Here is a 111,990-nt window from a genome sequence, read left to right on the forward strand (position 1 = left end):
CATAGCCCTCCTCTTGCAGCCAGTCGCAGCGATCATCAAAACTGCTAGACAATAACCACAGCGTTTCAATAAGGGCTTCACGCTTCAAACCATCAAGATCATGGTCGTTAAGCAGCATCGCCACGCCTGCAAGGATTTTGGACGCCTGTTGCATTTGGCGAATGTCGCCAGTAAGGGCGGCTTTCAGTAGATAGGCTTGATTTTGAGGTGTCATGACTGCTCACCCCCGTTAACCTTCTCATCAAGCTGCCCAAGCTCTCCATAGCAGCTCTGTGCCACTATCTCGATGGCCTCTACTAGCGAGCCGTAGTAGTAGTCGTTAAGGATGGGGGCTTCGCCTTCGTTTCCTTTCCGCGTCCTGTCTATCTCAATAATTTTGGCGAGGGTGGCCATTAGGCCAATACGGCTTTCAAGGGTGTCGATGTGGTGCTTTGCGTTGCTCATGAGCGCGCCTCCTTAGCAAGTGCCAGGGCAAGCTCAACAATCGGACGTGTCAGCTTTTCCCCACGGTAAGGGGCAAGAATGGCCGTAAGGCGGGCGAGTTGGTCGCGGGTAACTATCATGCCGTTGCCCCCTTGGTCACTTGCTCGATCCAGGCGTCTAGGTCGGCAATGTCGTAACGAACGGCACGGCCTAATTTAGTCGATTTGGGTGGTTTTGCTCCTGCCAATATCCCCATACAGCGGGATTGGCGAAGCGAGGCGGGGCGATAGCCAAGATATTCGGCGGCTTCGCGTTCGGTGAGTAGCTTTCTCGGAAGTGCAGTAGTCATGCGGACTTACCTTTAGTAAGGCCAGTTGACTAACAGGAATAGGCGGGGAGTGATAACCACAGATACAAGCAATACTTGCACCGTGTGGATAAGTTGTCCTAATATGAGGGCACTCATTTAGCTCCACGCTAAACGGGTTCGCTCTTTAACACGGTCACGCACCACTCCGCATGACGTTAGCGCGTCAAGCATTAAGGAGTGGTGCGTTTTCGTGTTGCTGAGCATCCGCTTTTCCCTTGTCAGTCTTACTGGCTTGGGGCTGTAGGCCAGGGTTCGGTTTCGGTCGCCAAACTTCTACCGGGTTCTGGCCTTCTCTTTAATCGCTGCATGTCTGTATAGACAAACAGTGATCATCTAATGCTATAACTTATCTTAAAAAAAATTCAATTCAAGCATATATGGTATTTTTTCATCCACTATATATAGACAGCCAATACCCCTGTCTTTACCAGCATTGCGCATCCCTCGCCTACCCGGCTCGCCTTTAGGGGGTTTAGGGGGGGGGTGGTAGATGGGCCTTTTCTGAAATTTTTCATCGTTTGGCCTTCCGCATTGGTACCACGTTTGTTTGCTTGCCTGCCGCTGTGTTGACGACCAACTGCCCCCACGATTGCCAAGCTAGGCGTTGCTCTCTGGCGTAGTCGTGGCGCTGATAGGTTTCAATCAGTCGATCCGTAGGCGCGTGGTTCAGCATTTGCTCGACAACGTGCGGTGCGGTGCCAAAGTGTTTTAGCAGGCCCGTAGCGAATGAGCGGCGCAAGTCGTGAACGCTGAAGCGTGGCATATCGGCAAGTGGCGCTTTCATGTCCTGTTTTGCCAGCTTGCGCCCCTGTAAGCGCGCAATGGCAGTGGTTAGGCTGGCGTCTCCAATCGGCTGGCCATAGGCCCGCTGGCTTTCAAATACATACTCACTATTACCCGTTACGGCTTGCTGTTCCCTTAGCAGGTCAACGGCTGCGCTTGAAAGGTAAACGGTATGCTCCCGGCGTGACTTGGTGGTTATGGCTGGTAGTGTCCAGCGGCGCTCCTCAAGGTCGATATGCTGCCACTTGGCTTGTAGTAATTCCCCCCGGCGTTGCCCGGTCAGTATTAGCAGTTTAAGCGCAGCCGATGCGCTGGCATCCAGGCGGGCGCTGTCTATCGCATCCCATAGGCGCTTAATCTCTGCAAGGCTCAATACACGGTCACGCGGTGCTGACTTGGTAGCGCCTAGCTGGCTTGGCTGGATGCCTTGAGCGGGGTTGGTGTCGATCTGGCCATGCCCTTCCGCATAAGTCAGCATTGCCCGCAGCATGGTTAAGCACTTGCTTGCTTGGTTGCGGCTCTGGTTTTCGGCTATTTCTTTAACCGTACTTTTTACCGTGCGGGCATCAATTCGCTTGACCAGCAATGAGCCTACACGTCCTTTTAGATAGTGGCCCCAACGCCAGCACGCTTGCTCTACAACAAGCGGTGAAGGTGTACGTCTAGTACGCACCGTTGGCGTCTTTGCGTAGCTCTGAAGCCAACGCTCGAACAGCTCGGCCATTGTCCAGGCTGACTCATTGCGTGCCTTTTCATCGCGCTGTGCGTGCTTTGGGTTAATGCCTTGAGCATGAAGCGCTTTTGCAGCGCCATGAAGTTCTGTTGCTTCTTTTAGTGTCACTTCCGGGTAGCGGCCAAGGCTGTAGGTGTCCTGCTTACCATTGAACCGATAGCGGTAGTACCAAGCCTTCGCGCCAGTGGGTTGCACACGGATAGCTAAGCCACCGCGATGCGGTGATTGCACGCTTTCCCAAAAAACAGTGCCTTTGGGCTTTAGCGCTTTTATCTGGCGGTCAGTGGTTATCACGGCAGACTCCTATTCAGTACCACTCTGGTAACTGCATATTGAGTCTATAACCACAGACGTAAATAGACAAGCGCTAACAATAAAAAATGATAGATGCCTTGTTTTGATAGGTTTTTATTGTCTATTGGGATATGTGAAAGTTAAAGAGTTTAGTCCTCCGAAGCCGAGGGTCGCAGGTTCAAATCCTGCCGGGCGCGCCAGAATTGCACGAAAAAAGCCCACGACTTAGTCGTGGGCTTTTTTGTTGGCTAGCGTTTATTAATTCTTACAGCCATTTTTGGCGCAGGTAATACGCTCTGACGTAGCTACCCAATGAGAAGCGTGTTCGCGGGTATCGAATCCGCATCCCGTTTTACCGCCCTTGGTGCCTTTGTGTACTTCGTTTGTCGGAGTATGTTTGACTGCCATTTGACCTCCTTCTCGCCACTATTAATTATTATGTTCTTTGCGTAGAAGCTATTGCTGTTATGCAATCGGCCTCTAAAAATAAAGCTTAGTTGCAATTAAGGTTAGTGCCGAAGATTTCTTCGCTTTTGATGCTTCCATGAAAACGATGTCGTAAGCTTGGGACCATCAATATCCACCCCGTCAGATAAGCAGGACCTGCAATGAATAAGAAAGGCCTCAGCGAACGCGATATTTTTACTCGCTATGAAGGTCCTGCGCGAAGCACTTGAATCGCTTGTGAAAAAAACATACACCGGTGCTGGTATTGCACTTAACGAAGATCTCAAAGTGCTGACGCTGGTACCCTTTAGCCGTATCGGCGCATCAATGAAGCTGTTACAAGCCTTGGGCGATAAACAGGGTACGACCAGGTAGGGTTTGAATTAGAAAATGTTCTTTATCGGCCAATTGCCTAGCCTGGCACTCTGCTCTGATAACAAGTCGTCGTGAAAGGAGCCCTGAACTAATGGTTTATAGCAGGCCATGGAAGTCTTTTTCCGAGCAACTGGAGCTACTCAAATCCCGGGACATGGTGATCACTGACGAAGCTGCGGCTTTGGATTACTTGGCGCGAGTAGGTTACTACCGGCTGAGCGCTTACTGGTACCCCTTCCGTCAATTTGAGCTGGTACAGAATAGTGAAACCGGCAAGATCTCCACGAAGGCGATGGATGCATTCCACCCAGACACACATTTCGTGGACGCGGTGCGCCTTTATCTTTTCGACAAGAAATTACGCTTGTACCTGGCCGATGCTTTGGAGCGAATAGAAATCTCTCTGCGGGTAGACTTATCCTACTTGCTGGGCAAGCACAGTTCCTTCGCTCATGTTGAGAATATCAAAGCTCATTTCCACCCTGGCTTTGCCAATCGCCCCTTTCGTAAGGGCAGCCAGAAATCCTGCTTTGATGCTTGGCTGAGCAAGTACAGAGGGTTGGTGGCCCGTTCAAAAGAGGATTTTGTTCGGCACTATCATGACAATCACGGTGACGAGTTGCCAATATGGGTCGCGGTAGAGGTACTGGATTTTGGTGCGATCTCCCAGCTTTTCAGCATGCTGAATGTGAAAGACCAAAGGGTGATTGCCAACCGCTATGGCGTTAATGACTGGCAGGTGTTTGCAAGTTGGCTCTTTAGCTTAAGCTATCTACGAAATCTAGTCGCTCATCATAGTCGGTTGTGGAACCGTAATATCACGTCTAAGCCAAAGTTGCCGAAGCGAGGCGAGATCTCGTGGTGTGACTCGTTCATTGAAAACGAGGACACCCGGTTCAAACCTTTTCTGCTTATGACCATTACACGGACGCTAGTGAAGTCTATTTGCCCCAATACCCAATGGCATAACCGACTTGCTGCACATCTAGATCAATTCCCAGAGCAGAATTCATCAAAGAAGTTGGGTCTGAGCGGGATGGGGATAACGCAGGACTGGAAAGATTGGTGGTAAGCAAAAAATAAAAACCCCAGCGTAAGTTGCAAGCAACCAAGAGGCCGGGGTCGTGTTGAGGTAAATACTAGGCGCCCACGTTTCGAAATACAACATTTTTTACACCTGTAGGGTGGCAAATTACTATGGCCATTGAGCAAGGAATTTGGAAGCTCGCGAGCACTCCTGGTGCGCTACCGCAAAAACTGCGTCCGGCGGGGCTAGCGGATGAAAGCCTGCTGGAAGAGCAAGTCATGCAGGATGTCTCGATTCTGAATCGAGACTGGTTGTTGATTGGCCGTCAGGTGCGTACCGGCTTCGATAAGCTGATCGACCTTCTTGCCGTGGATGCTAACGGTACGGTGATTGTGATCGAGCTAAAACGCGATAAAACTCCGCGTGATGTTGTTGCTCAAGCTATCGACTACGCCTCTTGGGTGGTGACGCTCGCCGATTACCAGTTGATTGATATTTACCAGCAGTTTGCCGAGCGCTACGCACGTCCGCATGTCACTTTAGGCGAAGCCTTTGAGGCCAAGTTTGGTATTGCGCTGGATAGCGTGACGCTCAACGAGAGCCATCAACTGGTCGTGGTCGCCACACAGTTGGATGCCAGCAGCGAGCGCATTATCAACTACTTGAACGAACATGCGCAGCTATCCATCAATGCCATGTTCTTCTCCGCGTTTGAAGATAACGGCAATCGCTATCTCAGCCGCGCCTGGATGATTGATCCTGACGAGCCGCCCAAGCCAGTAGCACGTAAAGTCAATAAAGAACCTTGGAATGGCGAGTTCTACGCCTCGTTTGGCGATGACCGGCCCTGGGAGCTTGCTCGGCGCTTGGGTTTTATCGCCGGAGGCGGTGCTACGTGGTATTCCAAAACGCTGGCGATGCTTTCAGAAGGCGACCGTGTTTGGGTCAATATTCCTAAAACAGGCTACGTGGGCGTTGGAGAAGTTATCGGCGAGCGCAGCCGGGCCACGGAATACCAGTTTGAAACGGAAAACGGCCCCAAAACGTTACTCGATATCGCGCTTCCAGATGATTACCCACACCTGTATCAAGCGCTTAATGACGAGGAAGACAACGCAGAATATCTAGTGCCGGTGCGCTGGCTCTATACCGTCGAGCGTGCGCAGGCGTTCAGCGAAGTGGGGCTGTTTGGTAATCAAAATACGGTGTGCAAGCCTACCGCGCCTAAGTGGTCGCATACGGTTAGTCGGCTTAAGCAGGTGTGGCCGTTAGATATTCGTTCTCCAACGTAATGCTAATTTTCTAGATACACCTCGTACTTCTGCGTAACTACACCCTCGGAAAGCGCCCTAACGCTCACCAAGGGCGTGCCTGGTTATCACCCCAAACAATACCCAGGCACGTTTCACCACTGAAAAACTACTGACTAGCAGTAGGCCGCACCACAATATCGCTGGTATCAACATCGCCAGGCTGGTTGATGGCGTGGGCGATGGCGGCGGCGATGGCCTCGGGTTTAAGAGCAGTCTGGCGATAAGCTTCCATGGCCTCGGCGGCTTCCTTGTCGGTGATGGTGTTGGCCAACTCCGACTCCACAACGCCTGGATAAACGCAGGTTACGCGCAGGCAGTTGGTTTCCTGACGCAGACCGTCGGAAATGGCGCGCACGGCGTATTTAGTCGCGCAGTAAACCGCAGCGGTGGGCACGACACTCAGCCCGCCGATGGAGGAGATGTTGATGACTTGCCCCGCCTGTTGCGCCTGCATGGTGGGAAGAACCGCCGCGATTCCGTTTAGTACGCCACGAATATTCACATCGATCATGCGGTTCCACTCGTCTACCTTGAGCGCTGACAGTGGGGAAAGCGGCATGATGCCCGCGTTATTGATGATGACATCGATGCGGCCATGGGTAGTGATCGCAAACTCTGTAAACGCCTGCATATCTTCAAGGCTAGTGACATCCAAGGCCTGGTAATCAACCGTGCCGCCGCTGGCACGCAGGTCGTGTGTCAGTGCTTCCAGTCGGTCGGTACGCCGCGCGCCAATAATCAGGCGATGGCCTTGCTTGGCCAGTTCGCGGGCCGTGGCTTCACCAATACCGCTGCTGGCGCCGGTCAATAAAATAACTTTAGAGGGGACGTTCGATAGGCTGGTCATACGTTTTTCCTGTTGTGGGAAAGTACAGGGAAAGCGTAGAGGGTGCCCACGAACGGCAATAGAGACGATCCTCTTGCATGCTTGCCTAAAGCTATTAATTGGCGGGCTGGAGGCAGGAAACCGACCCAACAACCTATACTATTGCTCTTATGTTGCCCAAGGTACTGGCAGTGTCAGCGGCAATAAACAATGGCGAACAGTGAGAGCATTTAGCGAGGTTGCCCATGGTAGCGAGTAGCGATGCGGTAGTGCAGCGCCGGATAATCGAACGGTTATATCAGCTCGCTCCGCAGGAGGGGTATACCCAATCGCTGGTGGGTGATGTGCGCCTGATGCGCTCAAACCGGACGCTTAAAAATACCCCGGTTCTATATGAGCCGAGCATCGTTATCATCTGCCAGGGGCGTAAGCGGGGCTATCTGGGCGGTGAAATGTATCTTTATGATGCCCATCACTATCTGGTACTGGCGGTACCTCTACCGTTTATTTCAGAAACGGAGGCGAGCCCTGAAGTGCCGATGCTGGGGATTGCGATCCGCCTTGATGCCGCGGTCATTGCAGAGCTTGTGACCCAGCTGGATGCAACGGGTGATTACCAGCCAATCCCACCCAGGGGCATGCTTTCCACGCCGCTTGATCAATCGCTTGCCGGTGCAACGCTACGTTTACTGGATGCGCTGGCAACGCCTGCGGATGCACGCATTCTGGCGCCGTCCATCGTGAGAGAAATTTGCTACCGGGTGCTGACCGGCGAACAGGGCGGAAGTGTTCGCTCGGCGTTATCCCACTATGGGCAGTTCGGGAAGATAGCCAAGGCGCTGCGCCGCATCCATGTACATTTCGCCGCTCCGCTGGAAGTAGGCACGCTCGCCAGTGAGGTGGGCATGAGCGCTCCGGCGTTTCATGTGCACTTCAAATCCGTCACTCAAACCTCGCCTATCCAGTACATCAAATCGACGCGCTTGCACCATGCGCGGCTGATGATGATTCGTGATGGGTTGACCGCCGCTGCTGCGGCGAGCCGGGTAGGCTATGAAAGCCCTTCCCAGTTCAGCAGGGAGTTCAAGCGATTGTTTGGTCAGCCACCGGCAGAAGAAGTGCGCGCCATGAAATTGAGCCTTGCGCTATCCCCGCCTGCGTCAATCACCGATATCGCTTTGCCGCATTGATATCGCCAAGTACTTTGCCCGCGAAAACAGCATCCGCCGCTCCTTTAATCAACCCGACTAATCGGCTCTCGATCAGGATCTACATACCAGACCAGCCCCATCCGCGAATTGCGCTCAAGCTCAGCGATGACCTGAGCGCCCAGCAATAAAATGATGGCGCCTATTTCCAGGCTGAGCAGCACGATCACCAAGGCTGCCAGGGAGCCGTAGATGGCGTTGACGAAAGAGAGGTGGGTAAAGTAGTAAACCAGCAGCAGCCGCACGCCTTCCCACAGTAGCGCCGCCACGAAGCCGCCGACGACTGCTCGGCGCAGGGAGATCCTGACCACCGGAAGCACCTTATAAATGGCGCTGAAGAGCAGGAATACACCGAGAAAACTAATCAGGTTGAGCACCGACCCTGAGAGCCCTGCCAGCGGTAGCTCCTGGGCGAAGAGGGCCAGCGCCAGCGCATTGAGCGAACTTGCCAGCGTGACGACCAGGGTCAGCGCCATTAGCCCGGCGCCCAGCACCAGCATGAAGGCATAGGGCAGCAGCATCGATATCCAGAGGTGGCGCTTTGGTGTCTCAGAGGTATGAAAGATCAGCGCCATGGCGTCTTCGAGCATGCGAAAGGCGAAGGAGCTCAACAGCAGCAAGATGGGCAAGCTGAGAATGCCGACCACGTCGCGGGAATCCAGCAGCCCTCGGACGGCGTCCATCACGACCTCGGCGTGAGCGGGGGCGAGATGGCGCGCCTGCACCGCCAGCACCTCTAGCAGGTGTTGCTCGTCGACCACGCGCGTCAACATCACCCCTAGCAGAGCAAAGAGCGGCACGACCGAAAGCAAAATGTTGTAGCCCACGCCGCCGGCCAGCAGAATACCGCGATTTTTCAGAAAGTGGCTCAGTACCCGCCAGGCAAAGGCGGTAAGCCTTGGCAGCAGTAACAAGACGCTGTTGAGCAGTGTGCGATTGCGAGCCATAACTTGCCACGCTCCTTGTGCATCAATGCATAGTTGAAAAAACATGAACGAAATATGAATGAACGTATCATGCTTGGGTAAGGTGGGCTTGAGTAGAGTGGGTGCCACTGGATGACATCGCCTCACCTTGAGGCGTTTCATTCATCGAAGCGTCACTTCATCGAAAAAGGATATTGCCATGAAAAAGACATCGATCGCACTCGCCTTCACCGCCGCCGCCACGCTAGGAATCAGCCAGGGCGCAATGGCCGACCGTAACGACTATCAAGAGGCGCTCGACCAGGCGGCTTTCTCCGATATGATAGGGCAAGCTGCCAGTGCTGGCGTCACGTCATTTCGCGAACTGCAGATAGACGAAGAGCGCGGCACATTGGAGTTTGAGGTTGAAGGCTGGAACGCCGAGGGTCAAGCGTATGAATTGACGCTGAACGGCGAGAGCGGAGAAGTGATCCGCGAGTCGAACAAAGATACTCAGGTTGCGCCCTGGGGGCTTGATCAGGAGCAGCTCAATAGTCTGCTCGACCGGGCCAGCGGCGACGGCTTCGACCGTTTCGAAGATATCGATCTTGATGAGGACGGTACGGTCGAAATCAGCGGCTTCGACAGCGACCAGCGTGAAATGGAGCGCAGCTACGGCATCGATGAGTTCAACGCTGGCCAATAACCATCAGGCCTCGATGCCGTCTTGCCACGCCCCGCCGTCCCACGCCGGCGGGGCGTTGTCGTTTTAGCCTTATCGATCAGTATCATCACTTAAGGTTTAGAGCCCATGCGTTAACGTTAGCGCATGGGCTCTAAACGTGGTGGCTGTTTAAACGAGTTCACGGTTTTCCTCGCGTGCGCTACGCCGGTCGCGCATGACGGCGCGGCAGATAACGACCAGTACAGCGAGTGTCAGCACAGGCCACACCAGCACATAGACAGTGAATAGTAGCGTCATGGAAGCAGTCTCCTGAAATAAGTTATTTAGGCATTGGCAGTCGTATGACGTGGCGGCGTCTGGGGCCGGTCGTCTGCACTTTTTTCGTCAAGCGTGTGGTCATAGTTGCCCACTTTCCTGCCTATCGTGGCAAAGTCGAAACGTGGCTTGCGGCTGGCAAGGCTAAGCACCACGCACACCAGTGTGCTGGTGCCGTAAGCGGTGAGGGAGGCCAACAGTACCGTGTAGTCATGCAGGAAGCCTGTGGCAAAAATCAGCATCGCTATCATCGCCAGCACACCGGCGATAAAACCAATGGTACGGCCAAGAAAGCCAAATACCATCAGGCCGATGATGACGCCTCCTCCAATGCTTGCGAGTAGCTCGAAGAACAAACCACCGAGCCCGGTGAGAGGGACTAATTCAAAGCGCGCAATGCAGAACAGCAGCATGGCGGCCAGTACGGATACCGTAAAGGCGGTATTGGTGACGCGGTCCCAGAAACAGCTGGCGATCACGGGAAAGACGATAGCCCCCCATAGCGCGCCAACGAAAACCAGCATCACCAGAATATCCAGCGAGAAACTGGCAAATACGATGCCAACGACCGTAGCAACAATCATGGTCAGGCGCCCGATAAACAGCATGCGTTTAGGGTCTGCCTTGCCGCGCGCAATGTTCTTGCCGTAGACATCGGCCATGATAATGGCGGAAAGCGCCGAAAGATCGGAGTCAGCGGTCGATGAGAGCGAGCCAATCACCAGAATAAAGAACAGGGCAATGAAGAAGGGCGACAGGTAGCTGGATACCATCTGGGGAATGAGATTGTTCATGTCGCCATTGAGCGGCTCAATCCCAAGTGTCAGTGCCATCAGGCCGATCATGCCTAAGCCGATTACAATCGCGCCGTAGCCTAGGGTGGCCGTCAAGAATGTGGGCTTGATATGGTCTTCATTCACCGCGAACAGGCGCTGGGAAATCGTCTGGTTACCAATCGCATAGGCCAATACGGCGACAAAAAACGGTGCGCCCTGATTAAGAATGGCGTCTGGCGAGAAGAAGTTGTTCTGCTCGGGCGTCAGATTTGCCAACCCTGCAACAAGCTGTGAAGGGCCACCCATGGCGAAGAAAACCGCAGGAATGATCACGATGGCAATGGCCATCAGCGCGACCAGTTGAGCAAAGTCGGTGAGTACGGAAGCGCGAAAACCGGACCACAGCGTGTAAAGCAGGACGCCGAAACCGGCAATGATGACCCCGGCCTGGAAAGAGAGTGGTGAAAGCACCGAAACCAATGCCCCAGCGGCGGTAAAATTGACCATCAAGCTAATCACGCTGCCCAGCACATTGGAAAGCGCCAGAATTAGTTGGCTAGACGCGCCATGGCGGGCATGAATAAGCTCTCCCAAAGTGTGTGCGTTGGGTGCCAGTTTGCGAAAGCGGCGCCCGAAGGGGTAGATAAATAGAATCATTAATGCGCCCCACAACCCATAGTGGATAGGGCCTGATACACCATAGGTATAGCCAGAGGTTGCGGCGGCGTAGAACGAGGCCGCCCAAATCCAGGTAGCGGTCATGCTGGCCGCCCCCATGCCAAAGCCCACTCGATGGTTAGATACCATAAAGGCATCGGCATCTTCGTTCTTTTTGCGTATGCCGAAAGTCATGAGGTAAGTGCCGCCGTAGAAGGCAAGCAGCAGTAAAATAACGGTCAGAGATGAGAATTGATACAGTGATTCGTTGTTCAAAAACAGGTCCTCGTTGGGTCAAACGGACACGATCAAGCAGTACCGCAAAGCAGTATGCTGAACGCAGCGACGAGCAAGGTGGGAGAGGTTTTAAGCCGTGGACGGAGTCCATCACCTTTTGCTAAAGCAAACGGTAATTAACGTGCGCGTAGCATCGCGTTGACGTTATTTTTATAACGGCAAGACACAGTAAACGTACTGTGGTTAGCGCTCCCCAAAAAAAGGAGTGCTGGGAGGCGGGCGTCGCGGCATGCACTTGCCCTCATCTGAGTAGTGACGTGACATGGATTCCCTCTTCTATCGAAAATGTCCGCGCAGGACAAAACGTCAAAAGTACTGGTGATCCAGCCTATCTATAGCAAAACAAGCAGCCCACAGGGGGCAAAATACAGGCTCGTTGTGTGTTGATCACGAACCCTAGGGGAGATCTACCTTAGTGTGTATGAGTTGCGATGTCTAATGAGCCGAGTGTGTAGCCGGAAACATTTCCAGCCACCGGAACAAGAAAAGCGCAATAGCGATAAGACGTTGGGCTATTAAGTGATCCGCGTATCTCGTTCCTTTTATATCGATCAAAAGCCCACCACGAGCATGCTTGATACTCGTTATTCAAACGTACCTGGCGTTTTTTTATCGCCTAATACGGTTAATTCTTGCATGCCAGGTATCAGGGCTTCGTCTGGGCGGTCTGATACCGCAGGCGAGCAGCCACAATAGTGCGGTGATGTGTATCGGCCCACGCCACCAGCTGTTGCATCGGCTCAAGAAAGGAGTGCCCCAGCGGGGTGAGGGTATATTCCACCCGTGGTGGGACTTCTGGGTAGAGCGTGCGCGTGATAAAGCCGTCCTGCTCCAGCTGTTTAAGGGTGCGGGAGAGCATTTGCTTTGAGATATCGCCAATCTCACGCATCAGGGCATTAAAGCGCAGCGTGCCGGGGGCCAAGGCTTCCAGAATCAGCAAGCTCCACTGGTCGCCGATACGATCAAGCACATCACGAATCGGGCAGGGCTGTTCAAGAACGATCTCTTCGCTAGCGGTAAGTGCAGTCATCAAAGCTCCATGGATGGGTATGCAGTGGGCATATGGGTATGACCGGGTCAGTTAAATGTGACTTCTTGCGCAGCTACAGAAACTACTTTAAGTTTATCTAAAGGTCTACATTTTAGACCGTATAAAACATAGAAGCTCCAGGAGGTTTCTCATGGCACAAGTTGCACTTATTGGCGCATCGGGTGATGCAGGTTCACGTATTCTCGCGGAATTATCACACCGCGGGCACCAGGTAACGGCCATTGCTCGCCATACCGATAAGATCGCCACATTGCCGGGTGTTACACCAAAGCAAGGCGATGCCAACGACCAACAGGCGTTGGGCGCATTGCTCAAGGGACATGATGCGGTGATCAGTGCCGTGCCTTTCTCCGCCAGCGATGTCAAAAAGCTGGTGGGTGCGGTACGCGATAGTGGCGTTGCCCGCTATCTGGTGGTGGGCGGGGCAGGCAGTCTTGAAGTTGCTCCTGGCGAGAAAGTTATTGATCAGCCGGATTTTCCTGAAGCGTACAAGCCCGAAGCGAGTGCCGGTGGTGAGTTTCTGGATTTTTTACGCGGCGTTAATGATCTTGAGTGGACATTCCTGTCGCCTTCGGCCGAGTTCGTACCCGGCGAGCGTACCGGCGTCTTTCGGCTTGGCCAGAATGAATTGCTGACCCATGACGCGGGCTCAAGTATTTCCTTTGAAGATTATGCCGTGGCATTAGTGGATGAGCTGGAGAAGCCTCGCCACGTGAATCAACGTTTTACCGTTGGCTATTGAGCCACCTACCCGAAACAGGAGTTTTGACATGTCGTTACTGAAATCGTTGAGCGTTGCCACGTCGGTGCTGATGCTATCTTTACCCGCCGCATCGTTTGCGCAAGCCGAACGTGATCTTGAGGCTGAGGAAGCAAATCGGGAACTGGTCATCCAGTTCTATAACCAGTTCTTCAACGAGCATGAAACAGAGCAGAGCTCATTGGTGCTGGCGGAAGATTACATTCAGCACAATCCGGACGTGCCGGATGGCAAGGCGCCTTTCGTGGATTACTTTGCAGGCTACTTCCAGGAAAACCCGGACTACCAGAGCGAGATCGTGCGTAGTGCAACCGATGGCGACCTGGTCTGGCTGCATGTTCACTCTACCAATGGTGATGATGATCGCGGTGAAGCCGTTGTGGATATCTTCCGCGTTGAAAATGAAATGATCGTCGAGCACTGGGATGTCATCCAGTCTGTGCCGGAAGAAGCGGCCAACGATAACACTATGTTTTAAAACAGATAGATTTGTTTTAAATTAAATAGCTATGTTCTAAATCGGATAGCAGTCGATTTTATTTGGCCCGAAAGGGCCTTTTTTTATAAACCACAAAAGCTACCTACCGGTATCAGTGTCGCAGGCCGGTGTGGCGTGGCCGCTTTATTGCTCTGCCGGCTTGCAGGCTCCATGACGAATAAAGCACAGGTCGCGGACTGCCTATCGAATAGTGAGGCACGTTGAGTAAACGGGCTAACCGACAGCCCTTAAACGAGAAGGCCGCGCAAAAATTGCGCGGCCTTTTTACTTGTGCTGAACGCTTTTAGAACTCGGTCCGTAGCGTTAGCGTGGCACTGCGTGGGTTGCCGTAAATGGCGCCGGCGTAGAAGCCGTAGCGCTGGTAGTAGTGTTTGTCGAACAGGTTGTCGACGTTGAGCGTGACGTTGGTGGCGTCAGTAATATCGTAGCGGGCCATGGCGTTCACAGTGGCGTAGCCTGCCCAGTTGGCGGGCGTGGAGCCGGTACTGACGCCGTCGGTGGGTTGGCCGGCGGGGCTTGAGATAGCGTCGATATTGCTCTGGGCGTAAACGCCGGTACCGAAGGTCCAGCGATTCAACAGGCCGGCGGGCTCGTAGGTGGTATGCAGCTTGAACAGGTGCGAGGGGTCGCTGCGACCGTCGGAGTCAATGCGCCGGAAGTGCAGGTAGGTATAGCCGCCGTAGACGTTCCAGTTTGGGGTGATAGCACCCGCGATCTCAAGATCGATGCCATCGGTTTCATTGCCGGTACCCGCGCGGTAGGCCTGGTTGCCGTCGGGGGTCAGGTTGCTGCCATCCAATACGGCGCTGTTCTCCTGGCGGGTGCGGAAGTAGGCCGCAGACGCATTCAATCGGCCATTAAACCACTCGCCCTTTACGCCAGCTTCATAGCTGTCGCCTGCGATGGGTTTGACCGTGTCGCCGCTGGTGGTTTGCCGACTTTGCGGGGTGAAGATGTTGGTATAGCTGGCGTAGAGCGAGTGGTTGTCCGTAAGGTCATAGACCAGGCCCGCATAGGGTGTGAATACGCCAGTTTCACGCTGGCTGGTAGTATCACCTGAAGCCGTTTCATTCTCGGTTTTATAGTAGCTGGTACGGCCACCTACAATAAGGGAAAGCGGCTCGGTGATGCTTAGACGCGTAGCCGCATAAATGCCGCGCAGGTCGGTCTCGGTGAGGCTGGACTGGCCGTTTCGGGCGCCACTCAGGTGGATGTCGGCATCGACGCCGTTGCGCCAATCGGTGATCGGCAAGCCGTTGTTGTTGCGGTACATGCAGCCTTCGGCAAACTCGGACGTGGTGGCGCTGCTCAGCATGCAGTCGTGGTCATGGGTGCGTGAACGCGTGCGGCTGTCGCTATAGCCAAGCGCGATCTCGTGACGACGACCGAGCAGACCATAGGCGCCGTTCAGGTCGATCCGGGCGGAGCGCTGGCGCGTCTCGTTATCATTGCGCATGCCGTTCAGAATGGCACCGCCGCCATCTTCTTCCCAATAGCCCGTGTAGGTGCCTCCTGGCCCGCGGTTCACCTTGCCCAGGGCGAGGTTGCTGAACGCATCGGTATTACTCTGGGCAGCCTGTACCTCAAGGCTCCAGTCGCTGTTGAAACGATGATTCAGCGAGGCGAAGGCAGTGTTGGTCTCTTGCTCTGCGTAGCTCCATTCAGGGACCAGATTGGTACTGCGTGAAAGATCCGTCTTTCGGCCGCTGGCGAACCAGATAGGTATGTTGGCACCCCAGCCAGCGCCCGAGGTCTTGTTGTATTCGTACTGGTAACCCACTCCCAGCGTAGTTGCGTCGCTTACGTCAAATTCGAAGTTGGCCAGTGCCGCCCGGCTGCGGGTGGATTCATGGTCGCGGAAGCCGTCGCCTTCGCCCTGGGTCACCACGAAGCGCGAGCGGATACTGCCATCCTCGGTAAGTGGCGTATTGATATCCACCGCGCCGCGCGCGTTGTCCCAGCGGCCATAAGAGGCGTAGGCACTGCCGCCAAACTCCCGCTCTGGGCGTTTGCGAATCAGGTTGACGGTGGCCGAGGGGTCACCGGTGCCGCCCAGCAGGCCATTGGCGCCACGCACGATATCCACACGCTCGTACAGGTCCAGGTTCACAGCGTTGCCGCCGCCACTGAAACCGGAATCGCCAGGGAACTGCAAGCCGTCGATTTTCCAGTTGCTGATGTTGTAGCCTCTGGCACGGTAGGACGTACGTACGCCCACTTCCGCTTTGCTGGCGGCGATACCGGGAGTGAGCTCCAGCGCATCTTCCAGGCTGACCGCTTGCTGATCGTCTAACTGCTGCCGGGTAACACTCGTAACGGATTGCGGCGTCTCGCGAGGGGAGAGATCCAAACCGGTGGAGCTGCTGGTTTCGGACACTGTATAGCTTCGGGCAGGGTCGCCTTGATAGGCCGCCTCGACCTGCACAGTACTCATCTGGACGTCGGATATACGTTGAGGTTCATCAGCTGCTGTCTGGGCCAGTGCGCTGGTACTTAACAGACAGCTACCACAGGCGGCCGCAATTGCCTTGGCGAGTGGGGTTTTTGAACACACAGGCGAGTTCCTGAAGGTGTGCGAGGCGCGATACATCATGAATGTCCCTTAAAATAATAATGATTGGCATTTACCATTTCCCAGGCCACGATTATATTGGCGTCTTTGGCTAAGAAACTTTTGCTCTATGGGGCATATGTAATGAATTGTATGGGTGATGTAGCGCCGTTGGCGTCAAGCGCTGAACAACACGATGAATCTGCCCTCGTTCTGGTGGTGGATGACGATGATGAAATCCGTGAGCTGATCTGCGACTATCTGGCCGGGATGGGATACCGCACGCGCGGCGCGGCCAATGGCCGCGAGATGTGGGGCCAACTGAATGGCAGCGTGGATCTGGTCATTCTCGATCTGATGTTGCCAGGCGAAGACGGCTTGAGCCTGTGTCGTGTCCTGCGTCAGCAAAGCAGCCTGCCAGTGATCATGATCAGCGCCCGAGGCGCTTCGGCGGAGCGTATTATCGGCCTTGAGATTGGTGCCGATGACTACCTGTGTAAGCCCTTCGACCCGCGCGAACTGCTGGCACGTATCCGCGCCGTCATGCGCCGAGAACCGCATGCCAGAGACAAGCCGGACACCCCGCCGCAAGCTGCGGCCGATGAAGCCGTGCTGTGTTTTGCCGGTTGGCGTCTGGATCTACAAACCCGTCGGCTGAAATCACCCGCCGGCCACGCCTGCGATCTCGCCCGCTCCGATTTCATGGTGCTAAAGACCTTGAGCGAGATTCCTAACCGCATCGTCAGCCGGGACGAGCTGAGTCGCCGCGCGTTTGGGCGGGAGTATTACGTTAACGACCGCTCCATTGATGTCTGCATCAGCCGCTTGCGTCATTATCTTGAGGATGATGCTCGTCGTCCGCGTTTTATTCGTACCGTGCGCAACGAGGGGTATCTGCTCGAGCAGCCCTCTATTTCTCAATGACGCGCATGTTCAGAATGACGCGTACGCCGGGATGGTGGTGCCGATTATGGCCTGGTTCGTTGTTCGGGCAGTTGAGCGTGATTGTGGTGGCCGGTGGCCTGGCGATTCAACTGCTGTTCAGCAGCATCTGGTATGACGTGCGCTACAGTCAGGTACTCGAAGTACCCGCTCGCCTGGTGGCGTTTCGTACCGTGGAAACGCTGCATAAACTGGCCAATGGCGAGGCGATGACCCACCTGGCGTCGGAAACCTTTCACCCTGAGCTTCTGGTATCGCCACTTGCCACACCGCCACGGCTGGACAGTGGCCAGCAAAACGTGGAAAGCATGCTGCAGGCCGCGCTCAGTCAGGAGGTCGGCGAAGCCGTAGAGCTGTCGCTGCTCGACGTGACTATCCGGGATGAGAACGGCCACGCCAGAACGTGGGCTGGCTTGTTTGGTCTTTCTCACGTGGTTGGGCATTTCGACTTCCAACTGCGCCTTGCGTCGGGGCAGTGGCTGCACATCCAGGCGGTTCAGGAACAGGGTTGGAACGCTGAGCCTGCCTGGCGCGTGCTGGGCGATTATGCTCTGCGCGTTTATCTGCTCCGCGCCTTGGCCCTGGTGGCTATCGCGCTCATCGTGGTGCGTATCAGCACTCGCCCGTTACGGCGCCTGGTTCGCGCTGCCTCGGCGCTGGGTCAGAACATCGAGCAGCCGCCTTTACCGGTCGAAGGACCGAAGGAAATGCGCCAGGCCGCTGAGACCTTCAATGCCATGCAGCAACAGCTGATTGATCTGATGGGCGAGCGAACTCAGCTGCTTGCCGCCGTTTCCCATGACTTGCGCACGCCGCTTACGCGCATGCGCATTCGGGTGGAAGGCATCAATGATGCACGGCTGCGGGAAAAGCTGGTTACCAATATCGGCCAGATGGAAGAGCTGATTCGCTCGCTTCTGGATTCCGCCAGCAGTGGCGCAACGCCGGATGGTCACGCCGCGTTTGACTTGGTCGGATTGATCAATGAAGTGGTGGATGAGTTCGTCGATACGGGAGGCGATGTCCGCTGGCACGGCGCACCGGCCGTGATTATCACCGGCCACGCCGCCAGCATTCGACGGGTGCTGCACAACCTGATCGACAATGCCCTGCACTATGCGGGTAGCGCTCAGCTAACGCTGCGGCTGACAGAGCGCTGGGTCGAGGTTGAGATTCAGGATGACGGCCCCGGTATTCATGACCAGCATCTGCCTGCCGTCATGCAGCCTTACGTGCAAGGCGAGGCCTCAGCGCCATCAAGCGGCATCGGGTACGGCCTGGGGCTGAGCATTGCCCGGAGCATCGTGATGGCCCATCGCGGCAGGCTGGCGCTTGATAACCGAACCGGCGGCGGGTTGCGCGTTGTAATGGCGCTGCCCACCCATGCTGGCGCGAAAAATGAGTAATGCGTGATTCGCAGGCAAGACGGTTAAACACGGCGTTTATGCACTTGAAGCCCGTTAGCCAAGCAGCAGGTCGCGCTTGATAGGGATGAACTCGCTCGCCGCATTAATAAGCGAAGCGGCGGTCAGCTGGGGAACGCCATACACTTCCACTTTCTTGCCATGTACGGTGCGGATTTTATGGGCGAGTAGGTCAAAGTCGCCATCGCCCGAGACCAGAACGATAACATCGGCCTTTTCCGCGTACTCGATAGCATCGAGAGTGATACCGACGTCCCAGTCACCCTTGGCGGAACCGTCAGAGCGTTGAATGAACGGTTTGAGCTTCACCTCAAAACCGATCGCTCTAAGTATGTTCTGAAACTCACGCTGTTTCTGGTCGCCTTTATCGATGGCATAGCAAAACGCGCCCGTTACCTCTCGGTTAGCGGTGGCTTGCGCCCAAAACGTGTTGTAATCAAAGTTTTTTCGATATGCGTCCCGCGTGGTGTAGTAGACGTTTTGGGTATCAACAAAGATGGCGACACTGGTCATATGCGGTAAGGCTCCTTGGAAGGCGTTAAAGCATGCCAGCATGGTCAGGTGAATGTAAGGTTTTACAGCACAGCACGTCGGGTGCGCTAAAAAGGGAAAAGGGCAAGTAATAAATTCCTTTGTCGTGTACTAACATCGCTGGTCTCGCTCTGGCGGATTCAGCGCAATACAATGGCATGCGCTAGTTGGTTAGCATGCTTTATGTATCTCCAGCCTATTACGAGCCATCCATGAATATACTCGATAAACGTGCTTTCTATTTGCTGGAAGTAAGCAGCTGCGGCGGTATTCGCGCGGCGGCTGAGCATTTGCATATTAACCCTTCCGTGGTGAGTCGGCAGGTGCGCAGTCTTGAGCGAGAGCTGGGGATGGCACTTTTAGAGCGCCAGGGGCGCCATATGATGTTAACCGAGGCGGGCTTACTGGTAGTAGATAGCTTTCTTGCCCAGCGGCGGCTCAACTCGGAGCTTGGGGATACGCTTTCCCGGCTGCGCAATCTGCAGGCGGGCAAGGTCGTGGTATCAGTGGGCGACGGGTTTGTGGATAGTTTTATCAACTATGTGATGAAGCGTGTCTCCGAGCACTACCCTGACGTGCTGATCGAGATCAAGACGGGTATCTACTACCCCCGTGAGCCTCACGAGATGGTAGCCAACGACGAGGTGGATATCGCGATTACCTATGGACCAATTTCGGACCCGCGGCTGGTGGTGCACTCTTTTGAGCGCGGCCCGCTATGCGCCTTGGTGGCCCCTTTTCATCTGCTGGCCCGGCAGGAGAGTGTTACGGTAGCAGAGCTTTTGCAGCACAAACTGATTTTTCTGCCCGATGTATCGGGGTCGCAGCAGTTTGTAAATGCGTTATTTAGCGCCGCCGGGCAACCCGCCACGCCCGCCTATCGCTGCAACCTGCATTCTGTTTCACGGCGTATGGCGAGTGCCGGTATCGGCGTATCGTTCATGACCGCAGCCGCTGCAAGTAACGAGATACAAGCAGGACAGCTTATGGCGATTCCCGTAGCGCATCCACTGGCAGCCAGCAGTCAGGGCAACTTGGTAAGAAGAGCCGGCAGAAGGCTTTCGCCCGCTGCCGACTATCTGTGGAAGTTGATGCTGACGATGCAGTAATCAGTTCGCCATCATGTAAACGCCAGGCCCAATCGGCCAGCCCATGGCCAGCCAGAACATCAAAAAGGTGGACCAGGCGAGCAGAAAGGTAACCGCGAGTGGAAGCATGGTGGCTATCAGCGTGCCTAACCCCATATCCGGCTTGTAACGCTGCATATACACCAGTGCGACCGAGAAGTACGGACTCATAGGTGAAATGATATTGGTGCTGGAGTCACCTATACGGAACATGGCGAGTACAAAGGCGGGGTCAAAGTCGATCATCATGAGCATGGGCACAAATACTGGAGCCATCAGCGCCCACTGGGCTGAGCCGCTGGTCATGAACACGTTAAGCACAGCACTCATGGCAATAAACGCGCCCACCAACGGCAGGCCGGTAAAGCCGGTGCTCTGCAGAATGTTCGAACCTTCTATGGCGATGTACTGGCCAAGCTCTGACCAGCGGAAGTAGGCGATAAACTGCGCAATCGCGAAGAACAATACCAGAGTAGGTGCTAAATCGCTTGCCGACTCTGCCATGCGTTGAGGCACATCGCGGCTGGTTTTGATCTTACCGGTAGTGATGCCATAAACCAGGCCGATGGTCACGAAATAGCCAAACATGAGTGGCACCAGCGAGCGTAGGAAAGGTGATGGGATCAACCCTCCCTCTTCGTTACGTAGCGGTGATGCTTCGGGAAGAACGGCAATCAGGATCAACGCTAGATAGATCAAGGTAGCAAAGCCGACCCGCTTAAGCCCTCGCTTTTCTGCAGGCGTTAACTCCGGCTTGATGATATCTGTCTTGAAGTCCTTACTCATCGGCAGCGTGCGTGTGAGCCGCGGTTCAACCACCTTATCGATAATCAGCGTACCTGCAATGGCAAGCACGAACACCGAGCAGGCTACAAAATAGTAGTTATCCACCGGAGAAACATAGGCGTCGGGATCAACCAAGCGCGCCGCTTCGGTAGTGATACCGGCAAATAGCGCGTCCCCAACGGTAATAAACAGGCTGGCATCAAAACCCGCCCCGGCGGCGGCGTAGGCGGCGGCGGCACCAGCAATCGGATGGCGGCCCACCGAGTGATAGACCATGGCGGCTAGCGGAATCAGGATCAAGTAGTTGGCATCGGAAGCGATGCTGCCGCAAATACCTGCCATGAAAACACAGAAGGTCAAAAGTGACGGTGGTGCCTTGGCCACGCTAACCTGCATCAATGTGGACATCAGGCCGACCTTATCAGCCAGACCGATGCCGAACATCACCACCAAAATAAGCCCAAGCGGCGGGAAATTGACGAAGTTACTGACTACGCTGGTCAGCATGAACTCCACGCCATCGCCGGAAAGCAGGCTTTGAACGTAGACAGTATCGCCGGTTTGCGGATTGACCGCCGAGACGCCAAAGGCGGCAAGCAGAGCGGAAATAACCACGACCACCACGGCGAGAATGGTAAACAGAATGAACGGATGAGGGAGTTTGTTACCCACGCGTTCAATAGAAGCGAGTACGGACTGCATAGTGTTAACCCTTATTTTTAGAAGCTATTGGTTGTAAAAGGTTGTTAGCTGCGTGATAGCAGCCCTTTTGCTAAAGCCACAAACATGCCGCCGGCCACCGGCAATATGTTGTCGTTAAAGTCGTAGTGTTCGTTGTGAAGATAAGCGCTGTCACCGTTACCGACGAAGAAGAAGCAGCCGGGCACTTCTTGTAGGTAGAACGCAAAATCCTCGGCTCCCATGGTGGGCATGTAATCCAGCTTCTGAATATCGTTGCTCACCGCGTACTCGGAAGCGAGTTCCAGCACGCGCTCGGACCATTCGGGGTCATTGGCCAGCGGTGGGATCTGATGAATGTGCTCAAGCTTGAAGCGGGCACCATGGGCATCGCACACGCCTTTTATTACCTGTTCAAGCTTGCCGGCCAGCGCCTCGCGGGAGGAGGGGCGGTCGCTTCTGATGTTAACCATCAGCTCAGCGCTTCCGGGAATGACGTTGGCGGCATCGCCTGCATGAAAGGAAGCTACGGTAATCACGCCGGATTCAAGGGGCGATTTGTGGCGGGCCACCAAGCCTTGTAGTTGTTGAACAAGCGAGGCTCCTACATAAATAGGGTCAATGGCCAGATGGGGCATGGCCGCATGGCCGGAGACACCATTGATGGTCACCTTGAACGTGTCATTGCCACCCATGGCCGGACCGGGTTTCACGAAGAGCTGGCCTTCAGGAAAGCCGGGGCGGTTGTGGTAGCCAAACATGGCCTCCACCCGGGGGTTTTCAAGCACACCCGCCTTAACCATCGCATCCGCACCGTTGCCGCCTTCCTCCGCCGGCTGAAAAATCAGCTTGAGGTGCCCGCATAGCTCATCCCGCTTTTCCATGATGGCTTCGGCGGCGAGCAGCAGCGTGGCAGTATGTCCGTCGTGTCCGCAGGCGTGCATAAGGCCTTCATGCTGTGAACGGTGGCCAAACGTATTGGCTTCGTGAATGGGCAGGGCATCCATATCGGCACGAAACGCGATCACCGAGCCTTCGCGGCCGGTATCCAGCTCCGCCAGAATACCTGTGGTCGCAATACCCTCTGTTACCTTATAGCCAAGCGCACGTAACCGCTCTGCGGCGAGCTTTGCGGTTTGAGCTTCTTGATATTTAAGCTCAGGGTGCTGATGGAGGGTGTGACGCAGGGTGATCGCATCTTGTACTTGCTTTTCGGTAAACATTGCCTGTCCTTGCCGTTATTGATGTCATTATGTGCCCTAAAGCTAAGTGACTTGATGGGCTTAAAGGAGAGGCTTGTATGTTGAGTTTGTTGCTTTTTGAGCAACAGTAAGAAGAAACCTTAGATTCTAGGCCCTGTTGAGTATGTTAATTTCACACGAATAGTATTTTAGGTTTGTTATTTTACGTTTAGTGGTATCAATCCGTTACGTTATAAAAATAGAAACCTAGGTGATTATCAGAGAACATATGAGGGTGTAAAAACCGTTGAGGGTGAGTCATTTTGTCATTATTCAAGGTAAGTCATGTCCACATCTACCCTATTTTCGCTTGATGATTTCCCCGTGGGATGCATGGTTACCGACAATAAGCGGCGTATTCTGTACAGCAATCGCTATATTGAAAAGTATTACGGTTATTCAGTCAGCGGGCTAGTGGGCGCTGACCTGTTTACCTTGTTAAGCCAAGCGTCACAGATTATTTATGAAGCATACATTGTTCCCTTGCTGCTTCAGGAAACCTGCTGTGATGAAATCCGTCTAACGCTGGTGACACCCTCAAAAGGCAAGGTGCCAGTGTCGGTAAGTGCTTTTTTTGATGGCAGTTCTGATGGAAATGTTTATTGGAGTATCAGTAGTGCCAGCCGTTCAGATCAATTATTTGAAGAGCTAACGGAAACCAAAAAACTGCTTGAGCAGAAAGTATCCGTACTGCGTACATTATCCGACACGGATCCGTTAACCGGGCTACCTAATCGGGCGGCCTTGACTAAATACCTTGACCACAAAATGTTAGATCGAAAGCGTAGCGTTATGGCATTCGCTTTGGCATTTGTTGATCTTGACGGATTTAAGGAAATTAACGACCGCTATGGGCATCATGTAGGTGATAAGGTCCTTCAGTTCGTAGCCGAGCGGCTGGCCAATAATCTTAGAAGTGATGATTTAATTGCCCGTTTTGGAGGCGATGAGTTCGTTATTTTTTTAAATGGCCGCTTTAGCGCAGGTTTGGTAGAAGAGTCGCTAACGCGGCTTATCAGCAAACTTTCAGAGACCATCAGCATCGGCTCAATGCACTTAAAGCTCTCTGCCAGTATTGGCGTTACGCTTTATCCGCAGGCGAAAGAAGTACAGCCGGACCAGCTGATTCGCCAGGCTGATCAGGCAATGTATCAAGCAAAACTTGCCGGAAAGAGTCAGGTTTGCCTTTTTAATATCGATAATGAAGTCGTTCAAAAGGAGAAGTATTCAGAGCTGCTTGCGATTAGCAGCGCTATGGAGGCCGATCAGTTTGAGCTTTATTACCAGCCTAAAATCAATATGCGCACAGGTGAGGTGTTTGGCGTTGAAGCATTAATACGCTGGAATCATCCGGTAGAAGGCCTGAAAGGGCCGGATACTTTCCTGCCTGTACTTAGCAATACCGCTACCGGTTTGGCGCTAGGCCGGTGGGTGATTACGAAAGCGCTCTGCCAGCTACAAATATGGCTACAGAAGGGGCTGGACCTGCAGATCAGCGTCAACATTGATGGTTACCACTTACAGCACCCGCAATTTCTGCGCGATTTAAGCGTCATTCTTTCGGACTTCCCCCGCCTGCCTAAACAGCGGTTTGAGATTGAAGTACTTGAAACCAGTACCATTGAAGATGTGAGCCATGTTTATTCAGTGCTCAATGCCTGCCGGTTAATGGGAATTCGTATCTCTCTGGATGACTTCGGAACCGGTTACTCCTCGTTGAGCCATCTCCGGGATCTATCGGTAGATACCCTCAAAATTGACCGTAGTTTTGTCAAAAATATGCTGACCAGTAGCAGTGATTTAGCCATTTTGAAGGGCGTCATCGGCTTTGCTCGCGCATTCGAGTGTGGTCTGGTCGCAGAAGGGGTTGAGACACTAGAGCATAGCCAACTGCTGATGGAACTTGGCTGTGAATGTGGTCAGGGTTACTACATAGCCAAGCCAATGCCCGCTCGCGCTTTTTTCGCATGGATTGATGAGTGGTATCAAACGGAGTTTCAAGCGAAGTATAAAACTCACTCATTTAAAACGAAGGAGTAAACGGCGTGTTAACTAAAGAGCAGGTCATGGCACGTAACAATGTGACTATTGTCGGGGCTGGCGAAAAAACACTAATGCTTGCTCATGGGTTCGGCTGTGACCAGCAGGTGTGGCACTATCTAGTTCCTACATTAAAAGACCGTTATCGGTTGGTGCTATTTGATTATGTGGGCTCAGGCCAGTCGCAGCTATCGGCCTTTAGTGAGGCGCGCTACCACTCGCTTGAAGGCTATGCCCAGGATGTCACCGATATCTGCGAAGCGCTGGATTTAAAACAGGTGCATTTTGTCGGGCATTCGGTAAGCGGTACGATTGGTTTGCTAGCAAGCATTGCCCAGCCTGAACGCTTTGCCAGTCAGATCATGATTTGCCCTTCACCCTGCTTTTTGAACATGCCACCTGACTATCATGGCGGGTTTGAACATGCGGACTTGGAAGAACTGATCGATTTGATGGATCGAAATTATATTGGCTGGGCTAATTATCTGGCGCCCCTGGTAATGGGGCCTGAAAGCTCTGAATTATTAGTGGGCGAGCTTTCCAGCAGCTTCTGCTCGACCGACCCGGTAGTCGCCAAGATATTCGCTAAAGCGACGTTCTTTTCGGATTACCGCCACCTGTTGCCTCAGGTAAAACATCCTGCTGTTATTCTGCAGAGTGAGCAGGATACGCTGGCCAATCCTAAGGTTGGTGATTATATGCGTGACCATATGCCGGATAGTACACTGCGCCTGCTGGCAAGCCATGGTCACTGCCTGCATATGACGCACCCTGAACTTGTTCTTCAAGAAATCAACGCCTGGCTGCGTTCTTAACGCGCTATCGAGGCAACGTCGCCGCGCTTTACCAGGCGCTATTCACTGGTCAGCCGTTATGTCGCTCAAGTATCTCTAGAAAGCGCGTTTGGGCCGCGGGCGGCAATGATTCAGGTAGGTCTGCTTGCGTAGCGGCGGTATCGCCGACCTGAATCAGCATAACCATGCCCATGGTGTAGTGTGGCGAGCATTTGATGCCCCAGATGCCCTCGGCATCGAAAGTGACGTCTACCTCTTTGCCGATATTACTGACGAACGCTTCGCCGCCTTCCGGCATCATGCCCTCGATCGATGCCACGTTATGGCCTGGCGCAGAGGGTACAAAGCGAACGGTATCGCCGGGCTGTATCGCCAAGTAATCCGGTGCGTAGGGCATGGGCCCGGTGTCGTTGCGATTGAGCATCTCGACAATATGTGTCTCGGCCTGCGCAGCCAATGGGAAAAGGGCAAGCAGAACCATGATTCGAAGCAGTATCTTCATCACAAAATCCTTTTATAAAAGACAAAGCGCCCCGTAGACGGGGCGCAGTATGGAATAGCCACTGTATCAGTGGGTTAGATCAAAATCGGCAAGCTGGTCAGCGAGCACTTCCAAGGCAAAGATTGACCTGACCGAGGGATCCAGTGCGTGCGCATCAATCGCGATAATACGCTCCTGCTGAACGGCTTCGGTCTCGCGGGTAACGGGGTCGGATGCCAGAAACTCACGCTTGGCGGCAATATCATCGGCCGGGAAGCGGCGCCGGTCCATGCGCGCGGCGGCAATAAAGGTAGGGTTGCTCCTGGCAATGGTTTCCCAGCCAACGGTCGGCCACTCTTCTTCTGCAGTCACGACGTTGGTGATCCCCAGCCTGTTCATCAGCCAGTCGGGCACACTGTTGACACCTGCTACATAAGGATCGATGGCCATGTCGGCGGAGGAGTACCAAAAAACACCGGTGATATCATCGGGCAGATCCAGCGCTTCGGCTTTCTCTACGGCCGCAGCTTCGCGCGCCTTTAGCTCAGCAATCACTTGATCGCTACGTTCGGTCACGTCAAAGAGCTGGGCTAGCGTGTCAATGCTTTCGTAAATCAACTCGGTATCGAAGAGCGTCGAGCGGGCGCCATCCATGCTTTGTTGATTGCTTTTGCCGATGCAGTCTGTGGGCATGATCCAGCTGGGGATCCCCAAATCCTCAAACATCTCTGGTGTGCCAACCACGCCTGCCGGGCCAATCATCCACTCATAGGCCGAGACGACCAGATCAGGCTTTTTGGCCACCACACTCTCGTAACTGGGCGCATCGTTGGAAAGACGCTCAACGGTGGCGTCAACGTCTGCAAACTCATCCAGCACCGGGTTGATCCACAGCGCTGTGCCCTCCAGCTTATCGGCAAGGCCCAGCATATACAGGATTTCGCTGGGTGCCTGGCCGATGCTTACGACCCGTTCAGGGGGCTTTTCCAGCGTGATCTCGTGGCCGCAGCTTTCAAGCGTCAAGGGGTAATCGGTAGCGGCGTAAGCTGCGTTTCCCAGCACAAGGCTGGCGACAGCCGCCGTGGTCAATTTCAACATCATGTACACTCCCGTGCATGATGAGCAGGCCGTTGGAACAGCAAAAAACTGAGCCGACCCGCTCGATGAAGGTTAGGGTGTCGGCAGGTCTCCTGACTGACGGGTCGTCGCTAGCTCACCTTCCCAGACATAGTGTCCAGTGGCATTGTCGAGCATCGCTCGCCGCCTACAGTTGCGGGGGCAGTTCCGTTTCGCGGCCAGGCGCGGCGGATTCTCTGTTAGGTTCTCGAAAGAACACCGACCCGGGGTATTCTAGGGCGTAACGATGGCACTTAACATTGTTAAAAATAGCCTTGGCTCACCGCTTCCTGGTTGCGAGAAAAGGGTGTAGTGCCTAACTTGAGGGAGACTGCTAGGAGCAAGGATGCCATGGCGAATCATTTCCCTTCTTCCAATATTGATACGAAACGCTCGCTATGGGCAGCCGTGCTGTTGGGTACTGGCGTAATGGCGGCCGTCGATGAAATAGTCTTTCACCAGTTGCTTCAATGGCATCATTTCTTTGATTTTGGTACGCCAACGTTTGGGATTATTTCGGATGGGCTACTGCATGCCTTCGAGCTACTCGCCATTGTGATAGGCGTATTCATGCTGCTTGACCTTTCCCAGCGCAAGCGCCTGACAATTCCCTGGGCCAAGACGGGCTTCTTTTTAGGTATGGGCGGTTTCCAGCTTTTTGATGGCCTGATCAACCACAAAATTTTGCGCCTGCATCAGATTCGCTATGGGGTCGATCCACTGCTCTACGACGTGGTGTGGAACGGTGCGGCAATAGTGCTTTTGCTTGTGGGTATCGGGTTTTATCGCCGTGCCAAGCGTCTTGGGCATCGCTAGACATGCACGTTCACGACCATACCCATGCCGCGCAAGGGGGATTGCTTGATTGGCTACCGTTGGCGCTGATTGTTTTAATCACGCTGGCGTATCTAGCGGCGGCTTATGCCCAGCGTCATAAAGCGGCTGGTTGGAGCGGTTGGCGGAGTAGCTTTTTTACCTTAGGCAGCCTGTTGCTTGCCATCGCGGTGGCGCCCCCATTAATGGCCTGGGCGCACCATGATCTGGTGGGCCATATGAGCCTGCATTTGTTGATCGGCATGTTGGCGCCGCTTGCCTGGGTCTTGGCCGCGCCCATCACTTTACTATTACGCACGTTGCCGCAGGCAGGTGGCAGGCGTGTAGCCGCCTTACTGCAGAGCCGGTTCGTGCGCTTCGTCTCCCACCCCGTCAGCGCGCTTATACTCAATATCGGCGGTATGTATGTGCTTTATCTCACGCCGCTGTATAGCGCATCGCTAGATAATCAAGCACTTCACTATTGGATACATGTGCATTTTCTGGTGGCGGGGTATCTTTTCTGCTGGACGATTCTGGCTGAGCCCGATGTGTCGCCCCATCGGCTGAGCCTGCGTTTTCGGCTAGGGGTACTGTTTGCGTCTATCGCTACCCACAGCCTGCTGGGCAAGCTTATGTACGGCTACGCTTGGCCACGTGGCACCGACCATTCGCTTGAGGAAATACAGGCCGCCGCCCAATTGATGTATTACGGCGGCGACCTGGCGGAAGTGCTGTTGGCGGTTGTACTGCTAACGCTTTGGTTGCGCAAGCCGGTCGAACGGCGTGAGGGGTTGTTCAAAAGTGCCGAACGCGACATAAGTCGCGTCGGAGTCAATACATAGATGCGTAAAGACTATTAAGCGCCCTTGGACGCCGCCAGCACATACAAGAACTCAAGCCCCAGCGTTGCCGCGGCAAGCGAGGTAATGTCGCCGTGATCGTAGGCTGGGTTAACCTCGACAACATCCATGCCCACCAGATCCATACCCACCAGACCGCGAACGACCTTGAGCAGCAGGTCGGTGGACATGCCGCCGCATACCGGCGTGCCGGTGCCCGGTGCAAAAGCAGGGTCGAGGCCGTCGATATCCAGGCTGACGTAGGCCGGGTGATGGCCCACGCGGGCGCGGATTTTTTCGAGCACGGCTTTGGGGCCGTTATCGTTTACCCAGTCGGCATCCAGCACTTCATAAGGGTGGTTGTGGCGGTCATAGCTTGTGCGAATGCCGATCTGCAGCGAATGCTCGGGCACAACCAAGCCTTCTTTAAGGGCGTGGTGGAAAATGGTGCCGTGATCAAAGCGCGTGCCCTGCTCGTAGGTATCAGTGTGGGCATCGAAGTGAATCAGTGCCAGCGGGCCGTGTTCGCGGGCATGGGCGCGCAGAAGCGGCAGGCTGATATAGTGGTCGCCGCCCAGGGTCAGCATCTTTTTACCCGCGCTGAGCCAGCGGTTGGCATGGTTTTCCAGGTTATCCACCAGGCTTTCTGGCTCACCGTAGGCGTAGTCCAGGTTACCTGCATCGCACACGCCAAGACGTTCTTCGAGCGCAAAATCCCACGGCCAGCGTTTGCCTTCCCAGATCAGGTTGGCCGTGGCCTGGCGAATGGCGTTCGGCCCCATGCGAGTGCCCGCCCGGCCTGAACATGCCAGGTCAAAGGGCACGCCGCTGATCACGACATCTGCATCGGTCGCTTTAGGATCGGTGGCCTTGGCCACGTTCATGAAAGTCGAAATAACATCACCAAACAGGCTGGGCATGATGGGTGTCTGGGTCACCGGCGGACTTCTCCTTGAGCACAAGATCGCGTAAGCCACGCGATGAGGAAGCGACCATAAATAATTTCCAGCAATAAATTAAATGAATGTTTAGAATTAAATCATTCGCTATATAAATAATGGCTAACTACGGACATTTATGAGCGCGTTGCGCCACTTTGATTTAAACCTGCTGCGCGTTTTCGAGATGCTGATGCGCGAGCGCCACGTTACGCGGGCCGCCGAAAAGCTGCACTTGAGCCAGCCAGCCTTGAGCCATGCGCTGAAGCGGCTGCGTGAGTCGCTGGATGACCCGTTGCTAGTGCGTACCGAGAACGGCATGCAGCCGACCCCCAGGGCGCTGGCGCTTTTGCCGGTGGTACAGCAGGCGCTGGCCATGTTGCAGGAGGGGCTGGCCCCGCCGGCTTCATTCGCGCCTGCCAGCAGTTCGCGTCGCTTTACCCTGGCCACCACTGATTACTTTGAGGAAGTCATGTACCCCGGCTTTTTAAGCCAGCTTTTGACTTATGCGCCGGGCATCAGTTTTTCCATTGAACTGATTACCCCGGAGGCGTTGAGCGAAGGGCTCGAGAGCCGCCAGATCGATATGGTGGTAGGGCTGGATAGCCAGGAGGAGCTGCCCGGCGGCGTGCTGCAGGCACCCTGGATGCACGAAGAGCTGGTATGCCTGGCGGCCACGCACAATCAAGGCGTGGGCGAGGCGCTCGACATTCAGCAGTTTGCCCGGATGTTGCACGTGGAGCTTGCCGATATCAGCGGGCTGCGGCCCAGCAATATCGACAGCTGCCTGATTCAGCACGGGCTCGCGCGCCGGGTGATCTCGAAGAACCTCAACTACATTGCAGCCGCGCGCGTGGTCGCACTGACGGACGCCATCATGACCCTGCCGCGACAGATGGCCGAGCGGTTTATCGCCATGCTGCCGGTGCGGCTGGTAGAGCCGCCCGAAGAGCTTCCCGCGCTCAACATGACGCTGATTCAGCACGCCCTGTATGCCAATGAGCCTTCCATCGCCTGGCTCAATCAGCAGTTGATCGATTTTGCCTGGGATTTCAACGGGCAGGCCTGAGCGAAAAGTGGCCTTCGTCTTGCTTGATAAACCGGGCGGCCGCGAATCGTCTTGGTCGGGCAATCGGCTTACACTGAAGATATGCCTATTGCTTTATAACGACGGCTTTTCATAACCACTAGTCTTCATAAAAACTACTTTTCATAACAACGCCAAACACCATCAAGGAGTTACCGATGTCGCTGAAGGTTCTGGTCATTGGGGCAGGAATGGGCGGTTTGAGCGCTGCGCTGGCACTCCAGCAGCAGGGCCACCGCGTCACCGTCATGGAGCGGGTGGAAGAGATGCGCCCGGTGGGGGCGGCTATTTCGCTGTGGTCCAACGGCGTCAAGGTGATGCACCAACTAGGCCTGGGTACGGCCATCGAGCGCTTGAGCGGCGATATGCAGCGCATGCGCTACCTGAGCCATGATGGTCATCTGCTGAGCGATTTCTCGCTGGTGCCGCTTTATGAAGACGTCAAGCAGCGTGCCTGCCCCATCGCCCGCGCCGCCCTGCAGCAAACGCTGTTTGACGCGGTCGGCGCCGAGCACATCGAGCTTGGCCAGCACTGCGTGGATTACACGAGCGACGCTCGCGGCGTGACAGCCACCTTTGCCGACGGCCGCAAGGTTGAAGCGGACCTGCTGGTCGTGGCGGATGGCACCCACTCCCGGCTGCGCAACAAGATCGTGGGTCGCGCCGTCGAGCGCCAGTACGTGGGCTATGTGAACTGGAACGTACGCGTACCCGCAACGGATGCGCTCGCCCCGCTGGACAGCTGGGATCAGTACGTGGGCGAAGGCAAGCGCGTGTCCCTCATGCCCATGGGCACCGGGGGCAACAGCGAAGGGCAAGAGGAGTTCTACTGCTTCTTTGATGTGCCGCTGCCCGCGGACACCCCCAACGACCCCGCCCGTTACAAAGAGGAGCTGCGCGAGCACTTCACGGGTTGGGCCCGCCCCGTGCAGGCGCTGATCGAGCACGTTGACCCGGCGCGCATGGCGCGGGTCGAGATTCATGACATTGAGCCGCTGGAAATTCTGACCGATACCCGCGTGGCCTTGCTGGGTGATGCCGCCCATGGCATGGCGCCCGATTTGGGCCAGGGCGGCTGCCAGGCTATGGAAGATGCCTGGGTATTGGCCCAGGTAGTTCAAAAGGCCCTTGAAGATGTGCCAACGCCGAATGAGGCGCTGCGCCAGGCGCTGGATAATTACAATACGGCGCGCGTTAAGCGGGTTGGGGAGATCGTGGCAAGAGCGCGCCAGCGTGCGGAAATGATTCACGGCCACACCCCGGCGCTAACCCAGGCGTGGTATGCCGAACTGGGCCAGGAGGATGGCCAGGGCGTTCGTGAGGGAATCAAAAAGACCATTCTAGGCGGCCCTTTAGGCTAAAGTGCCAAGGTAATGGCGGCCGAGATAAAAGCGCGGGTAAAGACAATAAAGGCGCCTAAAAAAATGGCGTGCTGTTATCCAGCACGCCATTAATATGAACGCCTAACGCCTAACGCCTAACGCCTAACGCCTAACGCCTAACGCCTAACGCCTAACGCCTAACGCCTAACGCCTAACGCCTAACGCCTAACGCCTAACGATCAGTAAATAAAACGCACGTAAATATAGCCCAGCGATAGCAGTGCCAACGTGGCAATTGCCAGCCAACTCCAGGCGTTGATCAGCTTGGAGGGGCGCAGCGTCAGCGGCACCGTCGAGCCATTGGCCGTCAGGTGATTGAGCGTGGCAAGAATGGGGCTGATCAGAAATGCCACTACCATCACGAAATCCATGAACAGCCGGAAGCTGCCCATCAGGGTGTAGAGAATCACGATGGCCAGCAGCGAAAGGCCGATCATGCAGGCCAGAAACGCCCGGCTGCCTTCTATGCGGCGCGTCTCTTCGCCATCGTTTTCCGCCCGGGTAAAGGTGTAGTACGAGGCGGTGATCATGCGCGGAAAACCGTCCAGCACGGTCAAGAGCGTCGTCAGCATCACGGTAAACGCGGAAATACCTACTACCACGCCGCTCCACTCACCCAACGTGCTGGTGTACAAACTGATGACCTGGCTGGCAAAACCCACGGCGCCATCGGCAGGAGTGATGCCCTGGCTGTGCATGACGCCCGCGCCCATGATCACGAAACAGGCGGCGAGTACGGCGGCACCGATATAGCCAATGTTGAAATCGATTTTTTCAGCGGCGGTATCGCTGCGCACGCCCTGGTTCTTGTTGCGCGCCTCGGACCACAGCGAGTTCATGATCGCGAGCGTTATATCCGACGGCATCAGGCCGAGCACCGCCACCAGGGTAATGAAGGTCGCCGTGCTCCACAGTGGCGATACTGCCGTTGCCGGATAGAGCGTCCAGTCGACCAGCGGCACGGCGGCAAGCGCTGCGAACACGGTGGTCACGCTCAGGATGACGATAAACACCTTGTTGACCCAATCCAGCAGCTTGTAGCCGCCGACAAAGGTGAGCGCGCAGCACAGCGCAATCAATATCACCGCCACGGTGGGCGGGCTCAGGCTCAGCGGCACGATACTGCCGGCAAGGCCTGCGGTGGTAATCGCAATGGCGGCGATGATGATCGCGGTCACCGGGATCTGCACCAGCGCGAACAGCGCTACCACGGATTTGCCGAACGTCTGGCGATACCCTTCGATCAACGACTTGCCGGTTACGCTGACGTAGAACGGGCCGAAGAAGAACGACGGATATTTGAGCAGCACGGCAAGCAGGATAAACCCCAGTAGGCCGATGCCGTATTCCGCCCCGGCACGCGTCGACTGAACGACGTGCGAGGTGCCGATGGCCGCCCCGGCAAACAGAAAACCGGGCCCGAGAGCCGCGAGGTATTTGGCATACACTGATTTGGCCGGCGCCGTCAGCGTACTGGATTCTTGAGGGGGCATGGCAGGTTCCTTGTGAGCGGGATTCGGTTGATTCTGGTTATTATTTTCGCGTGAACAGCGTTTTGGGGGCGCTATGTTAGCTCAGTCGGGGGCTGCTTTCCTATTGCGCAGGGTTATCCTGAGTAACTAAAACCGCTGACGGTGGCGCCTGCATGTCACGTCTACATGACAACCCACATTGCTTGCCCCAGGTCAGGCGCGCAGCTGATATGTATTTATTGCGCCTTTCTGAGTCTGTACTGGAAAGGCTTGGCAAGGCATAGTCGTACCGGCCAGACTGGCGATTGCCAGCCGGGCCAAGTGCAGGATGATAAAACGCTCAAGAGGCCAACCATGTTAACTGTTTTTATCTATTTGATGATTTTCGTGGGCGTGACCGCCGCGCTGTATCAGGTCTACGAGGTCAACTACAACATCAACTTCGCCAATGACCTGAAGCTTTCAGGCGCCGAGAAGGCGCATCTGGACGAGCTGGCGCAAAAGGCCGAGGGGGCGAAAGCGGGCGGTGACGCCAGTGCCTTCAACCAGGCGGTCGCACGCATCTTTGGCCCGAACCTTGATCCGCACCTCGTACTGCGGGCGTTTTCCGAGGAGAAGTTGAGCACCTACGCCATTCCGCTAGTACGCCGCCGCAAGCGGCTCGAAAAAGGCCGCGAAGCGAGCCTTCGCCACCTGCCCAGGCACAATATTCGCGTGCTGATGATTTCGCTGGTGATCGTGAACAGCATGCTGGCGCAGTTTCTGGGCGGGATGAGTATCTTTACGCTGCTTTACCCGGCTACATCGCCCGCGTTTACCTGGCTGAATTCGCCGGCCATCCTGATGCTGCTGACCTTTGTGCTGATCGCGGCCTCCCACGGCATTTCACGGTTTGATATGTATCGGCACGACCTGTATCAAATCGGCGAGCTGATGCGCCAGACCCCGGAAGGCCACCACCTGCAAGGCCAAACTGCTTAAACGCTAGAACGAGGCGAGCATCTGGCCGAGCAGCGCCATGGCCTCTTCGCTGCGCGGCGTCCAGGGGTGGCCGTAGCTCAAGCGTGCGCAGTGGCGATACCCCTGCGTTGCGGAAAAGATGGGTCCCGGCGCAATGCTGATGCCCTGCTCGCGGGCCATGTGAAAAAGACGCAGCGAATCGACCTGCCTGGGAAATTCAAACCATAGAAAGTAGCCACCCGCCGGGCGCGTGGCCCGCGTACCCGCAGGGAAGTAGCGGGCCGCTGCATCCAGCATGTGCCCCTGCTGAGCTTCCAGGGCGTAGCGCAGCCGGCGCAGGTGGCGATCATAGCCACCGTGCTGCAGGTAGTCGGCAATGGCCACCTGGGCGGGCACCGAGGGCGAGATGGTGGTCATCAGTTTCAGTCGCGAAATGGCCTCCGCGTAGCGCCCACCCGCCACCCAGCCCACCCGGTAACCCGGCGCCAGGCACTTGGAAAACGACCCGCAGTGAATCACCAGTCCCTCGTCATCGTAGTGCTTCACCGGCGCGGGCGGCGTGGTGCCAAAGTAGAGTTCGGCGTAGACATCATCTTCGATCAACGGCACCTGATGCTGCTTGAGCAGGGTGTAGAGCGCCTGCTTCTTGGCATCGCTCAGGCTCGCACCTAGCGGGTTCTGCAGGTGGCTCATGAACCAGCAGGCCTTGATGGGATAGCGGGCCAGGCTTTCCGCCAGGGCGTCCAGGTCGATCCCCTCACGAGGATGCACGGGAATCTCCACCGCCTTGAGCTTCAGGCGTTCAAGCACCTGAAGGCTTGCGTAGAAGGCGGGCGACTCGATGGCGACAAGATCCCCCGGAGACGTGACGCACTGAAAACCCAGGTTCAGCGCTTCCATGGCGCCGTTGGTAATCACCAGCTCCTGCGGCGGCAGATGCACGCCGGTCAAGCGATAGCGCAGGGCGATCTGGCGGCGCAGGTCCGGGTCGCCGGCGGTCATGTCGGCAATGATGGCGTCGGCCGGCAGCGCCCGCAGCCCCTTGGTCATGCTGCGTGCCAGGCGCGGCAGCGGAAACAGTTCAGGGCTTGGAAATGCGGAGCCAAAGGGCACCGTGTCGCTATCCTGGAGCGAGCCCAGCACCGAAAAGACCAGCTCGCTGACCGCAATGTCCGCGGTTTCCTGAACGCACGGATTCATCTCGGGCTCGGTGAGCAGCCGCGGGGCCTGTTCGCGCACGAAATAGCCCGAGCGCGGCCGCGCCACGATCAGCCCCTGGTTCTCCAGCAGGTAGTACGCCTGAAAAACGGTCGAAGGGCTGATAGCGTAGTGGCGGCTGGCCTGGCGCACCGAGGGCACGCGCTCCCCCGGCGCCAGCACGCCGCTGCGAATCAGCTCGGAAATCTCGTCGGCAAAGCGTTCGTAGCGTTTCATGGTTGTCAGCCGCCTAAAACAGGCCTTGAGGATACGCTAACGGCGGCCGAAAACCGACTTCCAACGCTATAGCTGGCTGATAATCAGCGCTGCATTGACGCCGCCAAACCCAAACCCGTTGCACAGCACATGCTGAGTGGGCTGGGTGCGCGTTGTCAGCGGGATAAAGTCCAGATCCTGCATGTCTTCATCGCAGTGGGTCAGGTTGAGCGTGGGCGGCAGATGGCCGGTGGTGGCGGCCAGCGCTGAAAAGATACTCTCGATACCGCCCGCGGCGCCCAACAGGTGGCCCGTTGCCGACTTGGTGGAAGAGATAGGAATGTTCGCTAGAGTGCTACCAAACACGCGGCGTAGGGCCGCAATTTCTGCCCGGTCGCCTACCGGAGTCGAGGTGGCGTGGGCATTGATATAGCCGATTTCCTCGGCAGATATCCCGGCCATTTTAAGCGCTGAATGAATCGCCGCAGCGGCGCCGTTACCATCATCCGGCCCGGCGGTAATATGGTAGGCGTCGGCACTGGTGCCGTAGCCGCTGATCACCGCCAGGGGCGTAGCGCCGCGCGCTTGTGCATGCTCAAGTGTTTCAATCACCAGTAGGCCCGCACCTTCGCCCATCACAAAGCCGTTACGCGTCGCGTCAAAGGGGCGCGACGCGCTTTCTGGCCGTTCGTGCTCGGTGGAAAGCGCTTTAAGCGCGTTAAAGCTTGCTAAAGACAGTGGGTCGATACACGCCTCGGCGCCGCCCACCAAGGCAACGTCAGCTTCACCGCTACGAATTAAGCGCATGCCGTCGCCAATCGCCTGAAGGCCCGCCGCACACGCCGTCACCGGGCAGCCCAGTGGGCCCTGAAAGCCGTAGCGAATTGACAGATTGCCCGCGGCCATATTGGCCAGAAACGCCGGTACGGTAAAGGGTGATACCCGGCGATAACCTTTCTGCTGTAACGTTTGCTGCGCTTCGGTGATCGTCGGGAAGCCGCCAATGCCTGAGCCGATGATGGTTGCCGTAGCGCGTCGTTGAGCTTCAGCCGTAGGCTGCCAGCCTGCCTGCTCAAGAGCCTCTTTTGCTGCCGCCATGGCGTAAAGGCTGAACAGATCCAGCTTGCGGCGCTCTTTAACGTCTGCGATATCATCCAGACGCAGGCCCGCTTCGGGATCATCAGTTGAATGTGCAACGGCCCCGGCAATTTTGATCGGAATGGCGTCGGTATCAAAGCGCGTGATCTGGCTAATACCCGAGCGGCCTTCGATCAGGCGCTGCCATGTTGTCTTGACGTCGCACCCTAAGGGGCTGACCATACCCATGCCAGTGATAACAATAGGTGAATGCATAGCGACTCCTCAGTGCTTTAAATAAGCTAACGCTAGCATTACGCATTATATGATCAAGATAATATTTAGCGGCACCATTTAGCTAGCAGTGCCATGACGAGGTAAACATGCCTTATCCTAAAAGCCACAAGGCAAAAACCCGAGAGCGGATTCTGTCTTCAGCGACAGAGCTGTTTAGTCGGTATGGGTTCAACAAAGTGTCTATTGGTCAGGTAATGACGCTGGCTAAAATGACCCACGGCGCTTTTTATGCCCATTTTGCCTCTAAAGAAGCGCTCTATGATGCCTCTGTGCGTAAGACCCTAGACGGCAGTCGCGCAGCACGGCTGGTCAAAGGGCCGCTCTCCCTGCAGCATCTCACCGAGCTTGTGTCCAACTACTGGAATCTGCAGGAACTTGAGCGTAAGCAGCAGCCGGGGCCTGAAGCGGTGCTGTTTAACGAGATAGGCAGCGAAAAAGCCGAAATCCGCACCATGTTTGAAGCCTCGTATTTAAGCATGAAGAAAATGCTCGAAACGCGCCTGCTCGCGCTGAGCAAGCTTAAACAGCTGCCCTTTGCCAATGACCGCACTGTTATTGCCGATAAGTCGCGGGTTATTTTGGCATCACTGGTGGGCGCCGTCGCCATTGCCAAGAGCTTGCCGGGCGAGGAAGAACGCCAGCACGTATTGATGGCCACCCAGCGTCAGATCTTGTTAATGCTTGGCGTGAGTGAAGGCGACGCCGAAGGGATGCTGCAACGCGTGATGGCCCAATAGCCACGAGCATGTGTAAAGCCATTTTACCAAGCATTACGCTCGCCAGCGCTCAGGCAGCGTTTCCGTCAAGAACTGGCTAAATGCGCGAACTTTGGGGGTTAATTCCCGACGATGCCTCACGCAGAGATAAAACTCCAACGGTTCGATCTCAACCTGCGCGTCGGCCTCAAGCGCAGAGGTAATCGTTTCTGACGTCACCGGTTTTTGGGTAAAGAGCGCCACCAGCTTGCCATTCGCAATAAGCGGCTCTGCGATAAACGCTGCTAATCGAGTGATCCCACCACCTTCAACCGCCATCTGCGCGAGTGCATCAATGTCATCGCTGATCATGCGCGCGTTTACCGGTGCATCAAAGCGTATTCCGTTACGCACAAATCCCCAGCCGAGATAACGTCCGTCCAGCGGAAAGCGGAACACCAGGCAGTCATGCTCTTTTAGCTGCTCCAAAGTACGCGGGTGGCCGGCGCGTCTAGATAGCTGGGGGCTGCGCAAAACAGTGACGGTACGCGAGCAATCGGGCGCGCAACCAGCCCATCTTCCAGGGCGTGGCGGATTCTAATGCTGGCATCTACCGACTCCGCAATATGGTCCACGTTTCTGTCCGCGATATTGAGTTCAACCGTAAGATCCGGATAGCGCCGGTTAAATGCCGGAATCATGGGCGCCAGAATATGCCGGGCAAATGCGCCGGTGGAAGCAATACGCAAGCGGCCTTTAGGCGCCGAATTGAGCGCATTGACCGCTTGGCTGGCAAGCTCCAGCTCCTGTACCAGTTCGCGCACTTTGGCGTAATAAGCCGAGCCGTTTTCCGTTAACGCCAGGCTGCGCGTGGTGCGAGTGAGTAAACGCACGCCAAGGTGGTTTTCTAATCGGCTGATATTTTGACTGGCAGCGGCGGGGGAAATCCCCAGCAGGCGGGCGCCACCAGCAATAGAGCCCGCTTCAACAGCTTTTACGAAGCTTTCAATACCGCGCAGGGCAACCATAAGTTAAACCATGTTGTTAAAAATAATTCGTAAGTTTAGCTTATTGCTCTGTTCATAAGGGATAGGCTTCTGCCTCCCTTAAGAGCGCTGTAAAGTGCCTACCTGCTTTTCAACGAACAGGTAGGCTTCAATGACACAACGACAGTTCCCCGAACAGCGTATTCTGGCCGCGCGCAAGCTGCATCCTCGTTTTACGCCGGTCGTCTTTGCTTTATATATGTCGACGGTGATGGCGTTTTTAATGACGCTAATTATTACCGCGGTTAATGCGGGGATGAGTGACGATTATTTCAGTCAGGTGTGGCACGCCTACCGCGTGGCCATGCCCAGTGCCTTTATTTGTATTTTGATGGTGCGCCCACTAGTGGCTCGCCTTGTTCAGCTAACCATTAGGTCGCATTGAGATAATTATCCAGGGTACTTTTTGCTCATACTGGTGCTTCCCTGTAATGACGTATTGAGAAAGCTCATGACCTACCTGCATCAAAGGTTGAATAGCTTTTATCCAAGGCTGCGTGAGAATCTATAACGTTTGAGTGAGGGCGGGGCACCGAGATCAGCCGCCAACAACTAAAGCCAATAGCCCACTTTTTAAACAGTAGGGAGTACCCGTGTGAGAATAGGCGCACCTAAGGAAACGAGCCGGGGCGAAGCGCGTGTGGCGCTTACCCCGGAAAGTGCCAAGCAGATCCAAAAGCTGGGCCATGAGTGCCTGATCGAAACAGGCGCAGGACTAGCAGCGGGTTTTAACGACGATACTTACCGTGATGCTGGCGTGACCGTGGTGGATAGCGCGGACGCTCTTTGGCAGGACGCTGAGGTGGTCATTAAGGTCCGTGAGCCCTCTGATAGCGAGGCTGCGCGACTGCGCGAAGGCCAAACGCTGATTGCGTTTTTCTGGCCCGCGCAAAATGAAGCCCTGCTGGAGAAATGCAAAGCACAGGGCGCCAGCGTGATCGCCATGGACATGGTGCCGCGTATCTCCCGGGCCCAGAAGATGGACGCGCTGTCTTCCATGGCCAATATCGCTGGTTACCGTGCGGTGATCGAGGCGGGTAATAACTTTGGCCGCTTCTTTACCGGGCAGGTAACCGCTGCGGGTAAAGTGCCGCCGGCTAAAGTGCTGGTGATTGGCGCAGGCGTGGCCGGGCTTGCGGCCATTGGTACCGCCACCAGCCTGGGTGCCGTGGTGCGTGCCTTTGATGTACGCCCCGAAGTCTCCGAGCAGATCGAGTCGATGGGTGCTGAGTTCTTGTTCCTGGATTTTGCAGACAGCGAAGACAGCCAGGATGGTTCGGAAAGCGGCGGTTATGCCTCGCCTTCAAGCCCTGAGTTTCGCGAAAAACAGCTGGCTTGTTTCCGCGAACAGGCGCCCGACGTGGACATTGTCATCACTACCGCCCTGATCCCCGGACGCCCGGCGCCCAAGCTGTGGCTTGAGGATATGGTTGCGGCCATGAAGCCCGGCTCGGTGATTATCGATCTTGCCGCTGAAAAAGGCGGTAACTGCGATTTAACCCAGCCCGATGAGCGCGTCGTCTCCGATAACGGCGTGATTGTGGTCGGCTATACCGACTTCCCCTCGCGCATGGCGACGCAGTCATCTTTGCTGTATGCCACTAATATTCGCCATATGCTGACCGATTTAACGCCTGAGAAAGATGGCGTAATCAATCACAACATGGACGATGACGTGATTCGTGGCGCGACGGTAACTCACCAGAACGAAGTGACCTTTCCGCCGCCCCCGCCCAAAGTAAAAGCGATTGCCGCGGCCAAACCGAAGAAGAAAGAAAAAGAGCCGACGCCCGAAGAGAAAAAAACCACCGAGGCCGCTGCGTTCAAGGCCCAGACCAAGCGCCAGGTCGGCATATTGGCGATCGGCGGTGCATTGATGCTGCTGCTCGGTCAAGTCGCGCCCGCGTCTTTTATGCAGCACTTTATTGTCTTCGTGTTGGCGTGCTTTATCGGCTTCCAGGTGATCTGGAAAGTCAGCCACTCGCTGCATACGCCGCTGATGGCGGTGACCAATGCGATCTCCGGCATCATTATTTTGGGGGCGATTTTACAGATTGGCTCAGGCAGCGCGGTGGTTAGCGTACTGGCGGCTATTTCGGTACTCATCGCAACAATCAATATTGTGGGTGGCTTCCTGGTGACACGCCGGATGCTAGCCATGTTCCAAAAATCCTGAGCGGCGGAGAAACGATATGTTAGGTCAAGGATTCGTATCTGCCGCGGCGATTGCGGCAAGCGTTTTGTTTATTTTATCGCTGGGCGGGCTTAGTAATCAGGAAAAAGCCAAGCGCGCCGTGTGGTACGGCATTGTGGGCATGGCCGTCGCGGTATTTTTCACCGCCTTAGGGCCGGGCATTGGCGGCTATTGGTGGCTGATCCCGATGATGATTATCGGCGCAGGTATCGGTACCTATATGGCGGGCAAGGTCGAAATGACCGAAATGCCCCAGCTGGTGGCCGCCCTGCATAGCTTTGTGGGTTTGGCGGCGGTATTTGTAGCCTGGAGTGCGGATCTGGAGCGCCGCCGGGTGCTGGCCGCGCGCGCTGCCGACGGCGTGATGCAAGAGTTTTCGGCGTTTGCCGCGCTGGTGGCCACCAAGGCGCCGGATGAGCTAACGTTTTTGCAGATTGAGGTGGTGCTGGGCATCTTTATCGGCGCGGTCACCTTTACAGGCTCGGTGATTGCCTTTGGCAAGCTGGCGGGTAAAGTCGACGGCAAACCGCGCCAGCTGCCTGGTGGGCATTTACTCAATGCTGGTGCTGCAGTGCTTTCACTGCTGTTGGCGGTGCTTTATCTCAACGGCGCAGGCTTCTGGACGTTGATTGTGCTGGCTGCACTGGCTTTCTTCATCGGCTATCACCTGATCATGGGGATTGGCGGTGCTGATATGCCGGTCGTGGTCTCGATGCTCAACAGCTACTCCGGCTGGGCGGCGGCGGCTATCGGTTTTACACTCGGAAACGACCTGTTGATCGTGACGGGTGCGCTGGTGGGCTCCTCCGGGGCCATTCTTTCCTACATCATGTGCAAGGCGATGAACCGCAACTTCGTTAACGTGATCCTGGGTGGCTTTGGTGGAAGCACGGGGCCAGCGGCGGAAATCGAAGGCGAGCAAGTGGCGATTGATGCCGGCGGTGTGGCCAGTGCCCTGAACGATGCCGATAGCGTGGTGATTGTGCCGGGTTACGGTATGGCCGTGGCGCAAGCGCAGAGTGCGGTCAGCGATCTGGTACGCAAGCTGCGTGCGGCGGGCAAGAACGTACGCTTTGGTATCCACCCGGTGGCGGGGCGCCTGCCGGGGCACATGAACGTGCTGTTGGCAGAAGCCAAGGTGCCTTACGACATCGTATTGGAGATGGATGAAATCAATGACGATTTCACCAGCACCGACGTGGTGATCGTGATCGGCTCCAACGATATCGTCAACCCGGCCGCTGAAGAAGACCCCAACAGCCCCATTGCCGGTATGCCGGTATTGAAGGTCTGGGAGGCCAAGCAGGTATTTATCTGCAAGCGCGGGCAGGGTACCGGCTACTCAGGCATCGAAAACCCGCTATTCTTCAAGGAGAACAGCCGGATGTTCTACGGTGATGCTCGCGATAGCCTGAACGCATTGCTACCGCTAGTCGATTAACGTTCCACAACGTAGTGTAAGCCAACGAGCAGGGCGCCCAAGGGCGCCCTGTTTGCGTTTAATCGGCGCGTCTTGCTCACTGCCATGGTTACCAGGAAATGGCCTTTTCACCTGTGAATTAAAAATTACTATCAAGTTAGTCGCTAAATGCAAATTGTAGCTATAGCTAATGTGCTTTAAAACAGTCCCATGTCAGTGAGTCGTCCGCTTGAGCGTTTTGAAAGCGTCATGTTGAGAGACGTCATTGAGTGTTCCTCTGGTCACGCCAGGGGTAAGAGCAATAAGGGGAAACGAACGCATGAGTGGTAAATGCCCGGTAATGCACGGCGGTAACACAGCCGCCAGCAAGTCCAACACCGACTGGTGGCCTAACGCCCTGAACCTGGACATCCTGCACCAGCACGATACCAAGACGAACCCGCTGGGTGAAGATTTTAACTATCGCGAAGCGCTCGAAACACTGGATGTTGAGGCACTGAAAGCGGACCTTCGCCAACTGATTACCCAAAGCCAGGAGTGGTGGCCAGCCGACTGGGGAAGCTACGTAGGCATGTTTGCCCGGGTTGCCTGGCATGCGGCAGGTTCTTATCGCCTGGCCGACGGACGCGGTGGTGGCGGCACCGGCAATCAGCGCTTTGCGCCGCTCAACTCCTGGCCGGATAACGCCAATACCGATAAAGGCCGCCGCCTGCTGTGGCCGATCAAGAAGAAGTACGGCAACAAAATCTCCTGGGCCGATTTGATGATTCTTTCCGGCACCATGGCCTATGAAGTCGCGGGTTTGAAAACCTTCGGCTTCGCGTTCGGTCGCGAGGATATCTGGCACCCTGAAAAGGACACCTACTGGGGCGCTGAAAAAGAGTGGCTGGCGCCTTCCGACAGCCGCTACGGCGACGTGGCAAAGCCCGATACCATGCATAACCCGCTGGCCGCCGTGCAGATGGGTCTGATCTACGTGAACCCGGAAGGCGTGAACGGACAGTCCGACCCGCTCAAGACCGCCGCCCAGGTGCGTGAAACCTTCAAGCGCATGGCGATGAACGATGAAGAGACGGTTGCCCTGACTGCTGGTGGCCACACCATCGGCAAGTGCCACGGTAACGGCACGCCCGGCGATCTAAGCCCGGAGCCCGAAACGGCTGGCCCCGAGCTTCAGGGCCTTGGCTGGATGAAAACCAAGGGGCGTGGCATTGGCCGTGATACTCTGGTAAGCGGTATTGAAGGCGCCTGGACCAAGAACCCGACGCAGTGGGACATGGGCTACTTCGAGATGCTGTTTGGCCACGAATGGGCGCTGAGAAAATCCCCCGCCGGTGCTTCGCAGTGGGAACCTGTCGACATTAAAGAAGAAGATATGCCGGTAGACGTGGAAGACCCTTCCATCCGCTGCATGCCGATCATGACCGATGCCGATATGGCCATGAAGGTCGACCCAATTTACAACGAAATCTGCCAGCGCTTCATGGCGGACCCGGCGTACTTTGATGATGTCTTCGCCCGCGCCTGGTTCAAGCTGACTCACCGCGACATGGGCCCGAAAGTACGCTACGCAGGCCCGGACGTACCTCAGGAAGACCTGATCTGGCAGGACCCGGTGCCCGCAGGGCCAGCCGACTACGACGTTGACGCCCTGAAAGCGCGTATTGCCGCCAGCGGTTTGAGTATCAGCGATATGGTCAACACTGCCTGGGACAGCGCACGCACTTATCGTGGCTCTGACATGCGCGGCGGCGCCAACGGCGCACGTATCCGCTTGGCACCGCAAAACCAGTGGGAGGGCAACGAACCCGAACGCTTGGCCCGAGTGCTGGCCGTGCTTGAGCCCATCGCCCAGGCAAGTGGCGCAAGCCTTGCCGATACCATCGTGCTGGCGGGCAACGTAGGCATTGAACAGGCGATAAAAGCCGCAGGCTTAAGCGCCACGGTGCCCTTTGCCCCCGGCCGCGGTGATGCAACGGATGAGATGACCGACGCCGAGTCGTTCGAGGTGCTTGAGCCGCTGGCCGACGGCTTTCGCAACTGGCAGAAAGATACCTACGTGGTCAGCCCCGAAGAGATGCTGCTGGACCGTACCCAGCTGCTCGGCCTGACCGCAGCGGAAATGACCGTACTGGTAGGTGGCATGCGCGTATTAGGCACCAACCACGTAGGCACTAATCACACAAACATCAGGCACAGCGTGTTCACCGAGCGCGAAGGCGCACTGACCAACGACTTCTTCGTCAACCTGGTGGATATGGCCAATACTTGGCACCCGGCGGGCGACCATTATGAGATTCGTGATCGTCAAACCGGTCAGGTGAAATGGACCGCCACCCGTGTGGACCTGGTGTTCGGCTCCAACTCGATTCTGCGTGCCTATGCCGAAATTTATGCGCAGGATGATCACGTCGAGAAATTTGCCCGCGACTTTATTGCCGCCTGGACAAAAGTAATGAACGCTGATCGGTTTGATCTAGCGTAACGTCACGCGCCCCAGAAAGGGCGCGTGAGCAGTAAGTACCATTGATGTACCCAGTCTTGCCCGCATCGAAAGATGCGGGCTTTTTTAGGGTAGAAGAAAAGGTTTAAAACGCTTCCCACTCGGGCTCGGCGACGGCCTTTCTGGGCTTGAGCGTTGAAGGCGCAGGGGAGGCGGCCGGTAAGCGAGGGCTGCTTGCTGGGGGAGTAGCGCTTGTGGAGATAGCTAGCGGCTGTGAATCGCCCAAAATAAACTCGCTCATCAACTGAGCCAGGCGCTCGGCGTTGTTACGCATCTGCGCGGCAAGGGAGGCATTCTGGCTAACCATGGAAGCATTCTGCTGCGTCATGGTATCCATTTCCGCAACGGCGGTATTGACCTGTTCGATACCTGCGGTTTGCTCGCGGGCGCCAGCGGTAATTTCACCAATCACGTCAGACACCTGAGTGATGCTGCGATGAATTTCCTGCATCTGCTGGGCGGCAGATTTAACGATATGGTTGCCTTCCTTGGCATGATTAACCGACACATCGATCAGCGCGCGGATATCTTGAGCAGCAGTTGCCGAGCGACTGGCTAGCGTACGTACTTCGTTGGCCACTACCGCAAAGCCGCGCCCCTGCTCACCGGCTCTTGCGGCTTCGACCGAGGCGTTAAGCGCCAGGATATTGGTTTGGAAGGCGATGGAGTCGATCAGGCCGATAATATCGCTGATCTTGTTGGACGACTCGCTGATCGCGCCCATCTTGCTTTCCATCTGGGTCATGGATTCAGTGCCGCGTTTGGAAGCGCCTGCGGCTTCAATCGCCAGGCCATTGGCCTGCTCAGACGCTTGCGACGTGTGCGCCACCGTTGAGTGGATCTCCTCCATAGAGGCGGAGGTTTCCTGGATGTTGGCCGCAGCCTGATCGGTACGTGAGGAAAGCTCATGAGTGCCATCCGCCATGTCGCTGGCACCAGCGAGTACCGTTTGGGCGTTATGGCGCACTTCCTGAAGGGTGCCCTGCATACGCTCAACGAACGCATTGAAACCGCGCGCCAGATCACCGATCTCGTCTTGTGATTTAACCTCCAGACGGCGAGTCAGATCACCCTTGCCCTGAGCAATATCGGCCATGGCACTAGCCGTATGCTTGATTGGCGCAAGCGAGCGGCGTGCCGCATAGGCAACTACCACGAGAAGCAATATCAGCAGCAACCCGCCCGCCAGCAGCAGGGATTTCAGCAAGCTGTTGGTTACGGCGGTAAAAGCGGACATCGGAACGGTCACGCCGACAACCCAGGAGGTACCTTCCACAGGACTCCACATAAGCCGGGTACGTTCGCCACTGGGCATGGTGATTTCACCGGAACCGGGGGCGCCGCTGAGAATTGACTGACTCAGCGCATCCAACCCCTGATACCCCTGAGTGCGGTCGGCGTCGGTATAGTTCAGCGACATGCGATACTCTTCTACCGGGTGGGCAATGACCTGACCCTGGCTGTCAATAAGCCAGCCGTAGCTCCCGTCGCCGACATTGATTGCCGAGGTGATATCAGACACAGCCGCCATGGACACGGTGATGCCGAGTAGCCCTGCGCGATTGCCGCGTTCATCGAAAACGGTATCGACTACTAACGCCGTTGGCAGTCCGCTGACCATGGAGATCACCGGGTCGACAAGCAGGCTATCCTGGCTGCCTTCAGAAATGAGTGTCTTGAAGTAGGAACGTTCCGAGATGTCTAGCGGCACGCCAGCATGGGTTATCGTGTCGCCCGAGGCATTAGAGAAAAAAAGCGACTCGATGGTGCCGCCCGGCGGGTAGCGTTTGGCGAGCCAATCAAGGTGTGAGGCGACAGGAACGTTTTCGGCGAGACGCTCATCCTTGGCCAGCACCGCATTCCAGTTACGGTAACCGTTGATCCAGCGGCCTATCTCGTCGGCGCGTGCCTCAACTTGCCGTGTACCGGCATTGTCGATCAGGTCAGGGATAGCTTGGTTGAGCTGCTGATTGACAATAACGCCGAGAATGACGGCAACAATCAGTAAAGGAAGAGCGACTGCACTCAGCAATTTTTGTGTTAATGATAGATGGGAAAACTTACTCATTTAGAGCCTCAGTAGATAGAAAGATGACCGTCAGGGTCAATGCTAATGCGCGCGTGTTTTTTTTATGGCGCAGAAACAGCTTTAGTTACTGGCGTACGTCTTAATAACGACTGTTTGTGCGCCAACTTGAATGAAATGTTAGTTTTTAACCGGTGCATACCGTGCAGAAACAAATGATTATTCATGCGCTAATAGCGACACTGCACATGCTTCTCCCAGCTTTGACAACCCAAGGTGAATCGTGAAACGAGGCAAGTGGATAATGACCGTTTGGCTAGTGGTACTGCTCAGCTGCGTAGTGCCCTACACCCTTCTGACAAACACTGCAGCCTGGTACGGCAGCTTTCTCTTCTGGGCTTGCGCTGGGCTCGTGGTGATTGCGCTCAATATCTTTATTACCCGGGATTTTAAGGAACACGATCGTGACTGAGGCGATGATCTGGGGGGCCATTGCCCTCTACCTACTGATAGCGGTCGGTATTGCGGTTCTCTCGCGGCAGGGGGCTGCGAACAGTATGTCGGGATATTTCCTGGGTAACCGGCAGATGAACGGATTTGTCTCGGCGCTTAGCTACAGCGCAACCACCTATAGCGCTTTTATGATGGTGGGGCTGGCGGGGCTAACCTACGCCGGTGGCGTCGGCGCGCTGGGCTTTGAAATTATTTATTTTGCAGGCGTTTCCCTGGTAGCTGTTTTCGGTCCGCGTTTTTGGGCTGTCGGCAAAAAATTTGGCTTTGTAACGCCAAGTGAAATGCTTGGGCATCGCTATAACAGTAAGCCTGTCGCCATGGCCGTTGCGATTGCCAGCTGCATCTTTCTGATCCCCTACTCTGCCGTTCAGTTGGCCGGAGTGGGCTATCTTCTGGAAGGAATGACGGATGGCGCCATCACGTTCACCACTGGGGTGGTCATGGCGACGGTAATTGCCGTTTTCTTTTCCTATATTGCCGGTATTCGCTCGGTGATGTGGACCGACTCGTTACAAGCGCTGATGATGATTGTCGCCTCAACGCTGGTCGCTTTTTTGGTCATTCAAGGGCTGGGTGGTTTTAGCGGTCTGTTTGGTACGCTTGAGGCTGAGCATCCCGCTGCCTTGACCGTTCCAGGGCCAGGGCTTTTTAGTCTGGTTACCTTTTTGGGGCTAAGTATTCCCTGGTTCTTTTTTAGCCTTTCCAACCCGCAGGTAAGCCAGCGTCTGTTCATGCCTGCGTCGTTGCCCGCTATGCGCCAGATGCTGATTGGATTTTTGGTGTTTGGCTTTATTTATACGCTGGTGTCAGTGCTCTGGGGTTTCTCGGCACTGGCGGCGTTTCCCGATCTTGCGCGTGCCGATCTCGCCACACCGACGCTTTTGGCCTCTGACTTTGTACCGCCAGTGTTGGGTGTCATTGTTATGATCGGCATCATGGCCGCTGCCGTTTCAACGATCGATTCGATCATGTTAACCCTTGCCTCAATGCTGTCCCGGGATGTCTTTGCCAACGCCAAACCGAATGTGAGTGAAAAGCGTCAGTTGCTAATGGGCAAAATTGTCGTTCCGGTTATTGCCTTGCTGGCACTGGGCTTCGCCGAACTGCAGCTGGATTTGATCGCCGTGCTCTCTGTCGCGGCTTCATCAGGCCTGGTAGCAATGGTGCCGGCGATTATCGGGGCTTTTTACTGGAAGCGAGGCACCGCAGCGGGTGCATTGGCAAGCGTATTGGGTACCAGTGTGTTCGTGCTGGTGATGTATGCCACGGGTAATTCGCTGTTGGGTTTGCCTGCCGGCATTTGGGGAATTGTGGTGGCGACGGTGCTCTTCGTTGGTGTAAGTCTTTTGACCACGCCGCATACAGCCTCTGCGGAAGCATTCCTGAGCGCAATTAGTGAAGTGCTGGAACGTAAGAAGGGGACTCAGACTAATGCCCCCTTATCTAAGGAAGCGGCCGTGTAGGTTATCCAGTTTGAGCGGATTGTGGATGATTTAGAAAAGTGTACTGGTCAATAGGCACCTGCTCGGTGCCTATTGTTATTTACTCCCACACCGCCAGCTGGCGGCGGTGAGTAACCTGAGCCTGGGTAGCACTTACCGGATACAGCCAGACTTGTGTGCCGGGTAGGCACTGGGAAAGCAGCGCGCAGGCACTGGGGGTGAGTGCGCCGATGCGGGGGTAGCCGCCAATCGTCTGGCGGTCATTCATCAGGACGATCGGCTGGCCATCGGGGGGGATTTGTACCGCGCCCAAGGGAATGCCTTCTGAAACCACGCCTTCCAATTTGCTTTTAAGCGCTTGGCCGGTCAGCCGAATGCCCATACGGTCGGCGCGTTGGTCGACCGTCCACGGTTGGTTGAACGCCTGATAAAGGCTGCGCCCGGCAAAGTGGGCTACTTGGGAGCCCAGCACCAGAGGAAGCTGGCAGCGCTTTTGTGGCATGGGCAAACCGGCATTGTCAGGCAGTTGGCGGGGAGACAGCGCATCGCCTTGCCAGCTTAGTTGATCGCCAGTTTGCAGTGGCTTGCCGTCTTCATGCAGGCCACCAATCATTTCCCGCGCGGTGCAGGCACGGCTACCGAGTACCTCGGGGGCCTGCAGCCCGCCGGGAAATGCCAGATAAGCGCGTAGCCCGACGCACGGCTGGCGAAACGTCAGGCACTGCCCGGCTTTGAGAGTAAAGCACGCGTTAGGGGCGAGAGGCTCGCCGTTGATGCGGGCATCGAGATCGGCCCCGGCCAGCGCAAGGCAGACGTCGCTGTCGGCTTCTAATGTCAGGTTGCCGCCCATGACGATTTCCAGCGCTGCACTATTGGCCGGATTGCCTAGCAGCCAGTTCGCCCAGTGATAGGAGATCCAGTCGGCAGCGCCACTCTGGGTAACGCCCAGGTGGCCCACGCCGAAGCGCCCCGCGTCCTGAATCAGGGCAAGCGGCCCGGCCTGTTTGACGATCATGCTGCCCTGGCTCATGCGCGCTCCTCCAGTGGTGTGGTATCGCCGCCGGCGGCTTCAAACTCAGCTCTGGAGATGGACGTGAAGCGTACTTTGTCACCGGGGCGAAATAGCGGCTCACCGCGCCGGGCGTACTCGAATAGGGGAACCGCCGTGCGGCCCAGAATATTCCAGCCACCGGGTGAGAGCAGCGGGTAGATGGCCGTCTGCCGGTCAGCGATGCCTACGCTTCCGGCGGCTACGCGACGTCGTGGTGTCTTTAGGCGTGGCGTAGTCAGGCTTTCATCCACTAGCCCCATAAACCCATAGCCAGGAGCAAAACCAAGGGCGAACACGCTGTAGTCGTGGCCGCAGTGACGCTCGATCAACTGTTCAACGCTTAACCCCGCACGCTTGGCCACCTGTGGCAGCTCAGGGCCAACGCTTTCGTCGTACCACACCGGAATCTCATGCAACTGGCCGTTTTGGGTATCAGCGGGCTGCAAGTTTTTCAGCGCTTCGCGGGCAAGGGCCGTGGCCTCGACAAAGTCCATGGCCCGACAATCGTAATGAATCAACAACGTCGTGTAAGAGGGGACAAGGTCGATTAGCGCATCGCCAAAAGCGTGACGCAGGGCGGTGTCGGCCGCCATGACCCAGGCCATGTTGCGCTCGTCGATCGCATCGAACAGACGTACTGTCAGCGCATCCATGGCAGCGGTTTCAAGACGCAGTTTCACGCGGACTCCAACGCTTTGAAGGCATCACGGATGGCCCGTACGGCCGCAATTGATTCGGGGTTGTCGCCATGCACGCAGAGCGTATCGCAGGGCAGATGAAGCGCTGTGCCATCACGTGCGGTCAAGGCTTCGCCCTTGGCCAGCGCAATGGCCTGGGCCACGATAGTCGCCTGGTCGTGATGAACTGCACCCGCCAAGCGGCGCGATGCCAAGTGACCGTTGGCCTCATAGGCGCGGTCGGCAAAGGTCTCAAACCAGAGCGTGATGCCCATTTTAGCGGCTAGTTCACGGTGTGGCTCGGGATCGGCGGTGGCCATCACCACCAGCGGAAGGCGTGCGTCAAACGCTCGCACGGCGCGCATTGCGCCTTCCAGCAGCTCAAGGTTGGCAGCCATATCGTTATACATGGCGCCGTGCGGCTTGATGTAGCTAAGTTCGCTACCCTCGGCGCGACAAATACCGGCAAGCGCGCCCGCCTGATAAAGAATCATATCTTCGACTTCAGCCGCCGAGCAGGCCATGGTGCGCCGCCCAAAACCCATCAAGTCGGGATAGCCTGGGTGGGCACCAATGCGCACGCCATGCTGGGCCGCTAATGCCACGGTGTGACGCATAACGTGGGGGTCGGAGGCGTGGTAACCACAGGCGATATTGGCACAGTCAACGTAAGGCATGACCTCAGCATCAAGGCCAAGTGTCCAGTTGCCGAAGCTTTCGCCCATGTCGCAGTTGAGTAGGGGGATGACCATAACGACTCCAATTATTATCACGAGGGTTATTTGGGATGCGTTATTCAAACCAAACTAATATAGGGGAGAGGTTCTTTCACTTGCCAATCGTTTTTCACGATACTTAATATCGGCATCTTCTATCGTATTGTTATTTCTTAGAAAAATAGTTGACGATAGGGAGTAATGCTATTATCAACTAAATAAAAGCTCTCGATATAAAATAAAGAAAAGCGCGTGTTTGACCTAAGCTACTCACAATAACAGGTCGATAAAAAAGCGTTTTCCGGAGTGAATCATGCACTTGCCAGCCACGCACCATCAACGGGGCGGTTTACTGTCAGCGTTGGACTTGAAATTACATTGCAGGGATAGCTCGCTCTGCGGGCCAGACGTCTGCTTTGTGAGTCGATGCGCTTCGATAAGCAGCGTCGGTGTCTGTTGGTCATTGTATGTGTGGATTAGGCAACATTATGCTCGATTTCAAAGAACTTGAAGCCTTTGTTTGGGCCGTCAAGTTAGGGTCTTTTCGTAAGGCAGCCGTGCGCCTGCATCTGACCCAACCATCGGTCTCAGAGCGTATCTCGCGTCTAGAGGCAACGGTAGGCGAGCTGCTGCTTGAGCGCTCCGCCCGCCCGGTGCAACCTACAATGCGCGGGCGTGAATTTTTCCTGCATGCCGAGCGCATGCTCAGCCAGCGCGATGAAGCCATGAAACTCTTCGACAGTGAAGAGGATTATTCGGCACCTCTTCGGTTAGGCACTATCGAAACTATTGCTCACAGCTGGTTCCCTGAGTTCATGCGTCAACTCACCGAACGTTATCCGCGGTTAACCATCGAGCTTACGGTGGATTACTCGCCGGCGCTCAACGAGCGGCTGATGAATAACGAGCTGGATATTTTACTGGCAATGAATGGCTACCTACCGTCCAAGCAGATCGAATACGAAGCGTTAAGCCCGTACGAAATGGGCATGTTCGTATCTCCACGCCATGCAGAGATGCTCAGTGAGAACGCTGAGACTTGGTGCAAAAAGCTGCCGTTTATTTCGTTTGGCAAGTTGGCTCGACCCTACGAAGAGCTGGTCCAGTATCTGGCCGAGCAGGGCGTTACCAGCCCGCGTATTCATAGCGTTAGCACCCTGATGACCATTGCGCGCATGACGATGGAAGGCTTGGGCATTGGTGCGCTGCCGGTAGCCACGGTGCTTGATGAGTGGCGGCGTGGCGAGCTTTTGCGTCTGGCGTTACCGGTGCCGCTACCGGCGATGAACTATGATGTGATATGGCGTCGTGCCAATCATCCCCGCTTTTGTCGAGGCGTTGGCCGTTTAGCCCAAAAAACGGCCTGTGCCTACGCGCAGGAACGCCGTGTCGAGATGACCAATGCGTTATTTTCTGGGCACTGGATTCAACCGGGTGCCCCCGTAACCACTCCCAACGTAACCACTCCACTAATATGAATAAGAGGACTTATTCCATGCGTATGCGCATTGCGACCCCCCTACTGTTTGCTACCGCCTATGGCTTGGCAGCGACAGCTTCTGCCCAAGCGGCTGAATGGAACATGGCAACACCCTACGGTGATGCCAGCTTTCACACCAAAAATACTAAACAGTTTGCTGAAGATGTTGCTGAAGCAACCGATGGCGAACTGACCATCACCGTGCATAGCGGTGGCTCGCTCGTCTCCCACGGCGAAATCAAGCCGTCGGTACGCCGTGGCACGATTGATGCTGGTGAAGTTTTCATGTCGGTGCTGTCCAACGACGACCCGATTTTTGAGGTGGATACGCTGCCCGGCGTGGCTGGCAGTTACGATGATGCTTACGCGCTATGGCAAGCCACTAAGCCTATGATTACGGAGCTATTTGCCTACGAAGGCTTGATTCCGCTTTACGCCGTTGCTTGGCCAGCGCAGGGAATTTATACCGCCAATGAGCTGACAGACCCTGCGCAGTTTGAAGGTTTACGAGTGCGGGCGCCTAATATCAATACCCAACGGTTTGTGGATAACCTCGGCGGTAGCCCCACCGAAACCGAAGAGTCAGACATCCCCACTGCGTTCAGTACCGGCCGTGTAGACGCCATGATCACGTCAAGCTCTACGGGTAATTCCATGACGGCGTGGGACTACGTGTCCTATTACACCGACGCCAACTTATGGCTTCCGAAAAACATCGTGTTTATCAGCCAGCGCAGTTTTGATCGTCTGGATGAGGCGACTCAGGACGCCTTGATGGAAGCGGCTGAACGCGCTGAAGAGCGCGGCTGGCAGATGAGTCGTGACGATAACGATGCGAGCCTCGCTGCACTTGAAGAGAACGGCATCGCCGTATCGACCCCGAATGAAGAAGTCGCCGCGGCTCTTCAGGATGCGGGCGACAAGCTCTTTCAGGATTGGCTGAGCCGTGCTGATGACGAAGCAGAAGCTGCCTTGGAAGGTTACCGGGAGCAGCAAGGCAACTAAACGGCATAAGCCCTTTACGGAGGCGGCATTGGCCGCCTCTTTTTACCCACGCGCTCGGTGAGATAACGAACATGACGTTTAAATTCGACAGACTCTACCGTCTAGGTGCTTGGGGTGCCGCGGTGTGTATGATCGCGATTTGTGCCCTCATTGCACTGCAGGTAGCTTTTCGAGCCATCGATGCGCTGTTGATACTGGTAGGGCTAAACCGCCTCGGCATCAGTATTACCGGTGTTTCCGAGATGGCGGCCTATTTATTGGTGGGCGCCACCTTCCTGGGCTTGGCATATACCTTTGTGCATCACGCCCATATTCGCGTGACGCTTTTGATTTCACGGCTGCCTTCCGCCATTCGGGTGTGGTTTGAAGTGGCCGGTCTGCTGATTGCTTTAGCGATTAGCTTAATACTCGGTTATGGCCTGATTGGGTTGGCAAGAGAAAGCCTTCAATACAACGATGTCTCATCGGGTTTTTTATCCATACCGTTATGGATACCTCAAGGCGTCCTGGTCATCAGCGTAGGACTGCTTAGCCTGGCTCTTATCGAGGCGCTGATTATTGCACTGCGGATAGCAACGCGTGACCCATCTAGTTTTCGCGAAGCGATGTCCACCGATGACAGCGAAATGCACTAACTCTCTGCCAGCACTGCTTGGCCACGTTATGTTGGAGAAGACCTTGTGTTAACACTCAGTTTGGCAACGATTTTTACGTTATTGCTTTTGCTGGGCGGGGGCGTGTGGATCGCTTTTGCCCTAATCGGTACCGCGTGGGTAGCGCTGGCATTTTTTAGCTCGTTTGACCCAGGGCCGATTCTTGCGTCTGATTTTTGGGGGGCGAGCTATGGTTGGGATTTAACGGCGCTGCCGATGTTTATCTGGATGGGCGAGATCCTGTTCCGCTCTGGGCTTGCGGATAATATGTTTCGCGGGCTTTCGCCCTGGCTCAACCGCTTACCTGGGCGTTTGCTGCATACTAATATTATCGGTAGCGGTATGTTTGCAGCGGTGTGTGGCTCATCTGCCGCTACTTGCGCCACCGTGGGTAAAATGACTCTGCCGGAGCTTGAACGCCGCGGCTATGACAGCAATATGGCTATTGGTACGTTGGCGAGTGCCTCGACGTTAGGCCTGCTGATCCCGCCTTCCATCATGCTGATTGTTTACGGTGTCGTGACCGAGCAATCGATTTCACGACTATTTATGGCGGGCGTGGGCCCAGGCCTGATGATTCTGGCGATGTTTATGGCCTACCTCATACTCTGGGCATTGATTAAAGGTAATCGAGAAGGCCTTACCGGCGAAGATGAGTCTGACATGAGCTTCGCTGAGAAGCTGCGTAACACATGGGCGTTAATGCCAATTCTACTGTTGATTGGCGGTATCATCATCTCGATCTACGGCGGGCTTGCATCACCCACCGAAGCCGCGGCGGTCGGGGTCGTACTATCCATGGCGATTGCCCGCTGGAACGGTCACTTTACGAGCCAGATATTTAAAAGCTCACTATTCGCGGCTATTCGCACGGCGTGCATGATCGCGTTTATTATTGCCGGCGCCTCGTTTCTTACCTCCGCGATGGGCTTTACCCAAGTGCCCATGCAGTTGGCCCGCGCGATTGGTGAAATGGGATTATCACCCACCATGCTGCTCATCGCCCTGACCGTGCTCTTGCTGATTATGGGCTGCTTTTTAGACGGCATTTCACTTATTTTGCTGGTGACCGCGATTATCATGCCGGTGGTCAGCGCTGCGGGGTTCGACCTTATCTGGTTTGGTATTTATCTGGTGGTTGTGGTGGAAATGTCGCAAATTACCCCGCCTGTGGGCTTTAACCTGTTTGTTATTCAGGGCCTGACCGGCAAGGATATTTTAACCATCACACGCGCAACGCTGCCTTTTTTCCTACTGATGCTGCTGGCGATTGCCTTGATGCATGTTTTTCCCGCAATAGCGCTTTATCTGCCTTATGCGATGAATAGTTAACCTGACAGGCCGCGATCGCGCGGTCTGTTGGTGAATAAGCTTAAGGGGATACGGCTATTTGTTTTTCGGCCTGCGGATTAAGCCTGAACGCTGGCCCTTGAGAGAGGCATCCCACCGACTATGCTCTTTTTGATTTTCATCAGGGTAGCGTAAAGAGGCTAGGGCTTGTTTTTGATCTTCTAGTTGGGAACTCAGCATTAGCGTATGTTGGAAGAGCAACTGGTGAGCTTCCGCCAACAGGGTCATGCTATCGACCTCAACGGACGTAGTCATATTCAACGCATTGGCAAGTATGTCAGTTTGCTGTTGAACATTATGCAACACTTCATCAATTTTCAATGCACTGATATAGCTAACCGTCTTTAACTGATAAAGCACTGCAGCTAGCTGCGACGCTGGGCTTCTTGATAACCAGGCATCAGCAATTGGCCCCGACAAGCGAATACAGAGTAACGCTTTGTCGTTCAATAGAAAGCTTTCATGGCTTTGGCGTATGGTCATAACAGTATGGTCGGGCATCCCCCACTTGGCTGCCAGCCATGCGCCAACCAGCGTATGGTCACAGCCAAAATATGCCTGCTCTGACAATGTTATTTCACCATGCGATAGCGCAGTATCTGCGTATAACGCTTCCGCTTCCTCAGGGTAAGCGGCTTGCAGCGCCAATATGCCAATATCTTGTAATAACGCCAGGGTAAATGTACTGCCACTTTTGTCAGGACATAGCTGCTCAGCTAGATAACGGGCTACCAGGGCTGAAGTGATAGCCCGCTGCCACGTCCGGTTACGATAATTGCCTCCTTGGGCATATTGAAACAGGGTAAAGCCCAGCACCACTGCCAACGTGGCATTTAAACCCAAGCGTTGCATGGCTTCTATACAGGTATGGATGGAAGTTGAGGCGCGCGCGTAATAGGCGCTGTTCGCCAGTGCAACCAGGCGCATAGTAAGCGCAGGGTCGTGCTCAATTGCCTTGGCGTAATCATTTAAAGTTGCTCGAGAGGAGCGGGCTATATCAAGTACCCGAAGCGCAACAGACGGTAAAGCAGGCAGGCTTTTACATTGCAAAAGCGACTTACTCAAAAAAGCTGGCAGCTCGTTGGTGAGTGCCATATAAAGCGAATCGCTTGGGGATGATAGGCCCGTCATGTGGTCTCCTCATTCGCTGTCAGCGTAGCGGGCGGTAATAATATTGATCCAATATCATATACTTCCTAAGCGTTAACGTCTTCTGTAAAGGCAAAGAATACCGAGATAATAGTTAACGTTAAGGAAGATTGAAACTCCGTGGTTAACGGCGAGCATGTTTGTTTTACGCTAAAAACGATAACTAGTATTGTACCGGCTCATTAAAATATGGCCTGCCAAACCAAGTTGCCTCCCACCAAAAACATCGCAAGAATGACCAGCTGATAAAACAGCTTTTCATTGACGCGGCTTTGCAGCCAAAAGCCGTTACGTACGCCGATCCAGGCGATAGGTACCAGCAGTAGTGAGGCCCAGGCGCTGGTGACGTTTACCTCTCCCAGCCACAGATACGGACCTAGTTTGATCGCATTAACTACCGCAAATGAGACGGCGCAAGTGGCAATAAACGTCTCTTTGGGGAGCTTGCGTGGCAGCAGATAAAGATTCAACGGTGGGGCACCGGCATGAGCAATAAAGCTGGTAAAACCACATACGCTGGCGGCAGGCAGCGCCCAGCGGGTGGAAATGGGCTTTTTGGCCACTGGCTTGAACAGCATATAGGTGGCAAACAACAGCGATATCCCCCCAAGCACCAGGCGTATTCCCTGTTCGCTCAGACGGTCAAATAGCAGCGTGCCCACCGCTACGCCAACCAGTAGGCCCGGCAAAAATCGCCATACTTCGGCCATATCATGCTTGCCCCACCACGCCTTTACCGCAAACACATCCATTACTAGCAGCAATGGCAGCAGAAGGCCAGCCGCCTGGGTGGGGCTGATCGCCAGTGCCATCAGCGGTACCGAGAGTGTGCCGAAACCACCGGCAAAGCCCCCTTTGGAAACACCTGTTAAGTAAACGGAAAATACGATTAACAGCCAAGCGATAGTTGAGTAATCAGGGAGCACGGCAATTCCTTGGCAGTCGCGGAAAAGTACAGCATTTAATGTGAAAAACCCTGCATTATGCAGGGTTTTCAATCACGTTGAGGTATGTGCGAGATAAATACTAGCAGGCGAATAGGTCTGTATCCCACCTACCTTCTTGGTAAGCTACGCTCACAGTATAATCAACGTGGCGAGCCCCAAAAAGGATAGAAAACCAACCACATCGGTTACGGTCGTCAAGATCACTGCACCCGATAAAGCGGGGTCAATCTGAAGTCTTTTCAAGACTAGGGGGACCAGTACGCCTGCGATGTTAGCCAGGCTCATGTTGATAAAAATTGCCAGGGTTATCACCAGCGTGATCAGAGGGTCGCTAAACCAAACATAGGCAATTAGCCCGACCACTAATGCCCAAACCAGGCCATTACACATGCCTACCCATAGCTCTTTATTGTAGAGCCAGCGTTTATTGTTACCTGCGAGCTGGCCCAGCGCTAAACCGCGTATAACAACGGTCAGCGTCTGACTACCAGCAATACCTCCCATGCTTGCGACTACCGGCATCAAAATGGCCAGGGCCACAATTTGTTCCAGCACGGCCTCAAATTGCCCGATAACAAACGCTGCTAGAAAAGCGGTCAATAAATTGATACCCAGCCAAATGCCTCGGCTTTTGGCACTGCGCATAATCGGGGTAAAGACTTCCTCTTCATCACTGACGCCTGACATATGCTTAAGCGTCATGTCGGCATCATCCTGGGTGATTTCTAATACGTCGGCGGCGTTTAGTTGTCCGACCAATAAGCCGTCGCTATCGCATACGGGTACAAAGTGAAGTTCTTTGGAGCGCAGCAGCGCCGCCGCATCGCTGACTTTCATTTGGTCATTAAGGGTAAAAAAAACATTTATGTAATCATCAACCACGGCATCCTGCGGCTGCTTGATTAAATCAATGAGGGTTAAGGTGCCTAGTAACCGCTTATCCTTATCGGTGATCATGATCTGCTGCGACTCATCGTCAAGCAAATGATGAATTCGGATATAGCGTTGCACAGCTTCCAACGACACGCCTTGTTTTACGTTAACGGTTTCTGGGTCCATATAACGACCCACTACATCATCCTCATAGGCATGAAGATTTTCGACCTGGGCGCGAATCTCTTGGTCCAGACTGGCGTAGACGCTGGTTTTTATGGACTCAGCAGCAACGTCCAGTACTTCTGCAACCTCTTGAGCATCCAGGCCTTTAACAATTTGCTCAACGTCACTGGCCGATAAATCTTCGATATAGTCGGCACGAATATCTTCGTCAACTTCCGCGAGAACCTCGCCGATCACCTCGTCCGGAATAAACTCCCAAAGAAAATCGCGTGTTTTGGCCGGGAAGGATTCAAGTGTTCGCGCAATGTCTAACGTATCGAGTTCAGTGAAAAACTCGTGTAGAGCTGCTGTTTCTGGGATGTCTAAAAGCTTTTGAAGGTGAAGCAGGAGCTCTTCGTTATTGGTATATTTTTCGTCATCGCGCATAGCGTCCGTCCTTTTTGGAAACTAGGTGTTGAAGGCAATAAAATTGCAAACTCTCGGCGGCTCGCTCTGTTGAGTTTATAGGCTGGTTGGATTGAACGCCACGCGCTGCTGAGCGGACACGGATGACACATCGCTACCTATCATTGCAGCGGTAACATCGGCCCAGGCCAGCAAGGGGCCAGCCTACGTACTCTCGCCCACCTGAAGCGTAAAGTTCACGTCGTGCTGGCGGCGGTAAACGCTTTTGCCGCTTAACCTGCGAATGAGTTCTTGCGCGGCCAGGCGGCCCATGTCTTCGCGTGGAGAGAGGATAGTAGTAAGTTTTGGGGTGATATGTTGACCTAGCGGTAAGCCGTTGAAGCCCGCAATGGCGATATCGCCAGGCACCTGGAGGCCCTGGCGCTGGGCGGCCAGCAGGGCACCTGCGGCAAGGTCGTCGTTGGCAAAATGGATGGCCTGAGTAGCAGGATAGTGCTGCAACACTTGGGCCAGACTTTCTGCCCCCGCCTGTAGGGTGCCCAGCGTGTCCATTTCTAACAAGGGGGCCTCCAGTCCCTTGGCCTTCAGCACCGCTTTGTGCCCCTCATAGCGCATTCCCGCGCGATAATCATGGGAGAGCCGCGCGCCAACATACACAATTCGCTGGTAGCCTCTATCGACAAGGTGGCTGGCCATGCAGCGACCGGCAGCCACATGATCCAGCCCAACGTTAAGATCTATGCCGTTACCAAGCTCCATCACCTCCATGATCGGATGGCCCCAGTTGGCTAAGAGCGTATGACATGCATCGTTATGGCGTAGCCCGGCGGTGACCAGGGCCGAACATGACCAGCCTAAAAACGTACGCACCAACTGATACTCACGGTCCAGATCATAATCAGTATTGCCGAGCAGGATCTGATATCCCTGCGCTTCCAGCGTTTCCTGCAGGCCTTTGATGACTTCCACAAATACGCTGTTGATCAGCGATGGCACGATGACGGCAATCAGCCGAGAGCGTGAAGACGCCAGGCTTCCCGCTATCAGGTTGGGCACATAGCCCAGGCGCTCTACGCTTTCCAAAACGCTTTGACGGGTACTGTTGCTTACTTTATCAGGGTGGTTCAGTGCTCGAGATGCCGTAATCGGGGAAACCCCTGCGGCCTGCGCCACCTGGCTGAGCGTGATTTGATCGGAGCGACGGCGTGACTTGTTAGCGGCCGGGAGGTCTTTAGACATTAGTCACACGTCCTTGATGTTCAACTTGTCGATAAGCTGAGAGTAATCTAGAAGTAATGGTAGCGCTATCATGACAGCGCTACCATTTTCCTTGTTAAGGTGAACGATCAGAACAGATTCAAGGGAAAAGTAAGGCATCGCAACGCCAGCAATTCATACAACAAAAGCGAGGTGTCGACCGGTGAGTCAACACGATAAGCAATCACTTCAAGTAGGCGTTATTGGCTTGGGTGCGATGGGGATGGGCACCGCTACTACCTTACATCACCAGGGATTTAACGTGACTGGATGTGATATTGCTGCTGGGTCACGCGATGCTTTTGTCGCGGCAGGGGGCAAGAGTGTGGCAACCCCTATGGAGCTCGCTCACTGTCATATTGTGCTGGTAGTGGTCGTCAACGGTAGCCAGGTTGAGCAGGTGCTGTTTGGTGAGCAGGGCGTCGTTGAGCATCTAGCGCCAGGCAGCCTGATCTTGCAGTGCGCCACGGTGGCGCCCAGTCAGGCGAAACAGCTGGGCGAGCGCTTGGCGGCAGAGGGATTGATGATGCTGGACGCACCGATTAGCGGCGGTGCTGCAAAAGCCAAAAGCGGTGAGCTATCAGTGATGGCATCGGGCGCCGCGGAGGCATTTAGCTACGCAAGTGACGTGCTTGATGGCATGGCCGCCAAGGTTTATCGCCTGGGCGATGACCCCGGCGTGGGCTCCAGTATGAAGCTGGTCAATCAGCTGTTGGCAGGCGTACATATCGCGACCGCCGCTGAAGCCATGGCGTTGGGTATTCGGATGGGGCTTGATCCCGAGGTTATCTTTGAGGTGATTACTCACTCGGCGGGCAATTCCTGGATGTTCGAAAATCGCGTGCCCCACATTCTTAAAGGTGACTACACGCCGCTTTCGGCCGTAGATATCTTTATCAAAGATCTCAATATTGTGCACCAGACCGGGCGCGAGCTTTCAATGGCAACGCCGGTTGCCGCCAGCGCGTTGCAGCAGTTTACCTCGGCCAGTGGGGCAGGCTTCGGTCGAGAGGATGATTCTGCGGTTATCAAAGTCTATCAGCGGCTATCAGGTATTACGTTGCCTGAAGCGGCTAACGATGCTCAGGAAACCTAGAATGAGCATGGAGCAGAGCATAGCCCCTGAAACGATAGCCCCTGAAACGATAGCCCTTGAAACGATAGCCCTTGGAGCTATCGCCGACGACTTTACCCGGGGCAACGGATCTTGCCAATAACCTTGTACGTGGCGGTATGCGCTGTCTTCAGATGATCGGCGTGTCATAGGAGGCGCCAAGAGGCTGATGCGGTAGGGTAGCCTTGACATCGCACTCCTGTCCGATTGACGAGACCATTACAGCTAAAGATAAAAACAAAGAGGTATCGATACACCATGATTCGATTAGCCGCCAACCTTAGCATGCTGTTTAACGAGCACGATTTTATGGACCGTTTTTCGGCGGCGGCTGATGCGGGGTTTAAAGGGATCGAATACCTGTTTCCCTACGCCTATAGCGCTCGAGAGCTGCGCCAGGCACTTGATGAAACACACTTAACGCAAGTGCTGTTCAACTTGCCGCCGGGGGATTGGGACGCCGGTGAGCGAGGCCTTGCTAGCCTGCCTGGGCGCGAAGCTGAGTTTCGTGATTCAGTCATCGAGGCGCTACGTTATGCCGAGATGCTCAACTGCCCACACGTTCACGCCATGGCGGGCTTGCTGCCTGAAGGTAGCGATGCGACGACCCAGGCCGATCATCAGGCTACCTATCTGCGTAACCTGCGCTACGCCACTACTGAGGCCGCCAAACTGGGCAAGGACATATTGATCGAGCCTATCAATACCCGCGATATGCCCCATTACTTCTTATCAAGACAGGCGCAAGCCATGGCGGTATTGAAAGCGCTGGGGGCGAGTAATCTGAAGCTGCAGTTTGATCTCTATCATTGCCAGATTATGGAAGGGGATCTCATCCGCCACCTTGAGCACCAGTTTAGCGCTATCGGCCATATTCAGGTGGCGGGAGCGCCGGAACGGCACGAGCCCGATGTTGGCGAGGTCAACTATCCGGCGTTATTTACCAGACTTGAAGCGCTGGGCTATAGCGGTTGGGTTGGCTGCGAATACAGGCCAGCCGGCGATACGCGCCAAGGTCTGGGCTGGGGGCGACATTACGGGCTTCGCACATGAGTGAGTAGCCAAACATGGTCTTAAACGCTAACAACCAACAATTAAAGCGAGGACACCTGAATCATGCATATCTTAATCACGGGCGCCGCCGGTTTTCTGGGACAGCGCCTTTTACATCGTCTGATCAACCGTAAAGAGCTGTGCGGTCAGCCGGTCACCCACTTGACCCTGGTCGATCAAACCCAGGCTGCCGTACCCGACGCGTCTGATATAACGATCCGTAACGATGCTGTAGATATTACTGCTTCAGATGCCCTGGGTAGTGCGCTTGATCGAAAGCCCGATGTCATCTTCCACCTGGCTGCGGTCGTAAGCTCCGCAGCGGAGGCCGATCTGGATCTGGGGATGGCGGTCAATTTTGATGCCACTCGTGCTCTGCTGGAAGGTTGCCGTGCCCGGGGTTTGCATAAGACGCGCCTGGTCATGGCAAGCTCCGTGGCGGCTTACGGCGGGGATCTACCCGATGTGCTGGATGACATGACGGCTTCGCAACCGCAGACGTCTTATGGCACGCAAAAAGCAATGTGTGAGCTTCTAATCAACGACTACAGTCGACGCGGCCTGATTGACGGCAGAGTACTGCGTTTGCCGACTATTGTGATTCGCCCAGGGCGGCCGAATGCCGCGGCGTCGAGCTTTGCGTCCAGTATTCTGCGCGAGCCCTTAAACGGTGAGGAAGCCATTTGCCCCGTACCGTTGGATCAGGCGCTTTTCGTGATGTCGCCGGATAAGGTGATCGACGCGTTGATACATGGCGCCGAAGTGCAGGAAGAAGCGTTGGGTAAGTTTCGCGCTTTTATTTTGCCGGGTATCACGACCGATGTTTCCGAAATGCTTGAGGCATTGCGCGAGGTGGCGGGCGATGAAGCGGTGGCGCGTGTACGGCATGAACCAGACCCACGCATCGAACCCTTGGTGGCAAGCTGGCCCGCGCGCTTTGAAACGGCTAAAGCGAACCAACTGGGTTTTGCCGGGGACCGGGACTTCAAACAGATTATCGATGCCTATGTAGCAGAGCATCGTTAATGGATCTTCGCCTGCCTAGCGGGCGAGCAATAAGGGGCTACTACTCCCCATCGTTCTTACCAATAAATACAATTAGGAGTATTACCATGACCATTCGTTTCGCTCGGCGTACGCTTGCGACCGCCATCGGCACCGCTACGACGCTTGCCCTGGCGGGCCTGGCATTTCAGGCTCAGGCCGCCACAGAGGTAAGTGTGGGCTACGCTATCTCCAGTGACTCTCACTATGGCGCCGGTTCGCGGGCATTTAAAGAAACCCTCGAAGATCTCTCTGATGGGGCTTTTACCGTAACGGATCACCCTAGCGGCTCGCTCGGTGGGGAGCGGGCCATGATCGAGGGGCTGCAAATAGGCACCGTCGATATAGTGATTACTTCCTCCGGGCCATTGGGTAACTTTGTCCCAGAGACGTATGTTCTCGACCTACCGTTTTTGTTCACCAGTTACGAACAAGCTCGCTGCGTACTTGATGGCGAGATTGGCCAGGAACTGCTCGATAAGATGGGTGACCATGACCTGGTCGGCCTGTCCTGGTCGGAAAATGGCTTTCGCCACATTACCAATAGTCAAAAAGCTATCGACACGCCTGAAGATGTACGTGGCCTGAAAATTCGTACTATGGAAAACCGTATTCACCAGCAGGCCTTTGAAGGGTTAGGGGCAAGCCCAACGCCTATGGCGATGCCGGAGCTGTTTACTGCCTTGCAACAAGGCACGGTGGATGGCCAAGAAAACCCCATTACGGTGATTGTGGCTGCGAACCTCTATGAGGTGCAGGATCAGCTATCGCTGACCGGGCACGTTTATTCACCTGCCATTGTGCTCGGCTCACCGGTGCTAATTGATGGGCTGAGCGAGGAGGAGCGTGAATGGTTTAATGAGGCCGCTCAAGCCGCTACTGAAGCTACCCGCGCTGAGGTGTCACGTTTGGAAGAGGAGGGCGTGGCTTTCCTACAAGAGCAGGGTATGACGGTCACGGATAATATTGATCCAGCACCGTTCCAAGAAGCGGTAGAAGCCGTGCATGCTGATTTTATTGAGCAGTATGGCGATGAGATGTTAGAGCGCATTCGTAACAGTAGCTGCTGAGCCCATCCCGTGGCGCCTTTGGGCGCCACTTTCCCATAACCTGACGGGATGAGGTGATTTATGGTGTCCTGGTTTCTGCGTGTCGAGCATGTGTTGACTCGGCTGGCGCTGGCGATCGCTATTTTGATGTTGATCGTTTCAGTGTCGTTGGGGTTCTATCAAGTGCTTACACGATTTATCTTCAATGCGCCCTCGACGTGGTCGGAGACGCTGTCACGGGCGACGATGATCTGGTGCGTGTTTATGGCCGCAGCCGCCACGTTCCGCGGCGGCTTTATGATGGCCGTAGAGGTTATCTACAAGCTTGTGCCCAAGCCCACCCTGCTGGCGCTTGAATGGTTTATCGGCCTGTACTGTCTTCTGGTGCTCTTTGTATTGGTGTTCTACGGCATCCAGATGACCCAGCGGGTTAGCAATCAGACGCTGTCCGCACTCGAGGTCTCGATGTCCTGGGCATATGCAGCTATTCCCGTAGGCAGCGCCTTTGCGATGCTGGCCGTTATTGCGCGGCTGCTGGCCCAAAGCTGTGGTCTTGAGCCCCTGGGGCCGATGCACGACGAGGCAGCGGAGCCAGAGGAGATCGCCACGTCCGCTGCCCAGCCCGACGGGAGTTCATCTGCGATTTCCGTTACTACGCATAAAGAGTCTCGCTTATGAACCTTGCCATTGGTCTGTCGCTATTGATTTTGTTCGCCACCGGCGTGCCGATCGCGATCTCTATTCTGCTGGCATCGATAATTGGTATCGAGTTTTTCTCGCGTTTTCCTTTGATGATGGTGCCCCAACAGCTGTTTGTAGGGCTGGATAACTTCCCGCTGATGGCGATTCCTTTTTTCATCTTGGCGGGCAACCTGATGGCGGCCGGTGGTATCTCTAGCCGACTGGTTGATCTGGCCAAGTCAATCGTGGGCGGTGTTCAGGGCGGGTTGGCGATGACCTGCGTGCTGACCTGCATGATGTTTGCGGCAGTGTCAGGTTCCAGTGTGGCGACGACCTTTGCTATCGGTGCGATCCTTATTCCAGCAATGGTCAAGCACGGTTACCCCAAACCCTTGGCCGCCTCCATCCAGGCTTCATCGGCAGAGCTGGGGGTGCTGATTCCGCCCTCTATTCCCTTGATTCTATTTGGGGTAAGTACCAATACCTCGATTGGTCAGCTGTTCATTGCAGGCATTGGCCCAGGGTTGTTGGTCGGCGGTGCGCTGCTGGTGTTTGTGTATATTTTCTGCAAGCTGCGCGGTTTTGGTCTTCAAGATCGCAATGACCGTACCCGCTTCACGACGGCCTTCCAGCGCGCCTGGGCGGCGATGCTGATGCCGGTGGTGGTCATCGGCGGCATCTATGGCGGGATTTTTACCCCTACTGAGGCCTCGGCAGTGGCGGTGTTTTATGCCTTGGTCGTCGGCGCTTGTTACCGTGAGCTTAAGCTTGCCGACCTGATGCCCGTGCTGCGTCAAAGTGTTGTGTCTACCGCTGCGGTAATGCTGATTATCTCAGCGGCCGCTCTGTTTAGCTTTCTGATCAGCCGCTCCGGTCTTCCCGCCCAAGTCGCCGCTGGGGTCACCGCCATGTTCGAAAGCCCCTGGGCTTTTTTGCTGGCCGTTAACGCCCTGTTGCTTGTGGTGGGAATGTTTATTGAGACCGGTGCAGCCATCCTGGTACTGGCCCCGATCCTAACCCCGATTGCCATGCAGTTTGGCGTTCACCCAGTGCATTTCGGGCTAATCATGGTGGTCAATCTGGCCCTGGGAATGATTACTCCGCCGCTGGGCGTAAACCTGTTTGCCGCCTGTGCAGTGGCGAAGATTTCCATTGATCAGATGCTGCCCTGGCTGGTGCGCTTTGTGCTGGTGGTGCTGACGTGTCTGATGGCAATTACCTATATGCCCTGGATCTCCATGGGCCTGGTTAACCTATTGTATGGCTAGGAGTTTGTTGATGATTGATTTTCCCGAATTTCCACCCCAGGCGGCGCTGATAGGCAATACCTGGATTGATACCGGCGCGACACTACCGGTAGAGGCGCCCGCCCGTGGCGACGTTGTTGCGCACATTGCCCGCTGCACGCCCGAGCACATTGATGATGCCGTCACCGCGGCGCGGCGCGCCTTTTCTGGTGAGCTGGGGGAGTGGGCTCACTGGAGTGCCCGCCAGCGCAGTACCTGGCTATTTGGCTTTGCTGATGCCATCGAGGCCAACCATGAGCATCTATCGGCGTTAGAGTGCCTGGACACGGGAAAACCCTTAACCCAGGCGCGCGCGGATATTAAAGCCTGCGCCCACTACTTTCGCTTTTACGCCGGTGGCGCCGATAAATTACATGGCGAGACCCTGCCTTATGAAGAGGGCTACACCGTCATGACGCTGCGTGAGCCGTATGGTGTTTGCGCCCAGATTATTCCCTGGAATTACCCGTCACAGATATTTGGCCGCTGCGTGGCCGCCGCCTTGGCTGTTGGCAATACCGTGGTTCTCAAGCCTGCCGAAGATGCCTGTTTGAGCGTCTTGAGCCTGGCAAAACTGGCAATAGATAGCGGCTTGCCAGCCGGAGTGCTCAATGTGGTGCCGGGGCTTGGGCGTGAAGCTGGTGCCGCCCTGGCCGCACACTCGGGTATTAATCATCTCTCGTTCACCGGCTCGCCTGAGACCGGCACCCAGGTAACCCAGGCGGCGGCAAAGCACCACGTGCCCGTCACGTTAGAGCTGGGCGGCAAGTCGCCGCAGATTGTTTTTGCAGATGCTGACCTTGATGCGGCTTTCGAAGCGGTGGTGCGTGGGATTATCCAGAATGCCGGGCAAACCTGCTCGGCGGGAAGTCGTCTGTTGATACAGCGCGACATATCGCAAGCGTTTACGGATCGTCTGATAGAGCGCTTCTCGACACTGCAGTGTGCATCGGGCGAGGAAGACGCTGACTGCGGCCCGTTGATCAATGCCCGCCAAAAATCACAGCTCGATCAACGGCTAGCCGCGGCTGAAGCAGACGGTATTCACGTTGCGGCAAGAGGGCAGCTCGCTAAAAACACCTCCCCGGCCGGGCATTTTGTGGTTCCGCATCTACTTACCGATATTCCCGATGATCATGATGTGCTGCGCGAAGAGCTGTTTGGCCCCGTGCTGGCTGTCCAGATATTCGACGATGAAGCACAAGCGCTGCGCCTGGCCAATGCAACCGATTTCGGGCTGTGTGCCGGCGTCTGGACGCGCGACGGTGGCCGCCAATTACGCTTGGCAAGAGGCATTCGCAGTGGCCAGGTTTTTATCAATAACTACGGTGCGGGCGGCGGTATTGAACTGCCTTTCGGCGGTGTCGGGCGCTCAGGATTCGGGCGGGAAAAAGGCTTCGAGGGGCTGCGCAGCTATACCCGTATAAAAACGGTCGCCATTCGCCATGGCTAGAAAAAAATCATAATTAAATCAGGTTAGGAGCTTATTTATGAATCAATCCGTTCGTACAGAGCACCGCATCGGCATGGTAGGTGTGGGGTTAATGGGCCACGGCATTGCCAAGAACATTCTTAACGCGGGGTATTCCCTGGCCTTTCTGGACCACCCTGGCAACCAGCCCGTGGACGACCTGCTGTCAGCGGGCGCCGTGCCGTGCTCAAGCGCCCGGGAAGTGGCCGAAAAAGCCGACGTGGTATTGCTGTGCGTAACGGGGTCGCCCCAGGTGGAGGCCGTGCTGTTTGAGCCAAATGGCGTGCTGGAGGGACTCGCTCAGGGCGCCATTGTGGTGGATTGCTCTACCTCGTTGCCAAGCTCCACAGCTAACGTCGCCGCCAGGGTAGATAAAGCGGGTGGCCATCTGGTCGACGCGGCGATGACGCGTACTCCCAAAGAAGCCGAGGAGGGGCGCTTAAACCTTATCGTCGGTGCCCATGAGACGCTATTTGAAGCGTTGCACCCGCTACTCGCAAGCTTCGCTGAGGTCATCACCCACGCAGGAGATGTAGGCTCAGGGCATACCCTTAAGCTACTGCATAACTACGTGTCGTTGGGCTTTTCAGCCGTATTGGCCGAGGCGACTGCGGCTTCCCGGCGGGCGGGTATCGATGACCACGCTTTTCTGGAGGTCTTGACCAAGGGCGGCGGGGGCGGAGTGGTGCTGGAACGGCTACGCCCCTTTATTGAATCAGGCGATGCTTCGGGGTTTCGGTTTAGCGTGGCGAACGCGCATAAAGACCTGGGCTACTACCACACCATGACCGATGAACTTAATACGACAAGAGGCTTGGCTGGCGCGGTGGCGGCACTGTATGCCGGTGTGGAGGATCAGACCATGGCGGTGCCGGAGTTGATTCGCCTGCTTGAAACGCGCAACGAATCCTGATGCGGTACAAATTCGCCAGGCGCATAGCTTGGCTGAATGGGTATCAGCTATCGTCAGTGGTAATCGATAAGGGCAAAGCTCAATGAGCTTTGCCCTTATGTTTTAAATGCTCTTACTGAATAGCTTAATCCCTTGGAAACCGGGCTTCCAATTCAGCAACCTGTTCAGGCGTCAGCGCACGTGGGTTTTCACCGCGCAACAGCAGAAACAGCTTCGCTGTTTCCTCAAGCTCTTCGGTGGCATACACTGCTGCTTCGAGATTTTTACCAGCGACGACCGGGCCGTGGTTGGCAAGCAGCACGGCGCTGTGCTTGCCTGCCAGGCCGCGTACCGCTTCGCCCAACTGCTGGTCGCCCGGGATGTGGTAAGGCACCAGGGGAAGCTTGCCCACGCGCATCGCGTAATAAGCGGTGAGAGGCGGAATGCAGTCGCAGGGGTTGATACCCGGCAGGCAGGAAACCGCCACCGAATGCGTGGAGTGCAGGTGAACGATGGCGCCGGACTGAGGGCGCTCATCGTACATCGCCATATGCAGAAACTGCTCTTTGGTGGGCTTATCACCACTGATCAGTTGGCCCTGGGTATCCAGATGTGAGATGCGTGCAGGGTCCAGGCGCCCAAGGCAGGCGTTGGTAGGCGTCATAAGCCAGCCACCGTCATCCAAGCGCACGCTGATATTGCCGCTTGAACCCATGGTCAGGCCGCGATCAAACAGCGATTTCCCCAGCGTGCTGATCTGTTCGCGCAGGTGGTTCTGGTCGTGAGTGCTCATGCCAATACCTCAAACGCTCGGGTGAAGAAATCAACGCCCCCAAAGTTGCCTGACTTGAGCGCCAGGGAAAGCGGCGCCTCGCGGTTAGCTAGTGTCGCTTGTGTCCAGGGCACGCCGGGATCAATCTGCTCGCCAATACGTAGCGCTGAAATGCCCAGGGCAGATACCACTGCCCCCGAGGTTTCACCACCGGCAACCACCAGTCGGCCAACGCCTTCATTGACCAGAGTAACGGCAAGCTGGCTTAACGCTTCTTCGACTAGCTGGCCAGCTTGCTCTACGCCCAGTTCCGCCTGAGCGGCCTTGACCTTTTCAGGATCGGCCGAGGCGTAGATCAGAGCAGGTGCATCTTGTTCAAGGCGCTCGAACGCGAAGGCCAGCGCCTGTTCCCACTGTTTATCGCCCTTGGCCAGGGCCTGGGGGTCAAGCGCAAAGCCCGCGCCAGGATGACGGGCCAGAAAATCAGCGACCTGAGCAAGCGTTGCTCGTGAGCAGCTGCCTGACAATACCAACATATTGCCAGAGGCAGGCTGAAGGCGCCCTGGCTCGGCAATTTCGGCAAGCCAACCCTGTTTACGGTACTGGGCAGGCAACGCCTGGCCAAGCCCTGAGCCGCCGGTTACCAGAGGCATCGTTACCGTTGCCTCCGCTAATACGTCAAGATCGCTGTCATCGACGCTGTCGCAAATGACATGGCGTATGTTTTCAGCTGCTAAAGCGTCAAGGTGTTGACGAGTAGCCTCGCCGCCTTTGGCTAGCATAGCGCGGTTGGCCAAACCAACGGCGTGAGAGGTCTGACGTGAAAGCACGCGAACCAGATCCGCATCGGTCATGGGCGTTAACGGGTGGTGCTGCATGCCGCTATCGTTAAGCAGGCGGTCGCCAACGAACAGGTGCCCTTGATATACCGTACGGCCATTAATCGGAAACGCCGGGACCATCACGGTTTGCGAGACGCCGAGTCGATCAAGTAGCGCATCTGCAACCGGGCCGATGTTGCCCTTGTCGGTTGAATCAAAGGTCGAGCAGTATTTAAAAAATATCTGCCGTGCACCTTGTTCACGTAGCCATTCAAGAGCTGCTAGTGAATCGCTAGTAGCTTCTTCAACCGGACAGGAGCGCGACTTGAGCGCCACTATCACGGCATCTACGTTGCTTAAGTCGGGTGGGGTGGTCGGCACGCCGATGACCTGAACGCAGCGCATACCGCCGCGTACCAGGTTGTTGGCAAGGTCAGTGGCACCGGTAAAATCGTCGGCGATAGCGCCCAGTACGATGGTCATAGCATTCTCCAGGATACGGGCTTCAGGTAGTGGCCTTGCGATGTGCGCGTTTGATCAGCGGCGTAATCAGCGTGACGGCCAGCAGAATGAAAGCAATACTCAGCAGTGTGGCGCTGATAGGACGATCAATAAAGATGCTGAAGTCGCCTTGTGACATGGATAGTGCCCGGCGCAGCTCGCTTTCTGCGATAGGGCCCAAAACCAATCCCAAAATAATCGATACCAATGGAAAGTTGATTTTCTCAAGCAGATAACCCAACACGCCAAAGCCCATCATCAACCATACATCAAACATAGAGTTGCGCACCGAAAAAGTCCCCACGATGCAGCACATGATAATGATGGGGCCAAGCGCGGAATAAGGTACATTCAGCAATTTGGTAAACAGCACGATGAACGGCTTTGAGAAAAGCAGAATCATGAAATTGACGATAAACAGCCCGGCAAATACCGCGTAGATCAGGTCACTGCTGGTCAGCATAAACATTGGCCCAGGCTGCAGGCCATGCATGATAAAAGCGCCCAGAATAACGGCCGTAGTGCCACTACCCGGAATACCCAGCGCAAAAAGCGGCACCAGTGCACCCATGGCCGCTGCGTTATTGGCAGACTCCGGGGCGGCAATACCTTCCGGCGCGCCCTTGCCAAATTTCTCAGGATGCTTGGACCAGCGGACCGTTTCACTATAGCTCACCATCGCCGCGGTACTGGCACCGATACCCGGCAGGATACCGATGACGACCCCGATAATGGATGAGCGTGACAGGGTCATGCCAATCTGGCGCAAAATGGGAAGATCAAAAATCTTTACCTTCACCTTTTTCAGCGGTTGATGGCTTTCATGGTCCAGCGTGCGTTTCATGACTTCTGACACGGCAAACAGGCCGACAATAACCGGAATCAAACCCACGCCTTCGGCCAGATTAAGATTGCCAAAGGTAAAGCGGCTGGTGCCGGTGAGCGGATCAATACCAATAGTGGCAATGAATAAACCTAGCGCCGCACCAATCAAGCCAAATATGAGACGACCGCCTAATGAAGCTACCACGGTTAAACCGAGTACCGCCAAGGCAAAGTACTCGGGAGATGAAAACTTCAAGGCCATTTTGGCCAGCATGGGCGTGAATATAATCAGTGCCACGGTGCCTACAAGCCCGCCGATAGCCGAGCTTAAAACGCCGATGCCTAAGGCTTTGCCTGCTTCGCCACGTTGCGTCATGGGATAGCCGTCAAACGCCGTCATTACCGCTTCAGGCGTGCCGGGAGCCCGGTAAAGAATAGCGGTAATCAGACCCGAAAAGACCGTGGCGCCATAAATAGCGGTCAGCACCATAAAGGCCGTGGTCGGCTCCATGCCATAAGTAACCGGCAGTAGGATAACCACCAGAATAACGCCGCTGATGCCGGGTAGTGCGCCGCCAATAAAACCGATAAACACGGCAGAGGTTAAGAGCAACAGGTTGAGTGGCTGCATCACCACGGCTAACCCGCCCAAAAAATGTTCTAGCATAGTCGACTCCCTAGAAGGTTGGGTCGGTTATGGGGCAGCCTTACGGCATGGGGATACCGAGCAGCGAAACGAAAACGCCCTGCATCAGTACGCCAGCAATAACTAACGTAATGGCAATGGTCAGCCATGAGCGGGCACCCAGAAGCAGTGTGCCAATAAAGGTAAATATCAGGCTGGCGATTAAAAAACCGACGCTGTCCATCAAGAGCGTGTAAGCGATAGCCGCCGCTATAAACCACCAGTGACGAGTGCGTCCAAGGGAGAAACGTGACGAAGATAGCGCTGTTTCAGCCGCGGTGTCCGACGTGGACTGATGCTCAGTGGCTAATGCCTTCTTGCGGTCACTCCATGTGATGGCGAGCAGTATAAGGCCCAGCGTAAACAGAGCGATCAGCAGTGTTAATGGCCAAACGCGAGGCCCGATAAACGTGGACACTTGAGCAGAGCTTGGGAATTGCAGCGTGGGATAAAGACTCACCACCGCGAGTGACACGACCCCCAGCGCAAAAAGAGTGATCCTGGCGTGCATGGTAAACCCTGAAGGGGACAGTGAAAGGTCGGCCCCATAAGGCCGATCTTTCAAATGGATACAGGAGGGGCATGCCCCTCCACTCACCAGTAACTACTGGTTTAGTCGTTTTGCAGCAAGCGTGAGTAAAGCTCATAGTTGTTCTCAAGCCGCTGGCGGTATTCGTCGCTACCCATCCAGCCTGCACGGTAGTCAAGGTTTACACGCTCCGCGTAGCTCTGATACTCCTCGGAGTCGTAAACATCCTTGAAGGCGCCTTCCAGACGTTCCAGAATCGGCGTTGGCGTATCAGCATGTACAAAAATGGCGCGATCGTTACCGTCGGTCAGATCCCAGTCGTTTTCAACCGTGGTCGGCACATCCGGGTAGTCTTCAAGGCGCTCATCGCTGAAAACCAGAATCGGCATCATCTGGCCGGCTTCGATGTAGCTTAATAGTGGGCTCAGCGAGGTGGTGGTCGCATCAATATTGCCGCCCAGCACGTTAGCAGTGGCATTGCCGGTGCTGTCATAAGGGATAAAGTTCATGTCCAGACCCGACGCATCACGCAGCGACAGGAAAGCCACGTGGTCAGGACTTGCCGTATGGGTACCCCCAACGGTGACTTTGCCAGGATTTTCCTCAGCGTATTTCACGAATGATTCAAAATCAGGAAAACGCTCCGGATTAACAAAAAGCGCCATTACGTCAGACTGCATACGCGCAACCGGCGTTAACTGATCCAGACCCACTGGGTTCTGGCCCGCCGCAAGTGAGGTCACAAGCGTCGTGGAGGCAAAGTCCAGAGTGTGGCCATCAGCCGCGCTTGTCGCGGTACGCTGGTGGGCTAAAGCGCCGGACGCGGCGGGCAGATTTACTACCGTAATGCGCGCGCCGCCAATAGCTTCTTCAAACATCGGGCGAACGACCCGAGCGAAGTTATCAGTACCACCGCCAGCACCCGCGGCTACCAAGAACTGGATCGGCTTGCTGGGGAAGTTATCGGCATCGCTTGCACTTGCGCCGGTAGCCGCACCGAGCATGGCAAGACCTAGAGCAGCGTATTTAACACTATGTTTAGTAATCATAATTTTCTCCATGGTGATTGTTATTGCTTTTAGGGGCCATCAATACAGAAAGTAGGCACTTTAAAAGGCGCTCTACCGCTAGTTACTGGCTGTCGGCTGTAAAAAACAGATCATCCTGTTTAAGACGAAGCTCATGTAATCGGGAAGATGGTAGCGTGACATCGGCTAGGGTAATGGGTTGATTAGGCGCAATATCGCGAATAACGTCGGCGCCTGGTAACAGATAAAAGGGGACTTTTGCGCCATCGGAAAGCGCCGCAGCGGGGTGAAGCTCTGGACGCAGCCCTTCGATGTGCCGATGGTGGCCTTTCATCTCAAGGCGTTGGCCCGCTTTGATCGCTTGAGTGGCGCGCGCGGTCAGATCGAATTTAGGCGTGGTGGCATGACCGCCACCGGACGTTAAGCCGTTGAGTACCACATCGAGCAGAGAAATGGGCGCTTCCAGGCCCAGCAAATGGCGCGGCAGATAAACCATGGCGCTATTGCCGCTGCGGCTTAGTACGTGACCTTTATCGCGCAGCAGTGTCCAGACATGCGGGTCTTCACAGCGCACCACTACAAACACACCGCCAGCAAAGCTCAGCTCGTCTGGACGGCGCAGGCAGTTAAAGACTTCAAGGCGCTGGTTACCTTTTAGAACACCGCCCTCTGCCTGGGTATCCAGAAGTGTGGGCACTTCTGTGGTTCGCAGTACCATGGCATGAAATTCGGGCAGGTCAGGCTGCAGGCCGGTTGCGTTGGCAACGTTGACCATCTCACATAGGTCAGGCACTGAAATCTGCGGAATAGCGGATAGAGCCTCGCCGCGGGATTTGACTGTGGCGCGTGCATCGCTATCGTCAAGCTTCCAGAGTGCGGCCATTTCAGTGGCATCGTACTGGGTGCCGTTACAGGTTACGGTGCCTTGCGCTTCATCCCAGATAAAGTCGTATTCACTACTCTTGCCAGCAGAAATGATCTCAAACCCCAGCGTTCTAGCCCATGTGACAAGGCCAATCAGCAGGCTTGGCTGGTCGCCATCCAGCGGCGTGAAAAGACGCCCCTGGTCTTCGGCCAAGCGAGTCAGGTAAGGCCCGACCACCGATTCGGTTTCCTTGGTGGCAATACCGACATGTTTACCCGCCAGCAAGGCCGCTTCTGCATAACGGGCGCCGACATCAGGAATACCGGTAGACTCAACCAGAATATCGAACGGAAGTGCCGCGACCGTTTCGAAAGAAGCCGTGGCAATAAAAAAGCCTTTCTGCCAAGCGTCTTCGGCATCGCTTTCAGAATGGCATACCATTATTTGCGTGTCGGGAATACCCGCATGGCGCAAGGCTTCAGCCGCCTTTTCAGGATTGATATCGATCGCAATACGCGCCGACAGTCCTGGCATCTGGCGGGCTTGACGCAATACGCCACGACCAAAATCACCAGCACCCGCGATACAGGCTTCAACTACCTTGGTCGTATCAAAGTGTTGTAAGTAATTCATATGTAAAAGGTATTTCCTGTTTAGGTCAGAGCTTTCTGAACGGTGACCATGAACGTATTGATGTTTTTTTGTCACGCAAACGTAGTATACAGATGCTGAAATGTAGTGGTATACCATTTTTTGGGTCAATATACGTGGCCTAGTACTTTAGTATTGCCATGTTTGTTTATCCGATTAAATTGTTGATTTAATTAAATTATTTAATTAATTAATATTTTTCTATATGCGTTATTATTTGAAAGGAAATTTTTGGTATGCCATTCTTGGTGGTCGCTAATTAAAGTGAATAACTCCATGGAAGATATCGCCCCAATCAATCACGCCGGGCTTGTTGAAAAAGTCGCGCATTACTTACGCGAACATATCGTAATGGACCATTTTCAACCGGGGCAGCGGTTACCCGAGCGTACGCTGGCCGTTGAACTGCAGGTCTCGCGCACGCCGCTACGCGAGGCGCTCAAGATTCTCGCGACAGAAGGTTTAGTGGTGATTTCCCCCAACCGCGGGGCGGTGGTGGCTGAGGTCAGCGCGGCTGATATGAAAGAGAAAGCGTATGTTTTGAGTGTGCTTGAACAGGCGGCAGCCGAACTCACCTGCGTTATTGCCAGTGATGAGGATATTGCTGAGTTTCAAGCGCTGCATTATGAAATGAAAGCAGCCTTTCTAAGGCGCGACCGACAGAACTACTTTCGTTTGAACCAGGATATCCACAACCGTATTGTGGCTTTGTCAGGTAATACGACGCTGATTGACATGCACGCCACGCTTAGCCGGCAGCTATACAGGGTGCGGTATCTTTCTAATCAGAAAAATGAGAAATGGGCAACCGCCATGGAAGAGCACGAGGCCATTCTAAAGGCGCTGGAGGCTCGTGATGGCGTACGCGTTGGGCGCGAGTTGCGCAACCATTTAGGCAAAACCTGGATAAAGTACGCCAACGGCGAGCCGGTAACTGGCTAGCTATTGAAGATGAGACAAAAGCGTATAAAAAACGGACCAGTAAGTAACGTCTTTATGGGTAAGCTAAGCATCTCACTGCCCGGTAATGCTCTATTGAATATGCCCTTCCAGTTACTATCGGCGCTTCAACAAACGTCAGCTGACCTAAAGTATCCGTTTATGATGCCGATATTACTGACGCGCTATTAACTTTCGTAATTCAACTGATGGGTCAGGTATCACATGAGTGGTACCGGTGATGATCCAGTAAGTGCTGCTGAAAGGCATACTTTTAGCCTTGGCTTACGTATGTAAATAGTTGTTTTTCTTTCCCTCCCTTCGCTCAGATAAGTTCGACGAAAAGTTGAGCCTGCTCATCATGGCGACGCCTCCCCTGGAACGCTATGACAACCCCTTTGGGCTGGCTTGAGACAATCGCTAATCCTTGTTGCATCCTGGAGCATTAAAAATGCAGTTTAGACATTTATCAATCAGCAAACAGATTGGGCTGGGCTTCCTGGTCGCTGTGCTGTTTTTGGTCCTTAGTGGTCTGTTGAGTTCGTTTAGCCTTCGAAACGTTAATCAAACTATGCAATCCCTTTATGAAGATCGCGTGGTTCCATTACGGGGGCTCAAGATTATTTCCGATGCTTACGCGGTTAATGTGATTGATGCCGTCAATAAAGCCAATGCGGGACTGATTACCGCTGAGGAGGCATTGCAAGCAGTGCAAAACGCACGTGAGGTCATTGATCACGAGTGGGCATCTTACATGGCGACGTCACTTACTCCCGAAGAAGCAAGTATGGCTTCTGAGGTGCAAAAGCGCTTTGGCCCTGCCAATAGTGCCTTGAGTGCTTTGGAAAATACGCTACAAACCTACTCCGGTATGGTCGGCGGTGAGTTGAACGCGTACAACGGACAGCTCTATTCATCTATTGATCCTATTAGCAGCGTCATCAGCGAACTCATTGACCTGCAGCTGACTGAGGCCAGGCATGGTATGGAGCGCGGTGATGCTCAGTACCGTACGTCCATGATGGAAACGATTGGGCTAGGAGCGGCAGCTGTACTGATATCAATATGGGTCGCTATTGTTATTACACGAGGTATTACCCGCCCACTGGGCCAAGCGGTCAACCAGGCGCAAGCTGTAGCGGAAGGTGATCTGTCTGGCAGTATCGAGCCATTCTCAAATAACGAGATTGGCCAGCTCCTGATGGCTCAGAAAACCATGGTCAATAGCCTGGCCGGGGTAGTTTCAGAAGTGCGGAGTAATGCAGAGAATGTGGCAACGGCCAGTGTTCAAATAGCGCTGGGCAATAACGATTTGAGTCAGCGCACTGAAGTGCAAGCTTCGGCAATTGAGGAAACGTCAGCTTCTATAGAGCAGATGGGATCAAGCGCTACGCAAAATGCGGACAATGCGCATACCGCCAGTCAGTTGGCCGTCAGCGCAAGTCACGTGGCGAAGCAGGGCGGTGACGTGGTTGAAAAGGTGGTACATACCATGCGAGATATCAACGACAGCAGCCGCCAGATCAATGATATTGTTGGTGTTATTGATAGTATTGCATTTCAGACCAATATTTTGGCACTGAACGCTTCAGTTGAGGCCGCCCGAGCGGGAGAACAAGGCCGTGGTTTTGCGGTTGTGGCTAGCGAAGTTCGCAATTTGGCTCAGCGTAGCGCTGGAGCGGCAAAGGAAATCAAGGAACTGATCGGCGTCAGCGTTGAGCGTGTTGAAAAAGGATCAGTGTTGGTTGACCAGGCTGGCACCACCATGCAGGAGATCGTCACGTCGATTCAGCGGGTCAGTGATATCGTCAGTGAAATCAGTGATGCAAGCAACGAACAAAGTACCGCAGTTGGTCAAGTAAGTGAGGCGATTAACCAGATCGATCAGACAACTCAGCAAAACGCTGCTCTAGTTGAGGAGTCTGCCGCGGCGGCTGCTAGCCTCAAGAGCCAGGCGCAGCTGCTGGTTACCGCCGTTGAGCGGTTTAAGCTGGCTAATCATCAGAGTCTCAGCTCACATACCGAACAGACATATTTGCCGAGCAACTCGCATTATTGAAGCTGTGCAGGCACTTTTCAGGCAGAAACTAAGACGCTATCTGATCATTGATAGATCGTTTAGCCCACCAGTCGGTTCCACGTGTACGTTAGTCGTTTAGCGTAGGTTCCGACCGTGTGACTAGCCATATTGCCACGCCTATCAAGAGCGCGATAATACTCCACCGTAACCAGCTGTTACTCAAATGCAGTAGGATAAATAGCGCGCTTGCGCTAATCATGCTTACAGCAATAAATTTGGCGCGCCGGGAGATCGCCCTCTCGCGCTCCCAGTTATTGATAAGCGGCCCTACATAGCGGCGCGAGCGAATCCACGCTTCAAAACGTGGTGATCCTTTAGAGGCGCAGTAAACGGCGCCCAGCATAAACTCAGTGGTCGGCAGCAAGGGCAAGAAGATACCGATGACGCCAATGCCGAAACTCAGTGCAGCAAGGCCTACCCATAAGGCACGTACTAGCGTGATGGGTTGCTTTGAGTGGCGCTTTTGGGGCGAGCCGATGGGTGATTTCTCGTTCATGTATCCAGCTTCTCATGGATAACCGTGATTAGCGATGCGCCAGGTCAGTTTTGACAGGCTAATACGTTAATGCGCTAAGCATACTACGCCGTATTTAAAACTGCTTAACTCTCTCGACGCATTAGCGTGCCAGGGCAAGAAGCGGAGGAGACGCTGCGTGGTTCGCGGTCGCTTGAAACTCTGCGCCGTACACATCAGCGATGCGGGCGGGGGTTAGCACGTGATGCGGCTTGCCGTAGGCTATACGCTGCCCCTGATGAAGTAGCCACACCCCGTCGGCGTAAGTAGCGGCTAGGTTCAGGTCGTGTAGGACACATACGATGGCCATATGATGCTGTGTGGCCCAGGTGCGTAGTTGACGCATTAGCCGCTGCTGCTGGCCAATATCCAGCGCGCTAGTAGGTTCATCCAGCAGAAGCAGGCCGCCATCCTTTGCTGTGTTTGAGCGCCGCGAGAGCAACTGGCAGGCGCCGCGGGCGATCATCACTCGCTGGCGCTCGCCGCCCGAAAGCGAGAGTACGCTGCGCTTGGCGAGCGGGACGAGGTCCAGGTCATTGAGCAGTTCGGCGATGAGTGCTTTTTCAGGGTTGCTCCCCAGACACACCAATTCTTCCACTCGCCAATCGAACCCGACAGGTTCCTGCTGAGCGACTAGCGCACGGCGGTTGGCGAGCGCGTTGACCTCCCATTCATGCAGCAAGTGGCCATCCAACTGTACGCTGCCCTGTTCGCAGCGGCGATAGCCTGACAGCATGCTGAGCAGCGTGCTCTTGCCCGCACCATTAGGCCCTACAATCGCGAGCAGTTCGCCCGGGTGGATATCGCCATCGAAAGGCGCTAGTGCGGGAATCGAGGTGAACCCCGCTTGATGCAGGGTCAGCATGACGGGCTCCGGCGCATAAGCAGATACAGAAAGTAGGGCCCGCCCAAAAGGCTCGTTAGCAGCCCGACCGGGATCTCGGCAGGTGCACCTAGCGTACGTGCCAGGGTGTCTGCGACCACTAACAGCAGCGCCCCGCCCAGCATTGAGGCAGGCAGGAGTAGCCGGTGCCCAGGCCCTAGCCAAAGCCGTAAACAGTGGGGAACCAGCAGGCCAAGAAAGCCAATGACACCCGTGAGTGCCACGCAAAGCCCGACGCCAAGTGAGGTGGCCACGACAATGCGGCGTTTCAGGCGGTTGGCATCCAGCCCCGCCGCATGGGCTGTGGTCTCACCTAGCTGAAGCAGGTCAAGTTCGCTGGCGCTGCGCATTAGCATCCACAGTGCCAGGCTAATCAGTACCAGGGCGATAGCGGTGGTTCGCCATAAGGCATGGGTTAGCGTGCCCATCCCCCACAGGCTCAGTTGGCGCAGCTGTTCATCACTGGCGATAAACGCAAGGACACCACCCGCAGCACCGGCCAGGGTGTTAATCGCCAGGCCCGCTAGCAGCAGGGTCATAACAGCGGCACTGCCACCCTGGCGTTTGGCCAAGCCAAACACGATCACACATACGCTCAGTGCCCCCAAAAAGCCCGCAGCGAACTGACCGTAAAGGCTGTTGGCAGCGCTATCCTGAAAAACAACGATCCATAGCGCCACAAATAGCCCGGCACCGCTGGCAAGGCCGAGCAGCGTTGGGTCGGCTAAAGGGTTACGAAATAGCCCCTGCATGGCTGCGCCGCTGCCCGCGAGCATGGCGCCTACGGCAACCCCCAGCAGCAAGCGCGGTAAGCGCAGCTGCCACCAAACCTGTGTGCTGAGCGTATCTGCATTGCCGCTTAGCAGTGCCCATGGGGAAAGCCCTAACGCTCCTGACGCCGAGCCCCACGCCAAGGCAAGTAACAGCGCAAGCGTTAAACTGATAAGGACTCGTGGAGCGCGCCCCATCGGTCGCATCGTGCGCTGACGATAAGCCGTTAAGCTGACCATTACGGCGCAGCCAGCGCAGTGGGCGAGACGTTAAGTATCGCTTCAACATCCTGGCGTAAGGCTAACAGCAGGTCGGGCGCACGCGGCCCAAAGCCCAACAGTGCCTGATCATCGATAACGATTAACCGCTGCTTCTGGCCTGCCGGAGTAAGTGCCATACCGGGTAATTGCCATAAGGCCGTTGGGCCGCCCATAGCCTCTAAACCGCGCGCCGACATAATGATCAGCTCAGGCGCCTCGCGCACCAACGCCTCGGCGCCAACGCTGTGGTAGCCCTCCATTGCTGCGAAGGCGTTTTCCAGCCCGACGGCTTCAAGCGCCGTATGCGCCGCGGTTTGGCGACCAGCCGCACGCGGCGTTAAGCCGCTATGCTGGAGAATAAACATCGTCCGAGTTGAAGGTAAGGGGGGCAAATCGGCTAGGTATTCAAGCTTGTCAGTCAAGGTTTGCGCTAAAGCGTTGGCTTGTTCAGGCCGGTCAGTGTAGCCACCCACCGCGCGAACCTTTTCAGCAATGGCCGCTAGCGTAGCGGGTGCGTTAACCACATCCAGCGTAACGCCGACAGCGTCCAGCTGCTCAAGCACTTCTTTAGGGCCGGCATGCTGATTGGCAAGGATACGGTCAGGCTGAACCGACAGTACGCTTTCGGCCGAGAGCTGGCGCAAGTAACCTACGGAGGGCAGCGCTGTCAGGGGCTCAGGATAGAGAACCGTATCGTCGCGGGCGACCAAATTAATGTCAGCATTCAAGGCCGAAAGCGTTTCAGCAATATCGCCGCCCAGCACAACCCAACGTTCGCTGGCGCTCGTTTCCAGGCTGAACAACAGCGCAAGCAAAACGCTGGAGAGCAGTCGAATATGCTGCTTCATGCCACGGCCTCACGCTGATGAAGCTCATTCAATAGCTGCCGCCAGGCGGCGGATTCTGGGTTGCCCTCGCGGCGCTCGGCATATAGTTGCAGGACTAATGAGCCTTGTGCGTCAAACGCTTCAATACTGGTGACGCCTCCATCACGATTGGGTTTAGACACTTGCCACACCTGATCAATGGCAGTGTCGTCCAAGTGCAGGGTAAAGCTATCGCCAAACAGATTCAGCCAGCCCCGTGCGCGCTGGGGTGTGGGCAGTGTGCCCGTGCGGATTTGTACGCAGCCGGGGCTGGCGACAAACAGCATGAGTGGCAAGGTGTGCTGGCTTGCCTGATGGAGCACGTTTTCCAATATGTTAGCCGGTAGCGCTCGGGTGTAGTGGCCCTCCATCAGCTGGTTGGCCTCAATACGCTCCAGGCGATGGCGCTGCAGCAGAGCGAAGAATTGATGCACGTCCTGCATCGCTCCCCATTCGCTCGCAAGGTCGGGGGCGTTGGGAAGCGGGCGTTTTAGGCGCGGTGCACTCTGAGTGAACGCCGGAGTGTCCTGGGTGCCGAGTGCTGCTAACGCGTTCCAGGCGCTGGGAAGCGGTGTTTCCAGCGCAAAGCATTTGTGCACGGCGCAGCCGTGCTGGTTAAATATTTGCAGGCTCCAGCGCCACTCCTTTGAGCCATCTTGCGAAGGCATGGCATCGCGAATCAAGCACACCCAGTGCCAGTGGGGATACAGCAAGCGAAGATCCAAACCGCCAGGGTCGAGCAGCAGACCTGTTTGGGATCCGCCACGCAGTTCAGGATAGACCCCGGTTTGCTCAAGTACGGCCAGGCGTGAGCGGGTCAGCGATTTTACGCGGCCAAGCGTGGGCAGATAGCTTGCGATCTCGCTGGGTGGCAAGGGCAGTGTCCATACATCACGGCCCAGGCGAGCCGCCTGTAACTCGCCTTCGCTAATGGCTAGACGCTCGGCAATGTCGATGGCGGGCAGACGCGGCTGGGCCGCCCGCGCAGCATCAAAGGCTTCCAGAATAGCGATTTGTTGGGATTGAGTCATAGCGCACCTATATCGAGTTCACTGAATGGATTTACCACTGCCAGTTGAGGGTAGCGAACAGGCTGCGCCCATCGCCTAAGCTGCCATCGGGGCGGTACCACACTTTATCGCCCAGGTTGGCCAGGCGTAGCGAGGTATCAATGGCGGGGGTAAGGCGCCAAGCCAGGTGCACATCGTGCAGCCCATAGCCAGGCAGACGCTCGTCATCGCCCTGTTTATCAAAATCACGCGCCAAGCGGCTTTGCCAGCCGATACGCACATCATGGTTGTAGAGCGCCACTTCACTGCCGAGGGTCACTTCCATGGGGGTCTGACTGCCTAGCGCGCCGCCGCTGTCGCGGTCTTTACCGGAAACTTCTGAGAGTCCTATAAAGCTTGTAAGCAGAGGAAAGGCGCCGGGCTGCCAGGCAACGCGAGCGTCATAGCCCCATAGTTGGGCGCGCTGTACGTTCACGGCCTGAGTGGTACCCGCCATAATGTCGACCTGGGTGTCGATAAAGTCATCGGCGCGGGTGTCGAAGTAGCTGGCGCGCACCTGCCAATCGCCTTGATGCCAGACCACGCCACTTTCCCAGGTATGGCTGGATTCAGGAGACAGGTTAGGGTTAGGCACCCAGTAATTGTCGGGGGTACAGAAGAAAGGCCCGGCGCAGAAACCGGCAAAGTGGCGCTCGTTGGCGTATAGCTCAGAAAGGCTCGGCGCGCGGAAGGCTTCGGCGTAACCGGAGAACAGCATCAGCGCTTCATCGGGGCGCCAGGCCAGGCGAAAACGTGGCGAGACCTGGTCATGCACGCTATCGGCATCGCCTTGGCCGGTGGCGTCGTAACGGTCATAGCGGGCCCCCAGGCCTACATCAAACTGGCCGGCACCGCCCTCTGCTAGATAGCGGCCAGCGGTTAGCGTGGTGTCTAAATAAGCGGCCTGAGTGTCGATATCGGCTTTTGGAAAGCCGTTGGCGTTACCCTCCGGGCGCTGGCGCGCCTGCTCCAGTTCGCCACCAAATACCAATGTTTGGGAGAGCCAGCCGTGATTGATGGTGTGGTAGCCATCGCTTTGCAGGCCAACGCGTTCCAGCGTGCGGCTGGCTTGGGGCTCATCAATATCCTGCTGGCTAAACGTCAGTCGTGAGGTGATTTCTGTCGCTTGACCGGGCTGCCAGCGGTGGCCAAGCTGTAGATTGTTACTTTCGACATTCCGGTCGCGCAGCGGGTTACTGGCATCGCGTGATAACTGCTGAGGGTTAGCGGGCTGGGTGGCACGCTCATCGTAATGCTGCCAGCTGATAAACACCCGCTGATCGCTACTCGGCTCCCAACCGCCTTTGACCAGCAGGCTGTTGAGCGAGGCATCGTCTTCGGCCTCCTCGCCACCTGCGCGGCGAATATCACCGGACTCGCTACGGCCTATTGAAATCAGGCCATCCACTTGACCACTGGGTGCAGCGTGACGCCCAAAGGCTGTCAGACTGCCACGTAGCTCATCATTTGCTGTAGCGCCGCCAACAGAAAGCCGGGCGCCGCTGTCTTGGCCGGGGGCAAGCAAGTCCTTGGCTTCTACGCTCGTGAAACTTACCACGCCGCCCATGGCGTTACTGCCATAAAGGCTTGATAGTGCGCCTCGCGCTATCTGGACTTCCTGGATCAGCGCTGGGTCCAGGAAGAAGTTGCCTACGTGGCCAGTGGAAATATCCTGGCGAACGCCATCCAGTCGAACCAGCACGCCCTGGCGGCCAAACCCCCGCATGCTCAGCGTTTGACCGTTACGCCGTCCTGGCCCGGCCACATGCAGGCCTGGTTGACGGCTCAGTACATCTTCAATGCGGCCAGCGGTAGCCAGAACGGCATCATCACGGTCGATAATATCGATAATCAACGGTGCGCGAGAAAGGTCGGTAGGCGTCCGCGTGCCGGTAACGGTCACTGGATCCGCCGTTGATTGCGCTAACGCAGGGGCGATAAGCAAGGGGCAAAGAGCAAGGTAAAGCGGGCAAAGCGAGTAAACACGTTTCATGAGCCAGACCGTTCCAACAATAAGGAGGGTAATTGAAGCTGGCTGGGTGCGTTGGCTACCTGGCTGGCGTTAAGCGGCGTAAGAACTGATGGAGCGTTACGCCGTTAAAATAAGTTTTCCGCTTCTGGTAATACGCAATACGTAGCGGCGATTGTCATGTTGAATCACCAGTTGACCTTGCGGCCCAAGCAATTCGCGGCTTTCGACCTCACGAGGCGCAGGCGTATTGTCTGATTCTGTACCTCTATCGGCAAACTGCATGAGATACTGTCCCTTATGTTAATGATAATTATTGCCGATAAGATAGCAGGCCATTTGCGTCGGCTCAAGTAGATGAATAAGGAACCTGACCAAGCGTAGGGGAAGGGGGAGAGAAAGGCGTAGACAATGAAAGCGCTTTGAATCGTGCTTAATGTTTGAATTCAGGGGCGCAATATGGCCTTAAAAGTTATGTAGGAAATTTAGGTGAGCTATCAACTATCAGCTCACCTAAGTTAATAAGACTTAAAATTGGCTTTCAATGAAGCAATATCATATAGGTTGGATATTAATAATTAACCGTTTGTTAGATAACGTACGGCCAATACGACCAACCATTGATGGCTACTTCATTAAAGGGGTTTTATCCCGCTTTTTGGTTAACCAGCGTCTTAGCCAACTGGGTTAGCTTATTATCGGTGTTCTTTTCTTCTTCAAGCGTTTCAGCCAGAATATTTTTGGCTTCGCTATAGCCTAGCTGCTCGGCAAGAGCACACAGGGTGCCGTAAGTCGCAATTTCATAATGTTCGACTTTCTGAGCCGCGCCGATCAGGCCTGCATCGCGCACCGGGCCTTTCTCAGTGGCATCTATCAGCTCCTGGCCCTCTTCGATCAAGCCTTCCATTGCATGACACTTCATGCGCTTGATTCGAATATCTGGCAGGCTGTCGGCTACTTTTTCAAGCCTTTCCAGCTGGCCTTGGGTTTCTTCCAGGTGGTGCTTGAATGCCTCAGCCAGTTGGGGGTCATCAGCTGCCCGAGCTAATTTGGGTAGCGCCTTTGTTATCTGCTTTTCAGCACTGTTCGTGTCGGAAAGAAGATGAATGAAAAGGTCCTTGGCGTTTTTAATAACCATCGTATCGCTCCTGCTTGATTAAAAAGGATCATCCGTAATAAACGTTTACAGCCCTTTTAAAACTAGCAGGGAATTTGTGCCGGATAAATTTACGTAAGTTAAGCTTTGAGTTGTATATTAAGTATTTTAATACATCATTTTTTAAAGTTTTCAAAAAGGAGAGTTGATGAAAGTTAAGGTGGTAAAGGTGGCTGAGTAATATACGCGCTACAGCCCACCGATAAGCAATTGAGCAGCCACGCTAAACATCATAAGCGCTACGCCAATATCAATAAGACGCCAGGTAACTGGGCGCGCAAGCCAAGGCGCAAGGCTTGCGCCACCCAAGGCCAGTGCGCTGAACCATATAAATGAGCCGCTAGTGGCCCCCAAGGCGTAGGCGCCGGGCATTGGCTGCTGGGCGCCGAGTGCGCCAATCAGCAATACGGTATCCAGGTAGACATGCGGGTTAAGCAGCGTGACCGCCAGTGCGGCTAGCATTACGGCGTTTAACGAGCGGGATGATGTGTCAGTCGCCCGAAGCGCTTGCGGGCGCCAGGCACGGTATAACGCCTGGCTGCCATACCAAAGCAAAAACGCAATGCCGCCCCAGCGTGCGATGGCAAGCAGTAGCGGGCTTTGCGTCAATATACTTGCCAGGCCAAATACGCCCGCGGTTATTAGCGTGGCATCACATAAAATGCACAGCAACGCGACCGCTATATGGTGCTCACGCCGCAGGCTTTGCGATAAAACGAACGCATTCTGTGCGCCAATCGCCATGATCAACCCAATTGCCATCAGCAGGCCGTTGCTGTAACTCTGCCACATTGCGTGTATTCCTTATTAATCGCTATTTAGGGCGCGTTATGCCGCCCGTAGTGGCCCAGTTTGCTAGAATCGTTTTTATAAGCAAAATGAATACTCCTGATGCCCTATAAGGAAAACTGATTGCTCGACTATAAATTGCTGGCCGCCCTGGCCGCCGTGGTAGAACAGGGCGGTTTTGAGCGCGCCGCGAATATGCTGGGGATATCCCAGTCGGCGGTATCGCAGCGGGTCAAGCTGCTGGAGGCGCGTATCGGCCAGCCGGTGTTAGTGCGCGCGACGCCGCCTGCTCCCACCGAAATCGGTCGTCGGCTGCTCAACCATGTACAGCAGGTACGCTTACTCGAGCGTGATCTCACGCGCCAGGTCCCCGCGTTGGATGACGCAGTGCCGGAGCGCCTGCGCTTGGCGATTAATGCAGACAGTCTGGCCACCTGGTGGCCCTCGGCGGTGAGTGGTTTTTGTACCCACCAGAACGTACTGCTGGAGTTGGTCGTCGAGGATCAGGAGGTGGGATTAAAACGTATGCGGGCAGGCGAAGTGGCAGGCTGTGTATGTGCGGCCGAGCGCCCTGTCGCGGGGGCAAGCAGCGTCGCGTTAGGCGCCATGCCGTATCTGGCGGTTGCAAGCCCAGCCTTTATGAAACAGTACTTTGCTGATGGCGTGGATGCAGACGTCTTGCCCCAGGCGCCAGCTATCGTGTTTGGTACCGATGATTTGCTACAGCATCGCTACCTAGCGGCGCTTGGTATTATCGGCAGCTTTGCCTATCACCTGTGTCCTTCATCGGAAGGTTTTGTACGTTTGCTGGAAAGCGGACTGGGCTGGGGAATGGTGCCGGAGCTTCAGGTGCGTGATGCGCTGGCGCAAGGCAAGCTGGTGGAGCTGATACCCGGGCGCGCCATCAATGTACCGCTCTATTGGCATTACTGGCGCAACGGCGGGCGCTTGCTGGCAGGTTTGACGCAGCACCTTCGCCGTGAAGCGTTAGAGGCATTGGTGCCGCGTTAGGTATAACGCTCGTTAAAAGATAGCGCGAACAGCAAAATACAGGACTGAAGGGGCAAGCAGCGCGCCGAGGCCAGTGTAGAACGTGGCCGTCATGGCACCATAAGGCACCAGCTTCGGGTCGGTGGCGGCAAGGCCAGCCGCCACGCCGCTGGTGGTGCCCATCAAACCGCCGAAAATCATCGCTGAACGTGGGTTATCCAGGCCGATATGACGGGCAGCGACAGGGGTTAGGATCATCACCAGAATCGATTTGAATAGGCCGGCGGCAATCGAAAGGGCGATGATCTCGGAAGACGCGCCAATTGAAGCACCCGCAATGGGTCCGACAATATAGGTTACGGTACCGGCGCCAATGGTTGTCAGCGAAATGGGGTCGCGATAACCGAACGCGTAGGCTACCGCCACCCCGGCAATGAAGGATACGAACACACCTAGAAACAGGGCGATAATACCGCTGAGACCCGCCTCGCGAACTTCTTGAAAACGTACCCCGTAAGCCGTGGCTATAATCGCCAGATCGCGCAGCATGCCGCCGCCCATTAAGCCTAGCCCGGCAAATAGGCTGATATCGGCAAGACCTCGCGTACCGCCCGTATGAATACCGCCAAAATAGGCCAAGCCTAGCCCCACGATAATTGCAATGGCCGAGCCGTGAATACGCCCCTTGGTCAGTTTGTCGCTGATCAGATAGGAGAGGTACATGGCGCCGCCCACTAAGGCAAACGCCGCGATCAGGTGCTGTTTCTCAAGCTGAGTGACTAACGATTCAATCATAATAGTGGCCCCCAGTTAGCGGGCATGGCGCGCGCGAGCACGAGCATGAGATGGTGAGGAGGCACTTAACACTTTACGCGGCTTGTGTGGCGGAGTGCTTTCCTGAGTATCGGAGGCCTTGGGACGGCCAAGCTTGTTGAGAAAGGGAATTAACGCAAAGCTTGCGACTACCGCGACCAGGCTTGCGAGTAGCGCAATCAGACCGCCATCAATCGCGGCGGCGACATTCTGGCTGGCGGCCATTGCGACCACAATCGGAATATACATGCCGTTCCAGAACTTGATACCGTCTTCCGTGCTGGCGGGCATCTTCTTTTTGTCCATCAGATAGCCGCCCAGGAAGATCAGCATCAGCATGGCAATGCCAACACCCCCTACGTTCGAATTGACGCCGAGCAGCATGCCCAGCACATCACCAGCCCATAGGCCGACCAACATACACCCTGCCAGAAGGGCAACACCGTAAATCACCATGGCACAATTCCTGTCTTATCGTTGTTGTGAGGAGCACTTTTTATGGCCGCAGTCAGGGCTTGGCCCGATCCCCTGCGGCGCGGGAAGTAGGCTCAAACGTTAGCCGTCGCACGCTCTTGAGTGAATGTATCCGTGTAGGTGGTGCGCAGCTGATTCTTCTGAATTTTGCCCATCACGTTGCGCGGCAACGACTCGGCAAAGAAGACTCGCTTAGGCTGTTTGTAACGGGCTACCTGATCCTTGAGAGCTGCAAGTATCTGCGCTTCGCTAATCGCGTCTGAAGCGCTGGGCACGACCACTGCCACAACCCCTTCGCCAAGATCACCATGCGGCACGCCAATGACGGCGGATTCCATCACCCCCGGTAAGTCATCGATCAACTGCTCGACTTCTTTCGGATAGACGTTGTAGCCACCGGAAATCACCAGGTCCTTGTCACGGCCCACGATGTTCAGGTAACCGTGTTCGTCGATAAGCCCCAGGTCGCCGGTAATGAAGAAGCCGTCATCACGAAATTCGGCCTGAGTTTTTTCCGGCATACGCCAATAACCCTGGAAAATATTCGGGCCGCGTAGCTCAACCATGCCGGTTTCGCCCTGAGCGAGCGCCTTGCCGCTTTCGCGGTCAGCGATACGCACTTCTACTCCGGGAAGCGGCATGCCTACCGTGCCCGGGCGGCGCTTACCGTGGTAAGGGTTGGAGGTGTTCATATTGGTTTCGGTCATGCCGTAACGCTCAAGAATGGCATGGCCGGTGCGCTCTTCGAATGCTTCGTGGGTTTCAGCCAACAAGGGTGCCGAGCCTGAAATAAACAGGCGCATATTGGCAACCACCTCGCGGTTCAAACGCTCGGAGGCAAGCAGGCGGGTATAGAAGGTCGGCACGCCCATCAGCACGGTGGCGTGGGGCATGAGATCCAGCAGCTCATCAACATCGAGCTTGGGCAGGAACGTCATCGAAGCGCCGTTGATCAGCGTGATGTTGCACGCCACAAACAGGCCGTGGGTATGGAAAATCGGCAGTGCGTGGATCAGGTGATCCTGCTCGGTATACTGCCACGCTTCACTAAGCGACTGGCTATTGGAGGCCAGGTTCTTGTGGCTGAGCATGGCGCCCTTGGAGCGCCCGGTGGTGCCAGAGGTATATAGAATTGCCGCCAGATCGTCGCCTGCTACTTCGCACACCTGTTCGGTTTCCGGCGCATTAGCGACTTTTTCCATCAGGCTGCCGTCGGCCTTGGTGCCCAGGCTTTCTACATGGGCAACGCCACTGGTGCTGGCGCGTTCCTGAGCCTCTTTGAGTACTGCCGGGCGGCACACGTAAAGCTGTGGTTGCGCATCTTCGAGAAAGTAGGCAATTTCGCTGTCGGTATAGGCCGTATTGAGCGGCAGATACACTGCGCCGACCTGTAGGCAGGCAAGATACAGCATGACGATTTCAGGACTTTTATCGACCTGGACGGCGACTCTGTCGCCCGGCGAAACGCCTAGTTCCAGAAGGACGCTGGCCATTTTTCGGCTGGTCGTTAGGACATCGCCATACCGGTAGCGCTTACCCTCCAGCGTATCCATCAACACCTTGTTGGGCTGACGTTCAAAGTGCGGGTAAAACTGCAGGTAAAGGTTGTGGTTCATGAAAGGTGCCTTGTTATTTTGCGAGCGCTAACCGTTAAACGCTCGCTTCAGTATTGAAATGCTGGCTAGCCTGGCTTGCCAGTCGACGAATATCATTGGCGCATACCACGCTGTGGTCGCGGGTGTAGGCTTCATGATTCTGTTCGATACGGTCCAGCTGGTAGAGGTAATTGACCATCAGCCCGTGCGCTTGTTGGCGCCCTTTGGAGGAGGTGTCGCCCAGCCAGTTAAGCCGGTGAAGGCTTGCGCCATTGCCTAAATGGAAGCGCGCGACAGGATTAAGCGGTTGGCCGCTTCGGTGCTTGGCCTCGACCAGATAATGCGCGGCGAGGCGCATGAATTCCTTATGTGCGGCCGCCGGTAGCTCGTTTGTTTCAGGGGTGTCCAGAAAGGCTTCCAGAGGGCCGGACGGCGTGATGGCCTGAGAGGTCCGCTGCTCGGCCAGCCAGTCAGCAAAGCCCGGTACCGGTGACAGGGTGACGAAGTTCTTGAGCTGCGGCAGCTCGCGGCTGAGTTCCTGAACCACCTGCTTGATTAAGAAATTGCCGAACGATACGCCTTTAAGCCCTGCCTGGCAGTTGCTGATGCTGTAGAAGACTGCGGTATCGGCTTCATCCAGCGGCACCTCTTCGCCGTGTTCCAGAATGCGCTGCACGTTGTCGGGGATACCTTTGCATAGCGCCACTTCCACAAAGATAAGCGGCTCATCACCGGTTGCCGGGTGAAAGAAGGCGTAACAGCGGCGATCTTCCGGGTCTAGTCGGCGGCGCAGGTCACGCCAGTCGCTGATGGCGTGCACGGCTTCGTATTGAATCAGCTTTTCCAGCACGGCGGCGGGCGTGTTCCAGTCGATGCTTTCCAGCACCAGAAAGCCCCGGTTGAACCAGGAATTAAACAGATGGGAAAAATCGCTATTCAGCGCGGCAAGCTCGGGTGCGTGACGTAGCTGCTTGAGCAGGTCGGCACGCATTTTCACGAGCTCAAAGGTACCGCCCGGGCAAAGGTTCAAGCGGCGCAGTAAATCCTGGCGACGTGGCTCACAAGCGTTAAACAGCTTTTCAAGGGCCGCGTTATCTTCAGTCTCACAGTAAGCCTGGTACGCGGCATGAATGGCCCCTGGCTCGGCAGCGTAATCACTGGCAAGCAGCGAGAAGAAGGCCAGGCGCTCTTCGGGCTCCAGCTGCTGATAGTGGGTTAAGGCGCGCTGCGCGGTCATTATCTGGGAGGCTTCACCGCCGCGCTGCATCAGCGTTTCACAAGCCGAAGAGAGAGCGTGAAGGTGCGCATCACTGCTTTGCGTGGCGTTAGCAGCGCTGCCTAATAGGCGAGTACGCGTGCTGATATTGGAGAGTAGCCCTTGAAGAAACGTCATGTTCACATTCATGCACATCGACCTCTGGATGGACAATTCGCTAGCAGCGCACGCTCGATGGCGCTAGAGAGATGTATCAGGTGGCTTGTTATATATAACAAATAGAGGTTTAAAATATCTGGGTCAAGAGGCAGAAGGGTAGACATAGGGCGAAGAGGTCGCTGAAAGCCACAGCCAGACGGGCTTTAGCTGGAATGGTGAGGTGCAAATGAAGTGTGAAAAGCGTATTGCAGAGCAGTAGAGTGGCTTCGGTACTGAGGAATTAAAGCTGCTGCGCGGTCAGGACATGGCATAGAGCGCATATCGCCATGATCATCACCGCACAGCCGTCAAACTTTCAGGCAGTTGTTTAAAAAGTGCTTATGCGTTTTACCTGCGCTTAGCCGTTATTCGGCGTCGCGGTTGATGTTAAACGGCGACCACGCCTGGCGAACCGGCATGATTTCCAAACGGTTGATATTGATATGCGCAGGCAGCGTGGCGAGGTAATAAAGCTGCTCGGCAATATCTTCGGCCTGTAGCGGCGTGGTGCCGCGATAAAGCGCATCAGACGCCTCCTGGTTGCCCTTGGTGCGTACCAGCGTGAATTCAGTTTCTGCCATGCCGGGGGCAAGGTCGGTCACACGAATACCGGTGCCCAGCAGGTCACAGCGCAGGTTGTAGCTAAATTGCTGAACGAATGCTTTGGAGGCGCCATACACATGGCCGCCGGGGTAGGGCCACTGGCCAGCAACGGAACCAAGGTTAAGAATGCTGGCGCCTTCACCCTGAGTAAGCAGGAGTGGAAGTGCGGCGTGGGTAACGTTAACCAGGCCCGTGATGTTGGTGTCGATCATGGTGTGCCAGTCTTTAAGATCGACCTTCTGTGCCGGTTCTGGAGCTAGCGCCAGACCTGCATTGTTGATCAGGCAGGTGAGGGGTAAAAAGCTTTCGGGTAGCTCGCCCAGTGCCTTGGTGACAGCATCGCTATCGCGAACATCCAGGGTCAGAGTGAGTACCGGCACCTGCTTAGAAAGTTCTTCCTCAAGCGCCTTTAGGCGCTCTTCCCGACGGCCGGTCAGAATCAATGACCAGCCGGCTTGTGCAAAACGCATGGCGGCGGCTTTACCAAAGCCAGAGGTAGCACCGGTAATTAAAACGCTAGGCATCGCGAAGACTCCTTCATCAAGGGGGCAAATAGGCTCAGCTCTAATGTAGCCTGTTTGGGCTTACTTAATGAAGAGTTGATGGCTATTTGCTCTTACCGTAAGCGATTGGGTGTGCAGAGCAAATACTGCGCTTTTCAGGCTAGCCAAGCTGACGCCGCCAACGGTTTTCGATGGTTTCAGGCTCCGTCGGGCCGTAGTAAACGCTGTTGGTGCCTGAATTGCTGCTGGCACAATAGTGCCCCCACAGCTGATCGCCCAAGTCGTAATGCCACCACTCGCTGGGGAGGTTGGTGAAACCTTGCTCAGCCATGGTGTGGTAGAGCAGGCGGCGGTGGTCGCGGGCGTTACGCTGATTAGCAGTTAGGCTATCTAGCTTCTCAAAGTGATCCGTATGAGAGGCGGGCAGCGTTTCATCAAACAGGGTGCCCATGTCTAGTGGGACGCCATCTGCGTCGCAAAGCGTGACATCCACCGCGCCGCCGGTTAGATGAGGGCTTGGGGCGCTGGGATCTTGGCTGGGCACGGAAACAAACTCGCGGGTACGCGCTAAGAGCTCGCTTTCCGATAATTCAGGCTGACGGTTTTGAATCGCCGCCTGCAGGGTTTCAAACAGGTATTGCTGGACCCGCCACGGGCGCCAGCCATCCAGCACAATAAGCCCGATGCCGTCAGGCAGGCTGCGTGCTGCGGTCATCAGCGCCCGGTAAACGCCTTCGCGCACGAAGCACTCGTTCACAGCACCAGGGATGCCCAGACGTGCGTAAGCCGGGAACACCCGAATAGGAGCGGGTGCCAGACTCATGGGAAGCAAGCGCTCGCCGTTATCGGTAATAGACAGGCGGCTGACCTTGTCCCACTGGGGAGCCGGGTGGCTAGGTATAGGCGACAAGGCCTTATCAGAAATCGAAGGTGCAGGCATTGTCTTATCCAAAAGTAGAGGGCAGCCAGAGCGCAAGCGCGGGGAAGAAAATAATCAGTAACAGTACGGCAATGGCGGTTAGTACAAAGGGCCAGATCGTTTTAAACAGCGAGACGATCTCTAACCGGCTCACGGCCGCGGCCACAAATACACAGGCGCCCAAAGGCGGTGTAATTAACGCAATGGTGATATTGAGCGTGATAATGACGCCCAGATGCACGGGGTCGATGCCTGCCATCATGGCCACCGGTGCAAAGATAGGCGTGAGCAGCATCAGCGCCGACACTTCTTCCATAAACATGCCGGTCAAAAAGGTGATGGCGCTAAGCAACAGCAAAATAATAATCGCGCTGTCGACATAAGGTGACAGCAGCGAGACGAACTGACTGGGCACCTGGGCATAGGAGAGCAACCAGCTAATGGTCGCCGATGCCGCCATAATCAGGAAAATAGCGCAGGTCAGTCTTGCCGTATCGATAATCGCCCGCCAGCAATGGCGCAGACGCAGGTTACCCAGCAGGACACCACATAGCGCGACATAAAGCGCCGTCAGGGCGCCAGATTCGGTGGGCGTTACAAACCCCAGCACGATGCCGGCCACGATAATCACCGGCGCTACCAATGCGGGCATGGCAGCGACGAACGTAACGGTGAGCTCTTTAAGTGTGGGTAGCCGTCCGCTTTTAGGTAGCCGATGGCGCCAGGCATACCAGGCGTTCATGCCCATAAAGGCAGCACCCAACAGCAGACCGGGAATAATACCGGCAAGAAACAGGTCGCCAACTGATGTGTTGGTTAGTGACGCATACAGGATCATGAAAATACTGGGTGGAATGATCGGTCCAATTAGCGAGCTGCCGGCCGTCAGACCAGCGGCAAACGCCCGCGAATAGCCTTCTTTCTCCATGGCCGGAACCAATAGCGAGCCAAGCGCTGAGGTGTCGGCCACGGCTGAGCCATTGACCCCGGCAAAGAACACGCTCGAAACCACGTTAACGTGGCCCATACCGCCGCGTAGGTGGCCAACCATCAGGCGTGCAAAGCCCATCAGGCGCTCGGTAAGGCCGCTGGCATTCATTAAGTTACCCGCCAGAATAAACAGCGGGATGGCCATCAAGGAGAACACGTTGATGCCGCCAAAAAACTGCTGTGGAAGCATGCGCGGAATCATCGAGGGGTCGACAAAGATGAACCCGACAATGGCTGTTACCAGCAGCGAAAGAAAAAGCGGCAGCCCAAGCAGCACATGGACAAGAAAGACTCCCAGCATGGTTAAAATCATGCGGTTTCCTCCACGGTTTTAAGCGGTGCAGGCCCATACAGCACGGCATGCCAGGCAAGCAGGGCAAAGCCTAAAGGAAGCGAAAGGAGTGGTATCGAACGGCTGATGCCCAGCCCTGACGAGGTGAACATGCTCACTGAGAGCGCATAACGGTAGCTGATGACGGCGCCGCCCAAGGCGATGATTAAAGTAAGCAGCCACTGATAAATATTTAACAGGCGGGCCAGAGACACTGGCAGCAAGCGCTCCAGTAGCCCAACACGCATATGCCCCCCTTCTGACCACACGGCACCCGCCGCCAGCATTACGGTGGCGATAATCAAGAAGCGCGACAGCTCGTCAGTCCAGATCGGCGCGCCGCCAACAACATAACGCATCAAGACGCCATACAGAATGGCGAGTACATTAACGGACAGTAAAGCGCCCGCGAGGGTAAGCGTAACTGGACGGCTAATCGTCAGCAGCCGGTGTCGAAGCGAAGTCAGCATGAGAGTACTTCCGAAAGCACGAATGGAAAGGGCCGACGTTAATCGGCCCTGATGATTACGCGTCAGTCAGTGGCTGGTTAGTTATTCAGCTCATCCATACCAGCATCTTCGAGCGCCATGTCGATCCAGCGCTGCTCGATGCCACGTTCAGTCAGCCACTCAAGGTAAGCGGGCTGACCAATCGTACGGAACGCTTCCAGGTCATCATGCGAAGGACGGATGACTTCCATGCCCTGCGCTTCCAGGTACTCGATGCGTGACTCTACCTGAGATTCGTTGGATTCACGGGCATTGTGGTTAGCCTCGGCAACCGCTTCCATAAACGTAGCGCGAAGCTCTTCATCCCAGTTGGCGATCATGTCGCTATTGCCTACCAGGAACTGGTCGGAATACTGGATGTTGGCAAGCGTCAGGTACTTTTGCACTTCGTAAAGACTTGCAAGAGCAATGTACATCGGCGGGTTCATCTGCCCATTGGCAACGCCGGTACGCAGGGCCATGTAGGTTTCGGTCCACGGGATGGGCGTGCCGGACGCGCCGAAGGACTCATAAAGCGCTACCTGGCTTGGGTCCATGGCCCGGAAACGCAGCCCTTTAAAATCATCCGGGTGGCTGATCGGGCGCTCGTTATTGGTGAAGGCCAAAAAGCCGCCTTCTTCAACCACTGCGAGCATATCGATACCGGCACGCTCGGCAAGTGTGTCAGTTAACTCCTGCCAGTAATCACCTTCATCAAAGAAGGTGCGGGCGGCATCGAAATCGTCAAACAGAAAGGGGATGGCGCTAACGAACAGCTCTTCAACCAACGGGGAAACACCCGCGAACGACGCGATGTTGAGCATCGGCGTGTTCATGGTCTGCTCCATGCGGTCTTCTTCACTGCCCAGCATGCTGTTGGGGAAAAGACGCAGTTCGACTTCGTTATCCGTCTTCTCGGCAACCAGCTCTTTCAAGTTGGTCGCGAAGACGTGAACCGCGTTTTTTTCGGCATCGGGCTGGCCGTTGTAGCTTAAGTTGATGGTGGTAGCCGCAAAAGCACTACCAGCCATCAGTGCAGAACCCACTAGGCAAGCGCCGGTAAGTAATTTCGGCATGAAATGGGACGGTAACATGGAGATCTCCTTGCTTATTATCATAAATGGCAGGTTGAGAGAATTACCTGCTCAGGTTCTTTTTATCATTACATTAGAAGACTAGGCATTGATGCGTTGACTATGCAATACCTAAAGCGTTGTCTTTAAGACAACAGTCGGGGCGCGTCGGCAGAAAAGAAACGCATCCCTTGGCGTAATTGTTCAACGCAGGCGTGGGCGGCCACGGTAAGCTCCTGGCCCTGCAGGCTGACGATTTGTGCCCGTGCGCTATTCATTAACGGATACTTCATGGGCAGCGCGATTATTTCCTGGCGTTCAATTTCATCAATGATGGTGATCTCAGGCATAAAGGTGACGCCAATGCCTGAGCGTACAAAATTTTTAAGCACCGCAACGGAGTTGGTATAAAGGCGCGCCTCAATATGAATTCGCTCGTGCTGAGCTACCATATTGACCATTTGACGCATGCCAAAAGGGTTGTCCATTAACCCCAGTGGCCAGGGGCGTAAATCGTTTAAGTTGATTGGCCTGTGCAGTGCGCATAAGGGGTGGTCAGGAGGCACAATTAAATCCAGCGGCTGGAAGGTCTCGACATGACAATCAAGGGTAGGGTCGACGGGCGGCGCATAGAGTAGCGCAAGCTCCACCTCACGGTCTTTGAGCAGCGAGATAGCTTCATTCACGCCAGCCATGCGAATCTCGACGTTAATGCCGCTAAACATCGACATAAAATCGCCGAGCGGTTTGGCAATTAAATCAGCGATAAAGCCTTCACCCACGGCGATCCGGACATGCCCACGTGCCAGTCCTTGAAGCGCCATCAGCTGCGATAATACCGACTCTTCCTGAGCGCGCTGGGTGTGAAAATGTTGCACCAGTAACTGTCCCGCCTGGGTGGCACGCATACCGGTGCCGTGGCGCTCGCAAAGCTTGGTGTTCAGGGTTTCTTCAAGCGCTTTGATCTGGCGGCTAAGCGCCGAGGGGTCAACGTCCAGGTGTGCCGCGGCACGACGCAATGACCCACGCCGGATCACTTCGTTCAGATATGTCAGGGCGCGCTGGTTAAGCATAAGGTGATGACCATACGGCAAATGTTTAACGATGTGGCCGGAAGCTTACCAGAGGAAGCGTTAGTCAAAAGCGCAAACAGCGCAGAAAAATGCGGCGCCAACCGGTGAAAGAGCGAGCACAGAGCGTTTGCTTTGCCCCCTGAAAGGTTTTAGCCGACAATGCAAAACATCGCGATGGCTGAGCTTGAGGATTTTACATGCAGGGAAATGGATTTTTTGACCGGGTAGGCGAGACCATTGGCGATGTGATTCGTACCGTGGTGGAGTTTTTACTGGCTATCTTCACTAACTTCTTCGGTGCATTGGAAGAGTTTGTCGATGGGTTAAGCCGCTCGCTGGGAATTAATGCCTCCTTCTTCAGTATTCTGGTACTGATTATCGGGCTTTGTCTGCTGTGGGGTGGCGTGAAAGCCATACTCCGCGGGTCGATATTCGGAGCTATTTTCCGGATTGTGCTGGCGCTGTTTATACTTTCTTGGCTGATAACGTAATTAAGATAGTCAGAGTGGCATACAAGTAAGCGTGCTAAGTATTTGTATTGATAGCGTTAATTCGGGCAAACGTTTGACGTGTGAGTTCGATTCATAACGCTATGACGATTTATCATTTGCCTATTTGGTGCAATTTGCCATCATTTCGCACTTCTTTAGTGCAAAGTGAGCGAGATGAAAACGTATCTTGGCAAAATGCGTGGCGAGCGCATCCAGCGTAATTTAGTAGGATGGGAAGACGCAGTGTGGTCATGGGTTGGCGCATTTGTCGGCATGGCCGTGATTTGCTGGTTAAGTTCCGCCTGGCTTTCCCAGCAGCTGCTGATTGTGGGCTCGTTTGGGGCAACGTCAGTACTCATCTATGCCGCCCCTGAAAGCCCCTTTGCCCAGCCAAGCCACGTGCTGTTTGGCAGCGTGCTGTCGGCCTGCATAGGCGTAGGCTGCTATCAGCTGCTTGGGGCGACGCCGATTTCCATGGCGCTTTCGGTATCTCTTTCAATTCTGGTAATGCAGCTAACCCATACCGTGCACCCGCCAGGTGCGGCGGCGGCTCTAATTGCCGTAGGTGGCGGCGCTAGCGTACATCAGCTGGGCTGGTGGTATCCGTTGTTGCCTATCGGCATGGGCTGCGTGGTAATGCTGGTGATCGCCATTCTGGTCAATAACCTGGCTCGCCATCGCCGCTACCCGCGCTACTGGTAACCCTTCAACGGTTAAGCCATTAATGCCTAGAGGCTATTTAACTGCTGCTCTAGTGCGAAGATATGCGCATCCTCAACCTTCAAGTGACGCAGCGCCTGGGCCAGATTGACCAGGTAGTCGCGGTTGGGGCCGCTAGGGCCGGAGGCGCGGGCAATCTGGCTGGCCATGGCTTCAAGCGTGTCGGGCCCTAAAAATGCAGGGTTATCTTCGGTGGCCAGATACACCAATCCTGTTGTTTGCTCCTGAAACCCGTCAGTAAAGTGTAGCGGCGTCACTTCACGCAAATAGCCATTTTTTTCGCGTTGATCCAGCGGGGCCAAGGTTTCTGGCGTAATGCGGTAAGCCATACCATGGCAAATCGCACCCGGAACAGGGGTTAATGTGACCACGCGCCCTGGGGCTTCCAAGGTGCCGCGGTGGTCATGGGAACCCTGCCAGAAGCGGCGCTCCCAACCGTTAATATAAGCGCTGCGCCTTTCCAGATACGCAAAATCCGCTTTCCAGATCAGCGACCCGTAGCCAAATAGCCAGATGTCGGCGTTTTCATCGAAGTGGTTGCGCTGCTGGTTAATGGCCGTGGTATCGATCAACATGGGTAATCTGAATGTGGCTTAAAACGCCATGGTACCATGCCCTGGCACCTTCTTCTGGAGCGATCATGCGCGCTATTTTTCTCGTCGATAATGGCTCACTACGTCCGGCGGCAACGCTAAATTTACGCCGCGTGGCAGCCGCCCTCAGCCAGCAAATAGGTGAAACGGTACAGGCCGCCTCGCTGCTCCACTCCAATAAGATCCCCGCTGATCAACTCGATGGTACGCCCGCGCTTACCCTTGGCCCTGCGGCTGAGCGCAGCGCTGAGCAAGGAGCCACCGAGATCATCGTGGTGCCGTTCTTTTTTGGTCCAAGCAAAGCTTTGACCGGCTATCTACCCGAGCGCATGGCGACACTGCAGGCAACGTTCCCACGCGTTAGCGTACGCGTCGCCCAGCCGCTGGTAGACGAGCGGGGTGGCAACGATCTGCGTTTGGCTCACCTGTTGGCTGACAACGTGCGTGAGCACCTTAACGGCAAGCCGACTCGCGTTGCTCTTGTCGACCACGGCAGCCCGATTGCTGAAGTGACCGCTGTTCGTAACCGGCTGGCCGGGCAGTTGAGTGCCCTTTTGGCAGACGACGCCGTGTGTGTAGCGGCAGCGTCAATGGAGCGGCGCGAAGGTGAGGAGTACCGCTTCAATGAGCCTCTTTTGGAAAATCTGCTGAACTCCAATGAGTTTCAGGCCGGGCCGGTGATTCTGGCCATGCTGTTTTTGTCGCCTGGCCGCCACGCGGGTGAGGGCGGCGATATCGATGAAATTTGTTGCGCGGCACAAAAGCGTCATTCAGCGCTTAGCGTAGTGACCACAAAGCTTGTAGGTGAGCATCCGGACGTTGTGGATATTCTCTATTCCCGGTTGTGCCAAGCAATTGATGGCGAACGTTTTCTGCTCGAGCTGCCTGCGCTGACCCATACGTCACGTTAGGCGATAGGTGTAACCACGCCCAAGAGCGCGTAGAATCGCGAGCCTTTGTACGCGCAATTCGCCAACCAGGGTCCACATCTTGATCGCTACCGCCAATATCACCATGCAGTTTGGGGCCAAGCCCCTGTTTGAAAACGTTTCCGTCAAATTCAATAACGGCAATCGCTACGGTCTGATTGGCGCCAACGGTTGCGGTAAATCGACCTTTATGAAGATCCTGGGCGGTGAGCTTGAGCCCTCTTCGGGTCAGGTAATGCTGGATCGCAGCACGCGGCTGGGTAAGCTGCGCCAGGACCAGTTCGCCTATGAAAACGAGCGGGTCATCGACACCGTGATCATGGGTAACACCGAGCTTTGGAAGGTTGCCGCCGAGCGTGAACGTATCTATAGCCTGCCGGAAATGAGCGAAGAAGACGGTATGGCCGTGGCCGACCTTGAAGTACGCTTTGCCGAGCTTGACGGCTACACCGCCGAAGCCCGCGCGGGCGAACTGCTTCTGGGTTTGGGGATTCCCATTGAGCAGCACACCGGCCCAATGAGTGAAGTGGCTCCCGGCTGGAAGCTGCGCGTGCTGTTAGCCCAGGCGCTGTTTTCAGACCCTGATGTGCTACTGCTCGACGAGCCTACCAACCACCTGGATATCAACACCATCCGCTGGCTGGAAGATATTCTGACGGCGCGTAACAGCACCATGATTATCATCTCGCACGACCGTCACTTCTTAAACAGCGTATGTACGCATATGGCGGATCTGGATTACGGTGAGATTACCCTGTTCCCGGGTAACTATGATGACTACATGACGGCGGCAACCGCCGCGCGTGAGCGTCAGCACTCGGATAACGCCAAGAAAAAAGCCCAGATTGCTGAGCTTCAGCAGTTTGTCAGCCGCTTCTCGGCGAACGCCTCAAAAGCCAAGCAGGCGACCTCACGGGCGCGCCAGATCGATAAAATCAAGCTCGAAGACATCAAGCCTTCCAGCCGGGTAAGCCCGTTTATCCGCTTTGATCAGAACAAGAAGATTCACCGTAATGCGGTCAACGTTGACGCGATTACCAAAGGCTACGATGACGGTGCGCCGCTGTTCGACCGGTTCTCAATGACCGTCGAAGCCGGTGAGCGTATCGCAATCATCGGCCCCAACGGCATCGGCAAGACAACCTTGCTGAAAACCCTGGCAGGTGAGCTGCGCCCCGATAAAGGCGAAGTGAAGTGGACCGATGCGGCCGACGTTGGCGTATTTGCTCAGGACCACGCCGATGACTTTGCCGTTGATATGACGCTCTTCGAGTGGATGGGGCAGTGGACGCAAGGCGGCGAGCAGGTGGTACGCGGTGCGCTGGGGCGCATGCTGTTCTCAAGCGACGATATCGGAAAATCTATCAAGGTTATTTCCGGTGGTGAGCAGGGGCGGATGCTGTTTGGCAAGCTAACCCTGACCAACCCTAACGTGCTGCTGATGGATGAACCGACCAATCACCTGGATATGGAGTCTATTGAGGCGCTTAACCTGGCGCTGGAAAACTACCCAGGCACGTTGCTGTTCGTAAGCCACGACCGTGAGTTCGTCTCAAGCCTCGCCACGCGCATTATCGATATGCAGCCAGAAGGCATTGTCGACTTCAGCGGCAGCTATGACGACTACCTGCGTAGCCAAGGCGTTGTGTAAGGCTAGCCAATAATCTGCTGGTAAGTCTCTTCGGTAGCGCTTTGATGCTGGGTATCCAACACATCGGCGTTAAACAGCGCTGCCGCTTCTTTCGCAATCGCCACATAGGCAATCATCTGTTGATTGCGGCGTTTGCGTAAAGGTGGCTTAACGATCAGGCTGATGCCTTTGATAGCATCGTCAGCGCTTTCGTCTCTGAATAGATCCGGCAGCTCGCCAGGTAAGAAGGCATTGGCAATGGTAATGGGATTGGCGGGTTGTTGCCCGGCGACCAGAAATATCTTCTTTAACGGGTCGTAGTCGGCATTGATCTGTTTAAGCCACTGGGTAAGCGTCTGCTCGGTGGCTTGCCCGGGTTCCGCAAAAATAATAAATAAAGAGTGCTGAGAAACCTTGGCGGCAGGTTTGGCATGGACAGGGGCGGGCGCGGGCGCTGGTTCGGGCACGTCGCTCACGGCCACTTTCTCTTGCGACTGTTTTTTCAAGGCGGCTTGCGCCTTTTTGCGCTGCCGAATGGGGCGAACGATAAACACGAAAAGAGCCAACGCCACGCAGCCCAATAGCATGGAACCCAGTGCCAGTAGTGTTGCCAGCGATGTATTTTCCAAAACTTGCCTCTCCTTGTTTTTCGATCATCGATACCACCGTCTCCATGGACTATTTCATGATGGCTATTCCATGGCAACAATGGCTGGTTGAGCCGCAAAATGGCGCGAGTAAAGCAAGCGCCTGCCTGGGCACCAACTGATCTATGTTGTGCAACCTCGTAGACTACCAGCCTTTTCCGCCGTTGAAGCATAAAAAAGCACTACCGAAGTAGTGCTTGAGATAGTGCTTTCCAGCCAATTAACGCTTAGGGCCTAGCCAATACGGTCATAACCGTTATCCATGAACGGGTAGTCGGTATAGCCTTTCTCGTCACCACCGTAAAACGTGTCGTGATTGGGTTGGTTAAGCGTAGCCCCTAAACGAAAGCGCTCGGCCAAGTCAGGATTGGCAATATAGGGTCGCCCGAATGCCACCACATCGGTGGTTTTATCGTTAATACGCGCTTCGGCGTGTTCGGCATCGTAGTTACCGCAGTAGATCAGACTGCCGGTAAAGCGCTCACGCATTTGCTCACGAAAGCCATCAGGGAACTGAATGTCGCCACCCGCCCAGTTAGGTTCGTTCAAGTGCAGGTAGGCAAGGCCGCGCTTGGAAAGCTGTTCTGCCATGTAGAAGGCCATCTCTTTCGGCTCATCATCGGTCAGGCCGAACAGTTCGATGAACGGCGTCATTCGAATGCCTACCCGATCCGCACCGTATACTTCAATGACCGCATCAATAACTGCTAGCGGGAAGCGGGCGCGGTTTTCGATTGAACCACCGTATTGATCGGTACGCTGGTTGGTGCCCGTCGCCAGAAATTGGTTGAGCAGGTAAGCGTTGGCCGCGTGTACTTCCACCATGTCAAAGCCAGCGCGCTTGGCGCGTTCGGCGGCCTTGCGGTAGTCGTCCACAATGCCGGGAATTTCGTCGGTTTCCAGTGCACGGGGCGTGCTGGTGGGGTGCTGCCCGGCGGTACCGTCTTCAAACTCAACAAAGCACTGGGCGCCTTCGCCTTTCAATGCGCTAGGTGCCACTGGCTGCTCGCCGTTGGGTTGAACCATTTCATGCGAAACGCGCCCAACGTGCCACAGCTGTAGCGCAATGCGCCCGCCCTTGGCGTGCACGGCATTCACTACCCGCTGCCAGCCAGCTTCCTGTTCGTCGGTCCAGATGCCCGGTGTGTAAACATAGCCGCGGGCGGTCGGGGAAATATTGGTCGCTTCGCTGATAATCAGCCCTGAGCCAGCGCGCTGACCGTAATAGGCTTCCTGCAGCTTGCCCGGCACGCTGTCCGGTGTGCGGGCACGCGTCAGCGGCGCCATGATAATGCGGTTAGGGATAGACAGGCTGCCCAGTTCCAGTGGTTGAAAAAGCGCTTCAAATGCCATTCAGCCAACTCCTTTTGCGTGATTGGATAACAATACAGGTAAGAATAGACCAGTTTACTAGTAAGTGCCACCCACCGTTTTATGCTCCGATACATAAGACCGCACGCATAAAAACAAAACCCCACCTTAAAATAAGATGGGGTTTGGATAATGTATGGAACAAGGGTTTAGTTAGCTACGCTGCCAAAACCAGCGGCGTTTAGGAGGCACTGCCATCATTTGAAGCGCGGTATTGAGCGGCAGCATGATGGCCGCTAGCTGGCGGTAGCACAAGGCGCTACTCAGCACGCCCGGACACTGCTTTAACAACAGCTCGCATTGCTGTGAGGCAAAAAATATCTGCTCGACCGTGGGCGCAGCAAACAGCGGTTTGGCCTGTTGGCTGCAGCGTATCAGCTCGCGCGATAACATCGAAAGCATTCCCGCATCCAGCCAGCAGGGAAGCGGGTCATCCAGACGGCCTGCGATCGAGTGTTGAATCGCTTCAAACGAGGTTCGCAAAAACACGATGGTTTGGCGAAGCTGTCGCTGTTCACTGGTCATGTCGCTTACCTGCGTATTATTACTGGCTAAATGATTTCATAAAGAGATTGTTTCTCATTTTCATCTATCGAAACGATAGCGCCAGACAATTGCCCTGTCAATCAAAGGTGCGAGCTTTGCGTATTGCCCAGCATCTTTAATGTTTAACGGCTAAGCAGGTAAATCCCTTGGGCAAAATAGAACACGCCAATACCGGTGACAATCCAGCGAGTCCATGTGCGGAAGTTGGCATCGGTCAGGCGATGCAGAATGCGTGTGCCCGTTTGGGTACCTAGGATGGCAAACGGCGCTGCCAGCAGTACCATGCCCCATTCCCCAGTGCTAAGCGAAAGTGCGGCACCCAGGTAAAAGAGAATTTTAATACTATGGGCAACCACCTGGATCATCGCCTTGGTGGCCACGACCTGGCGGCGATCCATATGCGAGCGGACGAAGAAGATATCAATCAGCGGCCCCGAAACCCCGGCGGCAATGGTTAACCCGCCAGACGCCATGCCGCAACACAGCGCATGGCTTTTGCGATTAGCGTCCAGATGAAACCAGCGCTTGGGCATCCACACCAGAACCGGCATCAGGCCGATCAGGATCGAGACGGTGGCCGCATTGGGGCTGTAGTTGAACAGCAGCAGTAGGCCCGCCGCACTCAACACGCCCAGCGTCATAAACGCAACGATCCGCCAGACGATAAACCGCCGCGATAGCCAAGCGCGTGAACCGTTGGCGGTAAGCTGGATCACGCCATGCACCGCCATGGCAGTGCCCGCAGGAAAAATAATCAGCAGGAACCACAGCAGCACCAGGCCGCCCGCCATGCCGAAGATGCCTGACAGCATCGAGGTTAAAAAGACAACAAAGACAAACGCTGAACCGATGAGTAGTGACATGTTAGGGCTTCTTAACGTCGGTAATTAGCTACGGCAAAAGGGCCAGACCTGATAAAAACGGCGGCATTGAAACTCGGCTTCGCAGGCGTTGAGCTGGGTCTGGTAACGGCTTGTGCGGGTAGCAATCTGTTGCCCGGCGCGCAATACATGCGGCTTATTGCGGTAAGTGCCGCGCCGATAACCGCCAGCCCCTTCGTGATAGGCGTAGTAGAGGTGTTCTGGGTTGGTCAGCGAAATGCCCGCCTGCTGCTGGGAGCGGCGGTTATACCAGCCGATAAAATCGGTGGCATGCTTCATGCTGGTACGCCGCGCAAACAGGCTGCCGGCCTGGTCGCGGTACTCTCCCCATACCGGGTCCTGGGCCTGGGCATAGCCCTTGGCTGAAGACGGGCGAGGGCCGGGAATAAAGCCAAGGTAGTATTTGCGGTCGGGGCGCACATGGCTTTTAAAGGAAGATTCCTGCTGAATGAACGCCATCTGAGTAGCAATTGAGGTGCCCCATTTTTCCTGAGAATCCCGCGAGTAGTCGTACCAGGTGGGCTGTTCGCGAAATATCTCGCAGATATTGCTCTGATCCTGCGGAGGGTTGGGCGCAAACGTTGCGCAACCTGAAAGCAGTAGAACGGTGCCTATCAGTAACCAGGTGCGTAATGTTATGCACCAAGATAAAGTCGCAGCGGGAAAACTATCAACAGGGCGAAGCATGATGAGTTCCTTGTGGATAATATTGTCGTCACTGACTCTTTTATGATTGTTGATATCAGCTTTTTTATAAACGCCTAGCTATAAGCGGCTAGCGTAACAGGTTTTCCAGACAGCGGCGCAGCCGCTGAGCCTCGCGGGCCAGCGTCTCACCTGAAAGCATACCCACCCCCATGACCAAACCAACGCGTGGGTCATGCGCGGCGCACACCGGGCTTAAAGGGCGCACGATCAAATGCTCCTTAAGCAGTGCCTGGGCAAGCTTTACGTCATCAATAGGCGGTTCAAATTCCACACATAGACTGATGGCGCTACTGGGCGGTGAAATACGCTTCAGTCGAGGCAAGGTACGCAGCTGGTCATGCATTACCTGTTGGCGGCCCAGGTAATCACGCTGAATACGGCGGCACCAGGCATCAAGATCACCGTCAAAGATAAACTGGGCAAGCACCGCCTGATCCAGCATGCGCCCTTCACGAAACAGCTCGCTACGCAGCCGATTCATAGGTTCGGATAGCTGGCGGGGCACCACCAAATAGCCTAGCCGTAGGCCGGGGAACATCATTTTGGAAAAAGAGCCCACCAGAAAGTGACGCTCAGACTGTGGGTCAAACAGCAGATTGGTATGGTCGTCGCGACTGAACTCGTAATCATCTTCAATGATGTACGCAGGCGCTAACGCATCACACAAACGTTGCTTATCGTGAGCGCTGGTAGGCACGCTGAGCGGGTAGTGATGGGAACCTGTGAAATAAGTAAGCTGCACAGGAGCAGATGCCGCGGGCAGGCTATGTCCCTGACCGGGCTGCCACGGCAACATTTCAATATTTAACCCTGCAGCGGTAAATACGTTGCGCGCTCCCCAGTAGCAGGGGGATTCCATTACTGCAGTATCTCCCACATCCGCCAAAGCCACGGCGCACAGCTCAATGCCGTTGTGCGTACCATCGGTAATAATAATCTGATCAATATCGCAGCGAATATTGCGCCAGCGCTCCAGAAAATCGCGTATCGCACGCTTTAACGGCCCGTAGCCGCCGGTCGAGTAGGAGAGCAACAAGGCGTTTTGTGGCACGGTGACGCTAGCATAAAGCTGGCGCCATTTGCGCATGGGAAACTGGGCGATATCGGGAATGCCTGGCACAAAGGCGCCACTTTGAACCAGGCTGGCGCCGGGCCAACGAAGCACCCGCGAAGCACGAGCCGATAGCCGAGCCTTGGTTTGAACAGGAGTATTGTAAACCGCTGGTTTACAACTCCAAGTTCCTCTGCCATGAGATGTTGTTAGCAATTCTTCCTTTACAAGCGTGGCAACGGCCAGAGACAGCGTATGCCGAGCAACATCCAAGTTTATTGCCAACCGCCGATGTGACGGCAGGCGGGTTTGATGAGGCCACTCCTGAGTGACTGCCTGCCTTAAGGCCTGCTCTATTCGTGCCTGTTTACTCAAGTTTTCTGGCTGCTGCGTATAACGCTTTAAAAGTTGCTGTAAGGCTAATTGGTCATCCATTGTCACTCTCTGGTCTCAGGTATATATCCTTTGATCACCAGTAAATCAGAAAAGTGGTCTGGTTGAACGGGAAAGTGGTGCATTCGCCATAGGGCAGTTCCCTGTTAGCGTGTTGAAATACGTTGATAGGAGCATTGTATGAGCTTTATTGAAAAGTGGTTGCACGAAGCCGTCCCCGCCCTGGTAGGCGGCGAGTGGCGCAAGGGCACAGAGACCTTTGCCGTGGACAATCCCGCCACCGGCGAGACCATCGCCCGCGTTGCTGAATTAAACGCAGAGGATACCCGTGATGCGGTCGCCGCCGCTTATGAAGCAGGTAGCGCCTGGCGCGCTACCCCGGTAAAACAGCGCTCGGCCCTGCTGCGCCGCTGGTTTGAATTGATCACTGAACATGCCGATGACTTAGCGCGGCTGATGACCTTGGAGCAGGGCAAGCCGCTTTCGGAAGCCAAGGGCGAGGTCACTTACGGCGCCTCGTTTATCGAGTTTTTCGCTGAAGAAGCCAAGCGTATGGCGGGTGAAACCCTGCCCAGCCACGGCGCCGACAAGCGCCTGTTAGTACTACGCGAGCCGGTCGGCGTTGTTGCCGCGATAACGCCCTGGAACTTCCCGCTGGCGATGATTACCCGCAAGTGCGCCCCGGCGCTCGCCGCCGGCTGCACCGTGGTGATTAAGCCCGCTGAAGCGACGCCCTTAACCGCACTGGCCGCGGCTTATCTTGCCCTGGAAGCGGGCCTGCCTGCAGGCACCATCAACGTGGTGACCGCCTCCAAACCAGCGGAAGTCGGCGAAGTGCTCACCACCGACCCGCGGGTGCGCAAGGTATCGTTCACCGGCTCCACACCAGTGGGTAAGCGCCTACTCGCCCAATGCGCCAGCACCGTGAAGAAGACCGCCATGGAGCTGGGCGGCAACGCGCCGTTTATCGTGTTTGACGACGCCGACGTGGACGCTGCCGTGGACGGTGCCATCGCCTCCAAATTCCGCAACGCCGGGCAAACCTGCGTGTGCACCAACCGCTTTCTGGTCCAGGACGGCATTTACGATGCGTTCATCAGTAAGCTCACCGAGCGGGTGAAAGCCCTCAAAGTGGGCGATGGTCTGGCAGACGGCAGCGTGATTGGTCCGCTGATCAATCAGGCAGCGGTCGACAAGGTGCAGCGCCATGTGGACGACGCCATGCACAATGGCGCCCGCCTTATGTGCGGCGGCGAGCCTCATGCAGCCGGTGAGCGCTTCTTTACACCCACGGTGCTCGCCGATGTGACGACCGCCATGGCCGTGGCCGATGAAGAAACGTTTGGCCCCGTCGCGCCCGTGTTCCGGTTTACGCGCGATGAAGAGGCCATCCAGATGGCCAACGATACGCCGTTTGGCTTAGCAGCCTACTTTTACGCCACCGACTACCGCCGTATCTGGCGCACCATGGAAGCGCTTGAGTACGGCATGGTCGGCGTCAATGAAGGCTTGATCTCGACCGAGCTGGCGCCGTTTGGCGGCGTGAAGGAGTCTGGCCTTGGCCGTGAAGGCTCCCACCACGGTCTCGATGAATTTACTGAATTGAAATACGTCTGCGTCGGCGGCTTATAAGGGGAATGAGCATGACCAATCACGAACTGAACGAACTCAAAAACCGCTATGTGGCCAACGGCGCAGCGACCCTGAACACGGCCTTTGCCGAGCGTGCTGAAAACGCCGAGCTTTGGGATGCCGACGGTAACCGCTGGATCGACTTCGCGGGCGGCATCGGCGTTTTGAATCTGGGCCATCGCCACCCGAAAATCGTGGCCGCCGTTGAAGCGCAGCTGCACAAGGTCATGCACACCAGCGCCGCGGTGATCTCTTACGCGCCATATGTGCAGCTGTGTCAGAAGCTGTGTGAACTGACCCCGGTGCGCGGCCCCGAGCGTAAAGCCATGCTGGTCAACACCGGTGCCGAAGCGCTGGAAAACGCCGTGAAAATCGCCCGCGCCGCCACTGGCCGCACCGGCATCATCACCTTTGACGGCGCCTTCCACGGCCGCACCATGATGACACTCGCCATGACCGGCAAGGTGTTGCCCTACAAGAATGATTTCGGCCCGATGCCGGGCGATGTGTTCCGTGCCCCGTTCCCGAACCCACTGCACGGTATCAGCGAAGAAGCGTCACTCGATGCCATTCGCACGCTGTTCAAGACCGATATCGCCCCGCACCGCACAGCGGCCATCGTGATCGAGCCGGTACAAGGCGAAGGCGGTTTCTATATTGCTTCACCCGAATACCTACAGGCGCTGCGCGCGCTGTGCGACGAGCACGGCATTCTGTTGATTGCCGATGAAGTGCAGTCCGGCTTTGCGCGCACCGGCAAGCTGTTTGCGCTGGAACATAGCGGTATCGAGGCGGATATTTTGACCACCGCCAAGAGCCTGGCCAACGGCATGCCGCTGTCTGCGGTCGTGGGTAGTGCCAAAGTGATGGACGCCTCCGGCCCCAACTCGCTCGGCGGCACCTACAGCGGTAACCCGCTCTCTTGTGCTGCGGCGCTGGCGGTCATTGACGTGATCGAGGAAGAAAACATCCTTGAGCGCAGCGCGCAGATGGGTCGTCTGTTGGCGGAACGTTTTGGCGTCTGGGAAGAGCGCTTCCCCGCCGTGGCACACGGCCGCCAACTGGGCGCCATGGCCGCGTTCGAGCTTTTGGATAGTAACGGCAAGCCCGACACCGCGATGACCCAGCAAATTTGCGCGAAAGCGCGTGAGAAAGGGTTGATCCTGCTTTCCTGTGGCTTCTACGGCAACAGCATCCGTATTCTGGTGCCGCTGACCGTATCTTCCGAGGTGCTGGAAGAAGGCTTGAGCATTATTGAGCAGTCG

General features: G+C 55.5%; 107 protein-coding genes, 1 pseudogene and 1 riboswitch (1 of these 109 only partly in view). Of the genes and pseudogenes, 45 read left to right on the forward strand and 63 right to left on the reverse strand.

What is annotated here, in order from left to right:
* The 6 genes from ACT3R7_RS03375 to ACT3R7_RS03400 all read right to left on the reverse strand — a co-directional run.
* Positions 1–214: hypothetical protein (locus ACT3R7_RS03375; RefSeq protein ID WP_496198830.1), on the reverse strand; the 214-nt coding region annotated here is incomplete at its 3' end.
* On the reverse strand, positions 211–444 hold the full coding sequence (locus ACT3R7_RS03380) for a hypothetical protein (protein WP_496198831.1): 234 nt from the start codon (positions 442–444) through the stop codon (positions 211–213). The genes ACT3R7_RS03380 and ACT3R7_RS03375, both read right to left, overlap by 4 nt.
* Positions 441–563 carry a hypothetical protein gene (locus ACT3R7_RS03385; protein ID WP_496198832.1) on the reverse strand — a complete coding sequence of 41 codons (123 nt, stop codon included), beginning with the start codon at positions 561–563 and terminating at the stop codon, positions 441–443. The genes ACT3R7_RS03380 and ACT3R7_RS03385 overlap by 4 nt, the downstream gene beginning before the upstream one ends.
* A complete protein-coding gene (locus ACT3R7_RS03390) occupies positions 560–772 on the reverse strand; it encodes a helix-turn-helix transcriptional regulator (protein ID WP_496198833.1) in 213 nt (70 codons plus the stop codon). Before ACT3R7_RS03390 ends, ACT3R7_RS03385 begins: the two co-directional genes overlap by 4 nt.
* A 532-nt stretch (positions 773–1,304) precedes the next feature.
* The gene (locus ACT3R7_RS03395) at positions 1,305–2,603 is read right to left on the reverse strand and encodes a tyrosine-type recombinase/integrase (protein ID WP_496198834.1); all 1,299 of its coding nucleotides are present in this window, start codon (positions 2,601–2,603) and stop codon (positions 1,305–1,307) included.
* 258 nt (positions 2,604–2,861) lie between these two features.
* Positions 2,862–3,011, reverse strand: a complete 150-nt coding sequence (locus ACT3R7_RS03400; protein ID WP_193053397.1) for a hypothetical protein — start codon at positions 3,009–3,011, stop codon at positions 2,862–2,864.
* Between the two features lie 276 nt (positions 3,012–3,287).
* On the opposite strand from ACT3R7_RS03400, the gene ACT3R7_RS03405 reads away from it, so the two are divergent.
* The 3 genes from ACT3R7_RS03405 (at position 3,288) to ACT3R7_RS03415 (ending at position 5,744) form a co-directional block, all read left to right on the forward strand.
* Complete coding sequence (locus ACT3R7_RS03405) at positions 3,288–3,425, forward strand: hypothetical protein (protein WP_193091157.1); 138 nt, start codon at positions 3,288–3,290, stop codon at positions 3,423–3,425.
* Positions 3,426–3,516: 91 nt separating this feature from the next.
* Complete coding sequence (locus ACT3R7_RS03410) at positions 3,517–4,497, forward strand: Abi family protein (protein ID WP_226940061.1); 981 nt, start codon at positions 3,517–3,519, stop codon at positions 4,495–4,497.
* A gap of 125 nt (positions 4,498–4,622) precedes the next feature.
* Positions 4,623–5,744 (forward strand): DUF8606 domain-containing protein, encoded by a 1,122-nt coding sequence (locus tag ACT3R7_RS03415; RefSeq protein ID WP_193091156.1) that lies wholly within the window; start codon positions 4,623–4,625, stop codon positions 5,742–5,744.
* Positions 5,745–5,871: 127 nt separating this feature from the next.
* On the opposite strand, the gene ACT3R7_RS03420 is transcribed toward ACT3R7_RS03415, so the two are convergent.
* On the reverse strand, positions 5,872–6,612 hold the full coding sequence (locus ACT3R7_RS03420; RefSeq protein ID WP_193091155.1) for an SDR family oxidoreductase: 741 nt from the start codon (positions 6,610–6,612) through the stop codon (positions 5,872–5,874).
* A 224-nt stretch (positions 6,613–6,836) separates the two neighbouring features.
* Between ACT3R7_RS03420 and ACT3R7_RS03425 the strand changes: the two genes are divergently transcribed.
* Positions 6,837–7,781, forward strand: coding sequence for an AraC family transcriptional regulator (locus tag ACT3R7_RS03425; RefSeq protein WP_193091154.1), 945 nt, complete (start codon positions 6,837–6,839; stop codon positions 7,779–7,781).
* A 44-nt stretch (positions 7,782–7,825) separates the two neighbouring features.
* Here the strand turns inward: ACT3R7_RS03425 and ACT3R7_RS03430 are convergent, their stop codons facing one another.
* Positions 7,826–8,746, reverse strand: a complete 921-nt coding sequence (locus ACT3R7_RS03430; protein WP_193091153.1) for a YihY/virulence factor BrkB family protein — start codon at positions 8,744–8,746, stop codon at positions 7,826–7,828.
* Between the two features lie 178 nt (positions 8,747–8,924).
* On the opposite strand from ACT3R7_RS03430, the gene ACT3R7_RS03435 reads away from it, so the two are divergent.
* On the forward strand, positions 8,925–9,410 hold the full coding sequence (locus ACT3R7_RS03435; RefSeq protein ID WP_193091152.1) for a PepSY domain-containing protein: 486 nt from the start codon (positions 8,925–8,927) through the stop codon (positions 9,408–9,410).
* A 147-nt stretch (positions 9,411–9,557) separates the two neighbouring features.
* Here the strand turns inward: ACT3R7_RS03435 and ACT3R7_RS03440 are convergent, their stop codons facing one another.
* The 3 genes from ACT3R7_RS03440 to ACT3R7_RS03450 form a co-directional block, all read right to left on the reverse strand.
* Positions 9,558–9,686, reverse strand: coding sequence for a putative transporter small subunit (locus ACT3R7_RS03440; protein ID WP_225736001.1), 129 nt, complete (start codon positions 9,684–9,686; stop codon positions 9,558–9,560).
* Between the two features lie 26 nt (positions 9,687–9,712).
* Entirely contained in the window at positions 9,713–11,413 is a 1,701-nt protein-coding gene (locus tag ACT3R7_RS03445; RefSeq protein ID WP_193091151.1) for a sodium:solute symporter family protein, read from the reverse strand.
* Positions 11,414–12,080: 667 nt separating this feature from the next.
* A complete protein-coding gene (locus ACT3R7_RS03450; protein WP_193091150.1) occupies positions 12,081–12,464 on the reverse strand; it encodes a winged helix-turn-helix transcriptional regulator in 384 nt (127 codons plus the stop codon).
* A gap of 151 nt (positions 12,465–12,615) precedes the next feature.
* On the opposite strand from ACT3R7_RS03450, the gene ACT3R7_RS03455 reads away from it, so the two are divergent.
* On the forward strand, positions 12,616–13,227 hold the full coding sequence (locus ACT3R7_RS03455) for an NAD(P)-dependent oxidoreductase (protein ID WP_193091149.1): 612 nt from the start codon (positions 12,616–12,618) through the stop codon (positions 13,225–13,227).
* 28 nt (positions 13,228–13,255) lie between these two features.
* Positions 13,256–13,723 (forward strand): nuclear transport factor 2 family protein, encoded by a 468-nt coding sequence (locus tag ACT3R7_RS03460; RefSeq protein ID WP_193091148.1) that lies wholly within the window; start codon positions 13,256–13,258, stop codon positions 13,721–13,723.
* A gap of 304 nt (positions 13,724–14,027) precedes the next feature.
* Here ACT3R7_RS03460 and ACT3R7_RS03465 read toward each other — a convergent pair whose 3' ends face one another.
* The gene (locus ACT3R7_RS03465; protein WP_193091147.1) at positions 14,028–16,298 is read right to left on the reverse strand and encodes a TonB-dependent siderophore receptor; all 2,271 of its coding nucleotides are present in this window, start codon (positions 16,296–16,298) and stop codon (positions 14,028–14,030) included.
* Positions 16,299–16,448: 150 nt separating this feature from the next.
* Here ACT3R7_RS03465 and ACT3R7_RS03470 point away from each other — a divergent pair, with 150 nt between their 5' ends.
* Both ACT3R7_RS03470 and ACT3R7_RS03475 read left to right on the forward strand, forming a co-directional pair.
* Positions 16,449–17,219, forward strand: a complete 771-nt coding sequence (locus tag ACT3R7_RS03470; protein ID WP_192536702.1) for a response regulator — start codon at positions 16,449–16,451, stop codon at positions 17,217–17,219.
* Positions 17,220–17,224: 5 nt separating this feature from the next.
* Positions 17,225–18,643 (forward strand): ATP-binding protein, encoded by a 1,419-nt coding sequence (locus tag ACT3R7_RS03475; protein ID WP_193091146.1) that lies wholly within the window; start codon positions 17,225–17,227, stop codon positions 18,641–18,643.
* A gap of 54 nt (positions 18,644–18,697) precedes the next feature.
* On the opposite strand, the gene ACT3R7_RS03480 is transcribed toward ACT3R7_RS03475, so the two are convergent.
* On the reverse strand, positions 18,698–19,174 hold the full coding sequence (locus tag ACT3R7_RS03480) for an NYN domain-containing protein (protein ID WP_192536700.1): 477 nt from the start codon (positions 19,172–19,174) through the stop codon (positions 18,698–18,700).
* Positions 19,175–19,404: 230 nt separating this feature from the next.
* Here ACT3R7_RS03480 and ACT3R7_RS03485 point away from each other — a divergent pair, with 230 nt between their 5' ends.
* Positions 19,405–20,301: a LysR family transcriptional regulator gene (locus tag ACT3R7_RS03485; protein WP_192536699.1), complete on the forward strand. Its 897-nt coding sequence runs from the start codon at positions 19,405–19,407 to the stop codon at positions 20,299–20,301.
* On the opposite strand, the gene ACT3R7_RS03490 is transcribed toward ACT3R7_RS03485, so the two are convergent.
* Positions 20,302–21,807, reverse strand: a complete 1,506-nt coding sequence (locus ACT3R7_RS03490) for an AbgT family transporter (RefSeq protein WP_192536698.1) — start codon at positions 21,805–21,807, stop codon at positions 20,302–20,304. It abuts the gene before it with no gap.
* A gap of 44 nt (positions 21,808–21,851) precedes the next feature.
* Positions 21,852–23,006 (reverse strand): M20 metallopeptidase family protein, encoded by a 1,155-nt coding sequence (locus ACT3R7_RS03495; protein WP_192536697.1) that lies wholly within the window; start codon positions 23,004–23,006, stop codon positions 21,852–21,854.
* A 303-nt stretch (positions 23,007–23,309) separates the two neighbouring features.
* On the opposite strand from ACT3R7_RS03495, the gene ACT3R7_RS03500 reads away from it, so the two are divergent.
* The gene (locus ACT3R7_RS03500; protein WP_192536696.1) at positions 23,310–25,064 is read left to right on the forward strand and encodes a sensor domain-containing protein; all 1,755 of its coding nucleotides are present in this window, start codon (positions 23,310–23,312) and stop codon (positions 25,062–25,064) included.
* Between the two features lie 26 nt (positions 25,065–25,090).
* Complete coding sequence (locus ACT3R7_RS03505; RefSeq protein ID WP_225736000.1) at positions 25,091–25,879, forward strand: alpha/beta fold hydrolase; 789 nt, start codon at positions 25,091–25,093, stop codon at positions 25,877–25,879.
* Between the two features lie 49 nt (positions 25,880–25,928).
* Here ACT3R7_RS03505 and ACT3R7_RS03510 read toward each other — a convergent pair whose 3' ends face one another.
* Together ACT3R7_RS03510 and ACT3R7_RS03515 are read right to left on the reverse strand one after the other, a co-directional pair.
* On the reverse strand, positions 25,929–26,360 hold the full coding sequence (locus tag ACT3R7_RS03510; RefSeq protein ID WP_192536694.1) for a pseudoazurin: 432 nt from the start codon (positions 26,358–26,360) through the stop codon (positions 25,929–25,931).
* Positions 26,361–26,426: 66 nt separating this feature from the next.
* Positions 26,427–27,440, reverse strand: coding sequence for an ABC transporter substrate-binding protein (locus tag ACT3R7_RS03515; RefSeq protein WP_192536693.1), 1,014 nt, complete (start codon positions 27,438–27,440; stop codon positions 26,427–26,429).
* A 62-nt stretch (positions 27,441–27,502) separates the two neighbouring features.
* Positions 27,503–27,694, reverse strand: a riboswitch (cobalamin riboswitch).
* A gap of 112 nt (positions 27,695–27,806) precedes the next feature.
* Here ACT3R7_RS03515 and ACT3R7_RS03520 point away from each other — a divergent pair.
* On the forward strand, positions 27,807–28,271 hold the full coding sequence (locus ACT3R7_RS03520) for a DUF2243 domain-containing protein (RefSeq protein ID WP_193091145.1): 465 nt from the start codon (positions 27,807–27,809) through the stop codon (positions 28,269–28,271).
* Between the two features lie 2 nt (positions 28,272–28,273).
* Complete coding sequence (locus ACT3R7_RS03525; RefSeq protein ID WP_193091144.1) at positions 28,274–29,113, forward strand: cytochrome c oxidase assembly protein; 840 nt, start codon at positions 28,274–28,276, stop codon at positions 29,111–29,113.
* Positions 29,114–29,127: 14 nt separating this feature from the next.
* On the opposite strand, the gene speB is transcribed toward ACT3R7_RS03525, so the two are convergent.
* Entirely contained in the window at positions 29,128–30,030 is a 903-nt protein-coding gene (gene speB, locus ACT3R7_RS03530) for an agmatinase (RefSeq protein WP_193091161.1), read from the reverse strand.
* Between the two features lie 157 nt (positions 30,031–30,187).
* On the opposite strand from speB, the gene ACT3R7_RS03535 reads away from it, so the two are divergent.
* Both ACT3R7_RS03535 and hpxO read left to right on the forward strand, forming a co-directional pair.
* Positions 30,188–31,117, forward strand: coding sequence for a LysR family transcriptional regulator (locus ACT3R7_RS03535; RefSeq protein ID WP_193091143.1), 930 nt, complete (start codon positions 30,188–30,190; stop codon positions 31,115–31,117).
* A 176-nt stretch (positions 31,118–31,293) separates the two neighbouring features.
* Positions 31,294–32,496: an FAD-dependent urate hydroxylase HpxO gene (hpxO, locus tag ACT3R7_RS03540; RefSeq protein WP_193091142.1), complete on the forward strand. Its 1,203-nt coding sequence runs from the start codon at positions 31,294–31,296 to the stop codon at positions 32,494–32,496.
* A gap of 200 nt (positions 32,497–32,696) precedes the next feature.
* Here hpxO and ACT3R7_RS03545 read toward each other — a convergent pair whose 3' ends face one another.
* Positions 32,697–34,010: an NRAMP family divalent metal transporter gene (locus ACT3R7_RS03545; RefSeq protein WP_192536688.1), complete on the reverse strand. Its 1,314-nt coding sequence runs from the start codon at positions 34,008–34,010 to the stop codon at positions 32,697–32,699.
* 333 nt (positions 34,011–34,343) lie between these two features.
* Here ACT3R7_RS03545 and ACT3R7_RS03550 point away from each other — a divergent pair, with 333 nt between their 5' ends.
* A complete protein-coding gene (locus ACT3R7_RS03550) occupies positions 34,344–34,970 on the forward strand; it encodes a hypothetical protein (RefSeq protein WP_192536687.1) in 627 nt (208 codons plus the stop codon).
* Positions 34,971–34,973: 3 nt separating this feature from the next.
* Here ACT3R7_RS03550 and mapR read toward each other — a convergent pair whose 3' ends face one another.
* Entirely contained in the window at positions 34,974–36,383 is a 1,410-nt protein-coding gene (gene mapR / locus ACT3R7_RS03555) for a GntR family transcriptional regulator MpaR (RefSeq protein WP_192536686.1), read from the reverse strand.
* A gap of 66 nt (positions 36,384–36,449) precedes the next feature.
* Positions 36,450–37,715, reverse strand: coding sequence for a beta-ketoacyl-ACP synthase II (fabF, locus tag ACT3R7_RS03560; RefSeq protein ID WP_193091141.1), 1,266 nt, complete (start codon positions 37,713–37,715; stop codon positions 36,450–36,452).
* Positions 37,716–37,822: 107 nt separating this feature from the next.
* Here fabF and ACT3R7_RS03565 point away from each other — a divergent pair, with 107 nt between their 5' ends.
* Entirely contained in the window at positions 37,823–38,473 is a 651-nt protein-coding gene (locus ACT3R7_RS03565; RefSeq protein WP_192536684.1) for a TetR/AcrR family transcriptional regulator, read from the forward strand.
* Between the two features lie 33 nt (positions 38,474–38,506).
* Here ACT3R7_RS03565 and ACT3R7_RS03570 read toward each other — a convergent pair whose 3' ends face one another.
* Together ACT3R7_RS03570 and ACT3R7_RS03575 are read right to left on the reverse strand one after the other, a co-directional pair.
* Complete coding sequence (locus ACT3R7_RS03570; protein ID WP_264298918.1) at positions 38,507–38,920, reverse strand: LysR substrate-binding domain-containing protein; 414 nt, start codon at positions 38,918–38,920, stop codon at positions 38,507–38,509.
* Positions 38,908–39,459, reverse strand: a complete 552-nt coding sequence (locus ACT3R7_RS03575) for a LysR family transcriptional regulator (RefSeq protein WP_264298917.1) — start codon at positions 39,457–39,459, stop codon at positions 38,908–38,910. Before ACT3R7_RS03575 ends, ACT3R7_RS03570 begins: the two co-directional genes overlap by 13 nt.
* Before the next feature lie 130 nt (positions 39,460–39,589).
* Between ACT3R7_RS03575 and ACT3R7_RS03580 the strand changes: the two genes are divergently transcribed.
* The 4 genes from ACT3R7_RS03580 (at position 39,590) to katG (ending at position 45,576) form a co-directional block, all read left to right on the forward strand.
* On the forward strand, positions 39,590–39,862 hold the full coding sequence (locus ACT3R7_RS03580) for a DUF2798 domain-containing protein (RefSeq protein WP_192536682.1): 273 nt from the start codon (positions 39,590–39,592) through the stop codon (positions 39,860–39,862).
* A gap of 210 nt (positions 39,863–40,072) precedes the next feature.
* The gene (locus ACT3R7_RS03585; protein WP_193091140.1) at positions 40,073–41,653 is read left to right on the forward strand and encodes a Re/Si-specific NAD(P)(+) transhydrogenase subunit alpha; all 1,581 of its coding nucleotides are present in this window, start codon (positions 40,073–40,075) and stop codon (positions 41,651–41,653) included.
* A 16-nt stretch (positions 41,654–41,669) separates the two neighbouring features.
* Positions 41,670–43,112, forward strand: a complete 1,443-nt coding sequence (locus ACT3R7_RS03590; RefSeq protein ID WP_192536680.1) for an NAD(P)(+) transhydrogenase (Re/Si-specific) subunit beta — start codon at positions 41,670–41,672, stop codon at positions 43,110–43,112.
* A gap of 298 nt (positions 43,113–43,410) precedes the next feature.
* Positions 43,411–45,576: a catalase/peroxidase HPI gene (katG, locus tag ACT3R7_RS03595; protein WP_193091139.1), complete on the forward strand. Its 2,166-nt coding sequence runs from the start codon at positions 43,411–43,413 to the stop codon at positions 45,574–45,576.
* Positions 45,577–45,679: 103 nt separating this feature from the next.
* Here katG and ACT3R7_RS03600 read toward each other — a convergent pair whose 3' ends face one another.
* Positions 45,680–47,662, reverse strand: coding sequence for a methyl-accepting chemotaxis protein (locus tag ACT3R7_RS03600; RefSeq protein ID WP_193091138.1), 1,983 nt, complete (start codon positions 47,660–47,662; stop codon positions 45,680–45,682).
* Positions 47,663–47,924: 262 nt separating this feature from the next.
* On the opposite strand from ACT3R7_RS03600, the gene ACT3R7_RS03605 reads away from it, so the two are divergent.
* Positions 47,925–48,092: a hypothetical protein gene (locus ACT3R7_RS03605; RefSeq protein WP_225735999.1), complete on the forward strand. Its 168-nt coding sequence runs from the start codon at positions 47,925–47,927 to the stop codon at positions 48,090–48,092.
* Positions 48,085–49,596: a sodium:solute symporter family protein gene (locus tag ACT3R7_RS03610; RefSeq protein ID WP_193091137.1), complete on the forward strand. Its 1,512-nt coding sequence runs from the start codon at positions 48,085–48,087 to the stop codon at positions 49,594–49,596. Before ACT3R7_RS03605 ends, ACT3R7_RS03610 begins: the two co-directional genes overlap by 8 nt.
* 79 nt (positions 49,597–49,675) lie before the next feature.
* On the opposite strand, the gene ACT3R7_RS03615 is transcribed toward ACT3R7_RS03610, so the two are convergent.
* From ACT3R7_RS03615 to ACT3R7_RS03625, 3 genes are read right to left on the reverse strand one after another with little or no spacing between them, the layout of a single operon-like run.
* Entirely contained in the window at positions 49,676–50,605 is a 930-nt protein-coding gene (locus ACT3R7_RS03615) for a 5-oxoprolinase subunit C family protein (protein ID WP_193091136.1), read from the reverse strand.
* A complete protein-coding gene (locus tag ACT3R7_RS03620) occupies positions 50,602–51,306 on the reverse strand; it encodes a 5-oxoprolinase subunit B family protein (protein ID WP_192536674.1) in 705 nt (234 codons plus the stop codon). Before ACT3R7_RS03620 ends, ACT3R7_RS03615 begins: the two co-directional genes overlap by 4 nt.
* The gene (locus tag ACT3R7_RS03625; protein WP_193091135.1) at positions 51,303–52,055 is read right to left on the reverse strand and encodes a 5-oxoprolinase subunit PxpA; all 753 of its coding nucleotides are present in this window, start codon (positions 52,053–52,055) and stop codon (positions 51,303–51,305) included. Before ACT3R7_RS03625 ends, ACT3R7_RS03620 begins: the two co-directional genes overlap by 4 nt.
* Positions 52,056–52,507: 452 nt before the next feature.
* Here ACT3R7_RS03625 and ACT3R7_RS03630 point away from each other — a divergent pair, with 452 nt between their 5' ends.
* From ACT3R7_RS03630 to ACT3R7_RS03645, 4 genes are all read left to right on the forward strand, one after another.
* Positions 52,508–53,497 (forward strand): LysR family transcriptional regulator, encoded by a 990-nt coding sequence (locus ACT3R7_RS03630; RefSeq protein WP_192536672.1) that lies wholly within the window; start codon positions 52,508–52,510, stop codon positions 53,495–53,497.
* Between the two features lie 17 nt (positions 53,498–53,514).
* Positions 53,515–54,504 carry a TRAP transporter substrate-binding protein gene (locus tag ACT3R7_RS03635; protein WP_192536671.1) on the forward strand — a complete coding sequence of 330 codons (990 nt, stop codon included), beginning with the start codon at positions 53,515–53,517 and terminating at the stop codon, positions 54,502–54,504.
* 71 nt (positions 54,505–54,575) lie between these two features.
* Positions 54,576–55,139 (forward strand): TRAP transporter small permease, encoded by a 564-nt coding sequence (locus tag ACT3R7_RS03640; RefSeq protein ID WP_192536670.1) that lies wholly within the window; start codon positions 54,576–54,578, stop codon positions 55,137–55,139.
* A 45-nt stretch (positions 55,140–55,184) separates the two neighbouring features.
* On the forward strand, positions 55,185–56,489 hold the full coding sequence (locus tag ACT3R7_RS03645) for a TRAP transporter large permease (RefSeq protein WP_193091134.1): 1,305 nt from the start codon (positions 55,185–55,187) through the stop codon (positions 56,487–56,489).
* Positions 56,490–56,543: 54 nt separating this feature from the next.
* On the opposite strand, the gene ACT3R7_RS03650 is transcribed toward ACT3R7_RS03645, so the two are convergent.
* From ACT3R7_RS03650 to ACT3R7_RS03665, 4 genes are all read right to left on the reverse strand, one after another.
* Positions 56,544–57,638, reverse strand: a complete 1,095-nt coding sequence (locus ACT3R7_RS03650; RefSeq protein ID WP_193091133.1) for an HDOD domain-containing protein — start codon at positions 57,636–57,638, stop codon at positions 56,544–56,546.
* Between the two features lie 200 nt (positions 57,639–57,838).
* Positions 57,839–58,582 carry a sulfite exporter TauE/SafE family protein gene (locus tag ACT3R7_RS03655; protein WP_193091132.1) on the reverse strand — a complete coding sequence of 248 codons (744 nt, stop codon included), beginning with the start codon at positions 58,580–58,582 and terminating at the stop codon, positions 57,839–57,841.
* 150 nt (positions 58,583–58,732) lie between these two features.
* Positions 58,733–60,088: a magnesium transporter gene (mgtE, locus tag ACT3R7_RS03660; RefSeq protein ID WP_193091131.1), complete on the reverse strand. Its 1,356-nt coding sequence runs from the start codon at positions 60,086–60,088 to the stop codon at positions 58,733–58,735.
* Between the two features lie 183 nt (positions 60,089–60,271).
* Entirely contained in the window at positions 60,272–61,306 is a 1,035-nt protein-coding gene (locus ACT3R7_RS03665; protein WP_193091130.1) for a LacI family DNA-binding transcriptional regulator, read from the reverse strand.
* A 181-nt stretch (positions 61,307–61,487) separates the two neighbouring features.
* On the opposite strand from ACT3R7_RS03665, the gene ltnD reads away from it, so the two are divergent.
* From ltnD to ACT3R7_RS03705, 8 genes are all read left to right on the forward strand, one after another.
* The gene (gene ltnD / locus ACT3R7_RS03670; protein ID WP_193091129.1) at positions 61,488–62,420 is read left to right on the forward strand and encodes an L-threonate dehydrogenase; all 933 of its coding nucleotides are present in this window, start codon (positions 61,488–61,490) and stop codon (positions 62,418–62,420) included.
* Positions 62,421–62,696: 276 nt separating this feature from the next.
* Positions 62,697–63,491 carry a 2-oxo-tetronate isomerase gene (gene otnI, locus ACT3R7_RS03675; RefSeq protein WP_193091128.1) on the forward strand — a complete coding sequence of 265 codons (795 nt, stop codon included), beginning with the start codon at positions 62,697–62,699 and terminating at the stop codon, positions 63,489–63,491.
* Positions 63,492–63,554: 63 nt separating this feature from the next.
* A complete protein-coding gene (gene denD, locus ACT3R7_RS03680) occupies positions 63,555–64,517 on the forward strand; it encodes a D-erythronate dehydrogenase (RefSeq protein ID WP_193091127.1) in 963 nt (320 codons plus the stop codon).
* An 86-nt stretch (positions 64,518–64,603) separates the two neighbouring features.
* Positions 64,604–65,605 (forward strand): TRAP transporter substrate-binding protein, encoded by a 1,002-nt coding sequence (locus ACT3R7_RS03685; protein ID WP_192536661.1) that lies wholly within the window; start codon positions 64,604–64,606, stop codon positions 65,603–65,605.
* A gap of 60 nt (positions 65,606–65,665) precedes the next feature.
* Positions 65,666–66,262 carry a TRAP transporter small permease gene (locus ACT3R7_RS03690; protein ID WP_226940059.1) on the forward strand — a complete coding sequence of 199 codons (597 nt, stop codon included), beginning with the start codon at positions 65,666–65,668 and terminating at the stop codon, positions 66,260–66,262.
* Entirely contained in the window at positions 66,259–67,533 is a 1,275-nt protein-coding gene (locus ACT3R7_RS03695; protein ID WP_193091126.1) for a TRAP transporter large permease, read from the forward strand. Before ACT3R7_RS03690 ends, ACT3R7_RS03695 begins: the two co-directional genes overlap by 4 nt.
* Before the next feature lie 10 nt (positions 67,534–67,543).
* The gene (locus tag ACT3R7_RS03700; protein ID WP_496198835.1) at positions 67,544–69,004 is read left to right on the forward strand and encodes an aldehyde dehydrogenase family protein; all 1,461 of its coding nucleotides are present in this window, start codon (positions 67,544–67,546) and stop codon (positions 69,002–69,004) included.
* 37 nt (positions 69,005–69,041) lie between these two features.
* Positions 69,042–69,935, forward strand: coding sequence for an NAD(P)-dependent oxidoreductase (locus ACT3R7_RS03705; protein ID WP_193091124.1), 894 nt, complete (start codon positions 69,042–69,044; stop codon positions 69,933–69,935).
* A gap of 124 nt (positions 69,936–70,059) precedes the next feature.
* On the opposite strand, the gene otnC is transcribed toward ACT3R7_RS03705, so the two are convergent.
* The 6 genes from otnC to ACT3R7_RS03735 all read right to left on the reverse strand — a co-directional run bounded on the left by otnC (position 70,060) and on the right by ACT3R7_RS03735 (position 76,573).
* Positions 70,060–70,707 (reverse strand): 3-oxo-tetronate 4-phosphate decarboxylase, encoded by a 648-nt coding sequence (gene otnC, locus ACT3R7_RS03710; RefSeq protein ID WP_193091123.1) that lies wholly within the window; start codon positions 70,705–70,707, stop codon positions 70,060–70,062.
* Positions 70,704–71,990 (reverse strand): 3-oxo-tetronate kinase, encoded by a 1,287-nt coding sequence (otnK, locus tag ACT3R7_RS03715; RefSeq protein ID WP_193091122.1) that lies wholly within the window; start codon positions 71,988–71,990, stop codon positions 70,704–70,706. Before otnK ends, otnC begins: the two co-directional genes overlap by 4 nt.
* 22 nt (positions 71,991–72,012) lie before the next feature.
* Entirely contained in the window at positions 72,013–73,500 is a 1,488-nt protein-coding gene (locus ACT3R7_RS03720) for a tripartite tricarboxylate transporter permease (protein WP_193091121.1), read from the reverse strand.
* 40 nt (positions 73,501–73,540) lie between these two features.
* The gene (locus ACT3R7_RS03725) at positions 73,541–74,029 is read right to left on the reverse strand and encodes a tripartite tricarboxylate transporter TctB family protein (RefSeq protein WP_193091120.1); all 489 of its coding nucleotides are present in this window, start codon (positions 74,027–74,029) and stop codon (positions 73,541–73,543) included.
* 101 nt (positions 74,030–74,130) lie between these two features.
* Positions 74,131–75,096 carry a Bug family tripartite tricarboxylate transporter substrate binding protein gene (locus ACT3R7_RS03730; RefSeq protein WP_193091119.1) on the reverse strand — a complete coding sequence of 322 codons (966 nt, stop codon included), beginning with the start codon at positions 75,094–75,096 and terminating at the stop codon, positions 74,131–74,133.
* Between the two features lie 82 nt (positions 75,097–75,178).
* Entirely contained in the window at positions 75,179–76,573 is a 1,395-nt protein-coding gene (locus ACT3R7_RS03735) for an NAD(P)H-dependent oxidoreductase (RefSeq protein ID WP_193091118.1), read from the reverse strand.
* A 294-nt stretch (positions 76,574–76,867) separates the two neighbouring features.
* Here ACT3R7_RS03735 and ACT3R7_RS03740 point away from each other — a divergent pair, with 294 nt between their 5' ends.
* Both ACT3R7_RS03740 and ACT3R7_RS03745 read left to right on the forward strand, forming a co-directional pair.
* A complete protein-coding gene (locus tag ACT3R7_RS03740; protein ID WP_192536652.1) occupies positions 76,868–77,533 on the forward strand; it encodes a GntR family transcriptional regulator in 666 nt (221 codons plus the stop codon).
* A 448-nt stretch (positions 77,534–77,981) separates the two neighbouring features.
* Positions 77,982–79,589, forward strand: a complete 1,608-nt coding sequence (locus ACT3R7_RS03745; protein WP_192536651.1) for a methyl-accepting chemotaxis protein — start codon at positions 77,982–77,984, stop codon at positions 79,587–79,589.
* An 88-nt stretch (positions 79,590–79,677) separates the two neighbouring features.
* Here the strand turns inward: ACT3R7_RS03745 and ACT3R7_RS03750 are convergent, their stop codons facing one another.
* The 9 genes and pseudogenes from ACT3R7_RS03750 to ACT3R7_RS03790 form a co-directional block, all read right to left on the reverse strand.
* Complete coding sequence (locus ACT3R7_RS03750; protein WP_193091116.1) at positions 79,678–80,106, reverse strand: YbaN family protein; 429 nt, start codon at positions 80,104–80,106, stop codon at positions 79,678–79,680.
* 121 nt (positions 80,107–80,227) lie between these two features.
* Positions 80,228–80,926 (reverse strand): annotated as a pseudogene (locus tag ACT3R7_RS03755) (ATP-binding cassette domain-containing protein); the annotation flags it as partial.
* 56 nt (positions 80,927–80,982) lie between these two features.
* Positions 80,983–82,017, reverse strand: a complete 1,035-nt coding sequence (locus ACT3R7_RS03760; RefSeq protein WP_496198836.1) for a FecCD family ABC transporter permease — start codon at positions 82,015–82,017, stop codon at positions 80,983–80,985.
* Positions 82,017–82,886, reverse strand: a complete 870-nt coding sequence (locus ACT3R7_RS03765; protein WP_192536647.1) for a heme/hemin ABC transporter substrate-binding protein — start codon at positions 82,884–82,886, stop codon at positions 82,017–82,019. Before ACT3R7_RS03765 ends, ACT3R7_RS03760 begins: the two co-directional genes overlap by 1 nt.
* Positions 82,883–83,935 carry a ChuX/HutX family heme-like substrate-binding protein gene (locus ACT3R7_RS03770; RefSeq protein ID WP_192536646.1) on the reverse strand — a complete coding sequence of 351 codons (1,053 nt, stop codon included), beginning with the start codon at positions 83,933–83,935 and terminating at the stop codon, positions 82,883–82,885. The genes ACT3R7_RS03765 and ACT3R7_RS03770 overlap by 4 nt, the downstream gene beginning before the upstream one ends.
* Positions 83,936–83,966: 31 nt before the next feature.
* Positions 83,967–85,946: a TonB-dependent receptor domain-containing protein gene (locus tag ACT3R7_RS03775; protein ID WP_193091114.1), complete on the reverse strand. Its 1,980-nt coding sequence runs from the start codon at positions 85,944–85,946 to the stop codon at positions 83,967–83,969.
* Positions 85,947–86,042: 96 nt separating this feature from the next.
* On the reverse strand, positions 86,043–86,207 hold the full coding sequence (hemP, locus tag ACT3R7_RS03780; protein WP_192536644.1) for a hemin uptake protein HemP: 165 nt from the start codon (positions 86,205–86,207) through the stop codon (positions 86,043–86,045).
* A 361-nt stretch (positions 86,208–86,568) separates the two neighbouring features.
* Positions 86,569–87,060: a YciE/YciF ferroxidase family protein gene (locus ACT3R7_RS03785; protein WP_192536643.1), complete on the reverse strand. Its 492-nt coding sequence runs from the start codon at positions 87,058–87,060 to the stop codon at positions 86,569–86,571.
* A 207-nt stretch (positions 87,061–87,267) separates the two neighbouring features.
* Positions 87,268–87,870 carry a LysE/ArgO family amino acid transporter gene (locus tag ACT3R7_RS03790; protein ID WP_193091113.1) on the reverse strand — a complete coding sequence of 201 codons (603 nt, stop codon included), beginning with the start codon at positions 87,868–87,870 and terminating at the stop codon, positions 87,268–87,270.
* 120 nt (positions 87,871–87,990) lie between these two features.
* On the opposite strand from ACT3R7_RS03790, the gene ACT3R7_RS03795 reads away from it, so the two are divergent.
* On the forward strand, positions 87,991–88,878 hold the full coding sequence (locus tag ACT3R7_RS03795) for a LysR family transcriptional regulator ArgP (protein WP_193091112.1): 888 nt from the start codon (positions 87,991–87,993) through the stop codon (positions 88,876–88,878).
* 12 nt (positions 88,879–88,890) lie between these two features.
* On the opposite strand, the gene madM is transcribed toward ACT3R7_RS03795, so the two are convergent.
* From madM to ACT3R7_RS03845, 10 genes are all read right to left on the reverse strand, one after another.
* Positions 88,891–89,652: a malonate transporter subunit MadM gene (gene madM / locus ACT3R7_RS03800; RefSeq protein ID WP_193091111.1), complete on the reverse strand. Its 762-nt coding sequence runs from the start codon at positions 89,650–89,652 to the stop codon at positions 88,891–88,893.
* Positions 89,653–89,667: 15 nt separating this feature from the next.
* Entirely contained in the window at positions 89,668–90,126 is a 459-nt protein-coding gene (gene madL, locus ACT3R7_RS03805) for a malonate transporter subunit MadL (RefSeq protein ID WP_192536640.1), read from the reverse strand.
* A gap of 92 nt (positions 90,127–90,218) precedes the next feature.
* Positions 90,219–91,760 (reverse strand): malonate--CoA ligase, encoded by a 1,542-nt coding sequence (locus ACT3R7_RS03810; protein WP_193091110.1) that lies wholly within the window; start codon positions 91,758–91,760, stop codon positions 90,219–90,221.
* Positions 91,761–91,794: 34 nt separating this feature from the next.
* Complete coding sequence (locus ACT3R7_RS03815) at positions 91,795–93,132, reverse strand: malonyl-CoA decarboxylase (protein ID WP_193091109.1); 1,338 nt, start codon at positions 93,130–93,132, stop codon at positions 91,795–91,797.
* 386 nt (positions 93,133–93,518) lie between these two features.
* On the reverse strand, positions 93,519–94,280 hold the full coding sequence (locus tag ACT3R7_RS03820; protein ID WP_192536637.1) for an SDR family NAD(P)-dependent oxidoreductase: 762 nt from the start codon (positions 94,278–94,280) through the stop codon (positions 93,519–93,521).
* 139 nt (positions 94,281–94,419) lie between these two features.
* On the reverse strand, positions 94,420–95,199 hold the full coding sequence (locus ACT3R7_RS03825) for a M15 family metallopeptidase (RefSeq protein WP_192536636.1): 780 nt from the start codon (positions 95,197–95,199) through the stop codon (positions 94,420–94,422).
* A gap of 4 nt (positions 95,200–95,203) precedes the next feature.
* Entirely contained in the window at positions 95,204–96,481 is a 1,278-nt protein-coding gene (locus ACT3R7_RS03830) for a TRAP transporter large permease (protein ID WP_192536635.1), read from the reverse strand.
* Entirely contained in the window at positions 96,478–96,969 is a 492-nt protein-coding gene (locus ACT3R7_RS03835; RefSeq protein ID WP_193091108.1) for a TRAP transporter small permease, read from the reverse strand. Before ACT3R7_RS03835 ends, ACT3R7_RS03830 begins: the two co-directional genes overlap by 4 nt.
* A 77-nt stretch (positions 96,970–97,046) precedes the next feature.
* Entirely contained in the window at positions 97,047–98,081 is a 1,035-nt protein-coding gene (gene dctP / locus ACT3R7_RS03840) for a TRAP transporter substrate-binding protein DctP (RefSeq protein ID WP_192536633.1), read from the reverse strand.
* 125 nt (positions 98,082–98,206) lie between these two features.
* Positions 98,207–99,133 carry a LysR family transcriptional regulator gene (locus ACT3R7_RS03845; protein WP_193091107.1) on the reverse strand — a complete coding sequence of 309 codons (927 nt, stop codon included), beginning with the start codon at positions 99,131–99,133 and terminating at the stop codon, positions 98,207–98,209.
* Between the two features lie 197 nt (positions 99,134–99,330).
* Between ACT3R7_RS03845 and ACT3R7_RS03850 the strand changes: the two genes are divergently transcribed.
* Together ACT3R7_RS03850 and ACT3R7_RS03855 are read left to right on the forward strand one after the other, a co-directional pair.
* Positions 99,331–99,624: a hypothetical protein gene (locus ACT3R7_RS03850; RefSeq protein ID WP_193091106.1), complete on the forward strand. Its 294-nt coding sequence runs from the start codon at positions 99,331–99,333 to the stop codon at positions 99,622–99,624.
* 174 nt (positions 99,625–99,798) lie between these two features.
* Positions 99,799–100,326 (forward strand): HPP family protein, encoded by a 528-nt coding sequence (locus ACT3R7_RS03855; RefSeq protein ID WP_192536630.1) that lies wholly within the window; start codon positions 99,799–99,801, stop codon positions 100,324–100,326.
* 26 nt (positions 100,327–100,352) lie between these two features.
* Here the strand turns inward: ACT3R7_RS03855 and ACT3R7_RS03860 are convergent, their stop codons facing one another.
* Positions 100,353–100,919, reverse strand: coding sequence for a gamma-glutamylcyclotransferase (locus tag ACT3R7_RS03860; protein ID WP_193091105.1), 567 nt, complete (start codon positions 100,917–100,919; stop codon positions 100,353–100,355).
* A 65-nt stretch (positions 100,920–100,984) separates the two neighbouring features.
* On the opposite strand from ACT3R7_RS03860, the gene ACT3R7_RS03865 reads away from it, so the two are divergent.
* A complete protein-coding gene (locus ACT3R7_RS03865) occupies positions 100,985–101,848 on the forward strand; it encodes a sirohydrochlorin chelatase (RefSeq protein ID WP_193091104.1) in 864 nt (287 codons plus the stop codon).
* Positions 101,849–101,927: 79 nt separating this feature from the next.
* Positions 101,928–103,517: an ABC-F family ATPase gene (locus tag ACT3R7_RS03870; RefSeq protein ID WP_193091103.1), complete on the forward strand. Its 1,590-nt coding sequence runs from the start codon at positions 101,928–101,930 to the stop codon at positions 103,515–103,517.
* A 2-nt stretch (positions 103,518–103,519) separates the two neighbouring features.
* Here the strand turns inward: ACT3R7_RS03870 and ACT3R7_RS03875 are convergent, their stop codons facing one another.
* The 6 genes from ACT3R7_RS03875 to ACT3R7_RS03900 all read right to left on the reverse strand — a co-directional run bounded on the left by ACT3R7_RS03875 (position 103,520) and on the right by ACT3R7_RS03900 (position 109,135).
* On the reverse strand, positions 103,520–104,125 hold the full coding sequence (locus ACT3R7_RS03875; protein ID WP_192536626.1) for a cell division protein ZipA C-terminal FtsZ-binding domain-containing protein: 606 nt from the start codon (positions 104,123–104,125) through the stop codon (positions 103,520–103,522).
* 252 nt (positions 104,126–104,377) lie between these two features.
* On the reverse strand, positions 104,378–105,496 hold the full coding sequence (locus ACT3R7_RS03880; RefSeq protein WP_193091102.1) for an alkene reductase: 1,119 nt from the start codon (positions 105,494–105,496) through the stop codon (positions 104,378–104,380).
* Between the two features lie 171 nt (positions 105,497–105,667).
* Entirely contained in the window at positions 105,668–106,039 is a 372-nt protein-coding gene (locus ACT3R7_RS03885) for a hypothetical protein (protein WP_193091101.1), read from the reverse strand.
* Positions 106,040–106,182: 143 nt separating this feature from the next.
* On the reverse strand, positions 106,183–106,923 hold the full coding sequence (locus tag ACT3R7_RS03890; RefSeq protein ID WP_018917043.1) for a sulfite exporter TauE/SafE family protein: 741 nt from the start codon (positions 106,921–106,923) through the stop codon (positions 106,183–106,185).
* Between the two features lie 24 nt (positions 106,924–106,947).
* Positions 106,948–107,628, reverse strand: a complete 681-nt coding sequence (locus ACT3R7_RS03895; protein ID WP_193091100.1) for a transglycosylase SLT domain-containing protein — start codon at positions 107,626–107,628, stop codon at positions 106,948–106,950.
* An 88-nt stretch (positions 107,629–107,716) separates the two neighbouring features.
* Entirely contained in the window at positions 107,717–109,135 is a 1,419-nt protein-coding gene (locus tag ACT3R7_RS03900; RefSeq protein ID WP_193091099.1) for an aminotransferase-like domain-containing protein, read from the reverse strand.
* A 138-nt stretch (positions 109,136–109,273) separates the two neighbouring features.
* Between ACT3R7_RS03900 and ACT3R7_RS03905 the strand changes: the two genes are divergently transcribed.
* Both ACT3R7_RS03905 and gabT read left to right on the forward strand, forming a co-directional pair.
* Positions 109,274–110,725: an NAD-dependent succinate-semialdehyde dehydrogenase gene (locus ACT3R7_RS03905; protein WP_192536620.1), complete on the forward strand. Its 1,452-nt coding sequence runs from the start codon at positions 109,274–109,276 to the stop codon at positions 110,723–110,725.
* Between the two features lie 11 nt (positions 110,726–110,736).
* Positions 110,737–111,990 carry the 5' portion of a 4-aminobutyrate--2-oxoglutarate transaminase gene (gene gabT, locus ACT3R7_RS03910; RefSeq protein WP_192536619.1) on the forward strand. The gene runs 18 nt beyond the window's last position, so 1,254 of the gene's 1,272 nt are visible here — the first part of the coding sequence; it begins with the start codon at positions 110,737–110,739; the stop codon falls past the right edge of the window.

This window comes from Halomonas sp. AOP43-A1-21, from assembly GCF_052376775.1.
Taxonomy (GTDB): Bacteria; Pseudomonadota; Gammaproteobacteria; order Pseudomonadales; family Halomonadaceae; genus Vreelandella; species Vreelandella colorata.

What these genes read in the sequence shown, in the direction of transcription:
- ACT3R7_RS03580 (WP_192536682.1), top strand. Translation starts at nt 39,590, where the DNA reads ATGACACAACGACAGTTCCCCGAACAGCGTATTCTGGCCGCGCGCAAG.
- ACT3R7_RS03440 (WP_225736001.1), bottom strand. Translation starts at nt 9,686, where the DNA reads ATGACGCTACTATTCACTGTCTATGTGCTGGTGTGGCCTGTGCTGACA.
- ACT3R7_RS03705 (WP_193091124.1), top strand. Translation starts at nt 69,042, where the DNA reads ATGAATCAATCCGTTCGTACAGAGCACCGCATCGGCATGGTAGGTGTG.
- ACT3R7_RS03850 (WP_193091106.1), top strand. Translation starts at nt 99,331, where the DNA reads ATGCAGGGAAATGGATTTTTTGACCGGGTAGGCGAGACCATTGGCGAT.
- dctP (WP_192536633.1), bottom strand. Translation starts at nt 98,081, where the DNA reads ATGTTACCGTCCCATTTCATGCCGAAATTACTTACCGGCGCTTGCCTA.
- ACT3R7_RS03605 (WP_225735999.1), top strand. Translation starts at nt 47,925, where the DNA reads ATGACCGTTTGGCTAGTGGTACTGCTCAGCTGCGTAGTGCCCTACACC.
- ACT3R7_RS03730 (WP_193091119.1), bottom strand. Translation starts at nt 75,096, where the DNA reads ATGATTACTAAACATAGTGTTAAATACGCTGCTCTAGGTCTTGCCATG.
- ACT3R7_RS03855 (WP_192536630.1), top strand. Translation starts at nt 99,799, where the DNA reads ATGAAAACGTATCTTGGCAAAATGCGTGGCGAGCGCATCCAGCGTAAT.
- hemP (WP_192536644.1), bottom strand. Translation starts at nt 86,207, where the DNA reads ATGCAGTTTGCCGATAGAGGTACAGAATCAGACAATACGCCTGCGCCT.
- ACT3R7_RS03890 (WP_018917043.1), bottom strand. Translation starts at nt 106,923, where the DNA reads ATGTCACTACTCATCGGTTCAGCGTTTGTCTTTGTTGTCTTTTTAACC.
- hpxO (WP_193091142.1), top strand. Translation starts at nt 31,294, where the DNA reads ATGTCGCTGAAGGTTCTGGTCATTGGGGCAGGAATGGGCGGTTTGAGC.
- ACT3R7_RS03390 (WP_496198833.1), bottom strand. Translation starts at nt 772, where the DNA reads ATGACTACTGCACTTCCGAGAAAGCTACTCACCGAACGCGAAGCCGCC.
- mapR (WP_192536686.1), bottom strand. Translation starts at nt 36,383, where the DNA reads ATGAAACGCTACGAACGCTTTGCCGACGAGATTTCCGAGCTGATTCGC.
- ACT3R7_RS03625 (WP_193091135.1), bottom strand. Translation starts at nt 52,055, where the DNA reads ATGGTCATCCCCCTACTCAACTGCGACATGGGCGAAAGCTTCGGCAAC.
- otnI (WP_193091128.1), top strand. Translation starts at nt 62,697, where the DNA reads ATGATTCGATTAGCCGCCAACCTTAGCATGCTGTTTAACGAGCACGAT.
- fabF (WP_193091141.1), bottom strand. Translation starts at nt 37,715, where the DNA reads ATGCATTCACCTATTGTTATCACTGGCATGGGTATGGTCAGCCCCTTA.
- ACT3R7_RS03650 (WP_193091133.1), bottom strand. Translation starts at nt 57,638, where the DNA reads ATGACGGGCCTATCATCCCCAAGCGATTCGCTTTATATGGCACTCACC.
- ACT3R7_RS03825 (WP_192536636.1), bottom strand. Translation starts at nt 95,199, where the DNA reads ATGCCTGCACCTTCGATTTCTGATAAGGCCTTGTCGCCTATACCTAGC.
- ACT3R7_RS03455 (WP_193091149.1), top strand. Translation starts at nt 12,616, where the DNA reads ATGGCACAAGTTGCACTTATTGGCGCATCGGGTGATGCAGGTTCACGT.
- ACT3R7_RS03590 (WP_192536680.1), top strand. Translation starts at nt 41,670, where the DNA reads ATGTTAGGTCAAGGATTCGTATCTGCCGCGGCGATTGCGGCAAGCGTT.
- ACT3R7_RS03810 (WP_193091110.1), bottom strand. Translation starts at nt 91,760, where the DNA reads ATGAACCACAACCTTTACCTGCAGTTTTACCCGCACTTTGAACGTCAG.
- ACT3R7_RS03400 (WP_193053397.1), bottom strand. Translation starts at nt 3,011, where the DNA reads ATGGCAGTCAAACATACTCCGACAAACGAAGTACACAAAGGCACCAAG.
- ACT3R7_RS03485 (WP_192536699.1), top strand. Translation starts at nt 19,405, where the DNA reads ATGAATATACTCGATAAACGTGCTTTCTATTTGCTGGAAGTAAGCAGC.
- ACT3R7_RS03470 (WP_192536702.1), top strand. Translation starts at nt 16,449, where the DNA reads ATGGGTGATGTAGCGCCGTTGGCGTCAAGCGCTGAACAACACGATGAA.
- ACT3R7_RS03600 (WP_193091138.1), bottom strand. Translation starts at nt 47,662, where the DNA reads ATGAGTAAGTTTTCCCATCTATCATTAACACAAAAATTGCTGAGTGCA.
- ACT3R7_RS03415 (WP_193091156.1), top strand. Translation starts at nt 4,623, where the DNA reads ATGGCCATTGAGCAAGGAATTTGGAAGCTCGCGAGCACTCCTGGTGCG.
- ACT3R7_RS03750 (WP_193091116.1), bottom strand. Translation starts at nt 80,106, where the DNA reads ATGAACGAGAAATCACCCATCGGCTCGCCCCAAAAGCGCCACTCAAAG.
- ACT3R7_RS03480 (WP_192536700.1), bottom strand. Translation starts at nt 19,174, where the DNA reads ATGACCAGTGTCGCCATCTTTGTTGATACCCAAAACGTCTACTACACC.
- speB (WP_193091161.1), bottom strand. Translation starts at nt 30,030, where the DNA reads ATGCCCAGCCTGTTTGGTGATGTTATTTCGACTTTCATGAACGTGGCC.
- ACT3R7_RS03830 (WP_192536635.1), bottom strand. Translation starts at nt 96,481, where the DNA reads ATGATTTTAACCATGCTGGGAGTCTTTCTTGTCCATGTGCTGCTTGGG.
- ACT3R7_RS03635 (WP_192536671.1), top strand. Translation starts at nt 53,515, where the DNA reads ATGCGTATGCGCATTGCGACCCCCCTACTGTTTGCTACCGCCTATGGC.
- ACT3R7_RS03895 (WP_193091100.1), bottom strand. Translation starts at nt 107,628, where the DNA reads ATGCTTCGCCCTGTTGATAGTTTTCCCGCTGCGACTTTATCTTGGTGC.
- ACT3R7_RS03490 (WP_192536698.1), bottom strand. Translation starts at nt 21,807, where the DNA reads ATGCAGTCCGTACTCGCTTCTATTGAACGCGTGGGTAACAAACTCCCT.
- ACT3R7_RS03520 (WP_193091145.1), top strand. Translation starts at nt 27,807, where the DNA reads ATGGCGAATCATTTCCCTTCTTCCAATATTGATACGAAACGCTCGCTA.
- ACT3R7_RS03690 (WP_226940059.1), top strand. Translation starts at nt 65,666, where the DNA reads ATGGTGTCCTGGTTTCTGCGTGTCGAGCATGTGTTGACTCGGCTGGCG.
- ACT3R7_RS03835 (WP_193091108.1), bottom strand. Translation starts at nt 96,969, where the DNA reads ATGCTGACTTCGCTTCGACACCGGCTGCTGACGATTAGCCGTCCAGTT.
- ACT3R7_RS03725 (WP_193091120.1), bottom strand. Translation starts at nt 74,029, where the DNA reads ATGCACGCCAGGATCACTCTTTTTGCGCTGGGGGTCGTGTCACTCGCG.
- ACT3R7_RS03865 (WP_193091104.1), top strand. Translation starts at nt 100,985, where the DNA reads ATGCGCGCTATTTTTCTCGTCGATAATGGCTCACTACGTCCGGCGGCA.
- ACT3R7_RS03885 (WP_193091101.1), bottom strand. Translation starts at nt 106,039, where the DNA reads ATGACCAGTGAACAGCGACAGCTTCGCCAAACCATCGTGTTTTTGCGA.
- ACT3R7_RS03385 (WP_496198832.1), bottom strand. Translation starts at nt 563, where the DNA reads ATGATAGTTACCCGCGACCAACTCGCCCGCCTTACGGCCATTCTTGCC.
- ACT3R7_RS03615 (WP_193091136.1), bottom strand. Translation starts at nt 50,605, where the DNA reads ATGAGCCAGGGCAGCATGATCGTCAAACAGGCCGGGCCGCTTGCCCTG.
- ACT3R7_RS03495 (WP_192536697.1), bottom strand. Translation starts at nt 23,006, where the DNA reads ATGTTTACCGAAAAGCAAGTACAAGATGCGATCACCCTGCGTCACACC.
- otnK (WP_193091122.1), bottom strand. Translation starts at nt 71,990, where the DNA reads ATGACCATCGTACTGGGCGCTATCGCCGACGATTTTACCGGTGCCACT.
- ACT3R7_RS03740 (WP_192536652.1), top strand. Translation starts at nt 76,868, where the DNA reads ATGGAAGATATCGCCCCAATCAATCACGCCGGGCTTGTTGAAAAAGTC.
- ACT3R7_RS03545 (WP_192536688.1), bottom strand. Translation starts at nt 34,010, where the DNA reads ATGCCCCCTCAAGAATCCAGTACGCTGACGGCGCCGGCCAAATCAGTG.
- ACT3R7_RS03435 (WP_193091152.1), top strand. Translation starts at nt 8,925, where the DNA reads ATGAAAAAGACATCGATCGCACTCGCCTTCACCGCCGCCGCCACGCTA.
- ACT3R7_RS03525 (WP_193091144.1), top strand. Translation starts at nt 28,274, where the DNA reads ATGCACGTTCACGACCATACCCATGCCGCGCAAGGGGGATTGCTTGAT.
- ACT3R7_RS03790 (WP_193091113.1), bottom strand. Translation starts at nt 87,870, where the DNA reads ATGTGGCAGAGTTACAGCAACGGCCTGCTGATGGCAATTGGGTTGATC.
- madL (WP_192536640.1), bottom strand. Translation starts at nt 90,126, where the DNA reads ATGGTGATTTACGGTGTTGCCCTTCTGGCAGGGTGTATGTTGGTCGGC.
- ACT3R7_RS03860 (WP_193091105.1), bottom strand. Translation starts at nt 100,919, where the DNA reads ATGTTGATCGATACCACGGCCATTAACCAGCAGCGCAACCACTTCGAT.
- otnC (WP_193091123.1), bottom strand. Translation starts at nt 70,707, where the DNA reads ATGAGCACTCACGACCAGAACCACCTGCGCGAACAGATCAGCACGCTG.
- ACT3R7_RS03900 (WP_193091099.1), bottom strand. Translation starts at nt 109,135, where the DNA reads ATGGATGACCAATTAGCCTTACAGCAACTTTTAAAGCGTTATACGCAG.
- ACT3R7_RS03720 (WP_193091121.1), bottom strand. Translation starts at nt 73,500, where the DNA reads ATGCTAGAACATTTTTTGGGCGGGTTAGCCGTGGTGATGCAGCCACTC.
- ACT3R7_RS03550 (WP_192536687.1), top strand. Translation starts at nt 34,344, where the DNA reads ATGTTAACTGTTTTTATCTATTTGATGATTTTCGTGGGCGTGACCGCC.
- ACT3R7_RS03665 (WP_193091130.1), bottom strand. Translation starts at nt 61,306, where the DNA reads ATGTCTAAAGACCTCCCGGCCGCTAACAAGTCACGCCGTCGCTCCGAT.
- ACT3R7_RS03880 (WP_193091102.1), bottom strand. Translation starts at nt 105,496, where the DNA reads ATGGCATTTGAAGCGCTTTTTCAACCACTGGAACTGGGCAGCCTGTCT.
- ACT3R7_RS03475 (WP_193091146.1), top strand. Translation starts at nt 17,225, where the DNA reads ATGTTCAGAATGACGCGTACGCCGGGATGGTGGTGCCGATTATGGCCT.
- katG (WP_193091139.1), top strand. Translation starts at nt 43,411, where the DNA reads ATGAGTGGTAAATGCCCGGTAATGCACGGCGGTAACACAGCCGCCAGC.
- ACT3R7_RS03685 (WP_192536661.1), top strand. Translation starts at nt 64,604, where the DNA reads ATGACCATTCGTTTCGCTCGGCGTACGCTTGCGACCGCCATCGGCACC.
- ACT3R7_RS03510 (WP_192536694.1), bottom strand. Translation starts at nt 26,360, where the DNA reads ATGAAGATACTGCTTCGAATCATGGTTCTGCTTGCCCTTTTCCCATTG.
- ACT3R7_RS03700 (WP_496198835.1), top strand. Translation starts at nt 67,544, where the DNA reads ATGATTGATTTTCCCGAATTTCCACCCCAGGCGGCGCTGATAGGCAAT.
- ACT3R7_RS03535 (WP_193091143.1), top strand. Translation starts at nt 30,188, where the DNA reads ATGAGCGCGTTGCGCCACTTTGATTTAAACCTGCTGCGCGTTTTCGAG.
- ACT3R7_RS03640 (WP_192536670.1), top strand. Translation starts at nt 54,576, where the DNA reads ATGACGTTTAAATTCGACAGACTCTACCGTCTAGGTGCTTGGGGTGCC.
- ACT3R7_RS03450 (WP_193091150.1), bottom strand. Translation starts at nt 12,464, where the DNA reads ATGACTGCACTTACCGCTAGCGAAGAGATCGTTCTTGAACAGCCCTGC.
- ACT3R7_RS03815 (WP_193091109.1), bottom strand. Translation starts at nt 93,132, where the DNA reads ATGACGTTTCTTCAAGGGCTACTCTCCAATATCAGCACGCGTACTCGC.
- ACT3R7_RS03845 (WP_193091107.1), bottom strand. Translation starts at nt 99,133, where the DNA reads ATGCTTAACCAGCGCGCCCTGACATATCTGAACGAAGTGATCCGGCGT.
- ACT3R7_RS03760 (WP_496198836.1), bottom strand. Translation starts at nt 82,017, where the DNA reads ATGGTCAGCTTAACGGCTTATCGTCAGCGCACGATGCGACCGATGGGG.
- ACT3R7_RS03505 (WP_225736000.1), top strand. Translation starts at nt 25,091, where the DNA reads ATGGCACGTAACAATGTGACTATTGTCGGGGCTGGCGAAAAAACACTA.
- ACT3R7_RS03820 (WP_192536637.1), bottom strand. Translation starts at nt 94,280, where the DNA reads ATGCCTAGCGTTTTAATTACCGGTGCTACCTCTGGCTTTGGTAAAGCC.
- ACT3R7_RS03695 (WP_193091126.1), top strand. Translation starts at nt 66,259, where the DNA reads ATGAACCTTGCCATTGGTCTGTCGCTATTGATTTTGTTCGCCACCGGC.
- ACT3R7_RS03565 (WP_192536684.1), top strand. Translation starts at nt 37,823, where the DNA reads ATGCCTTATCCTAAAAGCCACAAGGCAAAAACCCGAGAGCGGATTCTG.
- ACT3R7_RS03410 (WP_226940061.1), top strand. Translation starts at nt 3,517, where the DNA reads ATGGTTTATAGCAGGCCATGGAAGTCTTTTTCCGAGCAACTGGAGCTA.
- ACT3R7_RS03765 (WP_192536647.1), bottom strand. Translation starts at nt 82,886, where the DNA reads ATGAAGCAGCATATTCGACTGCTCTCCAGCGTTTTGCTTGCGCTGTTG.
- ACT3R7_RS03785 (WP_192536643.1), bottom strand. Translation starts at nt 87,060, where the DNA reads ATGGTTATTAAAAACGCCAAGGACCTTTTCATTCATCTTCTTTCCGAC.
- ACT3R7_RS03770 (WP_192536646.1), bottom strand. Translation starts at nt 83,935, where the DNA reads ATGACTCAATCCCAACAAATCGCTATTCTGGAAGCCTTTGATGCTGCG.
- ACT3R7_RS03775 (WP_193091114.1), bottom strand. Translation starts at nt 85,946, where the DNA reads ATGAAACGTGTTTACTCGCTTTGCCCGCTTTACCTTGCTCTTTGCCCC.
- ACT3R7_RS03630 (WP_192536672.1), top strand. Translation starts at nt 52,508, where the DNA reads ATGCTCGATTTCAAAGAACTTGAAGCCTTTGTTTGGGCCGTCAAGTTA.
- ACT3R7_RS03745 (WP_192536651.1), top strand. Translation starts at nt 77,982, where the DNA reads ATGCAGTTTAGACATTTATCAATCAGCAAACAGATTGGGCTGGGCTTC.
- madM (WP_193091111.1), bottom strand. Translation starts at nt 89,652, where the DNA reads ATGATTGAATCGTTAGTCACTCAGCTTGAGAAACAGCACCTGATCGCG.
- ACT3R7_RS03575 (WP_264298917.1), bottom strand. Translation starts at nt 39,459, where the DNA reads ATGGTTGCCCTGCGCGGTATTGAAAGCTTCGTAAAAGCTGTTGAAGCG.
- ACT3R7_RS03735 (WP_193091118.1), bottom strand. Translation starts at nt 76,573, where the DNA reads ATGAATTACTTACAACACTTTGATACGACCAAGGTAGTTGAAGCCTGT.
- ACT3R7_RS03380 (WP_496198831.1), bottom strand. Translation starts at nt 444, where the DNA reads ATGAGCAACGCAAAGCACCACATCGACACCCTTGAAAGCCGTATTGGC.
- mgtE (WP_193091131.1), bottom strand. Translation starts at nt 60,088, where the DNA reads ATGCGCGATGACGAAAAATATACCAATAACGAAGAGCTCCTGCTTCAC.
- ACT3R7_RS03905 (WP_192536620.1), top strand. Translation starts at nt 109,274, where the DNA reads ATGAGCTTTATTGAAAAGTGGTTGCACGAAGCCGTCCCCGCCCTGGTA.
- ACT3R7_RS03500 (WP_192536696.1), top strand. Translation starts at nt 23,310, where the DNA reads ATGTCCACATCTACCCTATTTTCGCTTGATGATTTCCCCGTGGGATGC.
- ACT3R7_RS03425 (WP_193091154.1), top strand. Translation starts at nt 6,837, where the DNA reads ATGGTAGCGAGTAGCGATGCGGTAGTGCAGCGCCGGATAATCGAACGG.
- ACT3R7_RS03430 (WP_193091153.1), bottom strand. Translation starts at nt 8,746, where the DNA reads ATGGCTCGCAATCGCACACTGCTCAACAGCGTCTTGTTACTGCTGCCA.
- ACT3R7_RS03460 (WP_193091148.1), top strand. Translation starts at nt 13,256, where the DNA reads ATGTCGTTACTGAAATCGTTGAGCGTTGCCACGTCGGTGCTGATGCTA.
- ACT3R7_RS03420 (WP_193091155.1), bottom strand. Translation starts at nt 6,612, where the DNA reads ATGACCAGCCTATCGAACGTCCCCTCTAAAGTTATTTTATTGACCGGC.
- denD (WP_193091127.1), top strand. Translation starts at nt 63,555, where the DNA reads ATGCATATCTTAATCACGGGCGCCGCCGGTTTTCTGGGACAGCGCCTT.
- ACT3R7_RS03515 (WP_192536693.1), bottom strand. Translation starts at nt 27,440, where the DNA reads ATGATGTTGAAATTGACCACGGCGGCTGTCGCCAGCCTTGTGCTGGGA.